Source organism: Pseudarthrobacter sp. L19 (genome assembly GCF_050859435.1).
Taxonomy (GTDB): Bacteria; Actinomycetota; Actinomycetes; order Actinomycetales; family Micrococcaceae; genus Arthrobacter.
Genome location: NZ_CP193935.1, coordinates 2849002 through 2964344, shown reverse-complemented (window position 1 = coordinate 2964344; position 115343 = coordinate 2849002). Strand labels below are relative to the sequence as shown.

Below are 115343 nucleotides of genomic sequence, written 5' to 3'. Positions count from 1 at the left end.
GGCCGACCCCTTCGCGACGGCGATGCTGGTGGACGGGGACACGGTGGCGTGGGTGGGGTCCGAGCAGGCCGCCACGTCCATCGCGGACGACTCGATGACCATCGTCGACCTGCAGGGCGCGCTGCTGGCCCCGGGCTTCGTCGACTCCCACGTGCACCTGACCGAGACCGGCATCGCACTCGAATCCCTGCAGCTGGGCCAGGTGCGCTCCGGCGCAGAACTGCTCGACGCCGTCGCCCGCCACGCTGCCGCGGCGCCCGGCAGCACGGGGGCCGCTTCCGACGGCGGGACGATCCTGGGCCACGGCTGGGACGAGTCCCTGTGGTCCGATCCGACACTGCCCGGCCGGGAGGAACTCGAGCGCGCCGCCGGCGGCCGCCCGGTCTACCTGTCCCGGGTTGATGTCCACTCCGCGCTGGTCTCCGCGTCCCTGGCCACCGCCGCCGGGCTGTCCGGACTCGACGGGTTCGGCCCCGACGGCCAGGTCAAGCGTGCCGCGCACACGGCCGCCCGCCGCGCCGCCCGCGACCTCCCGGCCACCGCACTGCGCGGCTACCAGCAGGCAGCCCTGGCCCGGGCCGCGGCCAACGGTTACGTGGCACTGGCCGAGATGGGCGCCCCGCACATCGGCGGCGTCGAGGACCTGCGGATCGCCGCCGGCTGGAACGACGCCGGCCGGCCCGGCCCCGCCACGCCCGAGGTGCTGCCGTATTGGGGCCAGCTGGCCGGCTCGGAGGCCGAGGCCAGGTCCATCCTGGCGGACCTGGGCGTCTCCGTCCTCGGCCTGGCCGGTGACCTCAACATGGACGGCTCCATCGGCTCCCGGACCGCGGCGCTGCGCGAGGACTACTCGGATGCGCCGGGGGAGCGGGGCACCCGGTACCTCTCGGTCGACGAGGCCGCCGCCCACATCGCCGCATGCTCGCTGCTGGGCCTGCAGGCCGGCTTCCACGTGATCGGCGACGCCGGCCTGGACGCCGCCCTTGAGGCGCTGGACCAGGCTGCGTCCGAGGTGGGCGAGCAGCGCGTGCGCGCCGCCGGCCACCGCCTGGAGCACGTCGAACTGGCCGACGCCGCCGCGATCGAACGCCTGGCCAAGTACTCGGTGACGGTCAGCGCCCAGCCGGTCTTCGACGCCCTGTGGGGCGGCCCGGACAGCCTCTACGCCCGCCGCCTGGGGGACCGGCAGCAGGGCATGAACCCCTTCGGGTCCTTCTACTCCGCCGGCGTCCCAGTGTGCTTCGGCAGCGACAGCCCCGTCACACCGCTGAGCCCTTGGTCCAGCGTCCGGGCCTGCCTGGAACACCACGACGAGGGCGAACGCATCTCCGCCCGGGCAGCGTTCCTGGGACACACCCGCGCCGGTTGGCGTGCGGCCCGCTACCGGAACCCGATGGCGGGCCAGCTGGTCCCCGGGGCCCCGGCCAGCTTCGCGGTCTGGGAGGTCGAGGAACTCATGGTCCAGGTGGCCGACGGCCGGGTGCAGTCCTGGAGCACCGACCCGCGCGCCCGCACACCGCTGCTCCCGGCGCTGGATACCGGCAGCGACCCGGTCTGCCTGCAGACCGTCCGCGACGGCGTCGAACTCTACGCGAGCGGTTCGCTGGGCCGCTGACGCGCCGCCGGCGCGGCCCGAACGGCCCGCCGGCGCCCGGACTCCCTGTCTATAATGGGAAGCTGTGCCCATCGTCGGCTCCCGCCGACTATCCCGGCCTGCCGACCGCTCCCTCCAAGGAAAGGCCCCGCTGTGCGTGTCCTCACGATCATCCCGACTTACAACGAGCTGGAATCGTTGCCCAAGACCCTTGGACGCCTGCGCACCGCCGTGCCCGCCTCCGACGTGCTGGTGGTCGACGACAACAGCCCCGACGGCACCGGCGCACTGGCCGACCGGATGGCGGCAGAGGACAGCCAGGTCCACGTGCTGCACCGGGCAGGCAAGGCCGGCCTGGGAGCCGCCTACATCGCGGGCTTCAAGTGGGGTCTCAACGCCGGCTACGACATCCTCGTGGAGATGGACGCCGACGGTTCGCACAAGCCCGAGCAGCTCCCGCAGCTGATCGAGGCCGTGGAGCAGGGCGCCGACCTGGCGATGGGTTCCCGCTGGGTGCCCGGCGGCAGCGTGGTCAACTGGCCGCTGTACCGCCAGGCGATCTCCCGCGTCGGCAGCACCTACGCCCGCATCATGCTCGGCGTGAACATCAAGGACGTCACCGGCGGCTTCCGCGCGTTCCGCCGCAGCACCCTGGAGAAGCTGAACCTGGATTCGGTCGATTCGGTGGGCTACGGCTTCCAGGTGGACCTGGCCTGGCGCGTCGCCCGGCTGGGCCTGACCATTGTCGAACGCCCCATCACCTTCGTCGAGCGTGAGCTGGGCGCTTCCAAGATGAGCGGCAACATCGTGGTGGAGGCCATGATCAATGTCACCAAGTGGGGCCTGACCGCCCGCTGGAACACCCTGAGCCACAAGCTCGGCCGCAAGTAGCCAAGAGCCGGCGCAGGCAAAGCAGACAAACAAAAAAGCCGGGCCCGAACCTCTCAAAGGTTCCGGCCCGGCTTTCTTTGTGGAATGACCTAGGCGGAGCGGCGTTCCCCGCGGCGTTCGCGCAGGATGGTCAGCCGGTCCTCGAGGATCTGCTCCAGCTCCGGCAGGGAGCGGCGTTCCAGCAGCATGTCCCAGTGGGTGCGGACAGCCTTTTCGTTGCCGTTGACCGGACGCTCGCCGTCAACCAGGAGCGCTTCCTTACCGGTCTTGGAAACCCAGACAGGGGGAATCTCGGCCTCGGAGGAGAAGGTGACGAATACCTGCTCACCGTCCGCGCAACGGTATTCGACCCGCTGGCGCGGAGCGGGCTCGACGCCGGATTCGGTCTCCATGCTCTGTGCGCCCAGGCGCATACCCCGCAGGCTGCGATCGCTCATTTTTTCTCCCTCATGATCGGTTCGCAGGGCCGGAACCCTGCGCTAGTCCGTGGGCTGAACCCGCCGGACTACTGTGTGCATTGCGTTCTCCGGTGAACCCGTTGCAGGCGGCGCGACCGGTCGGAGGACCTGCCTTGTGCCGCGGTGTTCTGCCACCGGATATAACGCTCAGCGAAGCCTATTTGTTCCAGCAGGGTGAACCGGCCGGACAAATACTCCACTATACTCTGCCCGGGCCCGCCAGGCAAAGGGGAACGCGACAAAGGCAAAGCGGCAAAGGGAACGCCGGGCCGCTGCCGGCCCGGCGTTCCCGAAGTTCCCACGTGTGCGGTTAGTGCTCTGCGGTTCCCGCTGCGGTGCCAGCAGACGGGGCCGACGCCGGGACCGCCGGCGTCGTCGGTGCCCCACCCGCAGCCGACGCACCGGCCGGAGGTTCGGGGGAGAAGCCGCCCAGGGCGCCGCCGATGCCCTTGAGCGCCTCGCCCACCTCGCTGGGGATGATCCAGAGCTTGTTGGAGCTGCCCTCGGCGAGCTTGGGCAGCGTCTGCAGGTACTGGTAGGCCAGGAGCTTCTGGTCCGGGTTGCCCTGGTGGATCGCCTCGAAGACCTTCTGGATGGCCTGGGCCTCGCCGTCGGCCCGTAGGATCGCCGCTTGGGCGTCGCCCTCGGCCTTGAGGATGGAGGACTGCCGCTGGCCTTCAGCGGTGAGGATCGCGGATTGCTTGGTGCCCTCGGCGGTCAGGATCGCGGCGCGGCGGTCACGCTCGGCGCGCATCTGCTTCTCCATCGAGTCCTGGATGGAGTGGGGCGGATCGATGGCCTTGAGTTCGACCCGGGACACCCGGATGCCCCACCGGCCGGTGGCCTCGTCCAACACGCCGCGGAGCTGGCCATTGATCTGGTCGCGGGAGGTCAGTGCCTCCTCCAGGTTCAGGCCACCCACCACGTTGCGCAGCGTGGTGGTGGTGAGCTGTTCCACGGCCTGGATGTAGTTGGCAATCTCGTAGGTGGCGGCGCGGGCATCGGTGACCTGGAAGTAGACCACGGTGTCGATTGAGACCACCAGGTTGTCCTCGGTAATCACCGGCTGCGGCGGGAACGAGACCACCTGTTCGCGCAGGTCCAGCAGCGGCAGGAGCCGGTCAACGAAGGGGATCAGGATGGTCAGCCCGGGGTTCAGCGTCCGCTGGTACTTACCGAGCCGTTCCACCACGCCGGCGCGGGCCTGCGGGATGATCCGCACCGACCTGACCAACACGATTATCACGAACGCCACGAGTACCAGCAGTACAACTGCGACTGCGATATCCATACATCACCTTTTCCCCAGATATGTGGTTTTGCTGTGCGGCGGGTCCGCCGCGGGATCTCACGTTGTGTGTTTGCAGACCTAGGCGCCGGATTCGGCAGCGCCCGGGTCGAGGGCCGCGGTGCCGCCGCGCGGGACGACGACGGCGGTGGCGCCGTCGATCGCGCTGACGGTGGCGGCCTGGCCGGGTTCGAGGACGCCGGAGTCCAGCCGGGCGGTCCAGACGTCGCCGCCGATCTTGACCAGGCCGCCGGCTGAGCTGACCTGCTCCAGGACGACGGCGGGTTCGCCGATGAGGCGTTCGATGTTGCTGCGCTGGTCCGCGGGACTGCTGCGCAGGTGCTTCAGGGCGACGGGGCGGACAAAGCCGACCATGAGGAGGGACACGACGCTGAAGATAACGATCTGCAGCCAGAGGTCCGCTCCGCCAAGGGAGGCCGCCAGGCCCGCGAGTGCGCCGCCGCCGAGCATGATGAAGAACAAGTCGAGCGTCAGCATTTCCACCACGGCGAACACCAGGAACACCGTGAGCCACAGCGCCCACCAGTTATCGGCCAGCCATTCAAACATCGTTTCCCCCTGGATGTTCTCTTGGTACGGTGCCGCAGACGCGGCTCCGTAACGTCTTTCCATCCTAGGCGGGATGCTGGGCCCGGTGGGGTCCCGGTCCGGGAGTAACCGGGAACGTAGTGAAGTCGTTACCCGCCGGCGCGGCGCGGTTCCTGCCGCCGCTCCCTATCAAGCGGCGTGAAGACGCTGATCCGGAACCGGGCCGTCACCGCGGTGCGGGCGGCCAGTCCAGCCCGGGTCTCGTCGAGGGATGCCCGGTCCAGGTGGTGCCCGGCGGGGCCCATCAGGGCGAGCTTGACGACGTCGTCGGGGGTGAGGTCCAGGGCGACGTCCACGTCTCGTCCGGGCAGCGCCGTGAAGTGCCCGGCCAGTCCGGCCGCCAGCCGTTCCTCCTTGGCCGGTTCGATGCCGAGCATGCCCGTGGTGGCGGCAACTTCCGCCAGGTGGCCTGGGCGCGGGGTCACCACGATCAGCCGACCGCCGGGGCGCAGGACACGGGCGAATTCGGCGGCGTTGCGGGGCGCGAAGACCACGGTGACGACGTCGACGGCGGCGTCCCGGACGGGCAGCGGTTGCCAGATGTCCGCGACGAGGTTCGCCGCGCCGGGGTTCAGCCGGGCCGCGCGGCGCAGGGCGAACTTCGAGATGTCCAGTCCGACGGCGGCGGCGGGAACCCGGTCCAGGACGGCGCGCAGGTAATGACCGGTGCCGGTGCCGGCGTCCAAGATGGCCGGGCCGTCCTCCGGGCTGCCTTCCACTGCGCCTTCAGCGGTGCTGTCGCCGGTTGCCCCTGCCGCTACGGTTCCGGAGCCCGTCAGCGCATCCGCAGCCAACTCCGCGACGGCGTCGGCCAGCAGCCGGTAGTGGCCGGCGGACAGGAAGTCGTGCCGGGCCGCCACCATGTCCGCCGAGTCCGATTCGAACACGGTGCCCTTGCCGGTCAGGAGGTTGATGTAGCCCTGTTTGGCGGCGTCGAAGGAGTGCCCGGCGTCGCAGACCAGGCTGCCGCCGTCCGCCCCGGGGAGGAAGGCTCCCCGGCACAGCGGACAGGCGAGGAGGGCGCGGGAGGCGGGAAGCATAGTCTCCATCGTAGGGCCGGCCGCCTCCGACTAGAGGAGCCTGCGAACCTCCCGGAAGACTCCCTCGCCTCCCGCCGCGGCTGGGCTACGCCGACGCAACGCCGGACTGTGAGGTATTTCACCTGCCGCCGGGACGGGGCTAGGCTCGCACTCGTGAAACCCCAACATGTGACCCTGCTCAAGTCTGTCTCCGCGCCCGCCGTCCATCCCGACGGAACCCACGCCGTCGTGTCCGTGGTGCGCCCCGATTTCGACGCCGATTCCTTCGTGGGCCAGCTGTGGTCTGTGTCCGCGGATGCGGAACGGGCGCCGCGCCGGCTGACCCGCGGCTTCCGCGACACGGCGCCCGCCATGTCGCCGGACGGGCAGGTCCTGGCATTCGTCCGCGCCGCGGCCGGCGGAAAACCGCAGCTGCACATCGTGGAGGCCGGGGGCGGCGAGCCCGTTGCCGTTACCGACGCACCGCTCGGAGTAGGCGCCTTCGCCTGGTCCCCGGATTCCCGCAGCATCGTTTTCGCTGCCCGCACCCCGGAGGCGGGGCGCTACGGCACGGTCGACGGCGTGTCCGCAGGCGGCGAGGATGCCCGGCTGATCACCGACTACCAGTACCGGATGAACGGCGTGGGCTACACGGCCGACAAGCCGCAGCAGCTCTTTCTGCTGGATGTCCCGGCGCTCACCGAGGAACCCTGGGTGGCACCGGCCGGCCGGGCCCTCAAGGACGCGTCCAAGGACGCTGGCGGCGCGAAGCCCTCCGGCAAACTGCCGGAGGCATGTCAGCTGACCCGCGCGGCAACCGACCACAACGGCGCGGTCTTCAGCGCCGACGGCAGCCACGTCTACTTCACCGCCGCCCTGCACGAGGGACACGACCGGGACCTGGTCACCGGGATCTACCGTGTCCCGGTCGGCGCAGCTGGGAACGCCGACGAGGCCCCCGCCCCGGAAGAGGTCCGGCCCGCTGCCGCCGGCAATGGCACCCTGTCCATCGGTGCCGTCCGGGAAAGCCGCGACGGCCGCCACCTTTACTTCCTTGCCCAGGACCTCGGTCCCGAGGGCCTGGACTTCGTGGCCCGCAACACCGCCCTCTACGTGATGCCCCCGGCAGGCGGGGACGCGGTCCGCCTCAGCGACCCGGAAACCCAGGACATCGCCGGCCCGCTGGAACCAGCCGGGACCGACGGCGTGCTGGTCATGAACAATGCGCGCGGTGCCGTTGAGCTGCTCCGCTTTGGCCCCAATGGCAGCGGCACCGCACTGACCACCGGGCCGCGCGTGGTCACCGGCGCCGCGGAAGCAGCCGGAACCGTCTGGATCAGTTTCACCGACGCCGGGACCTCCGGTGACGTCGCCGTCCTCGGCGGGGGCGAGCCCCGGACCCTCACCGACTTCTCCGCCCCGCTGCGGGAGGAGGCCGGCGTGCTGGTGCCGCAGGAGCTCACCTTCGCCTCACCGGACGGCTACCCGGTGCATGGCTGGCTGGTCATGCCCGAGGGCAGCGGCCCGCACCCGGTGCTGCTGAACATCCACGGAGGGCCCTTCGCCCAGTTCACCGGGGCGCTCTTCGACGAGGCGCAGGTCTACGCCGGCGCGGGGTACGCGGTGCTGATGTGCAACCCGCGCGGCTCGGCCGGCTACGGACAGGCCCACGGCCGCAGCATCAAGGAACGGATGGGCACCGTGGACATGCAGGACGTCCTGGCCTTCCTGGACGGTGCGCTCGAGAAGTTCGAAGAGCTCGACGGCGGCGCACTGGGCATCATGGGCGGCTCCTACGGCGGCTACCTGACGGCCTGGACCATCAGCCACGACCACCGCTTCAAGGGCGCAATCGTCGAACGCGGCTTCCTGGACCCCGTGAGCTTCACTGGCTCGGCCGACATCGGCTGGTTCTTCGGCGGCGAGTACACCGGCCGGTCGGCGGAGCAGATGGAAGCCCAGAGCCCCATGGCCCGGATCGGCGAGGTGCGCACTCCCACCCTGGTGATCCACAGCGAGGAGGACCTGCGCTGCCCGGTGGAACAGGGCCAGCGCTACTTCACGGCGTTGAAGCAGCAGGGTGTGGAGACGGCCTTCTTGGTCTTCCCTGGCGAGAACCACGAGCTGTCCCGCTCGGGCACGCCGCATCACCGCCGGCAGCGTTTCGAGCAGATCCTGCAGTGGTGGGCCCGTCACCTGCCGACGGCCACCAACGCAGTGTCCTAAGCCCCGTCTCTTAGAGCCGCGCGTCACCCGGGCGGCCCGGCAGGAATCCCAGTTCCTGCCGGGCCTTTGTGATGTCCGGCTGGGCCCAGCGGGCGGCGTATTCGGTGTTGGTGGTCAGGGATCGCAGCTCCGCCCTGTCCAGATACAGCACGCCGTTGACGTGGTCCGTCTCGTGCTGGACGATCCGGGCCTGCCAGCCGGTGAACTCCCGGGTCTTCACCGCGCCGTCCGGGTCGGTAAAGGTCAGGCGCACCGATTCGGGGCGCAGCACCGCGGCCTGCAGGCCGTTGACGGACAGGCACCCCTCGTAGAAAGCCTTCCGCCCGGTGCCAAGGGGTTCGTAGCTGGGGTTGAGCATGGCGAAGAACTCCAGCGGCTGCCGGCCCCGGACAGCCGCGACCTCAGGATCGACGTCGAACGTGTCCTCCAGCACGGCCAGCCGCAGCGGGATGCCCAGCTGCGGAGCGGCCAATCCCACGCCCGGCGCCTTGTGCATTGCCCGGCGCATCAGGTCGATCAGGGCTGACAGGGTGGGGGCGTCCAGCTGCCCGGTAAACGGGGCCGCGCTCTCCCGGAGCACCGGGTGGCCGGCCTGCACAATCGGCGGCAGCACCCCGGCCTCGAGGATCCGGTGGACGGTTTCCCGGATCCGGTCGTCGATTGAGAGAGTCCCGGCAGAATCGGTGTCCGCGCTGGCGGGATCGGTGTTCTGGGCTGAGGTCGCTTACGTCTGCTGGCATGGCACCAGACTACTGGCGACCGCACGCTGCGGTGACGAAATCGTAAATCCTGCCGCGCAGCTCCGGCCCGACGTCGACCTTGAGCGTTCCCGGGCGGCCGCCAACGGTGACGTGGAGCGGAATGAGCGTGCCCACCTTGTCCTCGGCGACGGCGTGCGGATCGCACCGGGCCGGCCGCAGGCCCAGCGGGACCACGCGTTCGGGCTGGTCGGCCGCGATCTCCAGCCCGTGCGGCCATGGCGCCGCGGCGTCTTCGGCCAGCAGGGTGGTGCCGCCGACGCCGTCGAGGCTGAGAGTTTGCTTCGCCGTCGTGTCCCCGGCGTGTCGCGGGGTGATGACGAGGTCGACGACGGCGGCGCGGCCGTCCGCGGTACGCCGCAGGTCCGGGGCGAACCGGAAACCCGCAACGGCATTCGCCGCCTGCGCCACGCACCGTTCGTCGTTGTTCCGGGTCAGCGCCCCGAAGGGGTCGGTGACGGCCACCGTGACCTGGCTGACCGCTCCGGAGGCGTCACGGAGCCGCAGGGTGGCGTCGCCCGCCTTCGCTCCGCTGCCGGATACCAGACCAGTGGCGTCGGTTCCGGACGTGCCGGATGCTTCGCCGGCCGCCGGGCACGCTGCGGCCGGGAGCGGGGCTGGCAGGCTCTTGGCCTGGCCCGGCGGCAGTTCGGTCCCGCCGCCAGGGGTCGTCCAGCCGATGGCGGCGGCGAACAGGGCGGTGGTCACGTCGGCCGCCTCGACGGTGAGGGTGGCGGAGGTGGTGTTGGTCAGCTGGATTTCGACGATCTGCTTGCTGTAGTTGTCCCGGAACTGGTTCATTGCCGCGGTGACGGGGACAGGGGACTGGGTGCCGGTCGGGACAGAAGCAGTGACGGGGCCGGAGGACCCGGGCGTGGGCGCGACCGCCGGCGCTGTCCCCGTGGCGGCGGGGCCGGTGGGACCGGTGCAGGCCACGGCCACGGACACCAGCAGCGGCACGAGTGTCAGCGCGGCGCGGGCCCGGCGTGGCGGGTTCTGTGCCGTCCGCCGTTTCGGCGGTGGCCTGCGGCGGGTCGGAGCGCTGCCCATGCGGCCAGTGTAGGCCCGGGTGCCGCATCACGGCAGGCGCCGGCACCTCCCGTTGTCGGCACGGGGAGGTGTCAGGTCCGGGTCGGTTAGTCTCAAGGTATGACTGACGCCGCGCCCCTGGATCGTGTGCTGGGCCTGCTCCGTGCCATCGAGTCCGGTGCCGGGTCCGCCGCATTGGAGCCCTTTCTCGCCGAGGACTATGTCCTGACGGAAGCGCCCCACCTGCTGGACCCCGCCGGGAGCACCCGGACCCGGGACCAGGTTCTCGCCGCCGCGGACCGCAGCGGCGAAGTCGTGACCGGGCAGCACTTCGACGTCCGCCGGACCACGTGCGAAGAGGATCGGGTGGTGGTGGAGGCGGAATGGTCGGCCGTCCTGCTGCTGGATCTGCCGCTCTGGGACAAGGGCGAGACCATCCGCGCCCGGACCGCCTCGGTCTTCGAACTCCGCGACGGCCTGATCATCAGCCAGCACAGCTACGACTGCTACTACACCCCAGAGTAGGCGCCGCCCGCACGTCAGCGCCCAGTGAAGGGGCTCAGTGCATGGTGAAGCGGCGGGCCGTCCACCGGTTCAGCACCGGAAGCGCAGCGGCCGCGGCGATTGCCCCGTTCCGGGCCGCGAGGAGACCCGCCGGCAGCGGCCGCCCCAACGCCATGTTGATCTCGGACTGGCGCACGGCCCGTGCCGCGGCCCTCAGTCTGCGGTGCTCGAACGCCCGCAACCCGGGCATCACCGACGCATCATGGTACCGCCCGGTGGACAGTAACGAGGGGACCAGTCCGGCCAGCTCGACGGCGTCCAGCCAGCCGAGGTTCATGCCCTGGCCGCCGATCGGGCTGATCTCGTGGGCCGCGTCACCGATGAGGACGCAGCGCCCGGCGGCCATGCGCCGGACAAGCCGCGAGCGCACGCCGAAGGTGCTCAGCATGGTGTTGCTGCCGGCGTCGACGCTGACGCCGGTGCGCCGTCGTACCTCCCCGGCGAGGCCGCGAGCCCCGTCGCCCGGGAGCGTGCGCCCGTTGAGGCGCACCACCCAGCGCCGCTGCCGGCCCGGCAGCGGGAAAGACTCCACGATCCCGTCGGCGGCGAGGAAGAGCGCCGCGTCGGGGCCGAGGTCGGTGCCGTCGTCGAAGTCGCCCATCAGGTATCGGTCCGGGTAGTCCCTGCCGTGTGTCCCGAGGCCTGCGGCGGAGCGCACCGTGGAGCGGACGCCGTCGGCGCCGACCACCAGGGATGCCTCCAACTCCGCCACGTGCCCGGCGCTGTCGGTGCGCACCCGCACGGGGCCGTCCTCCCGCCCCATACCCGCAAGGCCCGTCACCCGTACCCCGCAGCGGAGCGCCCCGGGGTCCAGGCCGCGCAGCCTGGCCGCGAGGACCTCTCCCGTGGTGTTTTGCGGCAGGGACAGCACGAACGGGTAGGGCCCGGGTACGGCGTCGAAACTCATGCCGACCAGGGTCCGGCCCTCGTTGGCCGCCACTCCGCGTCGGATCGGGACGCCCCGGCGGATCAGCTCCTGGTCCACGCCGGCGCGGGACAGGGCACTCAGGGCCGGTGGGTGGATGCCGATGGCGCGGGAGTGCCCGCCGGTCCCGGCGGTCCGGCGCTCCAGGACGGTGACGGACACCCCCTCTTGCACGAGTAACGTCGCCAGGAACAGCCCAACGGGCCCGCCGCCGACGATCGCGACGTCGATCACGGTCGACGGCCCGGCGTCGCGGATGCGTCGGCCTCGCCCTGACCAGTGCCGGGAGGGGCCTCGCCGGAGGGGCGCTCCAGCAGCAGGAGGTTGCGGAACGGGAAGCCGGGACGCACCGTCCAGCCCGGGGGAGCGGCGGCGCGCAGTTCGGCGGCCTTGTAGCTGCGGCGGATGGACGTGAGCCCGTCGGCCCGGATGAACGATCCCCGGAACGGCAGGGCGGCGCCGGAGAACAGCCCGTAGGCGAGTGCGCTGCGCCGCAGGTCGTTGTGCAGGACCAGCCGGCGGGCCAGCGCCGCCGATTCGGCCAGGAACGCGGGTAGATGATCGTCCGGGAGGTGGTGCAGGACGTGGTTGGAGACCACCACGTCGAACAGCTCCCCGGAGGCCAGCAGCCCGGTGGTGTCCTGCCGGCGGAAGCTCACCCCGGGTGCCTTCCCGGCGGCAGCCCGGGCCTCGGCGAAGGCGGCGGCCCGCGGGTCCGGGTCCACGGCCGTGACCCGCAGCGGAAGCCGGTCGCGGGCGGCCCAGCGGGCCAGGCGGACGGCGACGTCACCGCCCCCGCAGCCGACGTCCAGCAGGGACACCGGGTTTCCCGTCGTCAGCAGCGGCCTGAGGTGTTGCCGGTAGATCCCCTGCCAGCCCGAGACAGCGCGGTTAACCAGATCAAACTGCGCGTAGGTGCGCTCCAGCCGCCCGGGGTCGCAGTCATCCCGGTCCATTTCTTCGACGGCATCGGCCGCCCGGTCACGAAGCAGCACGGAAGCTCTCAGGCCAGGGCGGAGGCTGGGGGTGCGGCGGCGGCCCGCTCCGATGCGCGTGGCGAATCCTCCCTCGCCCCGGTGACCTTGGTGAACAGCGCGGTCTCCACGGTCAGCCCCGGACCGAACGCCATGGAGCAGATCCGCTCGCCGCGCCCGTCGCCGTCGTCCGCTCCCGGATCCGCGGGGAGGTCCAGGATATGCCGGAGGACGAAGAGCACCGTGGCGCTGCTCATGTTCCCGTAGTTGCGCAGCGTTTCCCGGGCCGGTCGCAACTGCTCCTCGCTGAGGCCCAGCCGGGCCTCGACCTTGTCCAGGATGCTGCGGCCGCCCGGGTGGATGGCCCAGTGCCGGATGTCACCGTACGTGGCACCGGCCAGGGTGGGGTCGCGGGCCAGGAGGGGTTCCAGGGCGCCGACGATGTGTTCGTCGATGATGTGCGGGACGTAGGTGCCGAGGACCATCTCGAAGCCGGCGTCGCCGATGTTCCAGGCCATGGCTTCTTCACCCACGGGGGTGAGCACGGTTTCGAAGTGGTCCAGGGTCATTAGTGCCGGCGCGTCCGGGACGTCCCGGGCCGTAATGACGGCGGCGGCCGCCCCGTCGGCGAAGAGGGCCGAGCCCATGATGGTGTCCGGGTCGTTCGAGGTGCGCACGTGTAGCGAACAGAGTTCGGCGCAGACCACCAGCACTACGGCGTCCGGGTCCGCCTCGCAGAAGGACGCGGCGGCACGCAGCGCCGGGAACGCGGCGTAGCAGCCCATGAACCCGAGGTGGTACCGCTGGACGGAGGGGTTGAGGCCCAGGCCGCGGACGATCTTGTAGTCGGGTCCGGGGTTGAAGAACCCGGTGCAGGAGACCGTGATGAGGTGGGTGATGTCCTCACGGGCGATGCCGGAGCAGGCGTCGACGGCCGCCTCCGCCGCCGCGATGAAGAGCTTGCTGGCTTCGACGGCGAAGATGTCGTTGCGGGCCTTGGTACCCGGGCTGAGCAGCAGCCCGGTCGCGGCGTCGAAGAACTGCGGGTCGGCGGCGGTGCTGCGCGTGGTCAGTTCGTCGACGGCGGTGTAGCGCGTATCGATCGCGGCGCCGTCGAAGCACGTGGCCACCAGGCGGGAGCCGAGCCTGCTGAGGCCCGGCTGGGCGGCGAAAACGTCGCGGGCTTCGGACTGGATCAGCACAGTGGGCGGGACAGCAGTTTCCAGGGACCTCAGGTAGACCGTCATGGTTCATTCTGTGGGAGCCCGGCGGATTAGACAATGGCGTCCGGGCCGCGGCCGGCGCCCGTCGTCGTCGTTCCCGCCCTATAACACCACCGACTGTTCTAAGCTGGCCCTGCACGCCCAATGGAAGGAGACGCGGCAGCATGACACCAGCAGGGGAGCCCGCCCCGGCGGCGGTCCACGTCGCCGACACCCATGAAATGATCCGGGTGCAGGGTGCACGGGAAAACAACCTCAAAGACGTCAGCGTCGAGATCCCCAAGCGCCGCCTGACCGCGTTCACCGGCGTCTCCGGCTCCGGCAAGAGCTCGCTGGTGTTCGCCACCATCGCGGCCGAGTCCCAGCGGATGATCAACGAGACCTACAGCGCCTTCGTGCAGGGGTTCATGCCCACCTTGGCGCGCCCCGACGTCGACCTCCTCGAGGGACTGACGACGGCGATCATCGTGGACCAGGAGCGGATGGGCGCCAACCCCCGGTCCACGGTGGGCACCGCCACGGACGCGAACGCGATGCTCCGGATCCTTTTCAGCCGGATCGGCACCCCGCACGTCGGGCCGCCCACGGCGTTCTCCTTCAACGTCCCCACCCGCAAGGCCAGCGGTGTCATGAGCACCGAGAAGTCCGGCCGGGTGGAGAAGAATGTGGTGCAGAATGTGGTCTACCTGGGCGGCATGTGCCCGCGGTGCGAGGGCATGGGCTCTGTGTCCGACATCGACCTGACCGCCCTGTACGACGAGACCAAGTCGCTGGCCGGCGGAGCCCTGACCATTCCCGGCTACAGCATGGACGGCTGGTATGGCCGGATTTTCAGCGGCTCCGGGTTCTTCGATATGGACAAGCCGATCAGCAAGTTCACCAAGAAGCAGCTGGATGACCTGCTGTACCGCGAACCGACCAAGATCAAGGTTGAAGGCATTAACCTCACCTACGAGGGGCTGATCCCCAGGATGCAGAAGTCAATGCTGTCCAAGGACCCGGAGGCGATGCAGCCGCACATCCGCGCCTTCGTGGAGCGGGCGGTCACGTTCCAGTCCTGCCCGGACTGCGACGGGACCCGGCTCAGCCAGGAGGCTCGGTCCGCGCGGATCAACGGCAAGAACATCGCCGAACTCTGCGCCATGCAGATCACCGACCTGGCCGGCTGGATCCGGGAGCTCCGGGAACCGTCCGTGGCGCCGCTGCTGGGCGGCCTGCAGCATCTGCTGGATTCCTTTGCGGAGATCGGACTGGGGTACCTGTCCCTGGACCGGCCGGCCGGGACGCTGTCCGGGGAGAGGCGCAGCGGACCAAGATGATCCGCCACCTGGGCTCCTCGCTGACGGACATCACCTACGTCTTCGATGAGCCCTCGATCGGCCTTCACCCGCATGACATCGAACGAATGAACGGGCTCCTGCTGCAGCTGCGGGACAAGGGCAACACGGTGCTGGTGGTCGAGCACAAACCCGAGACCATCGGCATCGCGGACCACGTCATCGACCTGGGGCCCGGCGCCGGAACGGGCGGCGGTGAGGTGGTCTACCAGGGCACCGTGGCGGGGCTGCGGGGGAGCGGCACCGTCACCGGCCGGCACTTGGATGACCGGGCCGCCGTCAAGGACCCGGTCCGGACACCGGTGGGGGTATTGGAGGTCCGCGGCGCATCCACGCACAACCTCAAGGACGTCGACGTCGACCTTCCGCTGGGCGTTCTCTGCGTGCTGACCGGCGTCGCCGGCTCCGGAAAGAGTTCGCTGATCAACGGCTCGGTGGCCGGGCGCGACGGCGTGGTTGTGATCGATCAGGGCGCCATCAAGGGCTCGCGGCGCAGCAACCCGGCGACGTACAGCGGACTGCTGGAGCCCATCAGGAAAGCGTTCGCCAAGGCCAATGGCGTCAAGCCGGCGCTGTTCAGCTCCAATTCGGAAGGCGCCTGCCCGGCCTGCAACGGCGCCGGGGTGATCTACACGGACCTGGGCGTCATGGCCACCGTGGAATCAACGTGCGAGGAATGCGACGGCAAACGCTTCCAGGCCGGCGTCCTGGAGTACACACTGGGCGGGCGGAACATCGCCGAGGTGCTGGCGATGTCGGTGGCCGAGGCGAAGGACTTTTTCGGCGGGGGAGAGGCAGCCACCCCCGCCGCCCATAAGGTCCTGGACCGGCTCGCCGACGTGGGCCTGGGTTATTTGAGCCTGGGTCAGCCGCTGACGACCCTGTCCGGCGGCGAGCGTCAGCGTCTCAAACTGGCGGCGCAGATGGCCGAGAAGGGCGAGATTTACATCCTCGACGAGCCGACCACTGGACTGCACCTGGCCGACGTCGCGAACCTTTTGGCGCTGTTGGACCGGCTGGTGGACTCGGGAAAGTCCGTCATCGTCATCGAACACCACCAGGCGGTCATGGCTCACGCCGACTGGATCGTCGACCTGGGTCCAGGTGCCGGGCACGACGGCGGCAGGATCGTTTTCGAGGGCACGCCGACTGATCTCGTGACGGCGCAGTCCACGCTGACGGGCAGGCATCTGGCCACGTATGTGGGCAACTAGACCGCAGCCAACGAAACCCTTGAAACTTCAACCGTAGGATAGGAGATGATGTCCATGGCCCGCCAGAGCGTTTTCGCCTCGACGGCACCGAAGCCCATTGGACCGTATTCACAGGCCGCCACGGCGCCCGGGCTGGGTGTGCTGTTCCTGTCCGGTCAGACGCCCATCGACGTGGCCACCGGCGAACTGGTGGACGGCGACGCCGAGGAACAGACCCGGCGGGTCTTTCACAATCTGGAGCAGGTTCTGGCCGAAGCCGGCCTGGGCTGGGACGACGTCGTCAAGGTCAACGTGTACCTGACATCGATGGCGGACTTTGAGGCGATGAACTCGGTGTACCGTGACATCTTCAACGAGCCGTTCCCGGCGCGCACCACGGTGGGCGTCGCTGAACTTCCGCTCAACGCGCGCGTGGAAATCGAGCTGACGGCAGCACTGCGCTAAGCCCCTCCCAGGCTCTTTCATATAACGCCGATAATCAACATTATGTAAAGTACTACTGAATTACCCCTCTCCGCCCACGTGCCTTCCCGGGCTCCGCATACCGAGTCGTCACTGCCCTCCCGCTGCACGTAGACCAGACTGGATGCCGGGAAGAAGTCATCGAGGTGGGGGAATTCGTGGCAGCAGCAGGAACCGATCAGAAAGACGCCGACGCCTGGGACGGTGTCGGGCCGTCGTACGCACAGAGTTTCGCCCACCTGTGCGCCGGTGCCATCGCTCCGTTGCTTGAGGCAACAGCCGGGATCACTGGCCCGTTGTCGGGTCGCAGGCTGGCCGACGTCGGGTGCGGAAATGGAAACCTCGCCGCCGTGGCGATCGAACTGGGCGCAGACGTCACCGGCGTAGACCCGGATGCCGGGATGCTCTCCATGACCCGCGCCGCGGCACCTCAGGCCGACGTGCTTCTGGGCGGACTGCCTGACCTGCCCCTCCCCTCGTCCGATTTCGACGCCGTCCTCGCCAATTTCGTCGTCAACCATGTCGGGGATCCCCGCGCCGCCGTCGTCGAACTCATCCGGGTATGCCGGCCGCAGGGCGCGGTCGGCGTCACCATCTGGCCATCCGAGCTTTCGGCCATCAACAACCTTTGGGCGGAGGTGGTGAATGCCAGCGGGGTAACGGCAGCAGGCCAGGACAGACTTCCCGCGGACAAGGATTTTGATCGGACCGAGCCGGGCCTGCGGGAGCTGCTCCAACGGGCGGCCCTGGAAGCCGTGCAGACGAGAACCCTCTCATGGGACTTCATAATCGATGCGGAAGACCTGTGGGCCGGTCCGGCCGGCGGCGTCGGGGGAATCGGCAAGATCGTTCGCAGCCAGGCGCCATCCGTTCAGGACGAGATGCACCGGGAGTACCTGAGGCTGGTCTCCCCCATCGCCACGAACGGAAAGGTCGCGCTGCCGGCGGTTGCACTCCTCGGCGTGGGACAGGTGCCTCAAGAAAGAGCTGCTAGTTGATGATCTCGCCGTGCCCGTCGGACAACAGAACCGAAAGCCGGTCGCGCCACATCTGCAGTTGCTCGGGCGTAAGTCGGGTCCACTCGAAGATCTCCCCCGTAATCAGCAGCGGCTCAGCGCTCCGATACGACCGGGTGGGGTTGCCCGGAAACTTCTTGTCCGTCACATTCGGGTCGTCCTCGAACACCCCGATGGGTTCGACGACGTAAACACGGGGGCGAAACGCGCCGTCGGACAACTCTGCAGCGATTTCCGCCGCCAGCCCGGCGCCATCGACGAGGGCCGTGAAGTAAATGTGGTTCATCACGACCTCGGGACGGTAATTCGACCGTCGGCCTGCCGTCAGCCGATCCCCCACCCGCAGATCCGCGACCGTGCCGTGGAAGAAGGGCCCATTCTCACTGGATGCTCCGGACACCTGCACCCCTCCCCTGTCTGCGCCGCCGTCGACGCCACTCCCCCACGTTAGCCCGCATTCCTATCATCGCCCGCCACCCGCGCGGTATCGATGTGGACAAGATGCTAAGTAGGCGTAATACTAGACAGACTAGTAAAGACGTTTGAGAGTCTGGAGTGACCGTGACGGCTACCATCTCTGCCGGGCTTGGGGCGCCCGAGGTCGATGTTCGCAATGCCGACCTTGTCCGCCTCATCGCAGGAGTGGCTGCCGCCGACAAGCCGTCGCTGGAGGGGTTCTACGCCCTCACCTCGGCCCGGTGCTACGGCCTGATCCGGCAGATCGTCCCCGAGGCCCGCGCCGCACAGGCAGTCCTGGAGGCTGTGTACTCCTCCGTGTGGAAACGTGCACAAACGTACAGGCCGACCGACGGGACACCGCTCGCCTGGGCCCTCTCCCTCGCCTATGGGCACGCAATGCAGGCCCGCACGGGTCACGGCCTCGACGCGGCCGGCGCCTGACCCGGCCCAGGATCGATCCAATGAACCTCTTCTCCCGACATCCCCGCCCCATCCCCTCGGCCGCCGGTCAGGAATCCGTCTGGGACTACCCCCGGCCCCCTCGCGTCGAGCACCGCAGCGAACGCGTGGTGGTGCGCTTCGGCGGTCAGGTCATCGCCGACACCACCGATTCGGTCCGCGTCCTGGAGACCAGCCATCCCCCGGTGTACTACCTGCCCATCGAAGCTTTCCCGGCCGGCGTGCTGCGGCCGGCACAGGGATCCAGCTTCTGCGAATTCAAGGGCGAGGCCCGGTACTTCGACGTCGTCTCCGGGTCATCGACGGCCCCACGGGCCGGATGGACGTACCCGGAGCCGGCCAAGGGCTTCGAATCCCTGCGCGGCCGGGTGGCCCTCTATCCCGGCCTGATGGACGCCTGCGAAATCGACGGCGAACGGGTCACCCCGCAGGAGGGCGGCTTCTACGGCGGCTGGATCACCGCCAACATCGTGGGCCCGTTCAAGGGCTCCCCGGCACCGGCGGCTGGTAACCCCGCGAAGCCGGATGTTCCGCCGCCGTAAAGATCCGGCGTCGGCCGGAAACCTTCATTTCACACGGACAAATGTCCGCCGCAACTGAAATGGGGATCGAAGATGTTGAATCTACGAAAAGGGCTGCTGCCCGTTGTTATGGCCGCCGGACTGGGCCTCGGTTTCGCGCTCACGGCCTGCGGGCCCTACCCGGGTAACGCCGGCACTGGCTCGGCCGGGTCTCCGGTGGTGAGGGACACCGCCGAGTTGGCGTCGACGTCGTCCGTTCAGGGAACGTCCGACTCGTCCGCCCGCCCGACTCTTCCTCACACTGCAAAGGGCCACGACGCCGGCGACACGAAGGTCTACACCTTTCCGGACGGCGGGCTGAGCTTCACCTACCCTGCCGACTGGACCGTGCAAACCTCGACGCCTCCGGCAGGGCTGCCCGGCGTGGAGGCCCTGGTCACGGACCAGAACGGCAAGGACCGGCTGCTGCTGGCGCGGGGTGTTACGGCCGGATGCGCCGGCGGCCCCGTCTTCCGTACGGTCCTTGACCGTGCCGCCGCCCCCGGCCTCCCCACGGCCGACGGCGGACAGGCCGCGTTCGGCTTCGTGAGCGAAGTCTTCCCCGTCGGCGAGACCTACTCCATGGGCCTCACGGATCCCCGCTCCCTGCAGGAGGGCGACGGCGTCTCCTCCTGGTGCGGCCTGGTCGGTTCCGGCGATGATGGGCTTTTTACGCGGGTGATCTTCGCCGACCCGGCGTTTCCCAGCCAAGGGGCTGCCAAGGCATGGATGAAGACCAAGGACTATGACCGCCTCAAGGACTTGCTGGTCAGCGTCACCGTCCGGTGAGCCCTGGGTGTGGGATGCCTGGGGAAGGGCATCCCACGCCCGCGCCATCCCGCCTCAGTGAAGAGGCGGGATGGCTCCGTAAGACTTCGGCAGTGCGTAGGGGTTGGCCGGCCGATCCTCGTCAAGCGACGTCGGCTCCTGCGTCGCGTAGGTGCGCGGCGTGCGCAGGTTGCGGGACCGGCGTCGAAGTCCCGTCACCAGGAGCCCCAGCCCTGCGAGCAGGAATACGGTACCTACGATGAGGGCCACCCCCGGCGTGCCCCGGCCCGAGAGCGCGGCGAACAGGGGCAACGGCATCATGATGAGCGCCGCGGCCAGGAGGGCCACTCCGGGCCCGATGAACAACGTTCCTTTTGATCCCACAATCTCCCCTTAGAGGTCCACGGACGGAGCCTACTGTCAGTCAACCCGATCCTGCGCGTCGGGGGAAGCGCCCGCAGGCAACCATCTTCGCCGTTTCGCCTGAAGCGTCCACCCATGGAGGATGGGGAGCTATGAGTACCGATGAGGACCTGCCGCACGCCGAGTTCGCCTTTCCCGGACCATTGAGGGACGCACTCGTGGGTGCCATCCTGGGTGGCCGGAAGACATCGACGACGTCGCTCGCCGTGGAGTACGCGCTCGCCGACGAGCCATTACCGATAGTCGGGGCGCGGCAGCAGGTCCTGGATTCGGAAGGCCGTGCCGCTGCGGTCATCGAGACCACGGGTGTGCGCCGGGTGCCGCTGGCCGACGTGGATCTTGACCACGCACGGGACGAGGGCGAAGGCTACGAAACGGTGGCCGAGTGGCGCGCCGGACATGAGAACTTCTGGCACAGCGACCAGATGCGGGCGGCACTGGGTGACCCGGGCTTCACGGTCCGCGAGGATACCCTGCTGGTCCTCGAACGGTTCCGCCTGGTTCGTCGACTGTAGGACGGACGCGGGCTAGGCTCGGCCCCATGATTGACGCCGAAACTGACACACCGCGACTGCTGGGGACCCTGCACTCCGCAGGCACGTCGGGGTTCATCCGCATCGAGGAACACCTGGATGCGCCCGTCGGTACCGTATGGGAGGCGCTGACCGGGCTTCGGGAACTGGGCGCCTGGCTCGGCGAGCTGGCAGAGATGTCGGGAGAGCCGCTGACGGCAGCCCCCGGCGTAGGGAGCGAATACCGTGCCCGCTACTTTGCCAGCGGCTGGGAGGGCACCTGCCGCGTCGTGGCCTGCGACCAGGGCAGGGGCGTCCGGATCGCCACCTCGTCCGAGGATGAACCCGACGGACTAATGGAGATTACACTGGCACCGGACGGCACCGGGACCCTGCTGGTGTTCGAGGACCACGGCCTGCCACTGGCGAACCTGGCCGCCTACGCCGCTGGGGACCAAATCCACGTTGAGGACCTGAGGGCCCACCTCGCGGGTAGAGGCCGGTGCGACGCACGGCGGCTCTGGCAGGAACTGCACCCGCTGTATCTCCAGATGCCCACGCACTGACCAGCGTAGGCATCACCGCCCAACACGGACCCGTCCCGGTGGAGACCTGAGCGATACCCCACTGCACTGTGACATTCCGCCGTCGCGGTTCAAGCCTTCGTCAGCATGCTTACTATACTGAGGGCTAACACTTTCGTAGAGAAACGAGCATCGCATGACTTCGGCATCCGCCACGCGTTCCCTCCCCTATCCCCTGGGCGTCACGCTGCGTGAGGGCGGCGCCAATGTGGCGATCTACTCACAGACGGCCGACGCCATCGACTTCTGCGTCTTCGACGGGGACGGCAACGAGACCCGGACCGCGCTCGCCGAACGCACCGGCCACGTCTTCCACGCCGTCGTTCCCGGCGTCGAGGTGGGCACCCGCTACGGAATCCGCGTCGACGGCGCCTGGAACCCGGACGCCGGCCTGCGGCACAACGTGAACAAGCTGCTGCTGGACCCGCACGCCACCGCCGTCGAGGGCGGCTACGACTGGGGCCAGGCCGTCTTCTCCCACGACCTAAACGATCCGACTGCCTTCGACGAGTCCGATTCGGCCGATTCGACGCCCCGCTGCGTCGTGACCGACCCGTCCTTCGACTGGGATGCCGGCTCCCCCGACGTCGCACCCCGCACTCCCCTGGCCGAGACCGTGGTCTACGAGGTCCACGTCAAGGGCTTCACCCAGCAGCACCCGGACGTCCCCGAGGACATCCGCGGCACCTACGCCGGACTGGCGCACCCGGCCGCCATCAAGCACCTTACGGACCTGGGCATCACCGCCGTCGAACTGCTCCCCGTCCACCAGTTCGTCCAGGACAGCCACCTCGAGGAGAAGGGCCTCCGGAACTACTGGGGCTACAACAGCATCGGCTTCTTCGCCCCGCACGGCGACTACAGCTCCGCCGGCGACGGCGGCGGCCAGGTCGCGGAGTTCAAAGCCATGGTCAAGGCGCTCCACGCGGCCGGCCTCGAGGTCATCCTCGACGTCGTCTACAACCACACCGCCGAAGGCAACCACATGGGCCCCACCCTGTCCTTCAAGGGCATCGACAACGCGGCCTACTACCGCCTCGTCGAGGGCGAGGAGTCGGCCTACTTCGACACCACCGGCACGGGCAACAGCCTCAACGTCGGCCACCCCGCCGCGCTGGGCCTGATCATGGACTCGCTCCGCTACTGGGTGACGGAGATGCACGTCGACGGGTTCCGCTTCGACCTGGCCACCACGCTGACCCGCCAGGACGGCAGCGCCGAACTGCACAGCGCCTTCCTGACCCTGATCGAGCAGGATCCGGTCCTTGCCCCGGTGAAGATGATTGCCGAGCCGTGGGACACCGCCGGCTACCAGGTGGGCGGCTTCCCGGCCGACTGGTCCGAATGGAACGGCAAGTACCGCGACGACGCCCGTGACTTCTGGCACGGCGGCGAGAACATCCTCGGCGACTTCGCCCAGCGCTTCCTCGGCAGCCCGGACGTCTACGAAGGCAGCCGCCGCGCACCGCTCTCCAGCGTCAACTTCATCACCGCCCACGACGGGTTCACCCTTGCCGATCTGACCGCCTACGACGAGAAGCACAACGAGGCCAACGGCGAGGACAACAACGACGGCGAGAGCGACAACCGCTCAGCCAACCACGGCGTGGAAGGACCGACCGACGATCCCGCAGTCAACGAGCTCCGGGACCGCCAGCGTCGTAACTTCCTCTCCACCCTGCTGCTTTCCGCAGGCGTCCCGATGATCCTCGGCGGCGACGAACTGGGGCGCAGCCAGGGCGGCAACAACAACGCCTACTGCCAGGATGACGAGATTTCCTGGTTCGACTGGAACAAGGTGGACGGCGACCTGCTGGACTTCACCACGCAGCTGATCACCCTGCGCCGTGAAAACCCGGCGCTGCGCCCCACCTGGTACCGCCACGCCCCCGAAGCCGGCAGCGCCGACACCGTACGGGTCCTGCGGGCCGACGCCGAGGGCTTCAACGATGAGGACTGGGCCGAAGACCACCGCGCCATCGCCTTCGTCCTCGAGCACGAGGGCACCGACGCGTTCGCGGTCCTCCTCAACGCCGCAGAAAATGGCGTGGAGTTCACCGTCCCGTCGGAACCCGGCCAGGAATGGGAGCTGGCGCTCTCCACCGACCCCGAGCAGCAGGTCCAGGCGCCGGTCGAGACGCTGATCGTGCGTGACCGCTCGGTCACGGTCCTCCGTTCGCGGGCCTGATCACCCCCTGACGTGACTGTGGGGCGGGACCGTTCGGTCCCGCCCCACAGTCATGCCCAGGCCGCTTCGGCCTGCGTCCTAGCGGAGATCGGTCAGGCCCGTGCCCTGATCGTCGAGGCACGGCGACCGCTTGCCGGCGGGCGCCCCGGTGGAGCGCAGGCAGGTGCACTGCGGTCCCTTGGTGTCCGGCAGCGAGGTCCAGACGAACCGCTGCATCTTGTTGTAGAGCCCGAAGTCGAGTACCGCCCCGTTCAGCCTGGGGGCAAGGTCCGCGCTGACACTGAGCTCCACCGCGCCCGCTCCCGCCGGTTCCAGCTGGCACCGCAGCGGCCTCCGCGGCAGGGTCCGGGAAAAATAGAGACCCTGTTTCCGGCATCCGCCGTCGGCCAGGTAGCAGTGCAGGGTGCCACCGAACACGCCGATCATCTCGAGTGCGGCGTCGGTGACGAGGAAGCGCCCATGGCCGGGAATCGAGGCGGCGGTCAGCGCGGGGCTGTCTTCCTCCCGATGCACGGACGCCCGGCCGGCCCGTTGCCTAGCCGGCAACGACGACGACCGTTCCGACGTTGCGGACTCCGCCCCGGACGGCCTGCTCAATGGACCGGGTGGCGTCCGACAGTTCGGCCATGGTCCAGTGGGCGTGCGCGGGGTGGTGACCTCGACGTGGAGCCGGTGCCCGGACCAGCGGAGCCGGACAGTGGATCCGGGTGCCACGGGCTCGATGGCCGCCTCGGTCCGGTCCACGAGGGCGGGGTCGACGCCGTCGAGCAGGCGCCGACCAATGTCCCGCACCGTTCCCCAGAGCAGCACGAAGATGGTGATCGAGATCAGGATGCCGATCAGCGGATCCGCCAGCGGGAAGCCGAGCCAGACGCCGATGACGCCGGCCACCACGGCCAGGGAGGTGAACCCGTCGGTGCGGGCATGCACGCCGTCGGCCACGAGGGCCGCGGAGCCGATTTCCTTGCCGACCCGGATCCGGTAGACGGCCACGATCTCGTTGCCGGCGAAGCCGATGAGACCGGCTGCCAGCACCCAGCCGAGATTGGTGAGGGGCTCGGGCTGGAAGATGCGGATCACCGATTCGACCGCGGCGACGACGGCAGACAGCGCCACCATGGCCACGATGAACAGGCCTGCCAGGTCCTCGGCACGGCCGTAGCCGAAGTTGTAGGTCCGGGTAGCCGCGCGGCGGCTGAGGATGAAGGCAATCCAGAGCGGCACCGCGGTCAGGGCGTCCGAGAAGTTATGGATGGTGTCTGCCAGGAGCGCCACGGAACCGCTGAAGAGGAAGACCACCAGCTGCAGGAGCGACGTGACTGCCAGGACCACCAGCGAGATCTTCAGAGCCCGGATGCCCTTAGTCGAGGACTCCATGGCCTCATCGACAGAATCGGCGGCGTCGTGGCTGTGCGGGACGAACAGTCCGTGCAGGAAGCCGCGAAGTCCACCCGGGTGTTCGTGTCCGTGGTCATGTTCGTGTCCGTGGTCGTGCGCATGGTCATGCCCGTGACTGTGGTCATGGCCATGCGAGTGACCTTGCGCATGGTCGTGGGAGTGACTGTGGTCGTGCGCGTCGTCGTGGTCGTGCTGGTGGGCGGCGGCCTGCGGCACGCTGCCTTCGGTGATGTCTTTCATGCCGTTCCGCTCTCGTGGTCTGCGTGGTGGTGCCGGGGGTGCCGCCCAGGGTGTGCTCGGCCTGGAAGATCGCATCTGCCACGAGCTGGCGGGCGTGTTCGTTCTCAAGCCGGTAGTACACCCGCGTGCCCTCATGCCGGGTGGACACGATCCGCGCCATGCGGAGTTTGGCGAGGTGCTGGGAGACCGCGGACTGGGGCTTCCCCACGGTCTCGGCCAGCTCGTTGACGGACAGCTCGCCGTCACGCAACGCCAGGATGATCCGGACCCGGGTGGCGTCCGCCAACATTGCGAAGACCTCGACGGCCAACTCGACGTACTCGCCGTCGACGTCCAGGCCGCACGGCTTATCTGCATTCATGCGAATATTATGACACAGAGGAATTGGCGGAATTTTGGGCCTCGCCGGGGACTTGCCCATAGATGACAGCATCCAACGCAGTCCCGCACTGCCCCGACCCGGGAGGCACCATGCCACTGATCAACATCGACGTCGTCGCAGGACGCACCCAGGAGCAGCTGCAGGCGCTGCTGGACACCGTTCACGAGTCAATGGTGGAGGCCTTCGAGGTGCCGCCCACCGACCGGTACCAGATCCTGACCCAGCACAAGCCGCACGAGATGGTCGCCCTGGACACCGGGCTGGGGATGACCCGCAGCAACGACCTCGTCGTCCTGCGCTTCACCAGCCGGCGCCGGGCGGAGGACGCGAAGAAGAAGCTCTACCGGCTCCTGGCCACGGGACTCGAGGCGAAGTGCGGCATCAGCCCCCAGGACCTGATCGTCACCATCACCGAGAACGACGCCGCCGACTGGTCCTTCGGCAACGGCACCGCCCAGTTCCTCACCGGGGAGCTTTAGGCGTTCTCCCCCGGACTGTCTCCGGAAAAGTCCACCGCGGCGGCGTCCTGCACCGCCGCGGTTCGGCCCGGGGCGGTGTGGAACTGCCAGTAGAGATTGGTATGCGCAATCACCAGGTCGGGACTGGGGGCGCCCCACTTTGACTGGTCCTCGGTGGTGTGCGCGTCGCCCACCAGCGTCACGTCGTAGCCGCGGACAAAGGCTCCGTGGATGGTGGACCGGATGCATTCGTCGGTCTGGGCTCCCGACACCACCAGCCGGCCGATCCCCGCCGCCGCGAGGACGTCCTCCAGGTCCGTGTCCTCGAACGAGTCGGCGTACTTCTTGTGGACCACCGGCTCGGAGTCGTGCGGGGAAAGCTCGGGGACGATCCCCCACTCCTCGCTGCCGCGTGCCAGGTGCTCGGAGGAGTGCTGCACCCAGACCACCGGAACTCCCGCCTCCCGGGCCTTGTCGACCAGGCCGCCGATGTTACGGACCACCCGGTCCCGCTCGTAGGCTCCCTCCACGACGCCGTTCTGGACATCGATCACAACCAGGCCCGTTGCCGGCCGATCGGCGAGTGTTGTCATGGCGCACCCCTTCGTGCTGTTTCTGCCGGTGTCATGAGTCGCGCCCATGCTAGCCGCGCGGGGCCACGAAATCCACGGTCCGGAGAACCGGGCGGGGTTCGGTCGAGCCTCCGGGCACAGGAATCCTGTCCTGCCTATCCCGGTAAACTTGGGGTATGCCCCTTAGCGCCCCCGCCCCGCAACAGAACCAGTCCATCGACGGGCGCCGCCCCGCGGCCGCCTCGCCGCGCACCGCGATCCTGGCGGCCGCAGCTGACGTGTTCCTGATCCTGCTCTTCGCCGCCATTGGCCGCGACGCCCACCAGCGCGGCGAAATCGTCACCGGCGTGCTGGCCACCGCGTGGCCGTTCCTGGCCGGCGCCGCGGCGGGTTGGCTGGTGTTCCGTCTCTGGCGCCGCCCGCTGGCGGCGTGGCCGTCCGGCGTCGTCGTCTGGCTCGCCACCGTGGCGGTCGGCATGCTGCTTCGGGCCCTCACCGGCCAGGTGGTGGTGCTCCCATTCGTGATTGTCGCCCTGATTGCCGTCGCCGTTTTCCTGCTCGGCTGGCGCCTCCTGGCCGCCGGCGTGAGGCGGCTGCGCTCCCGCCGCAGCGCGGGCTGATGGACTAGGCTTGCAACCATCCGGGCCCGCCCGCGCCGGCGGCTTCGGTCCCGCTACGGCACTCCGGCAATGATGCACCCGCTCCGAAAGGTCCCCACGTGATCACCGCTTTCGTCCTGATCAAGACTGACGCTTCCGCCATCCCGGAGACGGCCGAGAAAATTTCGTCGATCCCGGGCATCAGCGAGGTCTACTCCGTCACCGGCGAGTGGGACCTGATCGCGATCGCCCGGGTGGCCAAGCACGAGGACCTGGCGGACGTCATCGCGGACAAGCTTTCCAAGGTTCCGGCCGTGGTGCACACCACCACGCACATCGCCTTCCGCGCTTACTCCCAGCACGACCTCGACGCGGCCTTCGCACTCGGCTTCGAGCAGTAAGCGCCTCAGACAATAAAGGCTCAGGCACTAAAGGTTCGAGCACTAAAGTCTCGAGCCCTAACATCCACGCGCGGCCGGCGACGGTTTAGTCGCGGGACAGCGCCACCCAGCGGTCCAGGACGGCGGCGGCGGCACCCGAGTGCACCGCTTCCTCGGCCCGCTTCATCGCCGCGGCCATCCGCTCGGTCAGCGGTCCGGCGGCATCCAGGTCGAAGGCCACCAGGCCCGCCGCGGCATTGAGCAGAGCCGCGTCCAGCGCCGGTCCGGGATCCCCGGCCAGAACGGACCGGACGACGGCGGCGTTCGCCGCGGCGTCGCCCCCGCGCAGTTCCGCCACCGTCGCCTGACGGATACCCAGCTCGCGCGGGTCGAAGGTCTGCTCGACGACGTCGCCGTCACGGATCTCCCAGATGCGGGAGGGGCCGGTGGTGGTCAGTTCATCGAGGCCGTCGTCGCCCCGGAACACCAGGCCGCGGCTGCCGCGGCGGGCCAGCACTCCGGCGACCAACGGCGCCATCCGCTCGTTGGCTACACCCACCGCGGAGGCCTGGACGTGCGCCGGGTTGGTCATTGGCCCCAGAAAGTTGAAGGCCGTCGGAACGCCGAGGTCGCGCCGGGCGACCGCGGCATGCCGCATGGAGGGGTGGAAGACCTGGGCGAAGCAGAAGGTGATGCCCGCTTCTTCCGCGTTGCGGGCCACCCGCGGGATCGGCAGGTCCAGCCGCACGCCGAGCGCCTCGAGAACGTCGGCGGAGCCGGACGCCGACGACGACGCGCGACCGCCGTGCTTGACCACCTTGGCGCCGGCGCCGGCGGAGATGAGCGCGGCCATGGTGGAGATGTTTACGGTGTTCAGCTGGTCCCCGCCGGTGCCGACAATGTCCAGTTTCTCCCCGGCGATCTCCAGCGGGTTTGCGGAGTTGATCATCGACTCGACCAGGCCTGTGAGTTCGGCCACCGTCTCGCCCTTGGCGCGCAGCGATACAAGGAACCCGGCCACCTGTGCCGGCGAGGCCTCACCGGACATGATCGAGGCCATGGCCCAGGCGGTGTCGCCGGCGGTGAGGTCCTCACCCTTGATCAGGGCGCCGATAAGGCGCGGCCAGGTCCTGCTTGCCGCCGGTATAGATGCCTGGGAAGTCACGGTCCGATGCTATCGAGCCGGGAGCCGCAATGCCCAATGCGAAGGCCCGCGGAACTTTTCCGCGCGATTTCGCGTCTTTGTAGAAAAAGTGCCCTCAAAAGGCGGTTCGCGTTGGGCACACAGGACTTTTACAGACATAATGTCTATGTGACATCTGCGACCCATGCCCCCAGTACCCCGGCGCACCCCACGCTGAACCGCCCGAACATGGTTTCCGTTGGAACCGTTGTCTGGCTCTCCAGTGAGTTGATGTTCTTCGCCGGTCTCTTTGCCATGTACTTCACACTCCGTTCGACCTCCGGACAGATGTGGGCTGAAGAGACAGCCAAGCTCAACTTCCCCTTTGCGCTCGTTAACACGATCGTCCTCGTGGCAAGTTCCTTCACTTGCCAGATGGGCGTCTTCGCCGCGGAACGGCTTCAGCCGCGCCGCCTTGGCGGTCCGCTGAGCTTCTCCCGCTGGGGAATGAATGAGTGGTTCACGCTCACATTCATCATGGGTGCGTTCTTCGTGGCCGGCCAGTCGACCGAGTACGCCATGCTCGTCTCCGAGCACGTCTCGCTCTCCTCCAACGCTTACGGCTCGGCGTTCTACATGACCACCGGCTTCCACGGCCTCCACGTCATCGGCGGCCTCATCGCGTTCCTGCTCATCATGGGACGCTCCTTCGCGGCCAAGAAGTTCGGACACTTCGAGGCAACGTCCGCGATCGTCACCTCGTACTACTGGCACTTCGTCGACGTCGTGTGGATCGGCCTCTTCCTGGTCATCTACGTCCTCAAGTAGCCACCCCTTGTCTCTCTTTCTACAAGAGATAGAATTTCAAGAAGCGGCTCCCGGAGCCAACGCAGCATCGAAAAAGGAACCACCACGTGAAGGCACTCTCGCAGAAGCGACGTCACCCACTGGCAGCAGTTGCACTGTTGCTGATGGGCCTCCTCATCACTGGTGGGCTGTACGCCGTCGCCACCACCGTCAACCAGGCCAAGGCCGACACCACGAGCTTCAGCGCAAGCGACGCGGAGGAGGGCGGCAAGCTGTTCGCCGCCAACTGCGCCACCTGCCATGGCATGGGTGCCAGCGGATCGCAGGCGGGCCCGTCGCTCGTCGGCGTCGGCGCCGCCGCGGTTGACTTCCAGGTGGGAACCGGCCGTATGCCCATGCAGATGAACGGTCCGCAGGCTTACAAGAAGCCCGCCCAGTTCAACGAGGAGCAGACCCACCAGCTGGCTGCCTATGTAGCCTCCCTGGGCCCCGGCCCCTCCATCCCGGAAGCCGGAGTCCTCGACGAGAAGGGCGACGCCGCCAAGGGTGGCGAGCTGTTCCGCACCAACTGCGCCATGTGCCACAACGCCGCCGCTGCCGGCGGCGCGCTGACCAAGGGCAAGTTCGCCCCGGCCCTGGCCGACGTGTCCGGCAAGCACATCTACGAGGCCATGGTCACCGGCCCGCAGAACATGCCGGTCTTCTCCGACGCCAACGTCTCCCCCGAGGGCAAGCGCGACATCATCACCTTCCTCAAGCAGATCGAATCCAACGGCTCCCCGGGCGGCAACGACCTCGGCGCCCTCGGCCCGGTCTCCGAAGGCCTGTTTGTCTGGATCGCCGGCCTGGGCGTCATCATCGCCTTCACCATCTGGCTGACCTCGCGGACCTCCTAGGCTCCGCACCCCGTAAGAATTTCTGCCGGCCCGCCGGCAGGTTGAATTGAAAACTAACCCGGCGAGAGCCGGGACGAGAGAAGGATGAGGCGAATTATGGGCAACCATAGTGACGGCAGTCCGAACCACTCGGGCACCGTAGCTACGGCTGGTCAGAGCGAGGTGGAGAAGTTCCAGGATCCTGGAATTCCCCGCACCGTTTGCGCCTGGCTGACACGGACCCGAAGGCCGCAAAGCGAGCGGAACGGCAGGTGGCCCTCCTGTTCGGCGTATCCGTCGTTGGTACCCTGATATTCCTGGTGGCTTACTTCGCCATCGATCTTGGAAACGATTCCTCGATCGCCACAATCCGGCTGCAGAACACCCTGCTGGGCATCGGCACCGCGTTCGCGATGCTGGGCATCGGCACGGGCATCGTGCACTGGGCCAAGGCCCTCATGCCGGACCACGAAGTGTCGGAAGAGCGTCACGCCATCCGCACCGAAGAGGACCGCCAGGCCGCCGTCCGGATCGTCGACGACATCGTCGAGGAAACCGGCATCAAGCGCCGCCCGCTGATCCGCAACACCCTGCTCGGCGCCGTCGCCCTCGCCCCGCTGCCGGCCCTGGCCGTCTTCGGCGACCTCGGTCCCCGTCCGGACGACAAGCTGGCACACACCATGTGGGCACCGGTCAACGGCAAGACCAAGCGCCTCACCCGCGACCCGGATGGCACCCCCATCAAGGCCTCGGACGTCACCATCGGCTCCGCCTTCCACGTCATCCCGGAAGGCCTGAACGAGCTGGAGTCGGGCAAGCTGAACGAGAAGGCCAAGTCGGTCGTCCTGCTCATGCGCCTGAACCCGGAATCCCTCAACCCCTCTCCGGGGCGCGAGGACTGGGGCTACAACGGCATCGTTGCCTACTCCAAGATCTGCACCCACGTCGGTTGCCCTGTCGCTCTCTACGAGCAGCAGACGCACCACCTGCTGTGCCCGTGCCACCAGTCGACCTTCGACCTGACCCAGGAATGCAAGGTCATCTTCGGCCCCGCCAGCCGGCCGCTCCCGCAGCTGCCCATCGCCGTCGACGATGAGGGTTACCTCTACGCCACGAGCGACTTCAAAGAACCTGTTGGACCTAGCTACTGGGAGCGTGATGAGCATGAGCGCAACATCAACAGCTGACACCCCCACCTTCGTCGCCAAGACCAAGGGCGGCCGCATCACCGACTTCGTCGACCAGCGCGTCGGCGGATCGGGTATCCTCCGCGAATTCGGCCGGAAGGTCTTCCCCGACCACTGGTCCTTCATGTTCGGCGAGGTGGCGCTGTACTCCTTCGTCATCCTGCTGCTCTCCGGCACCTTCCTGACCTTCTTCTTCGATCCGTCGATGGCTGAGACCCACTACCAGGGTTCCTACATGCCGCTGAAGAACGTCGAGATGTCCGTCGCGTACAACTCCTCCCTGAACATCTCCTTCGATGTCCGCGGCGGCCTGTTCATGCGCCAGGTGCACCACTGGTCGGCACTGCTGTTCGTTGCCTCCGTGGCCGTGCACATGCTCCGCGTGTTCTTCACCGGCGCCTTCCGCAAGCCCCGCGAGATGAACTGGGTCATCGGCTCCGTCCTGCTGATCCTGGCCATGGCCGCCGGCTTCACCGGTTACTCCCTCCCCGATGACCTGCTCTCCGGTAACGGCCTGCGCATCATCGACGGCGTGATCAAGTCCATCCCCGTGATCGGCACCTACATCTCGTTCTTCCTCTTCGGCGGCGAGTTCCCGGGCACGGCCATCATCGGCCGCCTGTACGTGCTTCACATCCTGCTGGTTCCGGCCCTGATCCTCCTGATGATCGCCGCTCACCTGTTCATGGTCGTCGTGCACAAGCACACCCAGTACCCCGGCCCGGGACGCAACGACGGCAACGTCGTCGGCTACCCCTCGGCCCGGTCTACGCGGCCAAGGCCGGCGGCTTCTTCTTCATCGTGTTCGGTGTCATCGCCCTCATGGCCGGTTTCTTCACCATCAACCCGATCTGGAACTACGGTCCCTACGACCCCTCCCCCGTCTCGGCAGGCACCCAGCCGGACTGGTACATCGGATTCGTCGACGGCGCCCTCCGCCTGATGCCCGGCACGTTCGGCAACTGGCACGTGGAGCAGATCTTCTTCGGCCACGTCTTCACCTTCAACGTCCTGCTGCCGGCCCTGGTCCCGGCGGGCATCCTCTTCACCGTGATGTTCACCTACCCGTGGATCGAGCGCTGGATCACCAAGGATGACCGCGAGCACCACGTCCTGGACCGCCCGCGCAACGCCCCGACCCGTACCGCCATCGGCATGGCCGGCTTCGTTTGGTACTGCGTGATGTGGGCAGCGGCTGGTTCCGACCTCATCGCAACGCACTTCCACGTAGCCCTGAACGACGTGACCTACTGGCTGCGGGCACTGTTCTTCATCGGCCCGGTCATCGCGTTCATCGTGACCAAGCGCGTCGCCCTGGCCCTGCAGCGCAAGGACCGCGAGATCGCCCTGCACGGCCGCGAAACCGGCCGCATCGTGCGCCTGCCGCACGGTGAGTTCATCGAGGTCCACGCCCCGCTGGACGAGTACAAGCGCTACAAGCTGGTCGGCTTCGAGTCTCCGAAGCCGCTCCCGGCCCAGCCGAACGAGAAGGGCGTGGTGGACCGCAAGGAAAACCGCCGCGCCAAGCTCTCCCGCTGGTTCTTCGAGGACCGGGTTGCACCGGTCACGCCCACGGAGCTCGCGGCGGCCCACATCCACCACGGCGCCCACGAGGCGGTCGAGGCGAACGCCGAGCAGAAGACGCTCAGCCACTAGTCTCCCCCTCGTAAGACACACAAGAGGCCCGGTCCTGATGGACCGGGCCTCTTCTGTGTCTGCGTGGACTTCCCGGGCACTGGCCTGGTGCCACCGCGGCGCCTTACGGGCGGTAGCCGCTCACGTAGTTCCTGGTGGGACGCACGCCGGGCCGCTGCAACGGGACCCACAGCTTGTACCGGTCGGCCCGGTAGTAGGAGACGGAGTAGTCCACCATGGCGCGGGCCACGAACGCGTGCCGCTGGATCTTCAGCAGCGGCGAGCCAACCTCGACGTTGAGCAGCCGGGCGGTCGACGGCGAGGCGGCGGTCGCCTCAATCATGTCCTCGCCCCACTCCATCACCAGGCCGTAGCGTTCGCTGAGGACGTTATAGAGCGACGTCGGCGGCTCACCGTCGAGCAGGCCCGGCACCCGGTGTGCCGGAATGAAGTTCTCGTCCACGCTCATGGGCTCGTTATCCGCCAGCAGCAGCCGCCGGAAGCGGACCACGGGCGTTCCCTCCTCCAGCTGGAGCTCGCGGGCCAGGAACGCGCTGGCGCCGATCTGTTCGAAGCTGAGGACCTTGGCCGCCGGGACCATCCCGCGGCGCTGCATTTCCTCACTGTAGGAGGTCAGCTTCACCTGGAGGTCCAGCTTCGGTTTCCGGACGAAGGTCCCCAGCCCCACAACCCGCTCGATGACCTCCTCACCGACGAGGGCGTCGATGGCCTGCCGGACGGTCATGCGCGCCAGGCCGAACCGCTCTGAGAGCTCCCGCTCCGACGGCAGGGCCGAGCCCGGCGGGCAGGAGGTGGCGATGTGGGCCCGCAGGATTTCCCGCAGCTGGACGTAGATGGGAACCCCGCTGGACCGGTCGATCTCGCCGGCCATCCGGGCGGCGTTACTTCCCACGGCCGGGCCTCGTGCAAGCTGTCATGAATTAAGCGTAGGGCACCCACGCCACAGGTCTAGACCAATCCGGGCACGCGGTTTCCCGGCTATCCGCTCCCCCGGCTACGCTTGAGGCTGCATCTTTCGCTTGACCCCATCAGGAGCCTCCCTTGCCCGTACACAAGGCCGTCATCCACGCCGAGATCGGACTGCACGCCCGGCCGGCGGCAGAGTTTGTCCGGGCCGTCACTGCCACCGGGTTGCCCGTCACGATCGCCCGGCCCGGCCAGCGCGGCGTGGACGCCCGGTCCCTGCTGGAAGTCATGACGGAGGACTTCGAACGCGGCTGCGAGGTGGAGCTGGCCGTCGACGCCGCCAGGATTCCGGAGGGCCGCAGCGCCGAGGACGCGCAGGCCGCCCTCAGCGGCCTGGGCACACTGCTGGCCAAGCAGTAGGCCGCACTCCCCCGCCCAGCCGACCCAGTGCAATGCCCCGCCCGGCAACGCGAACGGAGAGGCCGGCCAGGCCCCACCAGCAGGCATTACAGACCCGAAGCCTAGGACCCGCCACCTAACACCCGGAAGACACAAAAACGACGACGGGGACCCCACCGGATGGTGGGGTCCCCGTCGTCGTTAGCGGTGCCGGGCGAAGGCCCGTGCGGAGCCTAGTGCGCGTGGTCTCCGCGGCTGTACTCGTAGACCCAGCCGATCAGCGCCACGATGGCCAGGCCACCGGCGATGAAGGTGATCCAGAAGCCGACCGCGATGCCCAGGAAGCCTCCTGCGCAGGCGAGGCCCAGGACCAGCGGCCACCAGCTCCAGGGGCTGAAGTGGCCCTGCTCGCCGGAACCCTCGTGGATCTCGGCGTCGCTGCGGTCCTCGGGACGCAGGCCGACGCGCTTGCCGGTGAAGCCCAGGTAGGCGCCGATCATGCCAGCCAGGCCGGCGACCAGCAGGATGCCCAGGATGCCGACCCACTCGCTCCAGTTCGTCATGAAGCCGTAGACGATGGCGACCGGGATGAAGAAGAAGACACCGAGTCCAAAAATCCTAGATTCGATTTTCACAGTTAGGCGTCCTTCTGGTCGGCGTTACCGAGCGTCGCAGCAGCCGGCGCCGGGGAGTCGATGGTGTAGCTCTGGGCGAGCTCCGGGTGGTGCAGGTCCAGCGCAGGACGCTCGGACCGGATCCGGGGCAGGGACGTGAAGTTGTGGCGCGGCGGCGGGCAGGAGGTTGCCCATTCCAGCGAGGCACCGAAGCCCCACGGATCGTCGACCATGACCTTCTCGTTGCTCCGCCAGGTGATGTAGACGTTCCAGAAGAACGGGATCAGCGAGGCGCCCAGCAGGAAGGAGGAGTACGTGGAGAACTGGTTCATCCAGGTGAAGCCGTCTTCCGGCATGTAGTCGGCGTAGCGGCGGGGCATGCCCATGACGCCGAGCCAGTGCTGGATGAGGAAGGTGCCGTGGAAGCCGAGGAACAGCATCCAGAAGTGGATCTTGCCCAGACGCTCGTTGAGCATCTTGCCCGTCCACTTCGGCCACCAGAAGTAGAAGCCGGCGAACATGGCGAACACGACGGTTCCGAACACCACGTAGTGGAAGTGCGCCACAACGAAGTAGGTGTCGGAGACGTGGAAGTCCAGCGGCGGGGAGGCCAGGATGATGCCGGTCAGGCCGCCGAAGAGGAAGGTCGCCAGGAAGCCGATGCTCCACAGCATGGGGGTTTCGAAGGTAATGGAACCCCGCCACATGGTGCCGATCCAGTTGAAGAACTTCACGCCGGTGGGAACCGCGATCAGCATCGTCATGAAGGAGAAGAACGGCAGCAGGACCGAGCCGGTGACGTACATGTGGTGGGCCCACACGGTGACGGACAGCGCGGCGATGGAGATGGTGGCGTAGACCAGGCCCTTGTAGCCGAAGATCGGCTTGCGGCTGAAGACCGGGAAGATCTCCGAGACGATGCCGAAGAACGGCAGGGCGATGATGTAGACCTCGGGGTGGCCGAAGAACCAGAACAGGTGCTGCCAGAGGACGGCGCCGCCGTTCTCCGGATCGAAGATGTGCGCACCGAAGCGGCGGTCAGCGCCGAGGGCGAAGAGGGCAGCGGCCAGCGGCGGGAAGGCCATGAGCACCAGGATGGCGGTGACCAGGGTGTTCCAGGTGAAGATCGGCATGCGCCACATCGTCATGCCCGGGGCGCGCATGCAGATGATCGTGGTGATGAAGTTGACCGCACCCAGGATGGTACCGAAGCCGGAGAGGGCCAGGCCGAAGACCCAGAGGTCACCGCCGACGCCGGGGCTGAAGGTGGTGTTGGACAGCGGTGCGTAGGCGAACCAGCCGAAGGAGGCGGCACCCTGCGGGGTGATGAAGCCGGAGACGGCGATCGTCGAACCGAAGAGGAAGAACCAGAAAGCCAGCGCGTTCAGTCGCGGGAAGGCGACGTCGGGGGCACCGATCTGCAGCGGCATGATGACGTTGGCGAAGCCGGCGAACAGCGGGGTCGCGAACATCAGGAGCATCACCGTGCCGTGCATGGTGAAGAGCTGGTTGTACTGTTCCTTGGTCTGCAGGATCTGCATGCCGGGTTCGAACAGTTCGGCGCGGATCAGCAGCGCCATGACGCCGCCGAAGCAGAAGAACACGAAGGACGCGATCAGGTACATGTACCCGATGGTCTTGTGGTCCGTGGAGGTGATCCAGTTGACGACGATGCGCCCCTTGGATTTGGGTACTACGGGAGCCTCAAGGATCCCGGAGGGCTGAGAGTAGGTTGTTGCCACTTCGCGCTCCCCTTACTTGTTCTCGGTCGGGGCCGGGTTGCGATCGTACTCTTCGCCGAGCAGGCCGGTGTTGCCGTCCTGGCGGAGCTGGTTCATGTGGGCGGCGAACTCCGACTCGGAGACGACCTTCACGCGGAACAGCATTTCGGAGTGGTACTCACCACAGAGTTCGGCACACTTGCCGTCGTAGGTTCCCTCTTTGGTGGGAGTGAACCGGATGTAGTTGGTCTTGCCGGGGATCATGTCGCGCTTCTGCAGGAAAGCGGGAACCCAGAAGGAGTGGATGACGTCGCGGGAGTTCAGCTCCAGGTCAACGGACTTGTCGACGGGCAGGTACAGCGTCGGCAGCTTTTCCTTGTCGACGTCGTTGCCGGTCAGGTGCGCCTGGACGCCGGCCTCGTGGAGGTCCTCGGTGACGACGTCACCCTTCTTGTAGTTGAAGTCCCAGGCCCACTGCTTGCCGCGGACGTCGACGACGACGTCGGCAGGCTGGCTGCGGTCGTCTATGGCCTTCTGGTCGCTGTCGGTGAAGTAGAAGAACACCAGGACCATGAAAAGCGGGATCGTCAGGTAGAAGACCTCGAGCGGGAGGTTGAAGCTGTTCTGGCGGGGGAACCCGACGGTGCCCTTGCGGCGCCGGTAGGCGACGATGCACCAGATCATCAGGCCCCAGGTGATGATGCCAACGACCAGGGCTGCAATCCATGAGTTGACCCAGAGGTCCATGATGCGGTCAGTGTGGTTGGTGGTGCCGCGCTCGGTCGGCAGCCACCCTTTCTGTACCTCTGGTGAACATCCAGTCAAAGCCAACGCGCCGGCTAGTGCCAAGCCAGTGATCGAAGTGATCTGTTTGCGTCGGCTGCCGGTTCGGTTCTGCGAACTCACAGACGGCCCTTCCTACTTGTTGCTGTCGCCCGGCCGCTTACAACGATCCGGGCACACTAAAAGTTTTACTACTCGGTGTAGAGCTTACCGCTCCCTGGGAGTTTTCGCCCACATGTCCGCGCCGTGGTCCGGCACCTTTTTCGGGGTTTCTGCGTTAGGGTCCCCGGACGGAACAATGGCCGGGCTGAAAGCCCGGCCATTGACCTTAGTGGAAGGAGTCTCCGCAGGCGCAGGAGCCGCCGGCGTTGGGGTTATCGATCGTGAAGCCCTGCTTCGAGATGGTGTCTTCGAAGTCGATGCTCGCACCGCTGAGGTAGGGCACGCTCATCTTGTCCACGACGACCTCGACGCCGTCGTAGTCGCGGACGGCGTCGCCCTCGAGGAGGCGCTCGTCGAAGTAGAGCTGGTAGATCAGGCCGGAGCAGCCGCCCGGCTGCACGGCGACGCGGAGGCGCAGGTCGGTGCGGCCTTCCTGTTCCAGCAGGCTGCGGACCTTGCCGGCAGCGACGTCGGTCAGCTGCACCTCGTGGCTGGCCAGTTCCTGGCTCTCCTGGACTGCGGTGTCGGTGCTGGTTTCATTGGTTGTAGTGCTCATGGCCTACCTTCTGACGACGGTCGGAGCGGCGCCGCCCGGCGGCGCCGGCCCCTGCTTTAACGGTATGGGCTATAGCTACATGCTACGTCGATCAGTGCTGTAGCTCTAACTCCTGGGATAACCGTCTGCGTCCGCCGGATGTTCCCCGGAAGCCCGGTATCAGGCCAGTCCCTCGGCGTTCAGCCGGGCCAGGAGCAGCGCCTCGGCGATGATCGCGTTGCGGAAGTCCTCCAGGTGCAGGGACTCGTTGGCGCTGTGGGCGCGGGAGTCCGGGTCCTCGACGCCGGTGACCAGGATCTGGACGTCCGGGTACAGCTCGGTGAGGTCGGCGATGAAAGGGATGGACCCGCCGATGCCGGTCTCCACGGCCGGCACGCCCCATGCCTCGCCGAGTGCCCACATCGCCAGCCGGGCCGCCGGGGAGGAGGTGTCGGTCATGAAGGCGCTGCCGGTCTCCCCGGGGTGAAGACCACCTGGGCGCCGAACGGGGCGTTGGCCTCGACGTGTCGGCGGACCGCTTCCATGGCCTCGTCCGGGTTCTGGCCCGGGGCCAGGCGGAGGCTGAACTTGGCCTTGGCGCGCGGCAGCAAGGTGTTGGAGGCGACGTTCACGGCGGGCGCGTCGATGCCAATGATGGAGAGCGCGGGTTTGGTCCACATGCGCGAGGCGATGCTTCCGGTGCCGGCGAGCTTGACGCCGTCGAGCACGGACGCGTCCTTGCGGTATTCCTCCTCGGTCAGGTCCACGGCGGCGTCGTCCCGGCCCACCAGCCCCTCGATGGCGACGCTGCCGTCGTCGTCGTGCAGGGTGGCGATCAGGCGGGAGAGCAGGGTGGGGGCGTCGAGCACGGGGCCGCCGAACATGCCCGAGTGCACCGCGTGGTCCAGGACCTTGACCTCGATGGTGCCGTCCACGAGGCCGCGGAGGCTGGTGGTCAGGGCGGGGATGCCGACCTTCCAGTTGGAGGAGTCGGCCACGACGATCACGTCGGAGCGGAGCAGTTCCTGATGGGTTTCGAGGAATGCGCGGAAGGTCGGCGAGCCGGCCTCCTCCTCGCCCTCGAAGAAGAAGGTGACGCCGAGGCCCAGGTCCTCCCCCAGCACCCGGCTGACCGCGGAGTAGGCGGCGACGTGCGCCAGGATGCCGGCCTTGTCGTCCGCGGCGCCGCGGCCGTAGAGTCGTCCGTCGCGCTCGACGGCGGTGAACGGTTCGGTCTCCCAGAGCGAGAGATCGCCGGTGGGCTGGACGTCATGGTGGGCGTAGAGCAGGATGGTCGGCTTACCGTCCGCGGCGGGACGGCGCGCGACGACGGCGGGTCCGCCCGCGGTGCCGTCCTCCTTGTCGCAGCGCAGGATGCGGACATCATCGAAGCCGCTGCCGCGGACCAGCTCGGCCACCGCGTCGGCGCTGGCATTCAAGGGAGCGGGATCGAAGCTGGGCCAGGCGATGCCGGGGATCGCGACGAGCGCCTTGAGCTGCTCGACGGTGGCGTCAAAGGCCTCGGTGACGGCCTGGCGGAGGGCTGCGGTGTCGACGGTCTGGGTGGTGCCGCCTGCTGAATGCTGCGGGGTGCCCGCGGGTGATGAAGTCATGGCCAAAACACTACCCGTGTCCCCGATCACCTCAAACAGCGCCACGGGCCCCGCCGCAGGCACTGAGAGAGTCACCGGCACGCGCTCCGGCGCCCGCGTCCGCCGCCGCGTCATCGGGGCGGGAGCGGCACCCCTGCAGGGTAGTCTGTAGGGGTGTTTGGACGGAAAAAGGAAGCGCCCTCGGCGCAGGATGTAGTTGACCAGCAGGTGGCCGCGGCTCGTACCCCCACCGCCGGCAAGGGCGCGCCCACCCCGAAGCGCAGCGCCCAGGAAGCGGCCCGCAAGCGGCCCCTGGTGCCGCAGGACCGCAAGGCCTCGCGCGCTGCCGAGCGCACCGCGGTGGCCGAGCAGCGGCTGAAGATGCGCCAGGCCATGGATACCGGCGACGAGAAGTTCCTCCCGCTTCGGGACAAGGGCCCGCAGAAGCGCTTCGCCCGTGACTACGTGGACGCCCGCTACAGCCTGGGCGAATACCTGATGTTCGGTGCACTGGTCTTCGTGGTCATCTCCCTGCTGGTGCCCGCCAGCAGCGAACAGATGATCTACGTGCTGGGTGCTTTCTGGGTGATGTTCCTGGCCGTCTTCGTCGACGTCTTCTTCCTGTCCCGGAAGCTGAAGAAGCGCCTGACGGAGAAGTTCGGCGACGTCGAACGCGGCACGGTTTGGTACGGCTCGATGCGTTCGCTGCAGTTCCGCCGCCTGCGCATGCCCAAGCCGCAGGTCGGCCGCGGCGAGTACCCGGCCTGACCCCACCACCCGCCCACTAAAAACCCCCGGCAGCCTCGCTGCCGGGGTTTTTCGCATCTGTTTGTGCTGCCTGGAGTCCCGCGCGGGATATCGAGTGCGATATACCGCGCAGCGTCCGGCGGGCCCTTCGCCTAGCGGACGGGGTGCTTCTCCAGGTACCGGTTGATCCGCGCCGCCCAAAACGGGCCCTCGTAGAGGAATGCGGTGTACCCCTGGACCAGGGTGGCGCCCGCCTCGAGCCGGGCACGGACGTCCTCTCCCGTTTCCACCCCGCCCACCGAGACGAGGGTCAGCGCGCCGCCGGTCGCCGCCTTCAACCGGGCAAGGACTTCCAGGGACCGCTTCTTCAGCGGCGCGCCGGAGAGACCCCCGGCCCCGCAGGCCTCCACGGCATCCGGGCTGGAGGCCAGCCCCGTGCGCCCGATGGTGGTGTTGGTGGCGATGATGCCGTCGAGCTTGAGGTCCAGCGCCAGCCGGGCGACGTCGTCGATGTCCTCGTCGCTGAGGTCCGGGGCGATCTTGACCAGCAGCGGGACGTGCCGTCCGGCGGCGGCGTCGGCCGCCTCCCCCACGGCGGTCAGTAGCGGACGCAGGGTCTCGACGTCCTGCAGGAGCCGCAGGCCGGGGGTGTTGGGGGAACTGACGTTGACCACCAGGTAGTCCGCGGCCGGCGCCAGGCTGCGCGCGCTGATCAGGTAGTCCGCGACCGCGTCCTCGAGTTCCACCACCTTGCTCTTGCCGATGTTGATGCCGATCACCGGCCGCACGGTCCGGTAGCGGCGCTGCAGTGCGGCGCGTGCGGCACGGAGCCGGGGAGCGACGGCGGCGGCGCCGTCGTTGTTGAAGCCCATCCGGTTGATCACGGCGCGGTCCTCGATCAGGCGGAACAGCCGCGGCGCCGGGTTCCCGGGCTGGGCCTGGCCGGTAATGGTGCCCACCTCGATGTGGCCGAAGCCCAGTTCCGTGAGGGCCTCGATGCCGTGGCCCTCCTTGTCGAAGCCGGCGGCCAGGCCGAACGGTGACGGAAAGGTCAGGCCGAACGCCTCGGTCCGCAGCGACGGCGCCGGTGCCGTGAGCCGCTGCAGCACCCGGCCCGCACCGCAGCGGTGGGCGAGGCGGATGCCCTGGAAGCCGATCTTATGGGCACGCTCGGCGTCCATCCAGGAGAAGGCAAGCCGGAAGAAGGTGGGATAAAGGCGCATGCTCCTAGTTTTCCGGGTCCGGCGCGACAAATCCAAACGGCGCGGGCGGGCGTCACGGGCCGGGCGCTAGCATGATGCCATGACCCGCGATGAAGCAGTCCCCGCCCCCTCCCCGGGCTCCCCTCCCCCTCCCCGCCCGGATTGAGGCGGACGTGCTGGTGGTGGGCGCCGGCCTGGCCGGGCTGGTTGCCGCGGCCCAGGCCTACGCGGCGGGACGCCGGGTGGCGGTGCTGGACCAGGAACCCGAGGCCTCCGCCGGCGGCCAGGCCCACTGGTCCTTCGGCGGCCTCTTCCTGGTCAACACCCCGGAACAACGCCGCCTGGGCGTCCGGGACAGCGCCGAACTGGCCCTCGCCGACTGGTTCGCGTCCGCCGGCTTCGACCGCGAGGAGGACGCCTCCGCCCGGCAGTGGGCCGAGGCGTACGTGGACTTCGCCGCCGGTGAGAAGCGCTCCTGGCTGGCCTCCCTCGGCGTCGGACTTTTCCCGCTCGTGCAGTGGGCCGAACGCGGCGGCTACGGACCAGACGGCCACGGCAACACGGTGCCCCGCTTCCACGTCGCCTGGGGTACCGGCCCCGCGATCGTGGCACCATTCCTGGCCAAGCTCCGGGAGGGCCAGGCCGCCGGGCGGGTGAGCTTCCATTTCCGGCACCGTGCCACCGGGCTGACGACGACGGCGGGCCGGGTCACCGGGGTGCACGGCGCCGTGCTCGCACCGAGCACCGCCGCCCGCGGCGAACAGTCCTCCCGGGAAGAGGCGGGCAGCTTCGAGGCCTCAGCGGCGGCGGTGATCGTCACCAGCGGCGGGATCGGCGGCAACCACGGGGCCGTCCGCGCCCAGTGGCCGGGCGGAGACGCGCCGGCGGAGATGCTCTCCGGGGTGCCGGCCTCCGTGGACGGGGAGTTCCTGGGGGCGGTGTCCCGGGCCGGCGGAACCCTGGTCAATGGCGACCGGATGTGGCATTACCCCGAGGGCATCCACAACCACTCCCCGTCTGGCCCCGGCACGGCATCCGGATCCTGCCCGGCCCCTCGGCGCTCTGGCTCGATGCGACCGGAAGGACGCTGCCGGCTCCGCTGTTCCCGGGTTTCGACTCCCTGGGCGCGCTTCGGCACATCCTGGGCACCGGGTACGGCCACTCCTGGTTTGTGCTGAACCGCAGCATCGCGCTGAAGGAATTCGCCCTCTCCGGTTCGGAACAAAACCCTGACCTCACCGGCAAGGACCTGCGCCTGCTGGCCACCCGGCGGCGGCCCTCCCCGGACAACCCGCTGCAGCGTTTCCTGGACCGCGGGGTCGATTTCCTCCAGGCCGGAACGCCGCGCGAACTGGCCAGCCGGATGAATGAGCTGGCCGGCGGCGGCCTGATCGACGCGGACGACCTGGAGCGCACCATCCGGGCCCGCGACCGCCAGTTCGCCAGCGGACTGGGCAAGGACCCTCAGCTGGCCGCCATCCGCGCCGCCCGCCGCTTCGCCACGGACAAGCTCATGCGCGTGGCACCCCCGCACCCGCTGCTCGACCCCCGGCATGGTCCGCTGCTGGCCGTCCGGCTCTCGGTCCTGACCCGCAAGAGCCTGGGCGGGATCAGGACCGACCTGCAGTCCCGGGTACTCGACGCGTCCGGCGCCCCGGTGGACGGCCTGTACGCCGCCGGCGAGGCGGCCGGTTTCGGCGGCGGCGGCATCCACGGCTACCGGGCCCTGGAGGGAACCTTCCTGGGCGGGTGCCTGTTCTCCGGCAGAGCCGCCGGGCGCGCCGCCGCAGCGGCCGTGGCCTAGGCAGACAGCGCAGGGAGGACGGACGGTGGCCGACGAGGGGCTGCGGTGGCAGCAGGACATCCTGGGCGAGGACTTCGCCGCGTGCACCTTCACCGCGGCCGGGCCGGACGGCGTCGAACGCGAAGCCACGCTGGTCCGCCACGTCCCGTCGCTGGGAGCCGGCCGGCGCCCACGCCGGGCGGTGCTGTTCCTGCACGGCTGGAGCGACTACTTCTTCAACGAGGAGCTCGCGGAATTCTGGACCGGGCACGGTTTCGACTTTTTCGCCCTGGACATGCACAACCACGGGCGCAGCCTGCGGCCGGGGACCCACGGCGGCTACGTGGCGGACCTGGCCGACTACGACGCCGAGATCACCACGGCGATCGGGATCGTCCGGTCGATGGGGGCGGGCGGGCGGTACCCGGTCACGCTGATGGGACACTCCACCGGCGGGTTGGTCGCCGCGCTCTGGGCCAGCCGGCACCCGGGCAGCGCCGCCCAGCTGGTCCTCGACAGCCCGTGGCTGGAAATGCACGGCAGCCCGGCCGTCCGCCGCGCGGCCCGGACCATGGTGGAGCCGCTGGCCCGCTTCCGGCCCGAGTCGGTGATCCGGCTGCCGGAGCGCCCGTTCTACTGGCGCAGCATCAGCAGCGCCGCCGAGGGCGAGTGGCTGCTGGATGACACCTACCGGCCGCCGCACGCTTTCCCGGTGCGGGCGGGCTGGCTCAGCGCCGTGCTGGCCGGGCAGACGCGGGTGGCGCGGGGCCTGAACATCGACGTGCCCATCCTGGTACTGATCTCCGGGGCCAGCGCCAACGGCATGTTCTGGAAGGAATCCATGCGCCGCACGGACGCCGTGCTGGACGTCAACACCATCGCCCTGCGCGCCCTCAGCCTGGGCCGCACAGTCACACTGGAGCGGATCGACGGCGCGCTGCACGACGTATTTCTCTCCGCGCCCAGCGTCCGGGCAGACGCCTACGCCCGGCTGGCCCGCTGGATTACGGCCTACGCCCCGGAGGAGGGCGACGCCGGCTGAGCCGCGGCATCCACGGCCCCGCCGTAGCGGCGGTCCCGCCGAGCGTAGATCTCCACGGCCTCCCACAGGGTCCGGCGGTCCACGTCGGGCCAGAGCGTGTCCAGGAAGACAAACTCGGCGTAGGCGGACTGCCAGAGCAGGAAGTTGGAGAGCCGCTGCTCACCGGAGCTGCGCAGGAACAGGTCGACGTCCGGCAGGTCCGGCTCGTCCAAGTACTTCTGGATGGTCTTCTCGGAGATCGCCGAGGGCTTCAGCCGCCCGGCGGCCACCTCCTCCGCGATCGCCGAGACGGCATCGGCAATCTCCGCGCGGCCGCCGTAATTAACACACATGTTCAGGGTGCAGGTGCTGTTGCCGCGGGTGAACTCCTCGGCCTCCTCGAGCTCCTTGATGACCGATCCCCACAGGCGCGGCCGCCGGCCGGACCAGCGGATCCGCACGCCCCACTCATTCATCTGGTTGCGCTGGCGACGCAACACATCCTTGTTAAATCCCATCAGGAAGCGCACCTCCTCCGGGGAACGCCGCCAGTTCTCGGTGGAGAAGGCGTACACGCTGACGTGCTTGATGCCGAGCTCGATCGCTCCGGCCACCACGTCCAGCAGCGCCGGCTCCCCGGCCTTGTGCCCCTCGATCCGTGGCAGGCCACGCTGGTTGGCCCAGCGGCCGTTGCCGTCCATAACGATCGCGACGTGCTGCGGCACCAGCTCGGCCGGAATGGCCGGCGGCACCGCGCCGGAGGGGTGCGGGTACGGGGCCACCACGGGGGTGGTGCGCTGCGGAGTGGGGTTTTCTTCTTGCCGAGGGCCACGGTCAGGTTCGCTCCACATGCTTGAGGGATTTGAGGACACGCTCCAGGTGCCACTGCAGGTAACTGGCCACCAGGCCGGCCGCCTCACGGCGGTGGAGGGCCACGGATGCGTCCGCGGCGGACCAGTCTCCGGTCAGCAGGGCGCCGAGGAGGACAACGGTTTCCGGCGCCGGCGCGGGCGATCCGGGCGGACGGCAGGCCGGGCAGACCATCCCGCCCAGGGGTGCCGAGAAAGCCGTGTGCGGCCCCGGTGCCCCGCAGCGGGCGCAGTCGGTGAAGCTGGGGGCCCAGCCTCCGGTGGACAGCGCGCGGAGCAGGTAGGAATCGAGGATCAGTTCCGGGGCGTGGTCGCCGCGGCTCAGCGACGCCAGCGCCCCGACCAGCAGGTTGTACTGCGCGGTGCCGGCCTCGCCGTCGACGTCGGTGAGCTTCTCGGCGGTTTCCGTCATGGCCGCGGCCACCGTGTAGCGGCCGTAGTCGGCCGCGATGCCGGTCCCGTAGGCGCCCTTCGCGACGGCCTGGGTGACCACGTCCAGGGTACGGCCCGAGATCAGCTGCAGGTCCGCGACCATGAAGGGTTCCAGCCGGGCGCCGAAGCGGCTGCTGGTGCGGCGGACCCCCTTGGCGACGGCGCGGACCTGGCCGTGGTGCTTGGTCAACAGCGTGATGATCCGGTCGGCCTCGCCGAGCTTATGGGTGCGCAGGACGACGGCGTCGTCCCGGTAGGCGCGCGCGGCGTAGGAGGATGGTTGGGCCACAGTTTTATCTTCGCACTGACTTCGCGTAATCGCCGCCACGGGCCGTCCGCACCGCGGGAACAGCGCTGCGCCGCCGGAGTCTCCGACGGCGCAGCGGCAGGGCGGGCGGGCTGTTGCGGTTTAGCCGCGGGCGTCCCGGATGGCGCGGTTGACGGCGGAGATGACGGCCTTCAGCGAGGCCATCGAGGTGTTGGCGTCGATGCCGACGCCCCAGAGGACCCGCTCGCCGACGGCGCATTCGACGTACGCGGCGGCCTGGGCGCTGCCGCCCTCGGACAGGGCGTGCTCGCTGTAGTCCAGGACGCGGACGTCAACGCCGTCCTCGCGGAGGATGCTCAGCAGCGCCGCGATCGGGCCGTTGCCGGTGCCGGTGCGGCGCAGGGGCTTCCCGTCGACCTTCAGCGCGGCGGTGAGGGTCATGGTGCCGTCCTCGTCCGACTCGGTGCTGACCGCGCCGAGCGCGTAGCGGCCCCACTGGCCCTCGGCGGCCGAGGAGGGCAGGTACTCATCCTGGAACACCTGCCACAGCTGGGCGCCGCTGACCTCGCCGCCCACGGCGTCCGTGCGGCGCTGGATGACGCCGGAGAACTCGATCTGGGCCCGGCGCGGCAGGTCCAGGTTGTGCTCGTTCTTCAGCAGGTAGGCCACGCCGCCCTTGCCGGACTGCGAGTTCACCCGGATCACGGCCTCGTAGCTGCGGCCCAGGTCCTTGGGGTCGACCGGCAGGTACGGGACCTGCCATTCGTAGTCGGCCACGTCCTTGCCGGCGGCGGCGGCGTCGCGCTCCAGGGCCTCCAGGCCCTTCTTGATGGCGTCCTGGTGGGAACCGGAGAAGGCGGTGAAGACCAGGTCCCCGCCGTACGGTGTGCGCTCGGCCACCGGCAGCTGGTTGCAGTATTCGACCGTGCGGCGGACCTCATCGATGTCGGAGAAGTCGATCATCGGGTCGATGCCCTGGACGAACATGTTCAGGCCCAGGGTCACCAGGTCCACGTTGCCGGTCCGCTCGCCGTTGCCGAACAGGCAGCCCTCGATCCGGTCCGCGCCGGCCAGGTGACCCAGTTCGGCGGCGGCGACGCCGGTGCCGCGGTCGTTGTGCGGGTGCAGGGAGAGGATGATCCCCTCGCGCGGGTGCAGGTGGCGGCTCATCCACTCGATCGAGTCTGCGTAAACGTTGGGGGTGGCCATCTCGACGGTCGCGGGCAGGTTGATGATCACCTGGCGGTCCGCGGAGGCTTCGAAGACGTCGGCGACGGCGTTGCAGACGCGCACGGCGTACTCCAGCTCGGTCCCGGTGAAGGATTCGGGCGAGTACTCGTAGGTGATGTGCGTGTCGGCGAGGGTTTCCTCGTACTTCTTGCACAGCCGGGCACCCTGCAGGGCGATGTCCAGGATGCCGTCCTCGTCCTGGTTGAACACCACGCGGCGCTGCAGGACCGACGTCGAGTTATAGAGGTGCACGATCGCCTGCTTGGCGCCTACCAGGGATTCGTAGGTCCGCTCGATCAGGTGCTCGCGGGCCTGGGTCAGGACCTGGATGGTGACATCGTCGGGGATGTGGTTGCCTTCGATGAGCTGGCGGACGAAGTCGAAGTCCGTCTGCGAGGCGGACGGGAAGCCGACCTCGATTTCCTTGTAGCCCATCCGGACCAGCAGGTCGAACATCTTCATCTTTCGGGCCGGGCTCATGGGATCGATCAGGGCCTGGTTGCCGTCGCGGAGATCCACGGCGCACCAGCGCGGGGCCTTGGTGATGACCTTGTCCGGCCAGGTCCGGTCCGGCAGTTCGACCGTGATCAGGTCCTGGAACGGGACGTAGCGGTGGACCGGCATACCTGAGGACTGCTGTGCGTTTCGCATTACTTATCGGGGCCTTTTCTGTGATTCCTGATGAAAGGGTGGCCGGGCAACACAAACTCCGCAGCGAGGTTTGGCCTTGCGCTAGATCGCGTCTGAGGCCCCGCCGCGGCAGCTAAGAAGAAGCAGTTCTGCACGCACATTTTCACGATAACACGGTGCGTAAGATGAAGGAGCGATACCCCCAGCAACGTCCACCATGCAGACGCCGGCCCGGTCATCACGCCCGAGGCGGCGCCTGAACAGAAGGAGCCGCAGTGCCGCTTTCCGGGATTGACCAGTCCACCATCGACGCCGCCGTCCGGCCGCAGGACGACCTGTACCGCCACTTCAACGGCGCGTGGCTGAAGTCCGCCACCATCCCCGACGACCGGCCGCTGGACGGAGCCTTCACGGCGCTGCGGGACGGCGCGGAGCTCGCCGTTCAGGAGATCATCGTGGCCGCCGGCAACCGTGGCGGGGACGCCGGCGGCATCGAGCGGAAGATCGGCGACCTCTACAACAGCTTCATGGACGAGGACGCCGCCGAGGCCAAGGGCGCCGAACCAATCCGGGAGCGGCTGGCCGACGTGGCCGCCACCGGGTCCGTCGCCGAGCTGCTGCGGCTGGCCGGCCGCCTGTTCCGGGCCGACGTGTCCGGACTGTTCTACATCTACCCGGCCCCCGACGCCGGAAACCCGGACCGGATCCTGCTCTACACCGGGCAGGCCGGCCTGGGCCTGCCGGATGAGTCGTACTATCGGGAGGAACAGTTCGCCGCCACGGTCACGGCCTACCGGGAGCACGTGCGCACCATGCTGCAGCTGGCCGGCGTCGCGGACGCGGAGGCCGCCGCAGGGCGCGTGGTGGAACTGGAAACGGCCCTGGCCTCCCACCACTGGGACAAGGTGTCCCTGCGCGATCCGCAGAAGACCTACAACCTCAAGACCGCCGACGAGGTGGCCGGGATCTTCCCGCTCATGAACGACTGGTTCGACGCGGCCGGCATCGACGCGGACAAGCGCGCCGAGCTGGTGGTCAGCACCCCGGACTTCTTCACCGGCGCGGCGTCACTGCTGGAGACGGTGCCGCTGGGCACCTGGCAGGAGTGGCTGGCGATGCGCGTCGTCAGCGCCGCGGCCCCGTACCTGTCCTCGGCATTCGTGGACGCCAACTTCGCGTTCTACGGCACCACTCTCAGCGGCACCCCGCGGAACCGGGACCGCTGGAAGCGCGGCGTCGCCGTCGTCGAGGCCGCCCTGGGTGAGGCCGTGGGGCAGATCTACGTGGCCCGGCACTTCCCGGAGTCGCACAAAGAACGCATGCGGGTCCTCGTGGGGAACCTGATCGAGGCCTACCGCGAGTCGATCACCGGCCTGGCGTGGATGGGCGAGGACACCAAGCAGGAGGCGCTGAAGAAGCTGGACGCCTTCCGGCCTAAGATCGGCTACCCGGAGAAGTGGATCGACTACTCCGCCGTCGTGATCGACAAGGACGACCTGCTCGGCAACGTGGAGCGCGCGCACAACGCCGACGTCGACCGGCACCTGGACGAGGTGGGCAAGCCCGTGGACCGGGAGAAGTGGCTGATGACCCCGCAGACGGTCAACGCCTACTACCACCCGCTGCTGAACGAGATCGTCTTCCCGGCCGCGATCCTGCAGCCGCCGTTCTTCACCGCGGACGCGGACGACGCCGTCAACTACGGCGGCATCGGCGCGGTCATCGGGCACGAAATCGGCCACGGCTTCGACGACCAGGGCTCCCAGTACGACGGCGCCGGCCTGCTGCGCAACTGGTGGACCGAGGCGGACCGCGGCGCGTTCGAGGCCCTCACCTCGAAGCTGGTGGCCCAGTTCGACGCCCTCTCCCCCGCCGAGGCCGCCGGCCGGCACGTCAACGGCAAGCTGACCCTCGGCGAAAACATCGGCGACCTCGGCGGCCTCACCATCGCCTACAAGGCCTACCTGATCAGCCTCGGCGGCCAGGAGGCCCCCGTACTGGACGGCCTGACCGGGGCGCAGCGGTTCTTCGCATCCTGGGCGGCGGTCTGGCGCCAGGTGATCCGCAGCGAGGAGGCCATCAAGCGGCTCGCCACGGACCCGCACTCCCCCAACGAGTTCCGCACCAACGAGATCGCCCGGAACCTGGCCGCCTTCCACGAGGCGTTCGCGACCACGGAACGGGACGGCATGTGGCTCGCCCCCGCGGAGCGCGTCAGCATCTGGTGAGCTGACAGGCACGTGAATGCAGACGGAGGCCCGGGCGTTGACGCCCGGGCCTCCTCCGTACCTGCCGTGTCCGTCCGGTCAGCGGACGATCATGGCGGGGTTGACCTGCTGGCAGACCGTGTCTCCGGCCGTCTGGTTCACGATGTCCGGCGGCAGTTGCGGGGACGCGGAGGTGGACGTCTCCGCACCGGCCGCGTAGTCGGCCCCGAGGTAGGCCTGGACGCCGGTGACGTTCGCCGCGGGCAGGACCTTCGAAGACGGGACGCCCAGCAGGGCGGCGACGTCCGCGGCGACGTCCGCGAAGTTCCCGCCGTAGTACACGACGGTGGACGCGACGGCGGGCGCGGTGAACTGCGCGGTCTGGGTGAAGCCGGCGGCGTTGAGGACAGCCACCGCCTTCGCGGCATTGGCCGCGTTGGAGCTGCCGTTGGCGACCGTGACCGGTTGCGCGGCCTTGTTGTAGGCGGCGGCGCTCGTGGCGGCCGGCGCGGGAGCGGACGACGCCGGATCGGTGGCCCCCGCGGTGGGGGCGGCCGAGGCCGGAGCCTTCGGGTCGGTCAGGTCGACGTCGCTGCGGAGGGCGGCGAAGAGCTGGGACGCCGCGGGTTCGGCAAGTTGCAGCCGGTTGGGATCCGAGGCGGCCGGTTCGGTGGGGGTGGCGACGAAGGCGACCTTGCCGATGTCGATGTTCTTAAGCCGGTTGCCGACGGTGAGCAACGTGGGCACGGAGGCCAGGCCATCGTCCACCGTGAGGTTCTTGGTGATCGCGTCGGCGATGCCGAGCATCCGGCCCGGGTTCGTCAGGGTGCCGTCGTCCTTGATCTTCCGGACCAGTGAGGACAGGAAGCCCTGCTGGGCCTTGATCCGGCCGAGGTCGCCGCCGTCGCCGAACGCGTGCCGGGTCCGGACGAAGGAGAGGGCCTGCTCGCCCTGGACCTTGGAGGTGCCCTTGGGCAGCCGCAGGCCGGAATCGGGATCATAGACGGCATCGCTGACGCAGACGTCCACACCGCCGACGGTGTTGGAGAGTTCCTTGACGGAGTTGAAGTCGGCCATCATAAAGTGGTCGATCTCGAGGCCGGTGAGCTTGTTGACGGTGTCCACCGCGCAGCCGATGCCCGCCTCGGACATGGCCGAATTGATCATGGCCTGGCGCTGGGCCGGGTATTCCTTCTTGGTCTTCTGGTCCACGCACTTGGGGATGTCCACCAGGAGGTCGCGGGGGAAGCTGATGACGCTGACGCGCTTGTTGTCCGCGGAGATGTCCATCATCATCATCACGTCGGAGTGGCCGTAGCCCGCGGAGTCCTCGGCGCTGCCGTACTCGGAGTTCTTGCCGTCGCGGGTGTCCGAGCCCAGGATCAGGATCTGCATCCGGTCCGTCGCCTCGTTAACGGCCTCCTCGGTGCGGCCGTTGCCGGCGCCGAGGGCCTGCTTGCTGATGTTCCCCTGCAACCGGATGAACCAGTAGGACCCGAACGCGATAACGCCCACCAGGAGCACGGAGATCACGATGGTCGTGGCCTTCAGCCAGGTGGGGGTCCGGTGCGTTGCGCCCAGGTGCCGGGCGGGCCCGACGGGGGTCATCCGCGTGCCGGGCAGCGGCGCCTGACCGGGCCGGTGGAACGGTCCCGTCTGAACGGTTGTCACGGGGTCGAACCACGGATGGTGCCTTCCTTCGCGGAGTGGGTCTACCCATTTTAGTGCCCCGCGGCGGAAAAGCAGTGACCGGCCCCCGCCCTCCGCGGGTTGGGGCCGGCCGGGGAGGGTCAGAAGCCCAGCTTCACCAGCTGCTTCGGGTCCCGCTGCCAGTCCTTTGCGACCTTCACGTGCAGGTCCAGGTAGATCCGGGCGCCCAGCAGCGCCTCGATGCCCTTGCGCGCGTTGGTGCCGACTTCCCGGAGCCGGGCGCCGCCCTTGCCGATGATGATGGCCTTCTGCGAGGGCCGTTCGACGTACAGGTTGACCCGGACGTCCAGGAAGGGCCGGTCCTCGGGACGGTCCTCGCGCGGCACGATTTCCTCCACGACGACGGCCAGGGAGTGCGGCAGCTCGTCGCGGACGCCCTCGAGTGCGGCCTCGCGGATCAGTTCGGCGATCATCACGGCCTCGGGCTCGTCCGTGAGGTGGCCGTCCGGGTAGAGCGGGGGCGACGGCGGCATGTGGCTGATCAGCACGTCCGCGACCGTGTCCACCTGGAAACCGTCGGCGGCGGAGACGGGGACGATGTCCTTCCAGCCCTCCTCCCCGAGGACCTCGCGGCCCAGGGCGGCGACGGCGAGCAGCTGCTCGGTGAGGGCCTGCCGGTCCACGGTGTCCGCCTTCGTGACCAGCGCGATCACGGGTTTGCGGCCGAGGGCCGCCAGCTGGGCGGCGATGAATTTGTCGCCGGGGCCGATCTTCTCGTTCGCCGGGAGGCAGAAGCCGATCGCATCGACCTCGGCCAGGGTGTCCGCTACGAGTTCATTCAGGCGCTTGCCGAGCAGGGTGCGGGGCCGGTGCAGGCCCGGGGTGTCCACCAGGACCAACTGCGAGTCCTCGCGGTGCACGATCCCGCGGATTGTGTGGCGGGTGGTCTGCGGCTTAGCCGAGGTGATGGCCACCTTCTGGCCCACCAGGGCGTTGGTCAGGGTGGACTTTCCGGCGTTGGGGCGTCCCACCAGCACCGCGAACCCGGCCCGGTACCCGCCGTAGGGCGCTCCGCCGTCGGACTTATTCTGCTTGCTCACGTGGAACTCCCTGTTGCATTGTGTCGGCCTCGTCGAGTAGCTCTCCAAGGTCAGTGTCTTCCTTTGGCGCGGCCGCCGCAATGACGTGGCTGACGCGGTTCCGACGGCCCTCGAGCCGGTCGGCGCGGAGGGTTACGCCGTCTACCGTGACGGTGCTTCCCACGATCGGGACGCGGCCCAGGGCCTTCGCGAGCAGGCCGCCCACGGTGTCCACCTCGTCGTCGTCGAGCTCCAGGTCGAAGAGCTCGCCCAGGTCGTCGATGCTCATCTTGGCGCTGACCCGGTAGGTACCGTCGCCCAGCTCCACGGCCTCGGCGGACTCCGTGTCGTACTCGTCCACGATCTCGCCGACGAGTTCCTCGATCAGGTCCTCCAGAGTGACCAGGCCGGCGGTGCCGCCGTATTCGTCGATGACGATGGCCACGTGGGTGGACTCCTTCTGCAGCTCGCGCAGCAGTTCGCTCACGGGCTTGGAGTCGGGGACGTAGCGCACCTCGCGGGCCAGGGCGTCCACCGCGGGAGGTTCGACGCCGGGTTCCAGGTTGTGGATCACGGCGGCGACGTCCTTGAGGTAGACGATGCCGAGGACCTGGTCGGTGCTCTCACCGATCACGGGGATCCGCGAATAACCTGAACGGAGGAACAGGGACATGGCCCGGTGCAGGCTGGAGCCGGAATCGATGGTGAGGATGTCCGTGCGGGGCACCATCACGGCGCGGACCAGGGTGTCGCCGAAGTCAAAGACGGACTGGATCAGTTCCGCCTCGTCGTTCTCGATCACCTCGGATTCGCTGGCGCGTTCCACGAGTTCGCGGAACTCCTCCTCGCTGAAGAACGCCTCGTTGTCCGCCGGGGCGCCGGGGGCGACCGCGCTGCCCAGGGTGACCAGCCAACCCGGGATGGGGCCGAGCACCCAGCAGAGCCAGCGGATCAGCGGCGCGGAGAAGCGCACCAGCCCGGCGGAGTGCACACGGCCCAGCTGGCGCGGGGAAACGCCCACGATCACGAAGCCGAGGATCGCCATGATGCCGGTGGCGATCAGGCCGGCCAGCCAGACGTTGTCCAGCACGCTGTGCAGCAGCACCGTCACGGCCACGGCGGAGGCCATCTCGAACCAGATCCGCCAGAACCGCAGGGCGCGCATGTGCGCCACCGGCTGGGCGAGGATCCGTTTGAGGGCGGTGCCGCGGCTGTTCAGCACCGCCGCCTCGGCGTCGTGCCGTGGAAGGTAGTTGAAGGCTGCCTCGGCCGCGGTCAGGAGCGCGGCAAAAGTCAGGAAGACCAGCGACATGCCGGCCAGGATCAGTGGGGTCACTGAATCGTCTCTGCCGGGGCTTCCCGGCCGGTGAAGCCGGAGAGGAGTTCGCGCTGCAGGCCGAACATCTCTTCCTTCTCCTCCGGCTCGGCGTGGTCGAAGCCGAGCAGGTGCAGGATGCCGTGCGTGGTGAGCAGCAGCATCTCGTCCTGGGTGGAGTGGCCGGCGTTCTGGGCCTGGATCTCGGCGACCTGCGGGCAGATGGCGATGTCACCGAGCATGCCCTGCGGGGTGGGCTTGTCCGGGGTGCCGGGGGTCAGTTCGTCCATCGGGACGGAGAGGACGTCGGTGGAACCCGGCTCGTCCATCAGCTCGATGTGAAGCTTTTCCATCGCGGGCTCGTCCACCAGCAGGATGGACAGCTCCGCCTGCGGGTGGATAAAGAGGCGTTCGAAGACGTACCGGGCCAACGCCACCAGCTCGGCCTCGTCGACGGCGATGCCGGATTCGTTGTTGACCTCGATGCTCATGCGTGTTCTCCCCGCTTGTCCCGGGCGACGGAGTGCTTGACCCGGTTTCGTTGTGCTTCGTCCCAGACGCTGTAGGCGTTGACGATATCGCCCACCAGCCGGTGCCGGACGACGTCGGCGGCGTCCAGGACGGAAAAGTTGACGTCCTCGATGCCCTGCAGGATGTCCTCGACGATCCGCAGGCCGGACCGGGTGCCGAACGGCAGGTCCACCTGGGTGATGTCGCCGGTGACCACCATCTTGGAGCCGAAACCCAGGCGGGTCAGGAACATCTTCATCTGCTCCGGCGTCGTGTTCTGGGCCTCGTCTAGGATGATGAAGGCGTCGTTAAGCGTCCGGCCGCGCATGTACGCCAGCGGGGCCACCTCGATGGTGCCGGCGGCCATCAGGCGCGGGATGGACTCCGGGTCCATCATGTCGTGCAGCGCGTCGTAGAGCGGCCGCAGGTAGGGATCGATCTTGTCGCTCAGCGTTCCGGGCAGGAAGCCGAGCCGCTCGCCGGCCTCGACGGCGGGGCGGGTGAGGATGATCCGGCTGACTTCCTTCTGCTGCAGCGCCTGCACGGCCTTGGCCATGGCCAGGTAGGTCTTGCCGGTGCCTGCGGGGCCGATGCCGAAGATCACGGTGTTCGCATCGATGGCGTCCACGTAGTTCTTCTGGTTCAGCGTCTTGGGCCGGATGGTCTTGCCGCGGCTGGAGAGGATGTTGGTGGTCAGCACCTCCACCGGGTTCTGCAGCGACTGGCTGCGGAGCATGGAGACCAGCTGCTGCAGGACGGCCGGGGTGATCACCGTGCCGCGGGCCACCAGCCCGCGCACCTCGTTCAGGAGCCGCATAATCCGGGGGACGTCCGCCGGCGGGCCACTGATGGAGAGCTCGTTGCCGCGGACGTGGAAGTCGACGCCGGGGTACTGCGATTCGATGAAGCGCAGCGCCTCGTCGTGGCTGCCCAGGGACTGCACCATCTGGCCCGAGTTCTCGAAGACCACGACCTCCGTCCGCACGCCTGGGACGGAGTGGGGAAATTCCCCGGTGGTGCGTTCGCCCGAGGTGGTCCGGGCCTTGCCGTTGGCTGCTTCAGTCATGGTGATGGCCCGCGGGCCTCTGGTTCCCTCCAGCTCGAATATGCTTCGTCGCCGCCGCTCCCGTCTGGCCGCCGTGAGGTGCGGCGTCGCCGGGTCCGGCGGTCCTCCCATCTTACGTCAGGAGACCGCCGCCGTGCCGCGCTCCCGGCCCGGCCGGACGGGCCACCCCAACACCGGACCGTCGTCGTCTCCGGCCGCTTCCGAGAAGCCTTTTCGACGCATCTTCGACGGCCCCTCGACCCCTCGAGGGATGCGGTTAGCGGGCTTTAGGTATCAACTTCATATCGGCCTCATATCGTTCCCGTTGCAGTTTGTTCGGGCGCCCCGCTTCCCCGCCGGCGGAAACCTCCCCTGTGCCATGCTGGATTGGGCCTATCGGTCACGACCGGCAACGGCCCGCACACAGACGACCTCAGGGAGAGGGAGCACCGCAATCGGCAACAAGGGCGCCAGCAGTCAGGGCACGAGGACCGCGACAGCGGCACGGCGCATGCGCCGCGGCCTGCTGCTGTTCGTGCTGCCCGCGTCCCTGGTGCTCTCCGGTTGCGTCGCCAACCCCCGGCAGGACATCACCGACGCCGGCTCCCCCACGCAGACGGTGCCGGGACCCGCGGACGGGACCACCGCCACGAGCGCCCCGCTGGAATCCGCGCAGGCCTCCAACAAGGCCCCGGTGTACTGGATCGGCCGCAGCAACAACAACGTCTTCCTCTACCGCGAATTCCGCGACGTCTCCGAGGACGACAACCCCGTGACCCGCGCGTTGCGGGTGATGATGTCCCAGAAGCCCCTGGACCCTGACTTCTTCACCCCGTGGCAGAACCCCCGCAAGCTCGCCACCTCGATCTCCGGCAAGAACACCATCACGGTGGACGTGTCCTCCGACGCGTTCAACAGCAACCTCGACGCCGACATGGCCGAGCGCGCCATCCAGCAGCTGGTCTACACGGCCACCGCCGCCGCTGCCAGCGCCGGCCTCACGGACTCCGGGCAGCAGATCCAGGTGGTCATCCTGGTGGACGGCCACACCGACTATGTCGCGTTCAACCGGGTCCGGCTGGGCGCGCCCACCTCCCGCAGCGCCGGCATGGTGGCGCCGGTGTGGATCATCGACCCGCAGGAGGGCACCACCGTGGCCGACGGCGCGGTGAAGATCTCCGGCCGCAGCACATCACCGGGCGGGAAGCTCCGCTGGGAGATCCAGAAGGTCGACGGCACCGCCAAGACCCCGTACCAGAGCGGCATGATGACCGCGGCCGCGGATGCCCAGCAGTCGGGCCTGTTCAGCTTCACCCTCAACTTGGGGCCGGGCAGCTACGAGGCGCGGGTCGCGCAGGTGGACGCGAACGGCAAGGCCACCGACCTCAACGTCGACACCCGCGGCTTCACGGTTAAATAGCCGGGTAAATAGCCCCGTCAAATAGCACGGTCAAATAGACCGCTAAGCCGCCAGCCGGGTAGCCGCTACCAGCGGCCCAGGACGTCGCTGGCCAGCACGGTCGCCGCGGGCCCGGCGGTGGAGGACCGCAGCACGTGGTGCCCCAGCAGCGCGGTCACGGCCCCCGCATCACAGAGCCGGGTAACCTCCCGCGGGCTGATCCCGCCCTCCGGTCCGACAATCATCAGCACCTCGCGCGGCGCCGCGGCGTCGTCCGCGCTACCAACGCTCTCCTGCCAGTCGGCCAGCACACGGCGCAGGGGCCGGACGGCGTCCTCGTGCAGGATCACTGCCAGCCCGGCGGATGCCACCGTGTCGGCCACGGCCGCCTGCAGCGAGCCGCCGTCCACCGCGGCGCGGACCTCGGGGATCCAGGCCCGGCGGGCCTGCTTCGCCGCCGCCGTCACCACGGACTGCCACTTGGCGTGCGCCTTCGCGGCACGCTCGGGCTTCCAGCGGACGATCGACCGTTCGGCCTGCCACGGGACGACGGCGTCGATCCCCAGCTCGGTCGCGGTCTCGGCCGCGAGTTCATCCCGGTCGCCCTTCGCCAGGGCTTGCACCAGAATGAGCCGCACCGCCGGGCGCGGCTCATCGTTGACCGCGGCGCACTCGAGCGTCAGCTCCTGGGGCCCGGCGGCGGTGACCGTGCCGGTGATCCGGCGGCCGGCGCCGTCGGCGATGTCGACCTGCTCCCCCGCCGTGAGGCGTTTGACCGTGACGGCGTGCCGCGCCTCGGCGCCGTCCAGCACGAAGGTGGAGCCGGGGGCCTGGTGGTCCAGGGTTCCGGCGGGGGTGAAGAAGACCGGGTTGCTCACCGCTACAGGTTACCGAGGCGGTCCCGCAGCTTGGCGAAGACCCCGCCGCTGGCGGCCAGCTTGCCCTCGGTGAACTGTTCGCCGCGGAGCTTGGCCAGCTGGCGCATCAGGTCTTCCTGGGCGGCGTCGAGCTTGGCGGGGGTCTCGACCTGGAGGTGGACCTTGAGGTCCCCGCGGCCGTAGCCGCGCAGGTGGGTGACGCCGAGGCCGCGCAGGGTGATGACCTCGCCGGACTGGGTGCCGCTCTTGACGTCGATTTCCTGCTGGCCGTCGAAGGTGTCCAGGGTCAGCTCGGTGCCGAGGGCAGCGGCCGTCATCGGAATGGTGAGGCTGGCGTGCAGGTCGTCGCCCTCGCGGACGAAGGTCGCGTCGTTGTTGACCCGGATCTCCACGTACAGGTCGCCCGAGGGGCCGCCCGCCGGGCCGGCCTCGCCCTGGCCGGAGAGCTGAATCCGGGTGCCGGTGGCGACGCCGGCGGGGACCTTGACGGTCAGGGACCGGCGGCTGCGGATCCGGCCCTGGCCGGCGCACTCGTTGCAGGGATCCTTGATGACGGTGCCGAAGCCCTCGCAGCTGCCGCAGGGGGCGGTGGTCATGACCTGGCCCAGGATGGAGCGGACCGGGCGCTGGACCTGGCCGCTGCCGCCGCAGATGTCGCAGCGTTCCGGGTGGCTGCCCTCGCGGCAGCAGGAGCCCTCACAAGTGGGGCAGGTGACGGCGGTGTCCACCTCGAGCTTCTTGTTGACGCCGAAGACGGCGTCGCGCAGCTCGATCCGGACGCTGATCAGCGCGTCCTGGCCGCGGCGGACGCGGGAGGCCGGGCCGCCGGCTCCGGCGGCGCCGCCGAAGAAGGTCTCAAAGATGTCTTGGAACGCGAAGCCCTGGCCGGCGTAGCTGCCGCCGCCGAAGCCGTTGTCCGTGCCGTTCTCGTTGCCGGTGGTGTCGTAGACGCGGCGCTTCTGCGGGTCGGAGAGCACCTCGTAGGCGTGGGTGACCGCCTTGAAGCGCTCGGACGCGTCCTCGCCCGGGTTAACGTCCGGGTGCAGGGTCCGCGCGAGTTTGCGGTAGGCCTTCTTGATTTCCTCGCCGGTTGCTTCGCGGGAGACTCCAAGAACGTCGTAGTGGCTGCTCAAAGTGTGTATCTCTTCCTTTTTGTACTGCCGGTGCTGGGCGACAAGACTGGTGGTGGATCCGGCCGGTCAGGGGCCGAGGATCCGTGAAAGGTAGCGGGCCACCGCGCGGACGGCGGCCATGGTGGTGGGGTAATCCATCCGGGTGGGGCCGAGGATGCCCACCTTGGCGGTGGCGTCCGGTCCGTACCCGGTGGCCACCACGGAGGCCTCGGAGAGCCCGTCATAGGGGTTCTCCCGACCAATGCTGACGGTCACGCCGCGGGGGTCCTCCGCCATGTCCGAGAGCAGCCGGAGCATGACCACCTGCTCCTCGAGGGCCTCGAGGACGGGGCCGATGCTCAGCGGAAAGTCAACGTTGGAGCGGGCCAGGTTGGCCGTGCCGGCCATGACCATCCGCTCCTCGCGGCTGCTGGCGGCCAGCGCCTCAAGTCCGCGGGCCAGCGCCTGGGCGGCGCCGCGGCGGGCGGGGGCGGTGCTGTCGACGACGTCGGGCAGGGTCTGCGGGAGCAGGCTCAACGGGGTGCCGCCCAGCCGGCCGAGGAAGACTCCCCGCAGCTCGGCGAGGGTCTCGTCGCCAAGGTCCTGGCCGACGTCGATGACGCGCTGTTCGACCTTGCCGGTGTCAGCGATAAGCACTGCCAGCACTTTCCGCGGTGCCAGCAACACGAACTCGATGTGCCGCACCCGGGCCCGGCTGAGCAGCGGGTACTGCACCACGGCCACCTGGTTGGTCAGTTGCGCCAGCAGGCGCACCGTCCGGTCCAGGACGTCGTCGAGGTCCTCTGAGCCCTCCAGCAGGGCCTGGATGGCCCGCCGCTCCGCCGGGGACAGCGGCTTGACCGCGGAGATGCGGTCCACGAAGAGCCGGTAGCCCTTGTCCGTGGGGATCCGGCCGGCGCTGGTGTGCGGGGCGGTGATCAGCCCCTCGTCTTCCAGCGCGGCCATGTCGTTGCGGATCGTTGCGCTGGAGACGCCCAGGTGGTGGCGTTCCACCAGCGCCTTGGAGCCCACGGGTTCACGGGAATGGACGTAGTCCTCCACGATGGCGCGCAGCACTTCGAGTTTGCGTGGTTCGCTCACGCCGCACCTCCAATCGAGCCTCAACCGTCAACCGGCGCCCGCCGCCCGGAAGAACCCGGGGGTTAGCACTCGGCATGCCTCAGTGCTAACCAGTCTAATATGTCCGGCCGCGTTGTTAGCATTGGATTCGCTCCGGGCGTGACCGTGGCAACCCGGGCGGCTGCCCGGCGCGGCCGGCCACCTACCCGGCCCTATGCAGTTCCCGTTGCAGTTCCGCCCCGATGCAAAGCAGTGTGTAACCGATGTCCTTCCAGAACTGGGGCCCGCAAGACCTCACCGCCCCCGCCCCCTCCCAGCTGCCCGAGGTCCCGGTGCAGCGCGGCATGGTCCTCGAGGACGTGCAGTCCGGCTGGGTGGGTGCCGTCACGCGGGTGGAGAAGTCCGGCGGCATGCACGTCGTGGCACTCGAGGACCGGCGCGGGAAGTCCCGGACCTTCCGCCTCGGCTACGGCTTCCTCTTGGAGGGCCGGCCCATCCGGCTGATGCCGCCGGCACCCCGGGCGGCCGCTGGACCGGCGGCCGGGACGCGCACGGCGTCCGGCTCGCTTCGCGTGGAAGGCCAGCGGGCGCAGGTGGCCAAGGCCAGCCGGATCTGGGTTGAGGGCAAGCACGACGCCGAACTGGTCGAGAAGGTCTGGGGCGACGACCTCCGGGTCGAGGGCATCGTCGTCGAGCCCCTGCACGGCATCGACGATCTCGCCGCCGCGGTCAAGGACTTCCGCCCGGGTCCCGGCCGCCGCCTCGGCGTCCTGGTGGACCACCTGGTGGCCGACTCCAAGGAGTCCAGGATCGCCGAGGCCGTCATGGCCTCCCCCGGCGCCCGCGGCAACGTCCTGATCGTCGGCCATCCCTACATCGACGTCTGGCAGGCCATCCGGCCGTCCGTGCTGGGCATCGAACGCTGGCCGGTGATCCCCCGCGGCGTGGACTGGAAGACCGGCATCCTGACCGCTTTCGGCTGGCCGCACAGCACCAAGGAGGACATCGGTTTGGGCTGGCAGAAACTCCTCGGCGCCGTCCGCAGCTACGCCGACCTGGAACCCTCGCTGCTGGGCCGGGTGGAGGAGGTCATCGACTTCCTCACCGCCCCGGGACAGTAGGGTCCGTCCGGCGAGGTGGCGGGCGACGGCGCCCAAGCAAGTATTCTTGATACGGTGGCCGCCACGTTTTGGCGGTGGCCGCGCCCGCACAGGTACCAACGCTCCACCGCAATCCAAAGGACGAAACGTGGCAGAAGACGCACGCGAACACACGGACCCCCAGGCCGGTTACGGCCAGTCGCAGTACCATGGCGTTCCCGCAAATGCGCTTCCCCTGACCGCCAGCGAGGACCGTCAGTGGGCCACCCTGTCGCACTTCGGCGGCATCCTCGGCTGCATCCCGTCGCTGCTGATCTACCTGATCTTCAAGGACCGCGGACCGTTTACCGCCCAGGAGTCCAAGGAGGCGCTGAACTTCACCCTGCCGCCGACGATCGCGGCCGTGGTAGCCAACCTTCTGGTGTTCATCCCCGTGGTGGGCAACCTGTTCGCTGTCCTGGCCACGGTCATCTGGATCGCACTGGCCTGCTTTTCCGTGGCTGCCGGCATCCACGTCAACCGTGGCCAGCCGCACCGCTACGAGTTCAACCTTCGCTGGATCAAGTAGCGCCGGTTCCCACAACGCTGACGGGCACCCCGGGATTTCTCCCGGGGTGCCCGTTTTTGTCTGGTGTGTGCGGTTCGTTGGCCCGGCGGGGTCAGTCCGGCAGCAGGCGGCGGACGACGGCGTCGGCCAGGAGGCGTCCCTTCAGCGTGAGGACCAGCCGGCCGCGGAAGGCCTGTGCCGGTTCCACGAGCCCATCGGCGATCAATCCCGCGACCGCGTGCCGGCCGGTTTCCTCCAGTCCGCCCAGGCTGGGGATGTCCAGGCCTGAGACCAGCCGCGCCTCCAGCATGATGCGCTCGATATTGCGGGTCTCCGGGTCCAGGGTATCCCGCCCGGCCGCCGGGGAGGCGCCGGAGTCCAGCCGCGCCGCGTAGGCGACGGGGTGCTTGACGTTCCACCAGCGGACCCCGCCGACGTGCGAGTGGGCCCCCGGCCCGATACCCCACCAGTCGTCACCACGCCAGTAGGCGAGGTTGTGGCGGCAGGCCTGCTCCGGCGTCGCCGCCCAGTTGCTGACCTCGTACCAGCCCAGCCCGGCAACGGAAATGAGCTCGTCGGCCAGTTCGTACTTGGCCGCGTGGTCGTCGTCGTCGATCCCCGGGACCTCGCCGCGGCGGATCTGGGCGGCGAGCTTCGTGCCCTCCTCGACGATCAGGGCGTAGGCGCTGATGTGGTCCGGGCGGTAGGACAGGGCCGTCTCCAGCGAGTGGCGCCAGTCCTCCAGCGACTCGCCGGGCGTGCCGTAGATCAGGTCGAGGCTGACGGCCAGCCCGGCCTCCCTGGCCCATTCGACCACCAGAGGCACCCGGCTGGGCGTGTGGGTCCGGTCCAGGACCTTGAGGACGTGCGGCACGGCGGACTGCATCCCGAAAGACACGCGGGTGAAGCCGGCGTCGGCCAGCAGCTGCAGGGACTCGCGGGTCACCGAGTCCGGGTTCGCCTCGGTGGTCACCTCGGCGCCGGGGGCCAGGCCCCAGGTGTCGATTGCGGCACGCAGGATGCGGGCCAGGTCTTCCGCGGGAAGCAGGGTGGGGGTGCCGCCGCCGAAGAAGACGGTGCTCAGCGGACGCTCCGGCAGCCCGGAGGCAGTCAGGGCGCGGGCCGCGAACCCGACCTCCGCCACGGCGGTCTCGGCATAGGCATCTTGGGACGCCCCGCCGCCGAGTTCCGTGGCGGTGTAGGTGTTGAAGTCGCAGTAGCCGCAGCGCACCGCGCAGAACGGGATGTGGACGTAAAGCCCGAAGGCCCGGCCCCCGGCGCCCTCCAGCGCCTGGGCGGGCAACAGCCCGTCCGACGGCGCGGGGTCGCCGAGGGGTAGTGCGCTTGGCATGGTTACTTCTTGGCCTTGTCCTTGGATTCTTCCGTGGTCAGGGCGGCGATGAACGCCTCCTGCGGCACCTCGACGCGGCCCACCATCTTCATGCGCTTCTTGCCTTCCTTCTGCTTCTCGAGCAGTTTGCGCTTTCGGGTGATGTCACCGCCGTAGCACTTGGCGAGCACGTCCTTGCGGATGGCGCGGATGCTCTCGCGGGCGATGATGCGGGAGCCGATGGCGGCCTGGATGGGCACCTCGAACTGCTGCCGCGGGATCAGTTCACGCAGCTTGCCGGTCATCATCACACCGTAGGCGTAGGCCTTGTCCCGGTGGGTGATGGCGCTGAACGCGTCCACCTGCTCGCCCTGGAGCATGATGTCGACCTTGACCAGGTCGGCGACCTGGTCGCCGTCGGCCTTCCAGTCCAGCGAGCCGTAGCCGCGGGTGCGGGACTTGAGGATGTCGAAGAAGTCGAAGACGATCTCGGCCAGCGGGAGCCGGTAGCGGATTTCGACGCGGTCCTCGGAGAGGTAGTCCATGCCGCCCATGACGCCGCGGCGGCTCTGGCAGAGCTCCATGATGGCGCCGACAAACTCGTTCGGCGCGAGGATGGTCGCTGAGACCATCGGTTCGCGGACCTCGGCCACCTTGCCCGTGGGGTACTCGCTGGGGTTGGTCACGTGGATGACCTTCTTGTCCTCCAGCGTGACCTCGTACTCGACGTTCGGGGCGGTGGAGATCAGGTCCAGGTTGTATTCGCGTTCCAGCCGTTCCCGGGTGATTTCCAGGTGCAGCAGGCCCAGGAAGCCCACGCGGAAGCCGAAGCCCAGCGCGGCGGAGGTCTCCGGTTCGTAGACCAGCGCGGCGTCGTTGAGCATCAGCTTCTCGAGTGCATCGCGCAGCACCGGGTAGTCGGTGCCGTCCAGCGGGTAAAGACCGGAGAAAACCATCGGCTTTGCATCCGCGTAGCCGGCCAGCGACTGCGTGGCGGGCTTGGCCATGTTGGTGACGGTGTCGCCCACCTTGGACTGGCGGACGTCCTTCACGCCGGTGATCAGGTAGCCCACCTCGCCGACGCCCAGGCCCTTGGACGGCGTGGGCTCCGGGGAGCTGACACCGATCTCCAGGAGTTCGTGGGTGGCCCGGGTGGACATCATCTGGATGCGTTCGCGGGGGTGGAGCATGCCGTCGACGACGCGGACGTAGGTCACCACGCCGCGGTAGGTGTCATATACCGAGTCGAAGATCATGGCCCGGGCGGGGGCATCGGGATCGCCGACCGGGGCGGGCAGGTCGCGGACAATCTTGTCCAGGAGGGCCTCGACGCCGGCGCCGGTCTTGCCTGAGACCCGCAGCACGTCCTCCGGGTCACCGCCGATCAGGTTGGCGAGTTCCTCGGCGTACTTCTCCGGCTGGGCGGCCGGCAGGTCGATCTTGTTCAGGACCGGAATGATGGTGAGGTTGTTTTCCATCGCCAGGTAGAGGTTGGCGAGGGTCTGCGCCTCAATGCCCTGCGCGGCGTCGACCAGCAGCACGGCGCCCTCACAGGCGGCCAGGGACCGGGACACCTCATAGGTGAAGTCGACGTGGCCGGGGGTATCGATCATGTTCAGCGCGTAGCTGGTGCCCTCGAGCTCCCACGGCATCCGGACGGCCTGCGACTTGATGGTGATGCCGCGCTCACGTTCGATGTCCATGCGGTCCAGGTACTGGGCCTTCATGTCACGGGACTGGACGATGCCGGTGAACTGGAGCATCCGGTCGGCCAGCGTGGACTTGCCGTGGTCAATGTGCGCAATGATGCAGAAGTTCCGGATGAGGGCCGGATCTGTTGCGGCAGGCACCGGGGCGGTGCGGGCCATGGGAGACACGCAGGGTCCTAACTCTTGGCTGAACTGGTGAAGGTTTTGTCCGCGGGCTGAACAGCCGGCGTTGCGCCGTGCTGCCGAAGGCCGCAATTCTCGTCCCCTTAGTCTCCCACGTCCCGGCGCTTGGGTCTGCATTCCGGCCCGCCCGGACCCGGCGCCGGTAGGGTTTGCCCATGGCATTGAACCTTCGTTCCCTCGGCAAGGCCGTCCGCGGCACGCTCCGCTTCCTGGGCATCGGCGGCGCGCCTGCCGCTCCCCCGGCACGGCGACGCCCGGCCGGGACACCTGCAGGTCCGCGCCGCGGCGGACCCGTTGGCGGCGCCTATCCCGGTGACTTCCGCGGCAAGGCCACGGTCAAGTACGCGCCGAAAGCCAATGGGGTGCCCGAGCCCGGGGAGATCGTCTGGACCTGGGTGCCGTTCGAGGAGGACCACAGCCAGGGCAAGGACCGCCCCGTGCTGCTGGTGGGAACAAAGGGACGGTATCTCCTTGGCCTGATGCTCACCAGCAAGGACCACGACGGCGACCCGCGGCGGGCCGCGAACTACGTCGACATCGGCACCGGGCCGTGGGACCGGCAATGGCGGCCCAGCGAGGCGCGGCTGGACCGGGTCCTGCAGATCGACCCCGCGGCCGTCCGCCGGGAGGGTGCCATTCTGGACGCCGGCAGGTTCCGCGGAGTGGCCACGGCGCTCCGCGACCGGCAGGGCTGGTCCTGACGGCAATCTTGCCGCTGTGCATTTCGTCATCGAACAGCCGTTTCTGCTACTATTGACAGCTGTGTGTCCGTGCAGGTCGACGGCCACAGATGGTTGGTCGCCATAGGTATCCCCACGCCGCTCAGTCAATGGCCAATCTGAAAGCCCTCTAGACCATTTTCCGCATTGAAAAAGAGAGTTCACACGTGGCTAATATCAAGTCCCAGAAGAAGCGCATCCTGACCAACGAAAAGGCTCGCCTGCGCAACAACGCAGTCAAGTCCGAGCTGAAGACGGCCATCCGCGCCGTCAACACCGCCGTTGCGTCCGACGACAAGGATGCCGCGTCTGCTGCACTGGTTTCCGCCAGCCGGAAGCTCGACAAGGCTGTCAGCAAGGGTGTTCTGCACAAGAACAACGCTGCAAACCGCAAGTCGGCGATCTCCAAGAAGGTCAACGCACTCTAAGGTTTTCCAGTTCAGCTGAACTGATGATTGTGGCCGGCACCGCCAAGGTGCCGGCCACAGCCAGTTAACGCGGCTTTACGGAGCGCCGGGCTGCCGCCGCAGCGACGTACGGCCCGGCCCTAGCGGCGGACGGAACCGGCGATGACCGTGACGGCGTGTTCGACGGCGTAGACCGGGTCCCGGGACAGGCCCTTGACCTGCGCGTCAGCCTCGGCGGTGACCTGGATGGAGCGCACCAGCCCCTCCGGGGTCCACCGGCGGACGTCCCGCTGCGCCTGCTCGACCAGCCAGGGCTGCATGCCCAACTGCTTGGCGATCTGGGACGACGAGCCCTGCGCCCCGGCAACCTTTGCGAGGGACCGGAGCTTGGCCGCCAGCGCGGCGACTATAGGCACCGGGTCCGCCCCGGTATCCAGGGCATGGCGCAGGGTGGAAAGAGCGAGCGGGGCGTTTCCAGCCATGGCGGCGTCGGCGACCTTGAACCCGGAGGCCTCGACCCGGCCGCCGTAGTAGCGGTCCACCATGTCGGCGTCGACGGCGGTGGTGGCGTCGGCGATCAGCTGGCTGCAGGCGGCGGCCAGCTCGGCCAGACTCGCCCCGACTGCGTTGATCAGGGCCTGGACGGCGTCGGGTTCGATCCGGCGCGAGGCGGCCTTGAACTCGGTCATGACGAAGGAAATCTTGTCGGCGTCCTTTTTCATCGGCTGGCAGTCGACCACGGGCCAGCCCCCGGCCTTGATAGCGTCCAGCAGCTTCTTGCCGCGGACTCCCCCGCCGTGCCGCATCACCATGACGGCGTCCGGTTCCGGTTGCGCCAGGTACTTCAGGGCGTCGGCCAGGAAGGCGTCGTTCATCGACTCCAGCGCCTCGACCTCGATCAGCTTCTGCTCGCCGAACAGGGACGGGCTGACGTTCATGGCCAGCGCGCCGGGTTCGTAGGCGGCGGCGCTCATGCGGGTCACCTCGACATCGGGGGCTGCCGCACGGACCAGTTGCCGCAGCCGGTCCATGGCGCGGGACGCCAGGTAATCCTCGGGCCCGCCCACCAGCACCACGGGAGCAGGCGTCACGTCCCGCCAGGTGGCGGTGTTCGTGGCCGCGGCCTTGGTGCGTGGGTTTTGGGCAGCAGCCACTGGTGATTCCTCCGGAGGGTTGGTTTGCAGACTCTAAGCGTCCCACGGCGTCGGCGGACGGCCAAGCCGCGGGGAGCCCATTCGCGCCCGTCCACCACCAGGGCCAGCAACCGCACCGTCCGCCCGTGCATCGCGAGCATGAGGCGCCAGGCCCGCACCGGGTGGCAGAGCAGCCAGGCGGCGCCGAGGGTGAGGACGGACAGCAGCACCATGGTCGAGGCTCCCACCCCGCCCTCCGGCCACACCAGTGCGGCTCCCGGAAGCCCGGCAAAAATCCGCGCGACGGCTCCGACACCGGCGGCGAAGATCCCGGCAAGAGCCATCGGCACGGACGCAAGGGCCGGTGACACCGCGAGCAACGGAACGGCGGCCGTGCCCAGCAGCGTCACCGGTGCCACCAGGGCGGCGGCAGCAAGGTTCGCCGCGAGGGCATAGGTGGAAAAGCTCGGCTGTAGCAGGACGATCACCGGGCCGCAGAACAACTGGGCGGAGAACGGCACGGCGACACCGGCAGCGACGGCGCGGGGCACCGCGGGCGGAAACCACGTCATCACGGGCCGTCCCGCCACAATAATGCCAAGGGTCGCGAGGACCGACAGCAGGAACCCGAAGTCACCCGCCAGCCCGGGGTCGAACAGAAGCAGCACGATCACCGCCGTGCACAAGAGGCTCAGCGCCTGCCCGGACTGGCCCGCCGCGACGGCCGCCAGCCCGATGGCGCCCATGCAAGCGGCGCGCAGGACGCTGGCATCCGGGCCCACCAGCGCCACGAACAGCGCCAGCCCGGCCAGGGCCAAGCCTCGCGGCCGCGGGCCGGGGAAGCCGCAGGCTCCGGGCCCCAAGGAGGAGCGCACCCAGCACCAGGCTGCAGTTGGCCCCGCTCACGGCGGTCAGGTGGGTCATGCCGACGGTCTTCATCGCTGCGGCCACCCCGGGGTCCAGGGCGGAGGTGTCGCCCGTGACCATGCCGGGAAGCAGTCCGCGGGCCTGGCCGGGCAGTGTCCGGGCCGCCGCCGTGTAGCGGGCGCGCAACCGGGACAGCGCCGCCTCCGGACCACCCCCGGTGCCGCCCGTCCCTGCCAGCGGAACCGGTGACGTACTGGCGGAGAGCGTCCCCGCCTCGGTGCGGCCGGCCCCGGCGGCCCTGAGCTTTCCGGTGGCGCGAATCTGCTGGCCGGGTTCCACGCCGGCCCAGTCCTCTCCGCCGAGGACGGTCATGGGTGTGGCCGTCCCGATGCGCTGGCCATCGTGGATGAGGGTGCGGAGGGTAGCTTCGACGGACCACCGCGCGGAGGCACCTCGGCCCGGCGACGCGGAGAGGCGTTCCGGAGCGGCGGTGATGTCCAGCTCGGCCACCACCGACGCGCGGGCGGCGAAGGCTTCAGCCACGGCGCCCTGCTGCCGTTCGGTGGCGGCGGCTCCCGCATGCGATCCGGCCGCGGCGGCGAGGGCTAGCCCCACGGCCAAGGTCGCCCTTACGCTTCTCCGGGCGTGGCGTTTCTTGCACCGTGCGCGCGTCAATCTGCGGGCGAGCAGGAATCCGATACCGGCGAGGAACACGGCGCAGATCAGCGCCTGATCCAGCGGCCGGATCCACGCCCCCGCCAGGGAGCTGGCCCAGACCAGCAGCGCGGCCGGCACGAGGCGGAGGTCGCTCCGCCGCCGGGCTCCGCTGTCGGGAGGACCGTTCCGCCGGGCAGACACGGAACTCGATTGGCGGGAATGCGGCGTACCGGTGAGGAGGCCGGACAGCGTCTTGCCAAGACGTGCCTCCAGCCGCCTCCTGACACTGCCGTCCCGCAAGGACCGTGCCTGCCCGTCTGACTTCTTTCGCTTGCGCTTGTCCGTCAGGGCACCTGAAGTGTCCGTCGGCTCCGGCTGCGGCGCCAGGCTGAAGACCGCGGCGTCCCGGTAGGCTTGCCAGGGACGGTGCTGGTGCCCGTGTTCCGGCTGCCGGAGCTCGCGTGGCATGTCAGACCCGCACCAACGGCAGCAGGGCCTCGAGGAGTTTAGGCCCGACGCCGTCCACGGCGTCGAGCTCCTCGACCCGGGTGAACCGGCCGTGTTGTTTGCGCCAGTCCACAATCCGCTGGGCGAGCACCGGCCCCACCCGCGGAAGCGTGGCGAGTTCCTCCGCGTCGGCGGTGTTGAGGTTGACCTTCGCGGTCCCGCTCCCGGGTGCCCCGGTCCCGCTTCCACTGCCACCACCTGTCCCGCCGGTCCCGCTTTCGCTGCTAGCGGCGGACCCGCCTCCCTCCCCCGACGCCCCGCCCTGCGGATCCTGCGCCTCTGGGCTGCCCCGTTCGGGCACGACGATCTTTTGGCCGTCCTCCACGGCCGCGGCCAGGTTCAGCCGGTCCAGGTCCGCGGTGGGCGTGGCCCCGCCGGCGGCGGCGATTGCCTCATGGAGCCGGCTGCCCGCCGCTAGTGTGAGCACCCCGGGCCGGATGACGGCACCCGTGACGTGTACGACGACCCGCTCGACCGGTGCGGCGGGCGCAGTCTCCACGGCCGCGGCAGTTGTTGACGTCTCACTCAGGGGCTCCACCCGCGGAGCGGAGCCGGCGGCCCGCCACCAGAACCAGCCTCCGAGCAGCACCGCAACCACAGCAAGCAGGACGGCGGCCCCGCGGGCCGTTCGCCAGCGCACCAGTGGCGGCGCAAACTCCGGCATCTCGTCGTCCGGCCGGGCGTCAGGGCACGAATCGAAGGAATCCAGCAGGGGCGCATCGTCTGCGGACCCCTCGGCAGACGTGTCCCCGGGCGATCCGAGGCTGGCCGCCCAACGGTGCCGGGCCGCGCGGGGACCCGCAAGGGTCGAAGTCGGGGAGCGGCGCGGCATGCGTCCACGCTAGGTGCCCACGCAGCACTGCTGGCAGGTCCCGGTAGGCCTATGTGGACAGCTCGCCCTGCTAAGGCCCGGCCGGCGGACCGCTCGGAGCGGAAGACGGCGTCGGAGATGGGACGGGGGTGCTGCTCTCCCCCACCACGACGGCCAGCACCCCCAGCCCGGCGTGGGCCGCGAGGACGGCCGGCAGCGAGCTGATCTGCGCGGGTGGGCAGCCGGGCAGCTGGTCCGCCAACCGGGCCGCCAGCTGTTCGGCCTCGGCTGGGTTCCCGAAGTGGTGCACGGCGATCCGAGCTTCACCGGCGGGACGGGACAGGGCGTCGTCGGCCGCGATTTCCTCCAGGCGCGCCACCGCCCGGGCCGCGGACCGGACGCGTTCCAACGGGACGATCCTGCCGTCGTCGACCGCCAGGATGGGCTTGATCGAGAGCATGGTTCCCCAGAGGGACGCGGCCGCTCCGATCCGTCCGCCGCGGCGCAGCTGCTCCAGGCTGGGGACATAGAAGTACACCTTGGTGCGGGCCAGCCGGGCCTCGGCGAAGCCGCGCACGGCCGCGGCGTCCAGCCCGTCGGCCGCGGCCACGACGGCGCTCTGGACGCCCATGCCTTCGGCCATGCCGGCGGTACGGGAGTCCAGCACCTCCACCGGGATATCCACCCGGGCGGCCGCCAGCCGGGCCGAGTCCGCGGTGCCCGAGAGCTCGGCGGAGAGATGGATGGACAGCACGGCTTCGAACCCGCGGGCGGCGGCCTCGCGGTAGGCGCGTTCGAACTGGCCCGGCGACGGACGCGAAGTCCGGACCGCCACACCGCCGGCCAGGGCCACGGCGATGGTTTCGGCGATGTCGTCCTCGCCCTCACCGTAGATTTCCTCGCCCACCATAACCGGCATGGGCACCACGGTCAGGCGACCGTCGGAGGTGAAGTCGCGCACCCAATCGGCAGGGAGGGCCGCGGCGGAATCGGTCACCACCGCGGTCCGGACGACGGGGACCACGGCGAGCTCGGCGGCATCCGGCCGGGTGGCGCGGCGCAGCCGAAGCAGACGCTCCCCCAGCCAGGGCCAGCCGGGCGGCTCACGGTCAGGCACGAAACACCCCTTGGAATGTGGTCCGGCCGCCGGCGAAAACGCCGACGGCCGGTGACAGCATAACTCCGGTCCGGCTAGGCCGGAACGATGTTGACCAGTTTGGGTGCCCGCACGATCACGGTGCGGATCCCCCGGCCGTCCATGGCGCGCTGGACGTTCTCCGAGGCCAGCGCCAGTTCGCGCAACTCATCCTCGGAGATCTCCGGGGAGACCTCCAGCCGGTCGCGGACCTTGCCCTGCACCTGGACGACGGCGGTGACCGTGTCCTGGACCAGCAGGGCCGGGTCGTGGGCCGGCCAGCCCGCGTTGGCAACGGAAGCCGGGTGTCCCAGGACGTTCCACAGGTCTTCGGCCGTGTACGGGGCGAAGAGGCTGAGGATCACCGCGACGGCCTCGACGGCCTCACGGACGGCGGGGTCCGCGCCGCCCGCACCGGCATCGATGGTCTTGCGGGTGGCGTTGACCTGTTCCATCAGCTTTGCCACGACGACGTTGAACTTGTTCGCGTCCAGGAGCGCCTGGGCGTCGGCGATGGTGCGGTGCGTGACGGCACGCAGCGCCCGGTCACCGGCGGCGAAGTCGACGCCGGGCTCGCTGGTGACGTCCTGGCCGAGCCGCCAGGCGCGGGCCAGGAACTTCGCGGAGCCCGAGGGCGAGACGTCCGCCCAGTCGACATCGTCCTCCGGCGGGGAGGCGAAGATCATGGTCAGGCGGACGGCGTCGACGCCGTACTTGTCCAGCTGTTCGCCCAGGTCAACGCCGTTGCCGAGGGACTTGCTCATGGCCTTGCCGCCGTTGAGGACCTGGCCCTGGTTTAGCAGCGCCCGGAAGGGCTCGTCGGCCTCGATCAGGCCCATGTCGTGGATGACCTTGGTGAAGAAGCGGGCGTAGAGCAGGTGCAGGATGGCGTGCTCGACGCCGCCCACGTACTGGCCCACGGGCATCCAGTCGTTGATCTTCGCGGGATCGAACGGCCCCTCGGTGTACTCCGGGGAAACGAACCGCAGGAAGTACCAGGAGGAGTCCACGAAGGTGTCCATGGTGTCCGTGTCGCGCTTTGCCGGGCCGTGGCAGGACGGGCACTCCACATTGACCCAGGCCTCGGCGGCGGCCAGCGGGGAGGTGCCCTTCGGGGACAGGTCCTCGCCGCGGAGGTCATCGGGCAGGGTGACCGGCAGCTGGTCGTCCGGGACCGGGACCTCGCCGCAGTCGGGGCAGTGAATGATCGGGATGGGGGCGCCCCAGAACCGCTGACGGCTCAGCAGCCAGTCACGCAGGCGGAAGTTCACGAACTTCTCGCCGGTTCCCAGCTTCTCCAGGATGGTGATGGCGGCGGGAATGGCCTCGGCCTTGGGCAGGCCGTTCAGCTCGCCGGAGTTGATCAGGGTGCCCGCGCCGGCGGTGGCGGTGCCGGAGACGGCGGGGTCCTCCTCGCCGGTGTCCAGGACGGCCCGGACCGGCAGGTCGAAGGTCTTGGCGAAGTCCAGGTCGCGCTGGTCGTGGGCGGGCACGGCCATGATGGCGCCGGTGCCATAGTCGGCCAGCACGTAGTCGGCAGCCCAGACCGGCAGCTTCTCGCCGTTCAGCGGGTTGATGGCGTAGCGGCCGGTGAAGACGCCGGTCTTTTCGCGTTCGGTGGACTGGCGTTCGATCTCGGAGAGGGCCTTGACCTGCTCGCGGTAGGCGTCCAGGGCCGCTGCGTGTTCCTCGGTCACCAGTTCGACGGCGATCGGTGCGTCGGCGGCGACCACGAAGAACGTCGCGCCGTACAGGGTGTCCGGGCGGGTGGTGAAGACGGTGACGTCCTTGGCGGGCTTGCCGCCGTCGGCCTCGACGACGAAGGTGACGTGGGCACCCTCGGAGCGGCCGATCCAGTTCTTCTGCATGGCCAGGACCCGCTCGGGCCAGTGGCCGCGCAGTTCCTCCATGTCGTCCAGCAACCGGTCCGCGTAGTCGGTGATCTTGAAGTACCACTGGTTCAGGGACTTCTTGGTCACGGCGGTGCCGCAGCGTTCACAGGCGCCGTTGACCACCTGTTCGTTGGCCAGCACGGTCTGATCCTTGGGGCACCAGTTCACCGGGGAGTTCTTGCGGTACGCCAGGCCGCGCTCATAGAAGCGCTTGAACAGCCACTGGGTCCAGCGGTAGTACTCCGGGTCGGAGGTGTGCAGCCGGCGGGACCAATCGGCGGAGATCGCGTACCGCTTGAAGGACGCGGCCTGGGTGTCGATGTTGGCGTAGGTCCACTCGCTCGGGTGGGCGTTGCGCTTGATGGCGGCGTTCTCGGCGGGCAGGCCGAAGGAGTCCCAGCCGATCGGGTGCAGCACGTCGAAGCCCTGCTGGCGCAGGTAGCGGGCGACGACGTCGCCCATCGCGAACGCTTCGGCGTGGCCCATGTGCAGGTCGCCCGAGGGGTAGGGGAACATGTCCAGCACGTAGCGGCGTTCCTTGGAGCCGTCGTCGACCGGGGTGAAGACCTTGAGGTCCTCCCAGACCTGCGGCCACTTCGCCTCCATGGCGGCGAAATTGTAGGTGCCCTCCTCGGGGGCGGCACCTGCGACGGCTGCTGCTGTTCCGGTCTCTGTCTCCGGCTGAACGCTCACTGCTGGCCTCTTCTATTCTTTTCGATCTTGTCCGATCAGGACGGGTCGCGCCTGATCCTTCGGTCCCCTGCTCCGGGCCCGCACTTCGTCCCGGACACACAAAAGCCCCTCACACGGAGGGGCTGCCGCTCGACAATCCGGAGCTCTTACCGGGATGCCGGGCGGCTAGCTAAGCAGGAGGATCGCACGCATACGACTACTTTAGCGCACCCGCACCCCACCCCACCCGAACCACGTCGATCCGAGCGGCTGAAGTATGGGTTGGCTGGAGAGGGAGGCCGCACCCCGCCCCCACCCGAACAACGTCGATCCGAGCGGCTGAATGAGTCCTGCCCGGAAATGCCGAATTGTTGAGGGGGCCCGGGAGCGGCTTCGGGCGTCCGCGAAGCGGGCGGGGCCCCCTCAACAGTGAAGGCATCGTCGCTGGGACTTACTTGACGTCCTCGTCGACCCAGTCCATGGACTTGGTGACGGCCTTCTTCCAGAGGCGCATCTGGCGGTCGCGCTCGGCGTCGTCCATCTGCGGCTCCCAGCGCTTGTCCTCGGACCAGTTGGCCGAGCACTCGCCCAGGTCCTTCCAGAAGCCGACGGCGAGGCCGGCCGCGTAGGCTGCGCCCAGCGACGTGGTCTCGACGACCTTCGGGCGGATTACCGGCACGCCGAGGATGTCGGCCTGGAACTGCATCAGCGCGTCGTTGGCGACCATGCCGCCGTCGACCTTGAGCTCGCTCAGCGGCACGCCGGAGTCGGCGTTGACGGCGTCGAGCACCTCGCGGGTCTGGAAGGCGGTGGCCTCCAGGGCGGCCCGGGCGATGTGGTTCTTGTTCACGTACCGGGTCAGGCCGACGATCGCGCCGCGGGCGTCGGAGCGCCAGTACGGGGCGAAGAGACCGGAGAACGCCGGGACGATGTAGACCCCGCCGTTGTCCTCGACCGAGGCGGCCAGGGTCTCGACCTCGGGGGCGCTGCTGATCATGCCGAGGTTGTCGCGCAGCCACTGGACCAGCGAACCGGTCACGGCGATCGAGCCTTCCAGGGCGTAGTGCGGCTTGGCGTCGCCGAGCTTGTAGCCGACGGTGGTCAGCAGGCCGTTCTTGGAGTGGACGATCTCCTCACCGGTGTTGAAGATGAGGAAGCAGCCGGTGCCGTAGGTGTTCTTGGCCTCACCGGCGTCGAACGCCGCCTGGCCGAACGTGGCGGCCTGCTGGTCGCCCAGGATGCCGGCGACCGGAACCTCACGCAACAGCTGGGAGGTGTGGACCGTGCCGTAGACCTCGGAGGAGGACTTGATGGCGGGCATCATGGAGGCCGGGACGCCGAAGGCATCCAGGATGTCCTGGTCCCAGGAGAGGGTCTCGAGGTCCATGAACATGGTCCGGGAGGCGTTGGTCACGTCGGTGACGTGGACGCCGCCGTCGGTGCCGCCGGTGAGGTTCCAGAGCACCCAGCTGTCGGTGTTGCCGAAGACCAGGTCGCCGGCCTCGGCCTTGGCGCGGGCGCCGTCGACGTTGTCCAGAATCCACTTGATCTTGGTGCCCGAGAAGTAGGTCGCCAGCGGCAGGCCCACCTTCTGCTTGAAGCGGTCCGGGCCGCCGTCCTTGGCGAGCTCGTCCACGATCGACTGGGTGCGGGTGTCCTGCCAGACGATCGCGTTGTAGACCGCCTTGCCGGTGGTCTTGTCCCAGACGACGGCGGTTTCACGCTGGTTGGTGATGCCGACGGCGGCGATGTCGTGGCGGGTCAGGTTGGCCTTGGAAAGCGCGGAGGCGATGACCTCGCGGGTGTTGTTCCAGATCTCCGCGGGGTCGTGCTCCACCCAGCCGGCCTGCGGGAAGATCTGCTCGTGCTCCATCTGGCCGGTGGAGACGATGTTGCCGCTGTGGTCGAACACGATAGCGCGGGTGCTGGTGGTTCCCTGGTCAATGGCGATTACGTACTGGTTCACGTTGACGTCCTTGTCTGTATTGCCTGGCGGTTGAAGGTAATGCGTACGGGGGGTATCCGGGTCAGGAAGCGGCGGCGGTGGCGATGATCGGCACGATGGCCGCCACGATGCCGGCGAGGCCGCCGCCCACCAGCGGACCCACAACCGGGATCCAGGAGTAGCTCCAGTCCGAGGAGCCCTTGCCCTTGATCGGGAGCAGCGCGTGGGCGATGCGGGGGCCGAGGTCACGCGCGGGGTTGATGGCGTAGCCGGTGGGACCGCCGAGGGAGACGCCGATGGCGACCACCAGGAGGGCCACGGCCAGCGGGCCAAGGCCGGAGGGGTTCCGCCGAAGGTCAGGATGACGAAGACCAGGACGAAAGTGCCGATGATCTCGGTGATAAGGTTCCACGGGGTGGAGCGGATGGCCGGACCGGTGGAGAATACGCCGAGCTTGCTGGCGGGTTCGGGTTCAGCGTCGAAGTGCTGCTTGTGGGCCAGCCACATGACGACGGCGCCCAGGAAGGCGCCGAGCAGTTCGCCGCCGAAGTAGGTCATGGTGGATCCGAAGCTAACGGCGACGCCGGGGGCATACTCTGCCTTGCCGTTAAGCAGGAAACCGAAGGTGACGGCCGGGTTCAGGTGTGCGCCGGACTTGGCGGCCACGAAGACACCGGCGAAGACGGCAAGGCCCCAGCCCCAGGTGACCATCAGGAACCCGCCGTTGTTGCCCTTGGTGCCTTTGAGCGCGACGTTGGCCACAACGCCGCAACCCAGCAGGGTCAGCATTGCGGTACCGAATACTTCGGACAGGAAAACTATTCCAAGAGACATCTTTGACTCCTCTATTTTCTGTTGTCGTCCCTCGCGGGTGGAGGGGACGTGTGGCCGGCAGCGGTTTCGCGCTGCCGGCCGGCAACTGCCGTCGGGCCCGTCGGGCCTGGTGGCAGCCTTCACGGCCGGGGGCAATGCCCCCGGCCGCTCAAGTGTTAGGCGACCAGGCTGTGGACCTGGACGCCATGGAAGCGTTCCAGCACCTCCTGGGCGTGGGTGATTTCGGCGCTGCGGGTTGCGGCGTCCCAGCCCAGCGGGCCGGACAGGACGTCGGCTACCTCGTTGAGCAGTTCGCCGGTGACCAGGCCGCGGAACGCCAGCGAGGTGCGGCGGATCAGCACGTCAATCAGGTGGCCGATCTGCTCGTTGCGGGCCATGAACTCCAGCTCGCGGACGCTCAGCTCACGGGTGGAGCGCAGCATCCGGTCCTCACCGGCGTCGAGGAACTCCATGACGGCCTCGGCGCGGGTGCCGTAGCGGGTGAGCAGGCCGGCGGTCCGGTCCGCATCGCGGCCGGAGGTCATGTGGGCCTTGATCCAGCGCTGCACGCCTTCCTCGGACTCGGGGAAGCCGGCGCCACCGCCGATCGCCATCTTGGCGGTGGAGACCTTGCGGCTGCGGCCGAGTTCGGCCAGCACGTCGTTGCTGAGGTGCTCGGAGAGGGCGCGGAACGTGGTCCACTTGCCACCGACGAGGCTCAGCACCACCGGGCTGCCATTGCCGCCGCGGCGTTCGATGCGGTAGTCGCGGCTGACGAAGCCGGGCTGGGTTTCGTCGTGGCGCGGCAGCGGGCGGACGCCGGAGAAGGTGTAGACGATCTGCTCGCGGCTGACCGGCAGGTCCGGGAAGACGTGGCCGATCAGGTCGAAGAAGTAGTCGATCTCGGCGTCGGTGCAGACGGCGTCCTCGGCCATGTCGGCGTCGATGTCGGTGGTGCCGACCAGGACGCGGTCACCCATCGGGTAGATCAGCACGATGCGGCCGTCGGTGTGCTCGAAGAAGATCTCGCGGCCCTGGCAGGCCTCGAGCAGTTCCGGGTGGTCGAGCACGATGTGCGAGCCCTTGGTGCCGCCCATGAACTTCGACGCGGCGCCCATGGCTTCGTTGGTGAGGTCTACCCAGGCGCCAGTGGTGTTGACCACGACGTCGGCGGTGAAGTCGAAGACCTCGCCGGTCAGTTCGTCACGGAGCTGCACGGAACCGGACTTGCCGTCGGCCGCGGTGCCCATGGAGACGAGGGAGAGGTAGTTGCTGGCGCGGGCGCCGTTGCCGCCTGCCTCGCCGGCCTTCTCGCCGTCCTGGAGCACGTCCAGGGTGAGGCGCTCCGGGTTGTGAACGGAGGCGTCGAAGTAGGTTGCGGCGTACTTGATGCCGGGGTGGAGGCGGGGCAGCTCGGCCAGGGCGTTCTTCCGGCCGCGGAACTGGTGCCGGGGCACGGTGCCGCCGTCGCGGGAGAAGAAGTCGTACATGGTCAGGCCGGCCTTGATCAGGAAGGCGCCGCGCTCGGTGTGCTTGCCCTGCTTGTGGGTGAGGAACCGCAGCGGTGCGGCAAGGATGCCGGAGAAGGTGCTGAAGATCGGGATGGTGGTCTGCAGCGGCTTGACGTAGTGCGGGGCGATCCGCAGGAGGCGATTGCGTTCGACGACGGATTCCTGCACCAGGCGGAACTCGCCGTTTTCGAGGTAGCGGATGCCGCCGTGGATCATGTGCGAGGAGGCGCCGCTGGCGCCCTGGCAGAAGTCGCCGCGCTCAACGAGGGCGACGTCGACGCCCTGGAGCGCCAGGTCGCGGAACGTCCCGACTCCGTTAATGCCCCCGCCGATGATGAGTACCTGCGCGTGCGGACGGTCCCGCAGTTGCTGCACCGATGTGCGCTGCTGACCGGGCGCCGGATGACCGGAACTGACCTTGTTTCCCAACACTGCTCCTTGGGGTTTGACGCTGCGCGGCGCGCTTCGGGCACGCCGCCGTTCATGACTATTCTTTGGAGTAATGGAAAATGGAGTCAAGCACTATGCACAAATGTGCAGAAGGGAGCCGCAATGTCCCCGTCGCGCCAGTCGGACGCCCTCCGGGCGGCCCAGTTGTACTACCTCCAGGACCTGACCATGGACGCGATCGCACGGGAGCTGCGCACCTCGCGCTCGACCGTCTCGCGGCTGCTCTCCGCGGCCCGGGAATCGGGGCTGGTGCAGATCCAGATCCGCAGTCCGCTGGACACCGGACCGGAGCTCGCCAGCCGGATCAAGGCCGAATACAAGGTGGACGTCCACGTAGTTCCGGTGGTGGACACCCTGAACGAGGCGGAAACCCTTGATCGTGTGGCCATGCAGGCCGCGCGGACCATCGGCCCGTTGGTCGATTCGAACGCGATCATCGGCGTCGCGTGGGGATCCACGCTGAGCGCCGTCAGCCGCCACCTGACCCGGAAGATCACGCACGACAGCATCATCGTCCAGCTCAACGGCGCCGGAAACATGCAGACCACGGGCATCACCTACGCCTCGGACATCATGCGCCGCTTCGGCAGCGCCTACGGCGCGCGGGTGGAGCAGTTCCCCGTGCCCGCCTTCTTCGACCACGCCGCCACGAAGCAGGCCATGTGGAATGAGCGCAGCGTGCAGCGCATCCTCCAGCTGCAGGCGCGGATGAGCATCGCCATTTTCGGCGTCGGATCGGTCGACGCGGACTACCCCAGCCATGTCTACGCCGGCGGCTACCTCGACGAGGACGACCTCAGCGTCCTGGCCGGGTCCGACGTCGTCGGCGATGTCGCGACCGTCTTCTTCCGCGCGGACGGCTCCTCCGACGGCATCACCCTGAACGAGCGCTCCACCGGGCCGGACCTGGCGCAGCTGCGTCAGGTCCGGCGTCGGATCTGCGTGGTTTCCGGCGCCTCCAAGATCAACGGACTGCGCGGCGCCCTGGCCGCGGGACTGGCGACGGACCTGATCCTGGACGAGGCCAGTGCCCGGCGGCTGGTCAGCACCGAGGGGCTCGGCTGAAGCGGGAGGAACGCCGGAGAGGCCGGGGTACTAGGTAGAGTCGTTGCTATGAGAATGACGCCGCGGGTGACGCTGAACAACGGTGTGCTGATGGACCGCCTGGGCTACGGGCTGTACAAGGTGCCGCCGGCCAATGCCGCCGGGCTGGTGACCATGGCACTGGAGGCCGGCTACCGGCACTTCGACACCGCCGCGATGTACGGCAACGAGACTGGCGTCGGCAAGGCGATTGGTGCGCTGGCAGCGTTCGACGGCGCCACCGGCGGCTCCGGGGAGCGGCACCCGCGGCTGACGCGTGAGGACCTCTTCGTCACCACCAAGCTGTGGAATGACGATCAGGGCTACGACGCAACGCTGCGGGCTTTCGACACCTCGATGGCCAAGCTGGGCCTCGAGTACCTCGACCTTTACCTGATCCACTGGCCCTGCCCCGAGCGCGGCCTCTTCACAGACAGCTACCGGGCGCTGGAGACCTTGTACCGGGAGGGGAGGGTCCGTGCGATCGGCGTCTCCAACTTCCAGCCGGCGCACCTTGACCGGCTGCTGCAGGGTGCGGAGGTGGTCCCCGCGGTGAACCAGATCGAGCTGCATCCGTGGCTGCAGCAGGCCGAACTGCGCGAACTTCACTTCTCCCTGGGGATCGTCACCGAGGCGTGGAGCCCGCTGGGCCGCGGCCAGGTCCTCGAGGACCCGGTGGTGACGGAGATTGCCGCCGCCCACCGCCGCTCCCCCGCGCAGGTCATCATCCGGTGGCACCTGCAACTGGGCAATGTGGTCATCCCGAAGGCCAGCTCCTACGCACGGATCCACGAAAACCACGACGTCTTCGGGTTCGAGCTAACGACGGCGGACCTGGACGCCCTGGCGGGACTGGACCGCGGCTTCCGCACCGGGTCCAACCCGGACAACGTCAACTGACGCCCCGCCGCCCAAAACCCACCGCCGGCCTCCCACCACAACGAATGGAACACGTGGCGACCCAGCCCTCTCCCCCGCAACCGCTCCTCAGCGCCGCCCTGCGGTCCCGCTCCATGGCCTCCACCGTGGACCTTGACGGGACCCGGGTGACGTACTGGACGTATGAACCCGTGCAGGCAACCCCGGAGACCCGCACCATCCTGGTGATTCACGGCTTCCGCGGCGACCACCACGGCCTGCTCCGGGTGGTGGACCAGCTCCCCGAGATGCGCCTGGTGATGCCCGACCTGCCGGGCTTCGGCCTCTCCGGTGCCTTCGCCGCCGGCGCGCACAGCGTGGAGGGGTACGGGCGCTTCGTGGCCGACTTCATGGCCGCCCTGGGGCTGGGAACGGACACCGTGCTGCTGGGCCACTCCTTCGGCTCAATTATCACCAGCCACTTCGTCGCCAACCACCCGGGGGCGGTATCCGAACTGATCCTCATCAACCCGATCGCCGCGCCGGCCTTGGAGGGCCCGAAGGGGCTGATGACCAAAGCCGCGGTGCTCTACTACGAGGCCGCGGCGCGGCTCCCCCGCCGGCTCGGCAACGCCCTCCTGCGCAACCAGCTGATGGTGCGGGTGATGAGCGAGACCATGGCCAAGACCAGGGACAAGCGCCTGCGGCAGTTCGTCCACGCCCAGCACACCGCCTACTTCTCCGCCTTCGCGGACCGGGACAGCCTGCTGGAGGCCTTCAAGGCCTCGGTGGGAAGCAACGTGGCCGAGGTCGCCGAGCGGCTGACGCTGCCGGTGCTGCTGATCGCCGGCGAAAAGGATGAGATCGCCACCCTGCCCGACCAGCACAAACTGCTCCCCCGCCTTCCCGACGGCACCCTTGACGTCATCCCTGGCGTCGGACACTTGATCCACTACGAGACCCCGGAACCCGCCGCCGGTTTCATCCGCCGCTTCCTGAAGGACCACGCCGCGTGAAAATTCTCATCGACGCCCGCTTCACCCGGCTGGACCACCACGACGGCATCAGCCGTTACGGTTCCAGCCTGATCGCGGCCGCCGCCAAGGTGGCCGACGTGTCCATGCTGATCAGCGACACCCGCCAGCTCGCGCTGCTGCCGGACGTGCCCTACACGCTGATTAACAGCCCGCTCTCCCCGGCCGAGCTGTTCGTGGCGCGGAAGGTCAACACGCTGGGGGCCGACGTCGTCGTCTGCCCGATGCAGACCATGGGCAGCTGGAGGCGGAAGTACGCGCTGATCCTGACCCTGCACGACCTGATCTACTACGAGCACCCTGCTCCCCCGGCTTCCTTCCGGCGCCCGTCAGGGTGCTGTGGCGGCTGTACCACAAGGCCTTCTGGCCGCAGCGGGTGCTGCTCAACCGGGCCGACATCGTGGCAACCATCAGCGCCACCACCGAGGCGCTGATGGCCAAGTACCGGCTGACCCGGCGCCCGGTGCGGATCGTCGGCAACGCACCCCAGCCGGGCCTGACCCCGCGTGATCCCGGCGCCGGGGCCGAGAAGACGCTGTTGTACATGGGCTCGTTCATGCCCTACAAAAACGTGGAGACTATGGTCCGCGGCATGGCGGAGCTGCCGGAGATGACCCTCCACCTGCTGAGCCGGATCACGCCCGAGCGCCGTGCCGAGCTGGAGGCTCTGGTTCCCGCGGGCGCCAACGTGGTGTTCCACAACGGGGTCACGGACGAGGAGTACGAAGCCTTGCTGGCCCGGACCACCGCGCTGGTGAGCCTGTCCAAGGCCGAGGGCTACGGGCTGCCGCTGGTGGAAGCGATGTCCCATGGGACGCCGGTGATTGCCAGCGACATCCCGATTTTCCGCGAGGTGGGTTCCGACGCGGTCAGCTACGTGGATCCGTCCTCGCCGGCAGACTTCGCGGCGGCCGTTCGTGCCCTGGAGGATCCGGCGCTGTGGAAGGACCGGTCCGTGCGGTCCGTGCGCCGTGCCGCGGAGTTCAGCTGGGACGAATCGGCCCGCCGGCTCCTCGCCGCGGCCGAGGAAGCGGTGGCGCTGAGGAAGCGGGGCCGACGACGGCGGTAGGGACTGGGTTGGTGCCGGGCGGGGCTCATCTTCGTGCCGTGTGGCGGGGCATCGACGCCGCCGGAGACCCGCTCCGTTCAGAGTGATTCGTCCTGGGCCGAGTCGGCCAGCGTGATGCCCGCGACTGACCAGTTTTCCCGGGGGAGCTCGTGCAGAATGACACGGATGGTATCTGGCCTGATGTCCATCACCTCCGCATATGTGGCGGTCAGCGCGGCCAATAGTTGACGCTTCTTGGCCGTAGAAGACGGGGTGGCATTGAGAACCTGGATGAGGGGCATGCACTGATTCTGACATCGGTCGAGTTTCCTGGCGCGCAGGCAGACAGCGAACTAACCGATCCTTACGACGGCGGCACCTGCACCGGCTTGAAACGAAACGGTCCGCCGCAGCTCGGACCGTATGGGTGCTCCCCCGTCGACTCGCTCTCGATCCTCAGTTCCCTCGCGCCACCGACGCCGGAGGAGTCGACAGCCTTCACAGCGATGGAGCTCACGCCGGCCGCCGGCGTTAGGTAGGGCGCGGATTGAGGCACCAGCCACCGTCCGTCCTCACTCCGGCTGACCGGGGCCGGAGTGCAGCCGCTCCCGAAGCAGGCCGCAACGGACGCGGGCTCCCGGGAAAACATCAGCTCAACGTCGCCGGTGTAGGCGTATCCAATCGCGGGACACGCGGTCTTGGAACCCCCACGGACAAACACCACGGCGGCCACCACGACGGCCAACGTTCCCAGCGCGATGAGGAGGATCCTCCGCGTCTTCATGCGGTGAGCCTACTGCCTCCATCGATTGACCGGCGTGACGCGGCCGACGGTGGGTTCATGGGGTAGGTTTCATTCATCCGGGCAGGAGCCCGTGCATGGAGGGGGACCATTGCGCACGTCAAAAGAGGAGCCGGTGAACGGCCATGTGTCCGGCCGCGACGCTGGCGTGGCGCGCCCGGCAGCGACCTACAGGTCTGCATCGGCCCGGCCCGTGGCCACCGGTGTGTGGGTCTTCGCGACGGCGGCGCTTATCTGGTTAGTGGCCGACGGCGACCCTCACACCGTTAGCCGTGCCGCCCCTTGGCTGGCGCTGGCATCCTGGTTTGTCTATGTTTCGCAGTGGCGCCCGTGCCTTCGCGTCGACACCACAGGGTTCGACGTGGTCAACGGAGTGCGCGATCACCGAATACCGTTCACGGCGGTGACCGACATCGAGGTCAGGTTCACCACGGTCATCTACGCGGCCGGCCGGAAGTATGTGAGCTGGGGTGCCCCGACGCCGCCATCAGCGTTCGGTGCGGGCTTCGGCCGGGAGGTCGAACTGAAGAGCCGCCCCTTCACCGCGCTCCCCAGCAACGAACGGATCAGCCAGCCGGAGACCCGGACCGAGCGGGATGACATCGTCGCGGCGTGGCAGCTGGCCCGGTCCGCGCACGGCACCGCTCCATACGGGTCTGTTGCCTCAACGTGGAGTGCTCCCGTTATCGTGGCCGGGCTGCTCACCCTAGGCGCGGTCATCGCCTCATCGTTCCTCTGAGAACAGCAGCCGAGCCGTCGTCCTAAAGAGCGGACGAGATCATTGAAAGGTCCCGAGCCGTCCTTGGTTGGGACAGCGAAACAGTCCGGTTTTAGACTGTTTACGCCGCTGCAGTTCGCCGGCAAGTGGAGGGCTGCACTGTCCATGAGTAAAAGCTCATACTCCCAAAAGCGGGGATTACCCCTAGAAGCTGAGTCGCCGACTTTCGGTCGTCCCATCGGTGTAAGTAACGTCGACTGGTACTCCCCGATGAGACGCATTCTGCAGCTCGTTGCCGGGCAACCAGAACGCGAATTGACCCTTCGATACGGTCACGACTACTTTTTCCTTGGCGGAGTTGATGTAAGACATCCCCGTCACCTCAGTGCCGACGCGCCCTGAGGCGATCGAGATGGGCTTGTTACCGATAGATCCGGTTCCGAGTTGTGTAGCGGCGATACCTCGTGACGGAAGCGATGCGGCGTTACTGGGCTTTCCGATTGATCCGATCGTTCCCTTGTTGAACCAGGGAGCGGTGGCGTCTGTAGTGCAGGTTGCTTCAAATCCATCTTCTCCGCTGAGGACGACAGTCACCCAAGCTCCTCGCCGTTCTGCGATCGCTACCTTCGCTGCTGAAAGATCGGCCAAGTACATGCCTCCGCCGACGTGCTGTTTGGAACCCAGGCAGTCCGAAACAGCGGCGTCGCGTTCTGAACCAATAAGCGTCCCGGGTGCTGCAGTCCACGTGGCGAAGGCTGGGTCGCCTCCCGATATCGCTGGAAGGACGAGCATTCCTGCTGTGGCTGCGGCTGCGAGTCCACCAAGCGCGACCGCCCGGCACCTGCGATTGGGTGTGGTCCGGGCAGAGAGTCGGGGGGCCGTCTTGCTGGTAATCGCAACGGGAGTCGGTTCGGAGCTGATGATGCGCAGGAGGTCACTCTGTGCCCGCTCGCCAATCGGCGGAGAGCTTTGCTCTACCGCATCCATCGAGCGAAGAAGTACGTCGAGATGCTGGTTGCTGTTCATAGAGTTGAGGCCTTTTCAGGTGATGCCGCAAGAACGCCGGCGGCATGGTGTGGGAGGTGGTCGAAAAGGAGCCGAAGGGCACGCCTGGCGCGCGTAAGTCTCAGTCGGAAGGCGACAGGAGAGATTCCGAGGACTTTGGCTGCCTGTGGAGCAGCCATGTTTTCGAAGACCGCGAGCCCTAGGGCTTCTTGATGGACTTCTGAGAGAAGCGCCCACGCGCGGCTCAGGTCGATTCGGCTGCCGACCAGGTCAGCGTGAGAGGCAGTGAAGAGATCGGGTGATACGTCTGCAAGCCTGACGCCAAGCGACTGGCGTCGTTGTTCCCCACGTTGTGCATTCAGCAAAAGGTTGCGCGTGATCCCGAATATCCAGGCCCGAGCGTCATCTTCAATCGCTGGTGCTTCCTCGAACCTCCTCCAGACGACAAGGAAAGCTTCTGCTACGACGTCCTCGGCATTTGTTGCCACCGAACGCCGCTGAACAAACCGCAAGAGGTCGCCGTATGAAGATTGGTATAACGAACGGAACGCGTCCGCCCTGTCGGAGGGCCTGGATGGATGACTCATATCTTGTACCTGTCCGCCACCCGCCTAAGTGTGTCGCATGTAGTCGGAGAATTCTTGCAAGCTCCTCACCAACCTGGGCGGCGCGGTCATCGCCTCAGCGTTCCTCTGAGAACAGCAGCCGAGCCGTCGGCCTAAAGGTCTCGCCGTTCGCAGCGCTTCCGTTCCGCAAATCCCGAGATCACCTGAGCGTCGTCGGCGTGATAGGTCCGCCACGCGCTGCCGACGTCGACCCACAGGGCGGGTTGGTCCGCCTCCGGAACGAGGCGGTCCTTCGCGGGACTGGCGACCGACCAGTAGGAGAGGTTCAGCGTCGGCGGCAAGTCGTCCCGGTAGGACCGGACAGCCGCGAAGACCGGGGCCGCAGCGATATCCAGGACGAGCCCCGTCTCCTCGGCCAGCTCGCGGGCGGCGCCCTCATGCGGGGTCTCCCCGGCTCCACCTTCCCACCGGGCGGAACCAGCCCCCGCCAGGGATGATCCACCACGAGGATGCTCAGGTAGTCGGGCGAAAACACCCACACGTCTGCCGCCAGCGGGCGCTGCTCCGCCATCCAGACGCTTCGGAACCAACTCTCCACCCCGTCCTCGACAATCTCGGCCGCGGCCAAATCGTTCAGCGCAGCGGCGACGGAGTCCGGGCCATGGATGGGCGCCATCTACAGCACGTCCACGCCGTCGAGCCGGACCTGCACCGGGTCGTCGCTTCGCTTGGCCGCGGCGGCCGCCTTCACGGCCCGCAGCCCCCTAGTCACTTCGGCTGCCTGGGCGTACGGAATGAACAGCAGCGTCCGGACGTCTTCGCCGCGGGACGCGCCGCCGGCCTGGGCGCCCGGCCCACCCGTACCCGGCCCACCGGTGCCTGAAACACCGGCACCTGGCACGCCCGGCGCCGGAAAACCGGATCCGGGAAGCGGAGCGGGTCCGGCGGTCCGCAGCGTGATGCCCCGCGACGCGAGGCCGGCCTCGACGGCGGATGCGAAATGCCCGACCGCCGTCCTCGGTCCGGTGAGGGACGCGACCCGCACCGCAGGGGGCAGAGACAGTTCCTGCCGGAGTCCGAGTTCCCGGCCGGCGTAACCGGCGGGATCCCAGCGCAGCAGGGCGCCCACGCCCGCGGCGTCGTCGGCGGTGATCACCACCAGGCCGCCGTCGGGGGCGGGCCGGACCAGGGCGGCGGCATTGAACCAGCGGCGCACGGCGTCCTCCCCGCCCTGAGGTTTTCGCGGCGCAACAGGGAATCGCCGTCCAGCAGCAGCGCGGCGGCGTATCCGCCCGCCGCCACGGGCTCGGCTCCCACGGTGGCGACCACGAGGGCCTTGGTGTCCGGGACGGTGGCCAGGACCCGGTCACCGGAGGAGTTCACCACGGGCTTGCCGGGGAACGCGCGGCCCAGTTCCTCCGCGGTCCGGAGCGCGCCGGTGGCACCCCGGCGGAGTTGCGTGCCGTTGCAGGTGCCACACCGCCAATGACCCGCCGCGGTTGAGCACCAGCGGCAGACGGGTACGGCGCCGCTGCCAGCGGGGCCGTTGATGGCCAGCGGACCGTTGCAGGCGGTACAGCGGGCCGGTTCGCGACAGCGCTCACACGCCAGCGACGGCGCGTACCCGGCGCGGGCCACCTGCACCAGCACCGGGCCGCGCTCCAGGCCCTCCTTCGCCGCACGCCATGCCGCGCCGGGCAGACGGGCGATCCGGGCCAGCGGATCGCGCTCCTGCTCGAAACTGTCCGCGGTATTCACCACGCGCGGCACGGTCCGGCGCACCACCGTGCGGTCCGCTTCGACGGGAAGCGCCCAGCCGGATTCCACCAGCCGCTGGGTCTCGGTGCTGCGGGCGTGCCCGGCCAGAAGGCAGGCCGCACCCTCGTGCGCCGCCCGCAGCAGGAGCACCTCTCGGGCATGGGCGTACGGGGCCCGTTGTTCGATGTGCAGGTCGTCCCCGTCGTCCCAGCAGACGACCAGGCCGAGGCGGTGCACCGGGGCGTAGGCGGCGGACCGCGTCCCCACCACGACGCCGGCCGCCCCGCTGAGCACCCGCAGGAAGTTCCGGTAGCGCGGGCTTGGCCCGTCGTCGGCGGTCAGCCGCGCCACGTCCTCGGCGGGCAGCAGCTCCAGGAGCGCCGCCTCCACCCGGTCCAGGTCCCGGTAGTCGGGAACGACGACGACGGCACCGCGGCCCGAGCGGCGCACGGCGGCGACGGCTTCGGCGATCAGCCGGGGCCACGCCGCGGGGCCGAAGCCTTGCAGCGCCGAAAGCACCGCACGGGGCGACTCTCCCGCGCCCAGGTGCTGCAGGAACGCCCCGCCGTTGCGGTAGGCGGCCCAGCCCGAGGGCGGCGGCACTGCCGCCTGAGCCGCGTTGTGCGGCTGGGGCGCCTCAGTCCCGGCATCCTCGGGCAGGGGTTCGGTAAACAGGGACGGGTCGAGATCACCGGCGGGGGCGAATTCCTTTTCCAGCCTGGCCATCCGCGGCGGCACGGCAACGCGCAGGACGTCGCTGACGGTGCCGGCGTAGCGGGCCGCGACACGCTCCGCCAGCGCCGCCACCTCGGGGGTCAGCACCGGCACCGGGGAAACGACCTTGTGCAGCGGCACCAGCGCGTGACCGGCATCGGACGCCGCGACGCGCTCCAGCAGGAACCCGCCAAGCTCCTGCCCGCCGAACTTGACCTTCACCCGCACGCCCGGCCTGGCCGACGCGTCCAAATCCGCGGGCACGCTGTAGTCAAAGGGCCGGTCCAGGTGCGGAAGGAAGCTCTCAAGCTGCACCCGGGCCACGGGAAGCTCGGCAGCCAGGGCGGGACCGGCCGCGGCGGCGGAGGCCGGAAAGCCCTGCAGGAGCGAGAGCTGGAAGGGTTCTTCCGGCGCTGCGGCGTGGCGTGACTCGCTCACGGGTCTCTCCTTTCCCAGAGGCTTCGGCCGGCACGACGGCAATCAAACGGGTGCGGGCCCGGACGGAATGGCCGGTTAAAGCAGGTAGCCAGGCCGCCGGTTGGCGGCCTGGCTACAGCACATCACAGAGCACTGACAATGTGGAATCAGGCGTTGAAGAAGGCCTTCAGCGCGTCCACGCGGTCCAGCCGCTCCCAGGTGAAGTCCGGTTCGTCGCGGCCGAAGTGGCCGTGCGCGGCGGTCTTGGCGTAGATCGGGCGCTTGAGGTCGAGGGCGTCGATGATGGCGCGAGGACGGAGGTCGAAGATCTCGGAGATTGCTTCGCTGATGCGTGCCGGGTCCACGGTCTCGGTGCCGAAGGTTTCGACGTAGGTGCCCACGGGGCGCGCCTGGCCGATGGCGTAGGCGATCTGGATCTCGGCGCGGCGGGCCAGGCCGGCGGCCACCACGTTCTTGGCAACCCAGCGCATGGCGTAGGCCGCGGAGCGGTCCACCTTCGACGGATCCTTGCCGGAGAAGGCGCCGCCGCCGTGGCGGGCCATGCCGCCGTAGGTGTCGACGATAATCTTGCGGCCGGTCAGGCCGGCGTCGCCCACCGGGCCGCCGATCACGAAGGCGCCGGCGGGGTTGAGGATGTTGCGTGAACGGGAGGTGTCCAGGTTGGACATGGCCATCACCGGGTTCACCACCTGCTCGGCGAGGTCGGCCCGGAGCTGGTCAAGGCTGGCGCCCTCGGCGTGCTGGCTGGAGATCACGACGGTCTCGAGCGAAACCGGACGGTCGCCGTCGTAGCCCACGGTGACCTGGGTCTTGCCGTCGGGGCGCAGGTAGTCCAGCTGGCCGGACTTGCGGACCTCGGTGAGGCGCTCGGAGAGCCGGTGCGCCAGCCAGATCGGGACCGGCATGTAGGAAGGGGTCTCGTCGCTGGCGTAGCCGAACATGAGGCCCTGGTCGCCGGCGCCCTGGAGGTCGTAGTCGTCCTCCTGGCGGCCTTCGCGGGCCTCGATGGAGTTGAAGACGCCGCCGGCAATGTCGTTGGACTGCTGGCCAATGGAGACGGACACGCCGCAGCGGGCGCCGTCGAAGCCGTTGGCGGAGGAGTCGTAGCCGATGCCCAGGATGGTCTCGCGGACGATCTGCGGGATCTCGACGTAGGCGTCGGTGGTCACCTCGCCGGCGACGTGGACCAGGCCGGTGGTGGCTAGGGTTTCGACGGCGACCCGGGACTCGGGGTCCTTGGCCAGCAGGGCGTCGAGGATGGAGTCGCTGATCTGGTCACAGATCTTGTCCGGGTGTCCCTCCGTCACTGACTCGGAGGTGAAGAGCCGGAGCGAGGCGGGCGTGGACCCGTGGAAGTCTGGGATGTGCAGCGGTAAAGTCACTCAACTACCTTACTGGTTGGGAACGGGCATGCGGCGGCGCGTGACCTCCGATGAGGGAGACCTTGCTAACGCCGGGTGTCAGGCGGGCGGTTGGACCCGGCTCAGCTCGGCGCTGACGCGGTCGATCACGGCGGCAGCGACGTCGGACTTGCTGCCCGACGCCTCTTGGGGTTCGGAGCCGGAGCGGGCGAGGATGACTACGGAATTGGTGTCCTGGCCGAAGACCTCGTCGCGGCCCACCTGGTTGACCACCAGAAGGTCGCAGCCCTTGCGCCGTAGCTTGGCCTCGGCGTACTCGAGGACCCCGCCGTCGGCGTCGCCGGTCTCTGCGGCGAAGCCCACGATCAGCTGGTTGCGGGACGCCGTGTCGCGGACCTCCACCAGTTCCTTAAGGATGTCCGGGTTGCGGACCAGGGTGATGACCGGGTCGGCGGTGTCGTCGCGCTTCTTGATCTTGGTCCCGGAGGTTTCGGCCGGGCGGAAATCGGCCACGGCGGCGGCCATGATGATGACGTCCGACTCGGCGGAGGCGCGCAGGGCGGCCTGCCGGAGTTCCAGCGCGGTTTCCACGCGGACGACGTCGACGCCGTCGGGGGCGGGGACGTCCATGTGCGCGGCGAGCAGCCGCACCTTCGCCCCGGCGTCGCGGGCGGCGGCGGCGAGGGCCACGCCCTGCTTCCCGGAGGAGCGGTTGCCGAGGAAGCGGACCGGGTCCAGCGGTTCGCGGGTACCGCCGGCGCTGATGGTGACCCTGGTGCCGGCCAGCGGCCTTGGGTGGGAAGGCGCGGAACCGGAAGGTGTGGGGCCGGCAGCACCGGAGACGGCAGCGCTCTGCGGGGCGTCAGGGATGCCGGAGGTTTCGGCCAGCGCCATGGCGGCGGCGAAGATCGCGGCGGGCTCAGGCAGCCGGCCGGGTCCGGAGTCGGCGCCGGTGAGGCGCCCGGACGCGGGTTCCAGAACGGTGATGCCGCGGGAGCGCAGGGTCTCGACGTTCGCCTGCGTGGCCTGGTGGCGCCACATCTCGGTGTGCATGGCGGGGGCCATCAGCACCGGGCCGCCGGCCATCAGCAGCGTATTGGTGAGCAGGTCGTTGGCCTGCCCGGTGGCGGCGCGGGCCAGCAGGTCCGCGGTCGCCGGGGCCACCACGATCAGTTCCGCCTCGTGGCCGAGCCGGACGTGGTTGACGGTGTGCACGTCGTCGAAGACGCTGTTGCTCACCGGGTGCCCGGAGAGGGCCTCCCAAGTGGCAACCCCCACGAAGCGGGTGGAGGCGTCGGTGGGGATGACGGTGACGTCATGACCGGCTTCAGTAAAAAGCCGGAGGAGCGATGCCGCCTTGTAGGCGGCAATCCCTCCCCCGACTCCGAGGACTATGCGCACGTGACCTCCGTCAGGCAGCAGAGCAATTACTCTGCGGCGGCCTCGATCGGCGTGGAAACGAGCTTGCCTTCGTTGATCTCGCGCAGGGCGATGGACAGCGACTTCTCGTTCAGCTTGGTGTCGACCAGCGGGCCGACGTACTCGAAGAGGCCCTCGTGCAGCTGTGCGTAGTAGGCGTTGATCTGGCGGGCACGCTTGGCACCGAAGATCACCAGGCCGTACTTCGAGTCGGCTGCCTTCAGCAGTTCGTCGATCGGCGGGTTGATGATGCCTTCAAGGTTCGTGGACACGAATTCTCCAAATTCTTACGGGCCGATACGTCCCGTGGCCGAGGTTACGGGTTCGGGGTCAGCCCCATGAGTGAAACAAGCTCGTCAGCTGCACGGCGAACGTCGTCGTTGACCACGGTGTGGTCAAACTCCGGTTCAGCAGCAAGTTCTAGTTTAGCGGTTTCCAGCCTTTGCTGCTGTTCTTCCGCGGATTCCGTGCCGCGGCCCACCAGGCGGCGGACCATTTCGTCCCAGCTCGGCGGGGCCAGGAAGACGAACTGTGCGTCCGGGACGGCCTGCTTGACCTGGCGTGCGCCCTGCAGGTCGATCTCCAGGAGGACGGAGCGTCCCTCGGCGATGGCGGCGTCGACGGTGGAGCGGAGGGTGCCGTAGCGGTTGCGGCCGTGCACCACGGCCCATTCCAGCAGTTCGCCCTTCTTCACCAGCTCGTCGAACTCGTCGGCGGTCTTGAAGAAGTAGTGCACGCCGTCCTGCTCGCCCGGCCGCGGTTCGCGGGTGGTGGCGGAGACCGAGAGCCAGACGCCCGGGTAGTTGTCCCGGATGTAGGTGGACACGGTGCCTTTGCCGACGGCAGTCGGTCCGGCGAGGACTGTCAGTCCGGGTTTCTTGCTCACATATTCCTTTAGCGGTGCTTTATTTCGAACGGGGCTGCTTCTCGTCTATAAAATCTACCAGCGCGGCGCGTTGGTGGATTCCCAGCCCCCGCACCCGGCGGGAGGCCGCGATGCCGAGCCGCTCCATGATCGCCGCGGCACGGACCTGCCCGATGCCGGGCAGGGCCTCGAGCAGTTCGACCACCCGCATGCGGGCCACCGCCTCGTCCGTCTCCGCGGCGCCGAGCAGTTCGGTGATGGTCAGCCGGCCCGACTTGAGCCGTTCCTTGGCCTCGGCCCGGGTGACCCGGGCGGCGGCAGCCTTGCGCAGGGCATCGGCACGCTCCTGCGGCGTGAGGGGTCGCAAACTCACTGGGGTCCTCCCTGCGTAGCTGTTCCCGAACCTACCCTTTGGCGGCGTCGGAACGCAATGGAGGACCCCGGCATCAGCGGCCCCGGAACCCGCACGGCAGCGGTTCCGCGCGGTGTCAGGCGGTCCGCAGCCCGTCGAGGGTGCGCTGGGCCGCTGCCCGCAGGCCGGCGGTGTCCGGACCGGCGGCCAGGATGTCCCGGCTGGAGGTCCCGAGCACCTGGCCGTAGGCGGCCCCGAAGGTCCGCTTGAGGTCGGCGGGAGTGGCACCCTGGGCGCCCAGGCCGGGGGCAAGGATGGGGCCGCGGACGGCTTCCAGGTCCAGGCCGAGGTCGGTCAGGGCCGAGCCGACGGTCGCGCCGACCACGAGGCCCACCGAGCCCATGCCGCCGTCGTAGCGCCGGTTCTCCTCAGCCGCGGCGGTGACGATCCGCCGCGCCACGGAGTCCGCCCCGCCCACGTGCTGCACGGAGGCGCCTTCCGGGTTGGAGGTCAGGGCCAGGACGAAGACGCCGCGGCCGGCTTGGGCGGCGAGGTCCAGGGCCGGGCGCAGCGATTCGAAGCCCAGGTAGGGGCTGAGGGTGACGGAGTCGGCGGCCAGGGCCGAACCGTCCCGCAGCCAGGCGTCGGCGTAGGCGGCCATGGTGGAGCCGATGTCGCCGCGCTTGGCGTCCGCGATGCTGAGCACTCCCCGGCGGTGCATTCCGCCAGGGTGCGTTCCAGCACGGCCATGCCGGCGGAGCCGTGCCGTTCGTAGAGCGCCACCTGCGGCTTCACCGCGGCGGCGAGCGGACCGACTGCCTCCAGCACGGTGAGCGAGAAGCGTTCGACGCCGGCGGCGTCGTCGTTTAGGCCCCAGGCGCGCAGCAGCGCCGGGTGCGGGTCAATGCCGACGCAGAGCGGGCCGCGCCCGGCCATGGCCCGGCCCAGCCGGGAGCCGAAGGACTCCCGGCCGGCCGTGGTGTCCGTGCCCTGCTCAGGCATGCTGGGCCGCGGTCCGGGCGGCTTCCTGCGACTCGGCGAGGGCCGCGGCGTGCTCCTGCAGGCTGGTGACGGACCATTCGTAGGTCCGCATTGCCTCGATCGCCTGCACCGCGGCGTTGAATTCGGCCACCGTGGTGATGCAGGGGATGCCGATGGACGTCGCGGCGGCGCGGATCTCGTAGCCGTCGCTGCGGGCCTCGCCACCGGAGGGGGTGTTGAAGACCATGTCGATCTCGCCCGCGACGATCAGGTCCGCGATGGTGCCCTCACCCTCGGCGCTGCTGCCCTCGGCGACCTTGCGGACCGGGGTAGCCTGCAGGCCGTTGCGGCGCAGCACGTCGGCGGTGCCACCGGTGGAGACGATCTCGAAGCCGAGGTCGGAGAGGCGCTTGACCGCCATGATGACGGCGCGCTTGTCCCGGTTGGCGACGGAGACGAACACCTTGCCCTCGGTAGGCAGGGCGTTGTTGGCCCCGGCCTGGCTCTTGGCGAAGGCGGTATCGAAGTGCTTGTCGATGCCCATGACCTCACCGGTGGAACGCATTTCCGGGCCGAGCAGGGAGTCAACCACCTTGCCCTCGGGGGTGCGGAACCGGCTGAACGGCAGCACGGCTTCCTTGACCGCCACGGGGGCGTCCAGCGGCAGGGTGGACCCGTCGCCCGTCTCAGGCAGCATCTTGTAGGCGCTGCGGAGCTGGTTGATGGTGACCCCGGCGCCGATCAGGGCCGCGGCCTTGGCCATCTGCACGCCGGTGGCCTTGGAGACAAACGGGACGGTGCGCGAGGCACGCGGGTTCGCCTCGAGCACGTAGAGCACGTCGGAGGCCAACGCGAACTGGATGTTGATCAGGCCCCGGACGCCTACGCCCTCTGCGATGGCCCGGGTGGCGGTCCGGACCCGGTCGATGACGTTGTTGCCCAGGGTGATCGGGGGCAGCACGCAGGCGGAGTCGCCGGAGTGGATGCCGGCTTCCTCGATGTGCTCCATGATGCCGCCGAGGTACATGTCCTTGCCGTCGAAGAGGGCGTCGACGTCGATCTCGACGGCGTCCTCGAGGAACCGGTCGATCAGCACCGGGTGGTCCGGGGTGATCTCGGTGGCGTTGGCGATGTAGCGGGAGAGGTTGGCCTCGTCGTAGACGATCTCCATGCCGCGGCCGCCGAGGACGTAGGACGGGCGGACCAGGACCGGGTAGCCGATCTCGTCGGCGATCTTCTTGGCGTCCTCGAAGGACACGGCGGTGCCGTTCTTCGGGGCGATCAGGCCGGCCTCGTCGAGGACGCGGGAGAAGGCGCCGCGGTGCTCGGCCAGGTCGATAGCCTCCGGGGAGGTCCCGAGGATCGGCACGCCGGCGTCGGCGAGCTGCTGGGCGAGCTTCAGCGGGGTCTGGCCGCCAAGCTGGACGAAGACGCCCATGACGCCGCCGGTGCGTTCCTCGGCCGCGATCACCTCGAGGACGTCCTCGAGGGTCAGGGGTTCGAAGTAGAGCCGGGTGGAGATGTCGTAGTCGGTGGACACGGTCTCCGGGTTGCAGTTGACCATGACAGTCTCGTAGCCGGCCTTGCGCAGCGCCATCGAGGCGTGGACGCAGGAGTAGTCGAACTCGATGCCCTGGCCGATCCGGTTCGGACCGGAGCCGAGGATGATGATGGAGGGCTTGGCGTGCAGCGCCACCTCGTCCTCCTCATCGTAGGACGAGTAGTGGTACGGGGTGTACGCGGCGAACTCGGCGGCGCAGGTGTCCACGGTCTTGTAGACCGGGCGGATGTCCAGGGCCTGCCGGACGCCGCGGACCACGGCCTCCGAGTTGTGCGTCAGGGCGCCGATCTGGGCGTCGGAGAAGCCGTGCCGCTTGGCGCGCTGGAGCATCTCCTTGGTCAGGGCGGTGGACTGGCGGATCTCGAGGGAGATCTCGTTGAGCAGCTGCAGCTGGTCCAGGTACCACGGGTCGATCTTGGTGGCCTCGAAGAGCTGCTCCACCGTGGCGCCGCCCAGCAGGGCGCGCTGGACCTGGTGCAGGCGGTCGGTGGTGGGGCGCTTGGCCTTCTCGACCAGTTCCGCAACCTCCCACTCCGGGACCGGGGTGAAGTCCAGCTGCGAACCCTTCTGCTCCAGGGAGCGGAGGGCCTTCTGCAGGGCCTCGGTGAAGTTGCGGCCCATCGCCATGGCCTCGCCAACGGACTTCATGGTGGTGGTCAGCGTGGGGTCCGCGGCCGGGAACTTCTCGAACGCGAAGCGCGGGACCTTGACGACGACGTAGTCCAGGGTCGGCTCGAAGGACGCCGGGGTCTTCTGCGTGATGTCGTTCGGGATCTCGTCCAGGGTGTAGCCGAGCGAGAGCTTGGTGGCGATCTTGGCGATCGCGAAGCCGGTGGCCTTGGAGGCCAGGGCCGAGGAGCGGGAGACGCGCGGGTTCATCTCGATGACGACGACGCGGCCGGTGTCGGGTTCGACGGCGAACTGGATGTTGCAGCCGCCGGTGTCGACGCCGACCTCGCGGATGACGGCGATCGCGATGTCGCGCAGCCGCTGGTACTCGCGGTCGGTCAGGGTCAGGGCCGGGGCGACGGTGATGGAGTCGCCGGTGTGGACGCCCACCGGGTCGAAGTTCTCGATCGAGCAGACCACCACGACGTTGTCGTTCTTGTCGCGCATCATCTCGAGCTCGTACTCCTTCCAGCCTAGGATGCTCTCTTCGAGCAGCACCTCGGTGGTGGGGCTGTACTGCAGGCCTTGGCCGACGATGCGGCGCAGGTCGCCCTCGTCGTAGGCGAGGCCGGAGCCGAGGCCGCCCATGGTGAAGGAGGGCCGGACCACCATCGGGTAGCCCAGGTCTTCGGCGGCCGTGAGGGCCTCATCGATGGTGTGGATGATGTGGCTGCGGGCCGATTCGGCGCCGCAGCGCTCCACGACGCCCTTGAACTTTTCCCGGTCCTCGCCGAGTTCAATCGCGGCGATGTTAGCGCCGATCAGTTCGACGTTGTACTTCTCCAGGACGCCGTTCTTGTCCAGGGCGATCGCGGTATTCAGCGCGGTCTGGCCGCCCAGGGTGGGCAGGACGGCGTCGGGGCGTTCCTTGGCGATGATCTTCTCGACCACCTCGGGGGTGATCGGTTCGATGTAGGTGGCGTCGGCGAACTCCGGGTCGGTCATGATGGTGGCCGGGTTGGAGTTGACGAGGATGACGCGCAGGCCTTCGTCCTTGAGGACGCGCAGTGCCTGGGTGCCGGAGTAGTCGAATTCGGCCGCCTGGCCGATCACGATCGGGCCGGAACCGATGACCAGGACGCTCTTCAGGTCAGTTCTCTTGGGCATTACTTCTTGTCCTCAGTCTTGGAGTCGGTGGAGGTCGTGGTGCCGGCGTTCGCGGCCGCGGTCTTCGTGCTCTCCATCAGGTCGATGAAGCGGTCGAAGAGGTAGGCGGCGTCGTGCGGGCCGGAGGCCGCCTCGGGGTGGTACTGGACCGAGAAGGCGGGGATGTCCAGGCAGTTGAGGCCCTCGACGACGTCGTCGTTGAGGCTGACGTGGCTGACCTGGACGCGGCCGAAGCGCTCCTCGGGGGCCACCGTGTCGCCCTCGAGCGGGGCGTCGACGGCGAAGCCGTGGTTCTGCGAGGTGATCTCGACCTTGCCGGTGGCGCGGTCCATGACCGGCTGGTTGATCCCGCGGTGGCCGTAGCGCAGCTTGTAGGTGCCGAAGCCGAGCGCGCGGCCGAGGATCTGGTTGCCGAAGCAGATGCCGAAGTAGGGCAGCTTGGCGTCCAGCACGGAGCGGAGCAGGCCCACCTGGGTGTCGGCGGTAGCAGGGTCGCCGGGGCCGTTGGACATGAACACGCCGTCGGGGTTGACGGCCTTGACGTCCTCGAGGGTGGCGGTGGCCGGCAGGACGTGGACCCGGACGCCGCGCTCGGCGAACCGGATCGGGGTCATGCGCTTGATGCCAAGGTCGATCGCGGCGATGCTGAACCGCGGCTCGCCCTCCCAACCCCAGTCGGCGGGCTCGACCGTGTAGGCCTCGTCGACGCTGACCTCTTCGGCCAGGCGGGAGCCTTCCATCGGGGCGCTGGCGAGGACGGCGTCGACCAGTTCCTTGTCCGTGGCGCGGGCGGCGTCGCCGGAGAAGATGCCGGCGCGCATGGTCTTGTGTTCGCGCAGGTGGCGGGTGATGGCGCGGGTGTCCACGCCCTGGATGCCGACGACGCCCTGCTCGGTGAGCTCCTCGTCCAGGCTCCGCTCGGAGCGCCAGTTGGAGGGGCGGCGGGCGGCGTCGCGGACGACGTAGCCGGCCACCCAGATGCGGCGGGACTCGGCGTCGTCCTTGTTGACGCCCGTGTTGCCGATGTGCGGCGCGGTCTGGACCACGAGCTGGCGGGCGTAGGAGGGGTCCGTGATGGTCTCCTGGTATCCGGTCATGCCGGTGGCGAAGACGGCCTCGCCGAGGGCGGTGCCGGTGGCGCCGTAGCTGCGGCCGCGGAAGATGCGGCCGTCCTCGAGGACCAGCACGGCGGGCTCCGGCGCGGCGGGGACGCCGGCGGCGGTCCCGGACTCGGACTTGTCTTGCTCTGTTGCGATCACTGGTTGCGTCACGTCGTTACTTTCCACTTTCGGCTTCTGCCTGGGGGGCAGCGGAGATCAAATCATTGAGAACGGTCAGGAGGGCGGTCTTGTCCTCGGCGCGGCGGCTGCGGAATCCGGTGTCCAGCTCGCGGGTCCCGAGCATCCAGCTCAGGACCAGGAGCCCGTCCTGTTCCACGAACTTGCCGGCCATGCCGCTTTCCTGGCGGACGCCGGTGAGGCGTTCCACGGGGATGAAGAGCGGGCCCGCGCCGGCGCGGTCGAACAGGACGCCTTCGCGGTGCACGGAGAGGCCGGCGTTGGTGCGCAGGCCCAGCCCGTGGACGGCGATGCGGTCCAGCCAGTCCCCCGCGGTGGTGGTGGCCACGTACTGGCCCTCGGCCTCGGCCAGGGCGGGGCCAAGCGCGACGGGGGCCTCGGGCAGCGCCGGGATGTCCGCCTGGCGTCGGAGCCGGTTGCGCCAGCCCAGCCCGATCAGCACCAGCGCGACGGCCACGAGGACCAGCACCAGGAGCAGGGAGAGTTCCTTGACCATCAGGGGCGCCCCGCCGTGTCCGCGGCGTCCCAGCGGAAGGGGGTGTTCAGCGCGCCGTCGAGGACGGTCGGGTGGCCGTGCAGGAAGGTGGCCATCACCTTGCCCGGGAGTTCCCGGCCGGCGAATGGAGAGTTGCGGCCCATGGTTGCCATCTTAGAAGGGTCAACGCTCCAGCGCGCAGCCGCGTCCACCAGGATGACGTTCGCGGGTTCCCCAGCCTCCAGCGGCCGGCCCTGGTCTTCCACCCGGCCGATCGCGGCGGGCGTGGTGGACGTCACGCGGGCGAAGTCGGCCCAGTCCATCAGGCCGGTTTCGATCATGGTGTGCTGGACGACGGAGAGGGCGGTTTCCAGCCCGGTCATGCCCATGGCCGCCTGCGCCCACTCGCACTCCTTGTGCTCGCTGGGGTGCGGGGCGTGGTCGGTGCCGATCACGTCGATGGTGCCGTCGGCGAGGGCGGCGCGCAGGGCCTGGACGTCCTCCTCAGTGCGCAGCGGCGGGTTGACCTTGTAGACCGGGTCGTAGCTGCGGACCAGTTCGTCGGTGAGCCAGAGGTGGTGCGGGGTGACCTCGGCGGTGACGTTGATGCCGCGGGACTTGGCCCACCGGATGATCTCGACCGACCCGGCGGTGGAGACGTGGCAGACGTGCAGGCGGGAGCCGACGTGCTGGGCGAGGAGGACGTCGCGGGCGATGATGCTTTCCTCGGCCACGGCGGGCCAGCCGGCGAGGCCGAGGACGGCGGAGACGGCGCCCTCGTTCATCTGGGCGCCGGCGGTGAGCCGGGGTTCCTGCGCGTGCTGGGCGACGACGCCGTCGAACGCCTTGACGTATTCGAGGGCGCGGCGCATCAGCACCGGGTCGCTGACGCAGATGCCGTCGTCGGAGAAGACCCGGACCCGGGCGCGGGAGTCGGCCATGGCGCCGAGTTCGGCGAGCTGCTCGCCGGCGAGGCCGACGGTGACGGCGCCGACCGGGCGGACGTCGGCCCAGCCGGCGGTGCGGCCCAGGCTGAAGACCTGCTCGACGACGCCGGCGGTGTCCGCAACGGGGTTGCTGTTGGCCATGGCGTGGACGGCGGTGTAGCCGCCCAGGGCGGCGGCGCGGGTGCCGGTTTCGACCGTTTCGGCGTCCTCGCGGCCGGGTTCGCGCAGGTGGGTGTGGATGTCCACCATGCCCGGGAGCGCTACGAGGCCGTGCGCGTCGATCACGGTGGCACCGTCGGAGGCATCGTCGCTGGCGAGGTCAGTGCCGCGGGCGGCGATGACGCCGTCACGGATCAGCAGGTCCTCGGCCGGTCCGCCGAGAATCGAGGCGCCACGGATCAGGTAGCTGCCGGTCTGGTGCTGCGGTGCCATCAGTGGCTCTCCTTGGAGTGGTTGGGGGCTGACTCGCGGGTGTCGCCGGAGAGCAGCAGGTACAGGGCGGCCATCCGGACGGACACGCCGTTGCGGACCTGGGCCAGGACGGTGGAGCGCGGCGAATCCGCGGCGGCGGAGGAGATCTCCAGGCCGCGGTTCATCGGGCCCGGGTGCATGATGATGGTGTCCTTCAGGCCCAGGGTGTCCAGGGTTCGGAGGCGGTTGTCATCGAAGCCCCAGCGGCGGGAGTACTCCCGGGTGGTGGGGAAGAACGAGGCGTTCATCCGCTCCCCTGGACCCGGAGCATCATCATCGCGTCCACGCCGCCGGCGAGGGTCTGATCCAGGTCGTAGCTGACGGTGCACGGCCAGTGTTCGACGCCGATGGGCAGCAGCGTGGGCGGCGCGACGAGGGTGACCTCGGCGCCGAGGGTACGCAGCAGCCAGACGTTGGAGCGGGCCACCCGGGAGTGCAGGACGTCGCCGGCGATCGCGACCCGCATGCCGGTCAGGTCCGCCCCGGTGGAGGGGATGCCGGCGAGCTTCGACCAGTGCCGGCGCATGGTGAAGGCGTCCAGCAGGGCCTGGGTGGGGTGTTCGTGGGTGCCGTCGCCGGCATTGATGACGCCGGCGTCGATCCAGTCGGTGGCGGCGAGCCGGTGAGGGGCGCCGGAGGCCCAGTGCCGGATGACGACGGCGTCCGCGCCCATCGCGGCGAGGGTCTGGGCGGTGTCCTTGAGGGATTCGCCCTTGGAAACGGAGGAGCCCTTGGCGGCGAAGTTGATCACGTCCGCGGAGAGCCGCTTGGCGGCGGCCTCGAAGGAGATGCGGGTGCGGGTGGAGTCCTCGAAGAAGAGGTTGACCACGGTGCGGCCGCGGAGCGCGGGGAGCTTCTTGACCTCGCGGTCGCCGACGGCGGACATTTCCTCGGCGGTGTCGAGGATGCGGATCGCGTCGGCGCGGCTGAGGTCCCTGGTGGAGAGCAGGTGCCTCATGCGGTGGCCTCGACGGCTGCCTCGATGACGACCTCGTTGACGGGCCGGCCATCGGCGCTGTCGGTTTCCTCGAGCCGGACCCGGACCTTCTCCGCGGAGGAGGTCGGCAGGTTCTTGCCAACGTGGTCGGCGCGGATCGGCAGTTCGCGGTGGCCCCGGTCGATCAGGACGGCCAGGCGGACGATCCGGGGCCGGCCCAGGTCCACGAGGGCGTCGAGGGCGGCGCGGATGGTGCGGCCGGAGTAGAGGACGTCGTCGATGAGGACCACGACCTTGTTGTCGATGCCGGTGCGCGGGAGCTGCGTGGGGTACGGGGGGCGAGTGGGCTGGTGCGAGAGGTCGTCACGGAACATGGTGACATCGAGTTGGCCGACGATGGCGGCGGGATCCACGGAGGGATCGGCGGCGGCGATCTTCGCGGCGAGCCGGACGGCCAGCGGGTAGCCGCGGCGCGGGATGCCCAGCAGGACCAGGTCCTGGGAGCCCTTGTTGGACTCGAGAATTTCGTGGGCTATACGAGTGAGTGCCCGGTCGATGTCGGCCTGGCTGAGCACGACGCGGCTCAGCTGAACCGTCGCCGGTACCGGTGATTCCGGAACAGAAGTCATCGCTCGTCTCCCCTTTCCCCGCCTCACGGGACGGAATTAAAAAAGGAACATTTGCTCTCTCAAATTACCACACGGGCCCCGGCGCTTCGGGCCTCCGGGACGCGGTGTGCATCACACCGGGGAGACGCGAAAGGGCCGGTGCCCCCGTGATGGCGGGCACCGGCCCGGAGTTTTCGCCGCAGAGTCCCCCGTCATGGAGGGCGCTTCGGTGCCGGCCGGATCAGGCCAGCAGCGAGGGCTTCAGCTGCTGCAGCCGGCCCAGCAGGCCGTTGATGAAGGACGGGGACTCGTCCGTCGAGAGCGTCTTGGCCAGCGCCACCGCCTCGCTCACCGCGACACCGTCGGGGACGTCGTCGTTGTACAGGAGTTCCCAGGTGCCCACGCGCAGGATGATGCGGTCCACGGACGGCATCCGCTCCAGCGACCAGCCCTGCGAGTAGGTTTCGAGGAACTCGTCGATGGCAGCCTGGTGGGAGACCACGCCCTCGACGATTTCCAGGGTGTAGGGGTTGATGACCTGATCCGTCTGTTCACGACGGGAGCGCAGCACATCGAATGCGGAGACGGAACGCTGTTCCGCCTCGAAAAGTACATCCAGGGCCCTGCTGCGGGCCTTACCGCGGGCGCTCACTAGTCGTTGACCCGGCCAAGGTAGCTGCCGTCGCGGGTGTCGACCTTGACCTTGGTGTTGTTCTCGACGAACAGCGGCACCTGGATCTCGTAGCCGGTTTCCAGGGTGGCGGGCTTGGTGCCGGCGGAGGAGCGGTCGCCCTGCAGGCCCGGCTCGGTGTAGGTGATTTCCAGCACGACGCTCGGCGGCAGTTCGATGTAGAGCGGGTTGCCCTCGTGGATGGCGATGTTGACCATCTGGTTCTCGAGCATGAAGTTGGTGGCGTCGCCCACGGTGGCGGCCGGGACGGTCAGCTGGTCGAAGTCCGAGGTGTCCATGAAGACGAAGTCGGCGCCGTCCTGGTACAGGTACTGGTAGTCGCGGCGGTCCACGGTGGCGGTCTCGATCTTGAGGCCGGCGTTGAAGGTCTTGTCGACAACCTTGCCGGACATGACGTTACGCATCTTGGTGCGGACGAAGGCGCCGCCCTTGCCGGGCTTGACGTGCTGGAATTCGATGATGTTCCAGAGCTGGCCTTCCAGCTTCAGCACGGTTCCGTTCTTGATGTCGTTGGTCGTTGCCACAGTATCCTCAGGTTTCGTCAATGGCCGGTCTAAGCCGCCAGCCGTGTATGCCATGCGGGCGCGCCCAAGGGGCGGTTCCGCGCGTGTTTTTCAAAAATCCAAGATCCATTCTACCGGCTTTGCGGCAGCGGTGCCGGACGGGGTCCCTCAGGAGGCCAGGTCCAGCACGTCCCGGGCGCGCTGGAGCGCCACGGTCGAGGAGTAGATCAGGGCCGCGTCGGCGGCGCCGGCCACCCGGAGATCCAGGGCCTTGGCGAAGGACTCGACGGCAGCGGCGGTATTGCCGGCTGCGAAGTAGGAGCGGCCCAGGTGCTGGCGGACGGAGGCCTCCTCGGGGGTGCCCTGCGCCTCGGCCAGCAGCTGCCGGTAGAGTTCGACGGCGCGGTCGGAGCGGTGCGAGACGCGCAGCACCTCCGCCTCGAACATCCGGAGCCGGAAGGAGTCGGGGTCCTTGTACCGGGCCTCGGCGAGCAGCTCGGCCGCCTCCCCGGGTGGCCCTCGACGAGCCGGACAAAGATCAGGTCGGTGGGGTCCTGCGACGCGGCGAGGGCGTCGGCGCAGGCCTCCTCGTTAACCAGTTCCGGCATGAGCGTGCGCGGGTTGATCCGGATGCCGGGGAAGCCGGCATCCGGCCACTCGCTCGTGCCGCCGTTGTCGCTGATCATCAGGAGGCAATCTCCTGGTAGGCGGCGAAGAGCAGCGAGGTGTCCGGGACGTCGAGGATTCCCGGGCGCCCGACGCCGTCGAGCACCACGAAGCGCAGCAGGTCGCCACGGGACTTCTTGTCCCGGCGCATGCCGTCCAGCAGTGCCTGCCAGCGGTCACGACGGTAGGTGGTGGGCAGGCCGAGGCTTTCCAGAATGGCCCGGTGCCGGTCGAAGTCGGCGTCACTGAGCCGGCCGACGCTGCGGGCCAGTTCCGCGGCGAACATCATGCCCACGGAGACGGCGGCGCCGTGCCGCCAGGAGTAGCGTTCGGCGAGTTCGATCGCGTGGCCCAGGGTGTGGCCGTAGTTCAGGATTTCGCGCTGGCCGGTTTCCTTGAGGTCCTCGGAGACCACGCGGGCCTTGACCGTGATGGCGCGTTCGATGAGTTCGCGCAGGACCTCCGAGCGCGGGTCCGTGGCGGCCGCGGGGTCCTTCTCGATCAGGTCGAGGATGGCCGGGTCGGCGATGAAACCGCATTTGATGACCTCGGCGAGGCCGGAGATGATCTCGTTCTTCGGCAGCGTGTCCAAGGTGTCCAGGTCGGCCAGGACGCCGGCGGGCGGGTGGAATGCGCCCACCAGGTTCTTGCCCTCGGCGGTGTTGATCCCGGTCTTGCCGCCGACGGCGGCGTCCACCATGCCGAGGAGGCTGGTGGGCATGTGGACCACCTTGATGCCGCGCAGCCAGGTGGCGGCGACGAAACCGGCGAGGTCGGTCACCGCTCCCCGCCGACGGCGACGATCGCGTCGGAGCGGGTGAAGTCGTTTTGGCCCAGCACCTGCCAGCAGAACGAGGCAACCTCGATGTGCTTGCCTTCCTCGGCGTCCGGGATCTCAGCGGTGAGGGCGGTGAAACCGGCGGTGCCGAGTTCCTCGCGGACGGTGTCGCCGGTGAGCCGCAGAGCGCGCGGATGGATGACCAGGACGCGCTTGACCCGCTCCCCCAGCAGCGCCGGCAGGCCGGCGAGCAGGCCGCGGCCGACGACGACGTCGTAGTTCTCCGACGCCGACTGGCCGGTGACGGGGATGGTGGTTGATTCGTTGCTCACAGTTCCACTTTCTTTGTTGCCGCCGGGGCCGCCGCGGCGGTGCCGGCGGGGCGCCGGAGCGCATCTTCAAGTCGGTGTGCCAGGTCCGCGACGGTGCCGTGGCGGACGTCCAGGACGATGTCGGCGAGGCGTTCGTAGACCGGTTGGCGGGTGGCGAAGAGGGTCCGCCAGCGTTCCATGGCGTCCCCTGCCAGCAGCGGCCGGCCGGAGTTCCGGGCGATCCGGTCCGCCACGGTGCCGGCGTCGCATTCGAGGTAGACCACGGTGCAGCCGGCGAGCAGCTGCTGGGTGCCGGAGTCCAGGACGGCGCCGCCGCCGAGGGAGATGACGGTCGGCGATTCGGCGGCGTCCTCCACGGCGCGGGACACGGCCCGGGCCTCCATCTCCCGGAAGGCGCACTCGCCGCGGCTGGCGAAGATGTCCGCGATAGCACCGTGCTGGCTGACCACCTCGGCGTCGGTGTCGATGAACCGGGCGCCGAGGTGCTGGGCCAGTTGCTGGCCAATGGCGGACTTGCCGACGGCCATCGGCCCGATCAGGACGATCGGGCGCCGGCTGCCGGCCTGCCGGCGCGGCGTTTCACTGGCAGGCACTAGTGGCCGATCGAGTCCAGGGACGCCGGGATGTTGTCCAGGTAACCCTTGAGGTTGCGGGCGGTCTCGGCAACCGAGTCACCGCCGAACTTTTCGGCGACGGCCTCGGCCAGGACCAGCGCCACCATGGCCTCGGCGACGACGCCGGCGGCCGGGACCGCACAGACGTCGGAGCGCTGGTGGTGGGCCTTGGCGGCCTCGCCCGTGGCGACGTCGACCGTCTTGAGGGCACGCGGCACGGTGGCGATCGGTTTCATGGCCGCGCGTACGCGCAGCACGTCGCCGATGCTCATGCCGCCCTCGATCCCGCCGGCGCGGTTGGAGGTGCGGATGATCCGGCCCTCGGAGTCCTTGACGATCTCGTCGTGGGCGGCCGAGCCGCGCCGCGAGGCGGTGAGGAAGCCGTCGCCGACCTCCACACCCTTGATCGCCTGGATGCCCATCAGGGCGGCGGCCAGGCGGGAGTCCAGCCGGCGGTCCCAGTGGACGTAGCTGCCCAGTCCCGGCGGCAGGCCGTAGGCGAGGACCTCGACGACGCCGCCGAGGGTTTCGCCCTCCTTGTGGGCGGCATCGACCTCGGCGACCATGGCGTCGGAGGTTTCACGGTCGAAGCAGCGCAGCGGGTCCGAGTCGAGGGCCAGCACGTCTGAGGGCACCGGCAGGGGCTTGCCCTCCGGGACGGAGACGGTGGCGATGGAGACGGTGTGGGAGACCAGTTCGATGCCGAGCTGGGAGAGGTAGGCGGCGGCCACCGAGCCGAGGGCCACGCGGGTGGCGGTCTCGCGGGCGCTGGCGCGCTCCAGGACGGGGCGGGCCTCGTCGAAGCCGTACTTCTGCATGCCGGTGAAGTCCGCGTGGCCGGGACGGGGCCGGGTCAGCGGGGCGTTGCGGGCCTGGTCCGCGAGGGTCTCCGGGTCCACCGGGTCCGCGGACATGATCTGTTCCCACTTGGGCCATTCGGTGTTGCCCACCTGGATGGCCACGGGGCCGCCCTGGGTCAGGCCGTGGCGGACGCCGCCAAGGATGCTGACCTCGTCCTGTTCGAACTTCATCCGGGCGCCGCGGCCGTAGCCGAGCCGGCGCCGGGCAAGGGCCTCGACGATCCGGGGACTGCTGAGTTCGACGCCGGCGGGGACGCCTTCAATAATTCCGACCAGTGCCGGGCCATGGGATTCACCGGCGGTCAACCAACGCAACATAGCTTCCATCCTGCCATGTGCGGCACTTAGAACACCCGTCGAGGTGCCCCGACTGCGTCACACATCACATCTATGACTTTGGCGGGCATCGGCCCGTCGACGGCGGCGAAAAGCCGGACCTGTTCGATCGCCTGGTAGAGCAGCATTTCCAGGCCGGGGACCACGGTTCCGCCGCCCGCGGTCCATGCCGCGGCGATCCGGCTGGGCCACGGGTCATACGCCGCATCGAGCAGGATGCCCGGCGTCGCGGCGCCGGCGGCGGCAAGGTCCGCCCCGGTTCCGTCCGCGGCCCGCGGGGGCAGGGTGGAGACCACGACGTCGAAGCCGGGGAGTTCTCGGGCGGCGTCGGTGAGGGGCCGGAACTGCAGGTCGATGCCGACGCCGGCGGCGGCGGCGCGCACCTCGGCGGCCCGGCCGGCGTCGCGGACGTAGACAGTGGCCGAGGTTGTGCCGAGGTCGCGAAGGGCGGCGACAGCGGCAGCGGCGGTTCCGCCCCGCCCAGAACCGCGGCGGACGGCGTATCCCGGGCGCCCGCGTACCGGAGGGCGTTGACGATGCCGGCGACGTCGGTGTTGTACCCGACGAGGCGCGGACCTGCGGGGCCGGGCTCGAACGCCACGGTGTTGACCACGCCGAGGGCCTCCCCACGCCGCGGACCTCGTCCACGGCCGCGGCCATGGCGGCCTTCAGCGGCATGGTCACGGACAGGCCGTGCCAGCTGTCATCGGCGCGGACCGTCGACAGGAACCCGGGCAGGGCGTCAACGGTGACGTCGATCGCCTCGTAGCCGATGTCCCCGCCGAGTGCCGCGTAGGCGGCCCGGTGCAGGGCCGGGGACTTCGAATGCCCGATGGGGTGGCCGAGGACGGCCGCCCGTCCGGTCACACGCAACGGTTCGGGTTGGCGCTGCACCAGGCGTTGTACTTGGCCACGTTGACGTTGTGCTCCGCCAGCGTCTTGGCGAACAGGGTCTCCTTGGTGTCCAGGTTGACGGTCACCCAGTAGAGGTAGTCGTTCGTCTTCGGCTTGGCGGCCGCGTCGATGGCGGTCTTGCCCGGTGAGCCGATCGGACCGGCGGGCAGGCCCTGGTTGGCGTAGGTGTTGTACGGGTTGGACTTGTCCGCCTTCTGCGCCTCGTCGATGTGGAAGCTGCGGATACCCAGGCCGTACGTGACGGTGGCGTCGGACTGGATCAGGCCGCCGGTCTCGGTGTTGTTAGGCTTGAGGCGGTTGTAGATGGCACCGGCGACGTCACCGTACTCGGCCTGGCCGCCCTCGGCCTGGACGATGCTGGCGACGGTCAGGACGTCGTACTGCTTGGCCGGGTCGGTGATGCCCTGGGCCTTCAGCTCGTCCAGGGTGCTGCCGACCAGCTTGGTCAGGACGTCCTTGGCGGAGGTGCCCAGCGGGAACCGGTACTCACCGGGGAAGAGGAAGCCCTCAAGGTTCTTGGCCTTCGCGGGAACGCCGAACTGTGCCGGGGAGTCGCTGAGCGCCTTGAGTTCCGGGACCGGCACGCCGGTGCCTTCGGAGATGGCCTGCAGGGATTCGTTGATGCGCATGCCGGCGCTGAGGGCGAAGTACATGACCTTGCCGCTGCCCTTGTTCAGCAGGATGTTGACGGCATCGGTGTTGTTCATTTCCTTGCGCATGCTGAAGGTGCCCGGGGTGAGGGCGCCGCCGGCAGCCACGAAGGCCTTGACGAAGTTGTCCGGGTTGGCGATGACCTGCTTGGCCTGCAGGTCGGCGGCCACGGACTTGGGGCCCGCGCCGGCGGGCACGGTGATGGTGACCTCGCCGGTGCCGGGGCCCGGGTAGTCCGCCACGGTGTTGCCGCCGAGCAGCGGCTTGATGAACTGGGCGCCGACGACGATTGCGACGACGAAGACGGCGAGGGTCAGAACCAGGGCCAGGAAGCGGCGGCGGCGCCGGACCTTCTTGGACGGGCCCTTGGCAACGGGGATGCTCGCGGCGCCGATCAGGTCGCGGCCGTGCTCCTCTTCGTCGTGGTGGTCTTCGAGGGGGTGTCCGGCGTAGGCCGCGTCGTCGTGGTGCTCGTCGTAGTAGGCGGCGCCGTCGGCGGCGTGGCCGTACTGCAGGGCGTCGGCGCGGCGCAGGGTCTCCTCGCGGGAGAGGCCGCCGGCGTACTCGTGGACGGGCTCGTGGGCCGCGTCCCCGTGCAGCTCGTGGGCCGGCTCTTCGTGGGCGGCCTGTGCGAACGCGGGGGCCGCGTGGCCGGCCTCGTGGTGCGTCTCCCCCGCGGCGACAGGCTCGACGTGGACGGGCTGCTGGGCCGGTTCATGCACGGGCACCTGGTCGGTGTGCGCGTCGTGGACCGGTTCCTCGTGGGCAGCCATGTCATGCACGGGCTCCGTGTGAACCGGCTCCTCGTGGACGGGCTCGGCGTCCACGGGTTCCTGGCGCACGGGCTCCTGGACAGGTTCGTGCACGGGCTCCTGGCGGGACGGCGCCTCGGGGGCGTCCTGCTCCTCCTGGCCCGTGACATAGGCCTGCGGCGGGACGACTTCGTGGTTCTGGGTCGCCAGGAACTTCTCCTGGGCCCGAATTTCCTTGCGCGTCAGCGGGCGGTCTGCGCCGCCAGTGGCAAAACCAGAGGACTCGTCATTGTTGACCGGGCTCACTGTAGCCTTCCATTTCGGGCAGAATGCGTTGTGCAGAATGCGCGTCTAAGTCCGGGGCGGCCTGAGCGCCGCCACCGGTCGGCCCCGGCTGCGGGTCCGCGCTGACGCGGCGACCCACTTCCGTCCCCCTGGCCTTTTGCATATCGATTGCGTGTTGCAGTATCCCTGCGGCCGCAACCTGATCAACCACTTTACGGTGGTCGCGGCTGCTCATGCCAGCTTGGTGCAGGTCCCGGTGCGCTGAAACGGTGCTCAGACGCTCGTCAACCAGCCATACGGGAATGTCGGCGTCGGCCGCCCGCAGGGTACTGACCAGTAGCTTTGCATAGTCGGAGGCCATTGTCGCGGAGGCGTGCTCCTCCCCCTTCATGGTGCGGGGCAGGCCGACAAAAATTTCCACGACATCGCGCTCGAGCGCCTCCCGGACCAGGATCCTGACGTCCGAGGCCTTCTTGGCGTCACGCTTGAGCGTCCGGAGCGGGGTGGCCAGGATGCCGTCAGGGTCACACACGGCCACTCCCACGCGGACGGTGCCGACGTCTACCCCGAGCTTCACGCCCCGGAGGTAGCCGCCGGGCACCATAGCTTCAACCATCCGCGGCCTTTAGCGCTTGGTGATGGCGTCGACGACGGCGGTCAGGGCAGCGCCGACCTTGCTGGCGTCGGTGCCGCCGCCCTGGGCGACGTCGTCCTTGCCGCCGCCGCCACCGCCGAGGATGCCGGCGGCCAGTCGGACCAGCGCACCGGCCTTGACGCCGGCCTCGCGGGCGGCTTCGTTGGTGGCCACCAGGATCACCGGGCGGTCGTTGCTGACGCCGGCCACCGCGACGGCCGCGGCGTCGGAGCCGAGCCGGGTGCGCAGGTCCAGTGCCAAGCCGCGCAGGTCTTCCGCCCCGCCGATCTGTCCGGCGTCGTGGGCGATGACCTTCACGCCCGAGGCGTCCTTGGCGGTGCCCACCAGCTGCGCGGCGGCGGCGGTGAGCTGCTCCTTGCGGAGGCGCTCAAGTTCCTTTTCGGTGGCCTTGAGCTTGGCGAGGGTGCCGGCGATGCGCTCGGTGAGCAGGCCGGAGGGCACCTTGAGCATGTCGGTGAGCTCGGTAACCAGGGCGCGTTCGGCGGCGAGGTGCCGGAAGGCGTCCATGCCGACGAAGGCTTCGACGCGGCGGTTGCCCGAGCCGACGGACTGCTCACCCAGCAGCGACAGGCTGCCGATGAGTGAGGTGTTGGACACGTGCGTGCCGCCGCAGAGCTCGCGGGACCAGGCGCCGTCGATCTCCACGACGCGGACCTCGTTGCCGTAGTTCTCGCCGAAGAGCGCCATGGCGCCGAGGGCCTTCGCCTCGGCCAGGCCCATGATCTTGGTCTCAACCTGGTAGTTGTTGCGGATCGCGATGTTCGCGACCTCCTCGATCTCCGAGCGGGTGGCCGTGCTCAGGCCCTCGCCCCAGGAGAAGTCGAAACGGAGGTAGCCGGCCTTGTTGAAGGAGCCGCGCTGCAGCGCCTCCGGCCCGAGAATTTGGTGCAGGGCGGCGTGCACGATGTGCGTGCCCGTGTGTGCCTGCTCGGCTGCGTGCCGGCGTTCGCGGTCGACGGCGGCGAGGACGCGGGCGTCGGCGCCGATTTCACCCTCGCGGACGATCGCCTTGTGGACGCTGAGGCCCTTGATGGGGCGCTGCACGTCCAGGACCTCGACGACGAAGCCGTCGCCGGTGATCAGGCCGGTGTCGGCGGCCTGGCCGCCGGCCTCGGCGTAGAACGGGGTCTCGGCAAGGACGAGTTCGATCTCGTCGCCGGTGGCGGCGTGGCCCACCTTGCGGCCGTTGGCGAGGATGCCGCGGACCGTGGACTCACCGGCGAGCTCGGTGTAGCCAGTGAAGACCGTCTCACCCGCGGTCAGGAGCTCCTGGAAGGCGCTCATATCCGCGTGGGCGCCCTTCTTGCCCTTGGCGTCGGCCTGGGCGCGCTGGCGCTGTTCCAGCATGAGCTTGCGGAACTCGGGCTCGTCGACCTTGAGGCCGGCTTCCTCGGCCATTTCCAGGGTCAGGTCGATCGGGAAGCCGTAGGTGTCGTGCAGGGCGAAGGCGTCGGCGCCGGAGAGCGGGCGGCCGGCGGACTTGGATTCCTTGACCGCGTCCTCGAGCCGGGCGGTGCCGGAGGCGATGGTGCGCAGGAACGCCTTCTCCTCGGCGTAGGCGATCCGGCTGATCCGGTCGAAGTCGGTCTCCACGATCGGATAGAGGCCCTTCATGGCATCGCGGGAGGCCGGCAGCAGCTCGGGCAGGCAGGCCTTCTCGACGCCCAGCAGGCGCATGGAGCGGACGGCGCGGCGGATCAGGCGGCGCAGCACGTAGCCGCGGCCCTCGTTGGAGGGTGTGACGCCGTCGGCGATGAGCATCAGGGCCGAGCGGATGTGGTCGGCGACGACGCGCATCCGGACGTCGTCGGTGTGGTGCGGGTCCTCGGGGGTCTCGGCGGAGGTGTAGGCCTTGCCGGAGAGCTCGGCGGCCTTGTCGATGACGGGTCGGACCTGGTCCGTCTCGTACATGTTCTCGACGCCCTGCAGGATCATCGCGAGGCGTTCCATGCCGAGGCCAGTGTCGATGTTCTTCTTGGGCAGTTCGCCGGTGATGTCGAAGTCCACCTTGGAGCGGACGTTGTCGATCTGGTACTGCATGAACACGAGGTTCCAGATTTCGATGTACCGGGTCTCGTCGGCCAGCGGGCCGCCCTCGATGCCGTAGGCGGGGCCGCGGTCGTAGTAGATCTCGGAGCAGGGGCCGGCGGGGCCGGGCTGGCCGGTGGACCAGTAGTTGTCCGACTTGCCCATCCGCTGGATCCGCTCGGCCGGGACGCCGGTGTGCTTCAGCCAGAGTTCCTTGGCCTCGTCGTCCTCTTCGTAGACGGTGACCCAGAGGCGCTCCGGCGGCAGGCCGTAGCCGCCGTCGTCGACGCTGGTGGTCAGCAGCTCCCAGGCGAACTTGATGGCGTCTTCCTTGAAGTAATCGCCGAAGGAGAAGTTGCCGCACATCTGGAAGAAGGTGCCGTGGCGGGCGGTCTTGCCCACTTCTTCAATGTCGCCGGTGCGGATGCACTTCTGGATGCTGGTGGCACGCGAGTAGGGCGGCTCCTCACGGGCGGTGAGGTACGGGATGAACGGGACCATGCCGGCCACCGTGAACAGCAGGGAGGGGTCGCTGGAGACCAGGGAGGCGGAGGGCACGGCGGTGTGTCCCTTGCTGACAAAAAAATCGATCCAGCGCTTGGTGATCTCCTGCGACTTCATAACCTGGTTACTAACCCTTCAATAATTCTTTACAACGTAGGTGGCGACGCACCGGTGGCATCGGGTGGTTCGGGGTGGCGGGCGGCCTAGCGGCGCAGCGCGTCCCGGGCGGGGGCGGCGGCGTCGTCGACTCCCAGCGCCGAGCGCAGTTCGCTCTCGCGGTCGCGCATGCCGGTGCGGACGGCGTCGGCGAAGTCGTAGACGCTGTCGGCCAGGCGGCCCACGGCGCGATTCATGCCCTCGGGGCCCAGCGCGGTCTGCGCCTGGGTGATTTTACGGAAGGCGATGACGCCGACGGCGACGCCGATGCCCATCCAGAGAATCCTGTTCATGTCAGCTTCTTTCAGCGGGAGCGGGCCGGATCAGCGGCTGCGGCGGCCGGAGGAGGGCTTCTTGCGCGCGGAGAACGCCGAGCGCACGCCGTAGCTGAAGGCGGCGACCTTGATCAGCGGCGAGCCCACGGTGGCCGCGACCAGGGAGGACAGGGCGGAGAGGTTCGCGGAGGCGTCGGAGACGTTGGCGGCGATCCCGTCAACCTTCTTCAGCTGCTGGTTGGTGGTGGAGACGGTGGCGGTGACCTCATCCATGAGCGGGGTGGCGCCGTCGCTGAGCGAGCGGATGGTGCTGCGGACCTCGTCGAACACTCCCCGAGCTTCAGGATCGGCACGGCGAGCAGCAGGACCAGGAGTGCAAACACCCCGGCCGCGATCAGGCCGGCAATATCGCCACCAGTCATAGACGTTCATCTCCTTGAAACTCCGTGGATTACTGCGGGACGCTCCGCCATAATGCGTGGCGGCGGACTCCTCAAGTACCTTACCTACAAAGAAGCCCGCGGCGCTTGCCACGGGCTTCTTTGTAGGTCTCGCGTTGGATCTAGCGTGCGTAGAATTCCACGACGAGCTGCTCTTCGCAGGTCACGGGGATTTCGGAGCGCTTCGGGCGGCGAACCAGGCGTGCCTGCAGGGACTCGAGCTTGACGTCCAGGTAGGCGGGAACCATCGGCAGGACATCGCGGTGCGCGCCTGCTGCTGCCACCTGGAACGGAGGCATGGTTTCGCTGCGGCTGTGGACGTGGACCAGCTGGCCCTCGGCGACGCGGAACGACGGGCGGTCGACGCGGACGCCGTCAACCATGATGTGGCGGTGCACAACCATCTGGCGGGCCTGGGCGATCGTGCGGGCGAAGCCGGCACGCAGCACGAGGGCGTCGAGACGCATTTCGAGCAGTTCGATCAGGTTTTCACCGGTCAGGCCCTTGGTGCGGCGTGCTTCTTCGAAGGCACGGGTCATCTGGGCTTCACGGATGCCGTACTGGGCGCGCAGACGCTGCTTTTCACGCAGACGAACGGCGTAGTCGGAGTCCTGCTTCTTGCGGGCACGGCCATGCTCACCGGGGCCGTACGGGCGGCGCTCCATGTACTTGGCGGCCTTGGGGGTCAGAGCAATGCCGAGTGCGCGCGAGAGGCGTGCGGTACGGCGAGCACGAGTGTTGTTAGCCACTTGTGTCCTTCCAATATCTGCGGTGTGTCAGTGTTACTGGCCTCCACGATGGAGAGCATCGGCCAACCGCTGCCTTTTGCTACTGGGCGCAGAGCCAACCCGCAGAGCATCGTGACAGCCGAAACTGCCGCGAGTTCAGAGGATTATGCGTCCGTGCCTTGCCAGACAACGTTCAAGACTATCACGGCTCAGCTGCCGCGGATGATCTTCCGCAGCCGCTCCAGCCGGGTGGAGATGTCCCGTTCGGCGCCGTTAGCGGTGGGCTGGTAGTAGTTGCGGCCCACCAGGTCATCCGGCGGGTACTGCTGGGTGGCGACGGCGTGCGGGGCGTCGTGGGCGTATTTGTATCCCTTGCCGTGGCCCAGCTGCTTGGAGCCCGGGTAGTGGGCGTCGCGCAGGTGCGCGGGGATGCCGTTGCCCATCCCGGCCCGCACGTCGGCGATCGCCTGGTTGATGCCGAGGTAGGCGGCGTTGGACTTGGGGGCGGTGGCCAGGTGCACCACGGCCTCGGCCAGGATGATCCGCCCCTCCGGCATGCCGATCAGCTGCACCGCCTGCGCGGCGGCGACGGCGGTCTGCAGGGCGGTGGGGTCGGCCATGCCCACGTCCTCCGCGGCGGAGATCACGATGCGGCGGGCCACGAACCGCGGATCCTCGCCGGCCTCCAGCATCCGGGCCAGGTAGTGCAGGGACGCGTCCACGTCGGAGCCGCGGATGGATTTGATGAAGGCGCTGGCGACGTCGTAGTGCTGGTCCCCGGCGCGGTCGTAGCGGACCGAGGCGACATCCAGGGCGCGTTCGGTGTGCTTGAGCTCGATGCTGACGGGCGTGCCGTCGGCCGGGGCGCCGTCGATGTCGTCCGCGTCGCCGAACGCGACGCCGGCGGCCGCCTCCAGCGCGGTCAGGGCACGGCGTGCGTCGCCGCCGGAGAGCCGGACGAGGTGGGCCAGGGCCTCCCCCTCGAGGGATACCGAGCCACCCAGGCCGCGGGGATCCTCGACGGCGCGCAGCAGCAGGCCCTCGATGTCCGCGTCGGTGAGGGGTTTGAGGGTCAGCAGCAGGGAGCGCGAGAGCAGCGGGGAGACCACCGAGAAGGACGGGTTCTCCGTGGTGGCGGCCACCAGGACCACCCAGCGGTTTTCGACGCCGGGCAGCAGCGCGTCCTGCTGGGCCTTGTTGAAGCGGTGGATCTCGTCCAGGAACAGGACCGTGGTGGTCTTGTAGAGGTCCCGCGCGGTCAGAGCCTCGTCCATGACGCGGCGGACGTCCTTGACCCCGGCGGTGATCGCCGAGAGCTCCACGAA

Annotated in this window: 94 protein-coding genes and 17 pseudogenes (2 of these 111 only partly in view); 35 read left to right on the top strand and 76 right to left on the bottom strand. The window is 68.8% G+C overall.

What is annotated here, in order from left to right; genetic code table 11:
• Both ACRQ5B_RS14180 and ACRQ5B_RS14175 read left to right on the top strand, forming a co-directional pair.
• Positions 1 to 1615, top strand: partial view of an amidohydrolase gene (locus ACRQ5B_RS14180; RefSeq protein ID WP_432394905.1) — the 3' portion only. 83 nt of this gene lie to the left of the window's left edge; only the last 1615 of its 1698 coding nucleotides appear in the window; its start codon lies off the left edge, out of view; it ends in the stop codon at positions 1613 to 1615.
• Between the two features lie 132 nt (positions 1616 to 1747).
• The gene (locus tag ACRQ5B_RS14175) at positions 1748 to 2485 is read left to right on the top strand and encodes a polyprenol monophosphomannose synthase (RefSeq protein ID WP_432394902.1); all 738 of its coding nucleotides are present in this window, start codon (positions 1748 to 1750) and stop codon (positions 2483 to 2485) included.
• 89 nt (positions 2486 to 2574) lie between these two features.
• Here ACRQ5B_RS14175 and ACRQ5B_RS14170 read toward each other — a convergent pair whose 3' ends face one another.
• The 4 genes from ACRQ5B_RS14170 to ACRQ5B_RS14155 form a co-directional block, all read right to left on the bottom strand.
• Complete coding sequence (locus tag ACRQ5B_RS14170) at positions 2575 to 2922, bottom strand: RNA polymerase-binding protein RbpA (protein WP_290257831.1); 348 nt, start codon at positions 2920 to 2922, stop codon at positions 2575 to 2577.
• 331 nt (positions 2923 to 3253) lie between these two features.
• Positions 3254 to 4234 (bottom strand): SPFH domain-containing protein, encoded by a 981-nt coding sequence (locus ACRQ5B_RS14165; RefSeq protein ID WP_432394898.1) that lies wholly within the window; start codon positions 4232 to 4234, stop codon positions 3254 to 3256.
• Positions 4235 to 4312: 78 nt separating this feature from the next.
• On the bottom strand, positions 4313 to 4801 hold the full coding sequence (locus tag ACRQ5B_RS14160; protein WP_432394895.1) for an NfeD family protein: 489 nt from the start codon (positions 4799 to 4801) through the stop codon (positions 4313 to 4315).
• Positions 4802 to 4929: 128 nt separating this feature from the next.
• On the bottom strand, positions 4930 to 5880 hold the full coding sequence (locus tag ACRQ5B_RS14155) for a methyltransferase domain-containing protein (RefSeq protein WP_432394893.1): 951 nt from the start codon (positions 5878 to 5880) through the stop codon (positions 4930 to 4932).
• Between the two features lie 153 nt (positions 5881 to 6033).
• Between ACRQ5B_RS14155 and ACRQ5B_RS14150 the strand changes: the two genes are divergently transcribed.
• Positions 6034 to 8085 carry a S9 family peptidase gene (locus ACRQ5B_RS14150; RefSeq protein WP_432394890.1) on the top strand — a complete coding sequence of 684 codons (2052 nt, stop codon included), beginning with the start codon at positions 6034 to 6036 and terminating at the stop codon, positions 8083 to 8085.
• 10 nt (positions 8086 to 8095) lie between these two features.
• On the opposite strand, the gene ACRQ5B_RS14145 is transcribed toward ACRQ5B_RS14150, so the two are convergent.
• The gene (locus ACRQ5B_RS14145; protein ID WP_432394888.1) at positions 8096 to 8698 is read right to left on the bottom strand and encodes a peptide deformylase; all 603 of its coding nucleotides are present in this window, start codon (positions 8696 to 8698) and stop codon (positions 8096 to 8098) included.
• A gap of 136 nt (positions 8699 to 8834) precedes the next feature.
• Entirely contained in the window at positions 8835 to 9893 is a 1059-nt protein-coding gene (locus ACRQ5B_RS14140; protein ID WP_432394885.1) for a hypothetical protein, read from the bottom strand.
• 99 nt (positions 9894 to 9992) lie between these two features.
• Between ACRQ5B_RS14140 and ACRQ5B_RS14135 the strand changes: the two genes are divergently transcribed.
• Complete coding sequence (locus ACRQ5B_RS14135) at positions 9993 to 10397, top strand: nuclear transport factor 2 family protein (RefSeq protein WP_432394882.1); 405 nt, start codon at positions 9993 to 9995, stop codon at positions 10395 to 10397.
• Positions 10398 to 10431: 34 nt separating this feature from the next.
• On the opposite strand, the gene ACRQ5B_RS14130 is transcribed toward ACRQ5B_RS14135, so the two are convergent.
• Genes ACRQ5B_RS14130 through ACRQ5B_RS14120 form a run of 3 tightly spaced genes read right to left on the bottom strand, consistent with a single transcriptional unit; the run spans position 10432 to position 13582 of the window.
• Complete coding sequence (locus ACRQ5B_RS14130; RefSeq protein ID WP_432394880.1) at positions 10432 to 11595, bottom strand: FAD-dependent oxidoreductase; 1164 nt, start codon at positions 11593 to 11595, stop codon at positions 10432 to 10434.
• Positions 11592 to 12353 carry a class I SAM-dependent methyltransferase gene (locus tag ACRQ5B_RS14125; RefSeq protein ID WP_432398769.1) on the bottom strand — a complete coding sequence of 254 codons (762 nt, stop codon included), beginning with the start codon at positions 12351 to 12353 and terminating at the stop codon, positions 11592 to 11594. Before ACRQ5B_RS14125 ends, ACRQ5B_RS14130 begins: the two co-directional genes overlap by 4 nt.
• Before the next feature lie 11 nt (positions 12354 to 12364).
• Positions 12365 to 13582: a type III polyketide synthase gene (locus tag ACRQ5B_RS14120; protein ID WP_432394878.1), complete on the bottom strand. Its 1218-nt coding sequence runs from the start codon at positions 13580 to 13582 to the stop codon at positions 12365 to 12367.
• A gap of 140 nt (positions 13583 to 13722) precedes the next feature.
• Here ACRQ5B_RS14120 and ACRQ5B_RS14115 point away from each other — a divergent pair.
• The 3 genes and pseudogenes from ACRQ5B_RS14115 to ACRQ5B_RS14105 all read left to right on the top strand — a co-directional run bounded on the left by ACRQ5B_RS14115 (position 13723) and on the right by ACRQ5B_RS14105 (position 17569).
• A pseudogene (locus ACRQ5B_RS14115) lies at positions 13723 to 16109 on the top strand (ATP-binding cassette domain-containing protein).
• 45 nt (positions 16110 to 16154) lie between these two features.
• Positions 16155 to 16553 (top strand): RidA family protein, encoded by a 399-nt coding sequence (locus ACRQ5B_RS14110; RefSeq protein WP_432394875.1) that lies wholly within the window; start codon positions 16155 to 16157, stop codon positions 16551 to 16553.
• Positions 16554 to 16729: 176 nt separating this feature from the next.
• The gene (locus tag ACRQ5B_RS14105; protein WP_432394873.1) at positions 16730 to 17569 is read left to right on the top strand and encodes a class I SAM-dependent methyltransferase; all 840 of its coding nucleotides are present in this window, start codon (positions 16730 to 16732) and stop codon (positions 17567 to 17569) included.
• Here ACRQ5B_RS14105 and arr read toward each other — a convergent pair.
• Positions 17562 to 17987: an NAD(+)--rifampin ADP-ribosyltransferase gene (gene arr / locus ACRQ5B_RS14100; protein WP_432394871.1), complete on the bottom strand. Its 426-nt coding sequence runs from the start codon at positions 17985 to 17987 to the stop codon at positions 17562 to 17564. The two genes, ACRQ5B_RS14105 and arr, sit on opposite strands and share 8 nt — an antisense overlap.
• A gap of 155 nt (positions 17988 to 18142) precedes the next feature.
• Here arr and ACRQ5B_RS14095 point away from each other — a divergent pair, with 155 nt between their 5' ends.
• The 3 genes from ACRQ5B_RS14095 (at position 18143) to ACRQ5B_RS14085 (ending at position 19854) form a co-directional block, all read left to right on the top strand.
• On the top strand, positions 18143 to 18487 hold the full coding sequence (locus tag ACRQ5B_RS14095) for a hypothetical protein (protein ID WP_432394869.1): 345 nt from the start codon (positions 18143 to 18145) through the stop codon (positions 18485 to 18487).
• A gap of 20 nt (positions 18488 to 18507) precedes the next feature.
• On the top strand, positions 18508 to 19047 hold the full coding sequence (locus tag ACRQ5B_RS14090; RefSeq protein ID WP_432394866.1) for a DUF427 domain-containing protein: 540 nt from the start codon (positions 18508 to 18510) through the stop codon (positions 19045 to 19047).
• Between the two features lie 72 nt (positions 19048 to 19119).
• Positions 19120 to 19854 (top strand): hypothetical protein, encoded by a 735-nt coding sequence (locus tag ACRQ5B_RS14085; RefSeq protein ID WP_432394863.1) that lies wholly within the window; start codon positions 19120 to 19122, stop codon positions 19852 to 19854.
• A gap of 54 nt (positions 19855 to 19908) precedes the next feature.
• On the opposite strand, the gene ACRQ5B_RS14080 is transcribed toward ACRQ5B_RS14085, so the two are convergent.
• Positions 19909 to 20217, bottom strand: a complete 309-nt coding sequence (locus tag ACRQ5B_RS14080; protein ID WP_432394861.1) for a phage holin family protein — start codon at positions 20215 to 20217, stop codon at positions 19909 to 19911.
• Between the two features lie 131 nt (positions 20218 to 20348).
• Here ACRQ5B_RS14080 and ACRQ5B_RS14075 point away from each other — a divergent pair, with 131 nt between their 5' ends.
• The 3 genes from ACRQ5B_RS14075 to glgX all read left to right on the top strand — a co-directional run bounded on the left by ACRQ5B_RS14075 (position 20349) and on the right by glgX (position 23540).
• Positions 20349 to 20771: an ASCH domain-containing protein gene (locus ACRQ5B_RS14075; RefSeq protein ID WP_432394859.1), complete on the top strand. Its 423-nt coding sequence runs from the start codon at positions 20349 to 20351 to the stop codon at positions 20769 to 20771.
• Between the two features lie 26 nt (positions 20772 to 20797).
• Entirely contained in the window at positions 20798 to 21334 is a 537-nt protein-coding gene (locus ACRQ5B_RS14070; RefSeq protein ID WP_432394857.1) for an SRPBCC domain-containing protein, read from the top strand.
• Between the two features lie 154 nt (positions 21335 to 21488).
• Positions 21489 to 23540 (top strand): glycogen debranching protein GlgX, encoded by a 2052-nt coding sequence (gene glgX, locus ACRQ5B_RS14065; RefSeq protein WP_432394854.1) that lies wholly within the window; start codon positions 21489 to 21491, stop codon positions 23538 to 23540.
• A gap of 78 nt (positions 23541 to 23618) precedes the next feature.
• On the opposite strand, the gene ACRQ5B_RS14060 is transcribed toward glgX, so the two are convergent.
• Positions 23619 to 25178 (bottom strand): cation diffusion facilitator family transporter, encoded by a 1560-nt coding sequence (locus ACRQ5B_RS14060; RefSeq protein ID WP_432394853.1) that lies wholly within the window; start codon positions 25176 to 25178, stop codon positions 23619 to 23621.
• A gap of 20 nt (positions 25179 to 25198) precedes the next feature.
• Positions 25199 to 25539: pseudogene (locus tag ACRQ5B_RS14055) on the bottom strand (ArsR/SmtB family transcription factor); the annotation flags it as partial.
• Positions 25540 to 25649: 110 nt separating this feature from the next.
• Between ACRQ5B_RS14055 and ACRQ5B_RS14050 the strand changes: the two are divergent.
• A complete protein-coding gene (locus ACRQ5B_RS14050; protein ID WP_432394850.1) occupies positions 25650 to 26039 on the top strand; it encodes a tautomerase family protein in 390 nt (129 codons plus the stop codon).
• Here the strand turns inward: ACRQ5B_RS14050 and ACRQ5B_RS14045 are convergent.
• Entirely contained in the window at positions 26036 to 26611 is a 576-nt protein-coding gene (locus ACRQ5B_RS14045; protein ID WP_432394847.1) for a cysteine hydrolase family protein, read from the bottom strand. The two genes, ACRQ5B_RS14050 and ACRQ5B_RS14045, sit on opposite strands and share 4 nt — an antisense overlap.
• Before the next feature lie 155 nt (positions 26612 to 26766).
• Between ACRQ5B_RS14045 and ACRQ5B_RS14040 the strand changes: the two genes are divergently transcribed.
• Together ACRQ5B_RS14040 and ACRQ5B_RS14035 are read left to right on the top strand one after the other, a co-directional pair.
• A complete protein-coding gene (locus tag ACRQ5B_RS14040; RefSeq protein WP_432394844.1) occupies positions 26767 to 27210 on the top strand; it encodes a DUF3054 domain-containing protein in 444 nt (147 codons plus the stop codon).
• A gap of 98 nt (positions 27211 to 27308) precedes the next feature.
• Positions 27309 to 27590, top strand: coding sequence for an Lrp/AsnC family transcriptional regulator (locus ACRQ5B_RS14035; RefSeq protein WP_290257806.1), 282 nt, complete (start codon positions 27309 to 27311; stop codon positions 27588 to 27590).
• Between the two features lie 85 nt (positions 27591 to 27675).
• Here ACRQ5B_RS14035 and trpD read toward each other — a convergent pair whose 3' ends face one another.
• Entirely contained in the window at positions 27676 to 28734 is a 1059-nt protein-coding gene (gene trpD / locus ACRQ5B_RS14030; RefSeq protein WP_432394841.1) for an anthranilate phosphoribosyltransferase, read from the bottom strand.
• 111 nt (positions 28735 to 28845) lie between these two features.
• Here trpD and ctaE point away from each other — a divergent pair, with 111 nt between their 5' ends.
• The 4 genes and pseudogenes from ctaE to qcrB all read left to right on the top strand — a co-directional run bounded on the left by ctaE (position 28846) and on the right by qcrB (position 33217).
• Positions 28846 to 29520 carry an aa3-type cytochrome oxidase subunit III gene (ctaE, locus tag ACRQ5B_RS14025; protein ID WP_290257804.1) on the top strand — a complete coding sequence of 225 codons (675 nt, stop codon included), beginning with the start codon at positions 28846 to 28848 and terminating at the stop codon, positions 29518 to 29520.
• 86 nt (positions 29521 to 29606) lie between these two features.
• Entirely contained in the window at positions 29607 to 30395 is a 789-nt protein-coding gene (gene qcrC, locus ACRQ5B_RS14020) for a cytochrome bc1 complex diheme cytochrome c subunit (protein ID WP_290257803.1), read from the top strand.
• A gap of 96 nt (positions 30396 to 30491) precedes the next feature.
• A pseudogene (gene qcrA, locus ACRQ5B_RS14015) lies at positions 30492 to 31561 on the top strand (cytochrome bc1 complex Rieske iron-sulfur subunit).
• Positions 31539 to 33217: pseudogene (gene qcrB / locus ACRQ5B_RS14010) on the top strand (cytochrome bc1 complex cytochrome b subunit). The pseudogenes qcrA and qcrB overlap by 23 nt, the downstream one beginning before the upstream one ends.
• Before the next feature lie 103 nt (positions 33218 to 33320).
• Here qcrB and ACRQ5B_RS14005 read toward each other — a convergent pair.
• Positions 33321 to 34088: a GntR family transcriptional regulator gene (locus tag ACRQ5B_RS14005; RefSeq protein WP_412883266.1), complete on the bottom strand. Its 768-nt coding sequence runs from the start codon at positions 34086 to 34088 to the stop codon at positions 33321 to 33323.
• A gap of 170 nt (positions 34089 to 34258) precedes the next feature.
• Between ACRQ5B_RS14005 and ACRQ5B_RS14000 the strand changes: the two genes are divergently transcribed.
• A complete protein-coding gene (locus tag ACRQ5B_RS14000; RefSeq protein WP_432394836.1) occupies positions 34259 to 34543 on the top strand; it encodes an HPr family phosphocarrier protein in 285 nt (94 codons plus the stop codon).
• Positions 34544 to 34755: 212 nt separating this feature from the next.
• On the opposite strand, the gene ACRQ5B_RS13995 is transcribed toward ACRQ5B_RS14000, so the two are convergent.
• The 5 genes and pseudogenes from ACRQ5B_RS13995 to ACRQ5B_RS13975 all read right to left on the bottom strand — a co-directional run bounded on the left by ACRQ5B_RS13995 (position 34756) and on the right by ACRQ5B_RS13975 (position 39950).
• A complete protein-coding gene (locus ACRQ5B_RS13995) occupies positions 34756 to 35157 on the bottom strand; it encodes a cytochrome c oxidase subunit 4 (protein ID WP_290257799.1) in 402 nt (133 codons plus the stop codon).
• 2 nt (positions 35158 to 35159) lie between these two features.
• Positions 35160 to 36878 (bottom strand): aa3-type cytochrome oxidase subunit I, encoded by a 1719-nt coding sequence (ctaD, locus tag ACRQ5B_RS13990; RefSeq protein ID WP_290257798.1) that lies wholly within the window; start codon positions 36876 to 36878, stop codon positions 35160 to 35162.
• Positions 36879 to 36890: 12 nt separating this feature from the next.
• Complete coding sequence (gene ctaC / locus ACRQ5B_RS13985; protein WP_432394832.1) at positions 36891 to 37763, bottom strand: aa3-type cytochrome oxidase subunit II; 873 nt, start codon at positions 37761 to 37763, stop codon at positions 36891 to 36893.
• A 205-nt stretch (positions 37764 to 37968) separates the two neighbouring features.
• Positions 37969 to 38358, bottom strand: coding sequence for a HesB/IscA family protein (locus ACRQ5B_RS13980; RefSeq protein WP_290257796.1), 390 nt, complete (start codon positions 38356 to 38358; stop codon positions 37969 to 37971).
• A 159-nt stretch (positions 38359 to 38517) separates the two neighbouring features.
• Positions 38518 to 39950 (bottom strand): annotated as a pseudogene (locus ACRQ5B_RS13975) (dipeptidase).
• A 153-nt stretch (positions 39951 to 40103) separates the two neighbouring features.
• Here ACRQ5B_RS13975 and ACRQ5B_RS13970 point away from each other — a divergent pair.
• Positions 40104 to 40697: a DUF3043 domain-containing protein gene (locus ACRQ5B_RS13970; protein WP_290257794.1), complete on the top strand. Its 594-nt coding sequence runs from the start codon at positions 40104 to 40106 to the stop codon at positions 40695 to 40697.
• 131 nt (positions 40698 to 40828) lie between these two features.
• Here ACRQ5B_RS13970 and ACRQ5B_RS13965 read toward each other — a convergent pair whose 3' ends face one another.
• Positions 40829 to 41899, bottom strand: a complete 1071-nt coding sequence (locus ACRQ5B_RS13965) for a quinone-dependent dihydroorotate dehydrogenase (protein ID WP_432394828.1) — start codon at positions 41897 to 41899, stop codon at positions 40829 to 40831.
• Between the two features lie 89 nt (positions 41900 to 41988).
• Between ACRQ5B_RS13965 and ACRQ5B_RS13960 the strand changes: the two are divergent.
• Together ACRQ5B_RS13960 and ACRQ5B_RS13955 are read left to right on the top strand one after the other, a co-directional pair.
• Positions 41989 to 43682 (top strand): annotated as a pseudogene (locus ACRQ5B_RS13960) (FAD-binding dehydrogenase).
• 40 nt (positions 43683 to 43722) lie between these two features.
• The gene (locus tag ACRQ5B_RS13955; protein WP_432398768.1) at positions 43723 to 44703 is read left to right on the top strand and encodes an alpha/beta hydrolase; all 981 of its coding nucleotides are present in this window, start codon (positions 43723 to 43725) and stop codon (positions 44701 to 44703) included.
• Here ACRQ5B_RS13955 and ACRQ5B_RS13950 read toward each other — a convergent pair.
• From ACRQ5B_RS13950 to leuA, 3 genes and pseudogenes are all read right to left on the bottom strand, one after another.
• Positions 44673 to 45514: pseudogene (locus ACRQ5B_RS13950) on the bottom strand (isoprenyl transferase). The gene ACRQ5B_RS13955 and the pseudogene ACRQ5B_RS13950 overlap by 31 nt on opposite strands.
• Before the next feature lie 2 nt (positions 45515 to 45516).
• Positions 45517 to 46272 carry a DNA repair protein RecO gene (gene recO / locus ACRQ5B_RS13945; RefSeq protein ID WP_432394825.1) on the bottom strand — a complete coding sequence of 252 codons (756 nt, stop codon included), beginning with the start codon at positions 46270 to 46272 and terminating at the stop codon, positions 45517 to 45519.
• 120 nt (positions 46273 to 46392) lie between these two features.
• Positions 46393 to 48132: a 2-isopropylmalate synthase gene (leuA, locus tag ACRQ5B_RS13940; RefSeq protein WP_432394822.1), complete on the bottom strand. Its 1740-nt coding sequence runs from the start codon at positions 48130 to 48132 to the stop codon at positions 46393 to 46395.
• Between the two features lie 254 nt (positions 48133 to 48386).
• Between leuA and ACRQ5B_RS13935 the strand changes: the two genes are divergently transcribed.
• Positions 48387 to 50339: a M13 family metallopeptidase gene (locus ACRQ5B_RS13935; RefSeq protein WP_432394820.1), complete on the top strand. Its 1953-nt coding sequence runs from the start codon at positions 48387 to 48389 to the stop codon at positions 50337 to 50339.
• 78 nt (positions 50340 to 50417) lie between these two features.
• Here the strand turns inward: ACRQ5B_RS13935 and ACRQ5B_RS13930 are convergent, their stop codons facing one another.
• The 5 genes from ACRQ5B_RS13930 to ACRQ5B_RS13910 all read right to left on the bottom strand — a co-directional run bounded on the left by ACRQ5B_RS13930 (position 50418) and on the right by ACRQ5B_RS13910 (position 55938).
• A complete protein-coding gene (locus ACRQ5B_RS13930) occupies positions 50418 to 51989 on the bottom strand; it encodes an LCP family protein (protein WP_432394818.1) in 1572 nt (523 codons plus the stop codon).
• Between the two features lie 119 nt (positions 51990 to 52108).
• The gene (era, locus tag ACRQ5B_RS13925) at positions 52109 to 53068 is read right to left on the bottom strand and encodes a GTPase Era (protein WP_377970444.1); all 960 of its coding nucleotides are present in this window, start codon (positions 53066 to 53068) and stop codon (positions 52109 to 52111) included.
• The gene (locus ACRQ5B_RS13920) at positions 53052 to 54383 is read right to left on the bottom strand and encodes a hemolysin family protein (protein ID WP_432394814.1); all 1332 of its coding nucleotides are present in this window, start codon (positions 54381 to 54383) and stop codon (positions 53052 to 53054) included. The genes era and ACRQ5B_RS13920 overlap by 17 nt, the downstream gene beginning before the upstream one ends.
• Positions 54380 to 54853 carry an rRNA maturation RNase YbeY gene (ybeY, locus tag ACRQ5B_RS13915; protein WP_290257784.1) on the bottom strand — a complete coding sequence of 158 codons (474 nt, stop codon included), beginning with the start codon at positions 54851 to 54853 and terminating at the stop codon, positions 54380 to 54382. Before ybeY ends, ACRQ5B_RS13920 begins: the two co-directional genes overlap by 4 nt.
• Positions 54850 to 55938 (bottom strand): PhoH family protein, encoded by a 1089-nt coding sequence (locus ACRQ5B_RS13910; RefSeq protein WP_432394811.1) that lies wholly within the window; start codon positions 55936 to 55938, stop codon positions 54850 to 54852. Before ACRQ5B_RS13910 ends, ybeY begins: the two co-directional genes overlap by 4 nt.
• A 490-nt stretch (positions 55939 to 56428) precedes the next feature.
• On the opposite strand from ACRQ5B_RS13910, the gene ACRQ5B_RS13905 reads away from it, so the two are divergent.
• Complete coding sequence (locus ACRQ5B_RS13905; RefSeq protein WP_412883009.1) at positions 56429 to 57337, top strand: GerMN domain-containing protein; 909 nt, start codon at positions 56429 to 56431, stop codon at positions 57335 to 57337.
• A 65-nt stretch (positions 57338 to 57402) separates the two neighbouring features.
• On the opposite strand, the gene ACRQ5B_RS13900 is transcribed toward ACRQ5B_RS13905, so the two are convergent.
• From ACRQ5B_RS13900 to hrcA, 3 genes are all read right to left on the bottom strand, one after another.
• A complete protein-coding gene (locus tag ACRQ5B_RS13900) occupies positions 57403 to 58194 on the bottom strand; it encodes a 16S rRNA (uracil(1498)-N(3))-methyltransferase (protein ID WP_412883010.1) in 792 nt (263 codons plus the stop codon).
• 2 nt (positions 58195 to 58196) lie between these two features.
• Positions 58197 to 59327 carry a molecular chaperone DnaJ gene (dnaJ, locus tag ACRQ5B_RS13895; protein WP_377970439.1) on the bottom strand — a complete coding sequence of 377 codons (1131 nt, stop codon included), beginning with the start codon at positions 59325 to 59327 and terminating at the stop codon, positions 58197 to 58199.
• Between the two features lie 66 nt (positions 59328 to 59393).
• Positions 59394 to 60407, bottom strand: a complete 1014-nt coding sequence (gene hrcA, locus ACRQ5B_RS13890; RefSeq protein WP_432394806.1) for a heat-inducible transcriptional repressor HrcA — start codon at positions 60405 to 60407, stop codon at positions 59394 to 59396.
• A gap of 242 nt (positions 60408 to 60649) precedes the next feature.
• Between hrcA and ACRQ5B_RS13885 the strand changes: the two genes are divergently transcribed.
• Positions 60650 to 61507, top strand: coding sequence for a DUF3097 domain-containing protein (locus tag ACRQ5B_RS13885; protein WP_432394803.1), 858 nt, complete (start codon positions 60650 to 60652; stop codon positions 61505 to 61507).
• 127 nt (positions 61508 to 61634) lie between these two features.
• Positions 61635 to 62054, top strand: a complete 420-nt coding sequence (locus ACRQ5B_RS13880) for a DUF4870 domain-containing protein (RefSeq protein WP_432394801.1) — start codon at positions 61635 to 61637, stop codon at positions 62052 to 62054.
• 91 nt (positions 62055 to 62145) lie between these two features.
• On the opposite strand, the gene hemW is transcribed toward ACRQ5B_RS13880, so the two are convergent.
• Both hemW and lepA read right to left on the bottom strand, forming a co-directional pair.
• Positions 62146 to 63384: a radical SAM family heme chaperone HemW gene (gene hemW / locus ACRQ5B_RS13875; protein ID WP_432394799.1), complete on the bottom strand. Its 1239-nt coding sequence runs from the start codon at positions 63382 to 63384 to the stop codon at positions 62146 to 62148.
• A 2-nt stretch (positions 63385 to 63386) separates the two neighbouring features.
• The gene (gene lepA, locus ACRQ5B_RS13870) at positions 63387 to 65240 is read right to left on the bottom strand and encodes a translation elongation factor 4 (protein ID WP_290257776.1); all 1854 of its coding nucleotides are present in this window, start codon (positions 65238 to 65240) and stop codon (positions 63387 to 63389) included.
• A gap of 170 nt (positions 65241 to 65410) precedes the next feature.
• On the opposite strand from lepA, the gene ACRQ5B_RS13865 reads away from it, so the two are divergent.
• On the top strand, positions 65411 to 65956 hold the full coding sequence (locus ACRQ5B_RS13865) for a type II toxin-antitoxin system PemK/MazF family toxin (RefSeq protein WP_432394795.1): 546 nt from the start codon (positions 65411 to 65413) through the stop codon (positions 65954 to 65956).
• Positions 65957 to 66141: 185 nt separating this feature from the next.
• Positions 66142 to 66402: a 30S ribosomal protein S20 gene (rpsT, locus tag ACRQ5B_RS13860; protein ID WP_290257774.1), complete on the top strand. Its 261-nt coding sequence runs from the start codon at positions 66142 to 66144 to the stop codon at positions 66400 to 66402.
• A gap of 119 nt (positions 66403 to 66521) precedes the next feature.
• Here the strand turns inward: rpsT and holA are convergent, their stop codons facing one another.
• The 9 genes and pseudogenes from holA to ACRQ5B_RS13815 form a co-directional block, all read right to left on the bottom strand.
• Positions 66522 to 67535 (bottom strand): DNA polymerase III subunit delta, encoded by a 1014-nt coding sequence (holA, locus tag ACRQ5B_RS13855; protein WP_432394793.1) that lies wholly within the window; start codon positions 67533 to 67535, stop codon positions 66522 to 66524.
• Positions 67469 to 68332, bottom strand: coding sequence for a ComEC/Rec2 family competence protein (locus tag ACRQ5B_RS13850; RefSeq protein ID WP_432394791.1), 864 nt, complete (start codon positions 68330 to 68332; stop codon positions 67469 to 67471). Before ACRQ5B_RS13850 ends, holA begins: the two co-directional genes overlap by 67 nt.
• A 70-nt stretch (positions 68333 to 68402) precedes the next feature.
• Positions 68403 to 68453: pseudogene (locus tag ACRQ5B_RS13845) on the bottom strand (hypothetical protein); the annotation flags it as partial.
• 1054 nt (positions 68454 to 69507) lie between these two features.
• Positions 69508 to 70377 (bottom strand): ComEA family DNA-binding protein, encoded by an 870-nt coding sequence (locus tag ACRQ5B_RS13840; RefSeq protein ID WP_432394789.1) that lies wholly within the window; start codon positions 70375 to 70377, stop codon positions 69508 to 69510.
• A 70-nt stretch (positions 70378 to 70447) separates the two neighbouring features.
• Positions 70448 to 71473 (bottom strand): DegV family protein, encoded by a 1026-nt coding sequence (locus tag ACRQ5B_RS13835; RefSeq protein ID WP_432394787.1) that lies wholly within the window; start codon positions 71471 to 71473, stop codon positions 70448 to 70450.
• 74 nt (positions 71474 to 71547) lie between these two features.
• Positions 71548 to 74076: a leucine--tRNA ligase gene (gene leuS, locus ACRQ5B_RS13830; protein WP_432394785.1), complete on the bottom strand. Its 2529-nt coding sequence runs from the start codon at positions 74074 to 74076 to the stop codon at positions 71548 to 71550.
• A gap of 430 nt (positions 74077 to 74506) precedes the next feature.
• Entirely contained in the window at positions 74507 to 76021 is a 1515-nt protein-coding gene (glpK, locus tag ACRQ5B_RS13825; protein WP_432394783.1) for a glycerol kinase GlpK, read from the bottom strand.
• Between the two features lie 61 nt (positions 76022 to 76082).
• Positions 76083 to 76834 (bottom strand): annotated as a pseudogene (locus tag ACRQ5B_RS13820) (MIP/aquaporin family protein).
• A gap of 155 nt (positions 76835 to 76989) precedes the next feature.
• Positions 76990 to 78753, bottom strand: a complete 1764-nt coding sequence (locus tag ACRQ5B_RS13815; protein WP_432394781.1) for a glycerol-3-phosphate dehydrogenase/oxidase — start codon at positions 78751 to 78753, stop codon at positions 76990 to 76992.
• A 123-nt stretch (positions 78754 to 78876) separates the two neighbouring features.
• On the opposite strand from ACRQ5B_RS13815, the gene ACRQ5B_RS13810 reads away from it, so the two are divergent.
• The 4 genes and pseudogenes from ACRQ5B_RS13810 to ACRQ5B_RS13795 all read left to right on the top strand — a co-directional run bounded on the left by ACRQ5B_RS13810 (position 78877) and on the right by ACRQ5B_RS13795 (position 82818).
• Entirely contained in the window at positions 78877 to 79839 is a 963-nt protein-coding gene (locus ACRQ5B_RS13810; protein WP_432394779.1) for a sugar-binding transcriptional regulator, read from the top strand.
• Between the two features lie 48 nt (positions 79840 to 79887).
• Positions 79888 to 80757 (top strand): aldo/keto reductase, encoded by an 870-nt coding sequence (locus ACRQ5B_RS13805; RefSeq protein WP_432394777.1) that lies wholly within the window; start codon positions 79888 to 79890, stop codon positions 80755 to 80757.
• Between the two features lie 44 nt (positions 80758 to 80801).
• Positions 80802 to 81731, top strand: a complete 930-nt coding sequence (locus tag ACRQ5B_RS13800) for an alpha/beta fold hydrolase (protein WP_432394775.1) — start codon at positions 80802 to 80804, stop codon at positions 81729 to 81731.
• Positions 81728 to 82818, top strand: a pseudogene (locus ACRQ5B_RS13795) (glycosyltransferase family 4 protein). Before ACRQ5B_RS13800 ends, ACRQ5B_RS13795 begins: the two are co-directional and overlap by 4 nt.
• A 77-nt stretch (positions 82819 to 82895) precedes the next feature.
• Here ACRQ5B_RS13795 and ACRQ5B_RS13790 read toward each other — a convergent pair.
• Positions 82896 to 83099 (bottom strand): tautomerase family protein, encoded by a 204-nt coding sequence (locus ACRQ5B_RS13790; RefSeq protein ID WP_432394772.1) that lies wholly within the window; start codon positions 83097 to 83099, stop codon positions 82896 to 82898.
• Between the two features lie 62 nt (positions 83100 to 83161).
• Entirely contained in the window at positions 83162 to 83581 is a 420-nt protein-coding gene (locus ACRQ5B_RS13785) for a hypothetical protein (RefSeq protein WP_432394770.1), read from the bottom strand.
• A gap of 133 nt (positions 83582 to 83714) precedes the next feature.
• Between ACRQ5B_RS13785 and ACRQ5B_RS13780 the strand changes: the two genes are divergently transcribed.
• Positions 83715 to 84338: a hypothetical protein gene (locus ACRQ5B_RS13780; RefSeq protein WP_432394767.1), complete on the top strand. Its 624-nt coding sequence runs from the start codon at positions 83715 to 83717 to the stop codon at positions 84336 to 84338.
• A 183-nt stretch (positions 84339 to 84521) separates the two neighbouring features.
• Here the strand turns inward: ACRQ5B_RS13780 and ACRQ5B_RS13775 are convergent, their stop codons facing one another.
• The 30 genes and pseudogenes from ACRQ5B_RS13775 to ACRQ5B_RS13630 form a co-directional block, all read right to left on the bottom strand.
• A complete protein-coding gene (locus ACRQ5B_RS13775; RefSeq protein ID WP_432394764.1) occupies positions 84522 to 84911 on the bottom strand; it encodes a hypothetical protein in 390 nt (129 codons plus the stop codon).
• Between the two features lie 428 nt (positions 84912 to 85339).
• Entirely contained in the window at positions 85340 to 85909 is a 570-nt protein-coding gene (locus ACRQ5B_RS13770) for an RNA polymerase sigma factor (protein WP_432394761.1), read from the bottom strand.
• Positions 85910 to 86040: 131 nt separating this feature from the next.
• Complete coding sequence (locus tag ACRQ5B_RS13765) at positions 86041 to 86427, bottom strand: NUDIX domain-containing protein (RefSeq protein WP_432394758.1); 387 nt, start codon at positions 86425 to 86427, stop codon at positions 86041 to 86043.
• 137 nt (positions 86428 to 86564) lie between these two features.
• A pseudogene (locus ACRQ5B_RS13760) lies at positions 86565 to 88798 on the bottom strand (primosomal protein N').
• A 146-nt stretch (positions 88799 to 88944) separates the two neighbouring features.
• Positions 88945 to 90180 carry a methionine adenosyltransferase gene (metK, locus tag ACRQ5B_RS13755; RefSeq protein WP_432394756.1) on the bottom strand — a complete coding sequence of 412 codons (1236 nt, stop codon included), beginning with the start codon at positions 90178 to 90180 and terminating at the stop codon, positions 88945 to 88947.
• 78 nt (positions 90181 to 90258) lie between these two features.
• Positions 90259 to 91560, bottom strand: a complete 1302-nt coding sequence (locus ACRQ5B_RS13750) for a bifunctional phosphopantothenoylcysteine decarboxylase/phosphopantothenate synthase (protein WP_432394753.1) — start codon at positions 91558 to 91560, stop codon at positions 90259 to 90261.
• A 26-nt stretch (positions 91561 to 91586) separates the two neighbouring features.
• Entirely contained in the window at positions 91587 to 91850 is a 264-nt protein-coding gene (rpoZ, locus tag ACRQ5B_RS13745; protein WP_138769242.1) for a DNA-directed RNA polymerase subunit omega, read from the bottom strand.
• 44 nt (positions 91851 to 91894) lie between these two features.
• Positions 91895 to 92464 carry a guanylate kinase gene (gene gmk / locus ACRQ5B_RS13740; protein ID WP_432394750.1) on the bottom strand — a complete coding sequence of 190 codons (570 nt, stop codon included), beginning with the start codon at positions 92462 to 92464 and terminating at the stop codon, positions 91895 to 91897.
• Between the two features lie 19 nt (positions 92465 to 92483).
• A complete protein-coding gene (mihF, locus tag ACRQ5B_RS13735; RefSeq protein WP_432394747.1) occupies positions 92484 to 92816 on the bottom strand; it encodes an integration host factor, actinobacterial type in 333 nt (110 codons plus the stop codon).
• 115 nt (positions 92817 to 92931) lie between these two features.
• A pseudogene (gene pyrF, locus ACRQ5B_RS13730) lies at positions 92932 to 93797 on the bottom strand (orotidine-5'-phosphate decarboxylase).
• On the bottom strand, positions 93790 to 97113 hold the full coding sequence (gene carB / locus ACRQ5B_RS13725; RefSeq protein ID WP_432394744.1) for a carbamoyl-phosphate synthase large subunit: 3324 nt from the start codon (positions 97111 to 97113) through the stop codon (positions 93790 to 93792). The pseudogene pyrF and the gene carB overlap by 8 nt, the downstream one beginning before the upstream one ends.
• The gene (gene carA, locus ACRQ5B_RS13720) at positions 97113 to 98372 is read right to left on the bottom strand and encodes a glutamine-hydrolyzing carbamoyl-phosphate synthase small subunit (protein ID WP_432394741.1); all 1260 of its coding nucleotides are present in this window, start codon (positions 98370 to 98372) and stop codon (positions 97113 to 97115) included. Before carA ends, carB begins: the two co-directional genes overlap by 1 nt.
• Positions 98373 to 98388: 16 nt before the next feature.
• Complete coding sequence (locus tag ACRQ5B_RS13715) at positions 98389 to 98907, bottom strand: hypothetical protein (RefSeq protein ID WP_412883036.1); 519 nt, start codon at positions 98905 to 98907, stop codon at positions 98389 to 98391.
• On the bottom strand, positions 98907 to 100265 hold the full coding sequence (locus ACRQ5B_RS13710; protein WP_432394738.1) for a dihydroorotase: 1359 nt from the start codon (positions 100263 to 100265) through the stop codon (positions 98907 to 98909). Before ACRQ5B_RS13710 ends, ACRQ5B_RS13715 begins: the two co-directional genes overlap by 1 nt.
• Positions 100265 to 101262 (bottom strand): annotated as a pseudogene (locus ACRQ5B_RS13705) (aspartate carbamoyltransferase catalytic subunit). The gene ACRQ5B_RS13710 and the pseudogene ACRQ5B_RS13705 overlap by 1 nt, the downstream one beginning before the upstream one ends.
• Entirely contained in the window at positions 101259 to 101870 is a 612-nt protein-coding gene (pyrR, locus tag ACRQ5B_RS13700; RefSeq protein ID WP_364135507.1) for a bifunctional pyr operon transcriptional regulator/uracil phosphoribosyltransferase PyrR, read from the bottom strand. Before pyrR ends, ACRQ5B_RS13705 begins: the two are co-directional and overlap by 4 nt.
• A gap of 220 nt (positions 101871 to 102090) precedes the next feature.
• Complete coding sequence (gene nusB / locus ACRQ5B_RS13695) at positions 102091 to 102501, bottom strand: transcription antitermination factor NusB (RefSeq protein ID WP_290257744.1); 411 nt, start codon at positions 102499 to 102501, stop codon at positions 102091 to 102093.
• Complete coding sequence (gene efp / locus ACRQ5B_RS13690; RefSeq protein WP_056739180.1) at positions 102501 to 103064, bottom strand: elongation factor P; 564 nt, start codon at positions 103062 to 103064, stop codon at positions 102501 to 102503. Before efp ends, nusB begins: the two co-directional genes overlap by 1 nt.
• A gap of 147 nt (positions 103065 to 103211) precedes the next feature.
• Positions 103212 to 103729: pseudogene (locus ACRQ5B_RS13685) on the bottom strand (tetratricopeptide repeat protein).
• Positions 103729 to 104819 (bottom strand): annotated as a pseudogene (gene aroB, locus ACRQ5B_RS13680) (3-dehydroquinate synthase). Before aroB ends, ACRQ5B_RS13685 begins: the two co-directional pseudogenes overlap by 1 nt.
• On the bottom strand, positions 104816 to 105412 hold the full coding sequence (locus ACRQ5B_RS13675) for a shikimate kinase (protein WP_432394734.1): 597 nt from the start codon (positions 105410 to 105412) through the stop codon (positions 104816 to 104818). Before ACRQ5B_RS13675 ends, aroB begins: the two are co-directional and overlap by 4 nt.
• Complete coding sequence (aroC, locus tag ACRQ5B_RS13670) at positions 105412 to 106611, bottom strand: chorismate synthase (protein WP_412893293.1); 1200 nt, start codon at positions 106609 to 106611, stop codon at positions 105412 to 105414. The genes ACRQ5B_RS13675 and aroC overlap by 1 nt, the downstream gene beginning before the upstream one ends.
• A 26-nt stretch (positions 106612 to 106637) precedes the next feature.
• Positions 106638 to 107496, bottom strand: a pseudogene (locus ACRQ5B_RS13665) (shikimate dehydrogenase).
• Positions 107493 to 109253, bottom strand: coding sequence for an endolytic transglycosylase MltG (gene mltG / locus ACRQ5B_RS13660; protein WP_432394730.1), 1761 nt, complete (start codon positions 109251 to 109253; stop codon positions 107493 to 107495). The pseudogene ACRQ5B_RS13665 and the gene mltG overlap by 4 nt, the downstream one beginning before the upstream one ends.
• Positions 109234 to 109848: a Holliday junction resolvase RuvX gene (gene ruvX / locus ACRQ5B_RS13655; protein WP_412883046.1), complete on the bottom strand. Its 615-nt coding sequence runs from the start codon at positions 109846 to 109848 to the stop codon at positions 109234 to 109236. The genes mltG and ruvX overlap by 20 nt, the downstream gene beginning before the upstream one ends.
• 9 nt (positions 109849 to 109857) lie before the next feature.
• Positions 109858 to 112536 (bottom strand): alanine--tRNA ligase, encoded by a 2679-nt coding sequence (gene alaS / locus ACRQ5B_RS13650; RefSeq protein WP_432394726.1) that lies wholly within the window; start codon positions 112534 to 112536, stop codon positions 109858 to 109860.
• An 86-nt stretch (positions 112537 to 112622) separates the two neighbouring features.
• Positions 112623 to 112868, bottom strand: coding sequence for a DUF6167 family protein (locus tag ACRQ5B_RS13645; protein WP_290257736.1), 246 nt, complete (start codon positions 112866 to 112868; stop codon positions 112623 to 112625).
• A 30-nt stretch (positions 112869 to 112898) separates the two neighbouring features.
• Positions 112899 to 113272, bottom strand: a pseudogene (locus ACRQ5B_RS13640) (DUF948 domain-containing protein).
• 140 nt (positions 113273 to 113412) lie between these two features.
• On the bottom strand, positions 113413 to 114039 hold the full coding sequence (gene rpsD, locus ACRQ5B_RS13635; RefSeq protein WP_432394723.1) for a 30S ribosomal protein S4: 627 nt from the start codon (positions 114037 to 114039) through the stop codon (positions 113413 to 113415).
• Between the two features lie 188 nt (positions 114040 to 114227).
• Positions 114228 to 115343: the 3' portion of a replication-associated recombination protein A gene (locus tag ACRQ5B_RS13630; RefSeq protein WP_432394720.1), read on the bottom strand. Its footprint extends 351 nt past the window's final position; the window shows 1116 of its 1467 coding nt (coding positions 352-1467); its start codon lies off the right edge, out of view — the gene reads right to left on this strand; it ends in the stop codon at positions 114228 to 114230.

Bases quoted from the DNA above. Each gene is read 5' to 3' on its own strand.
- ACRQ5B_RS14170 (WP_290257831.1), bottom strand. From the start codon at position 2,922: ATGAGCGATCGCAGCCTGCGGGGTATGCGCCTGGGCGCACAGAGCATG.
- ACRQ5B_RS14165 (WP_432394898.1), bottom strand. From the start codon at position 4,234: ATGGATATCGCAGTCGCAGTTGTACTGCTGGTACTCGTGGCGTTCGTG.
- ACRQ5B_RS14160 (WP_432394895.1), bottom strand. From the start codon at position 4,801: ATGTTTGAATGGCTGGCCGATAACTGGTGGGCGCTGTGGCTCACGGTG.
- ACRQ5B_RS14155 (WP_432394893.1), bottom strand. From the start codon at position 5,880: ATGCTTCCCGCCTCCCGCGCCCTCCTCGCCTGTCCGCTGTGCCGGGGA.
- ACRQ5B_RS14140 (WP_432394885.1), bottom strand. From the start codon at position 9,893: ATGGGCAGCGCTCCGACCCGCCGCAGGCCACCGCCGAAACGGCGGACG.
- ACRQ5B_RS14135 (WP_432394882.1), top strand. From the start codon at position 9,993: ATGACTGACGCCGCGCCCCTGGATCGTGTGCTGGGCCTGCTCCGTGCC.
- ACRQ5B_RS14120 (WP_432394878.1), bottom strand. From the start codon at position 13,582: ATGACGGTCTACCTGAGGTCCCTGGAAACTGCTGTCCCGCCCACTGTG.
- ACRQ5B_RS14110 (WP_432394875.1), top strand. From the start codon at position 16,155: ATGATGTCCATGGCCCGCCAGAGCGTTTTCGCCTCGACGGCACCGAAG.
- ACRQ5B_RS14090 (WP_432394866.1), top strand. From the start codon at position 18,508: ATGAACCTCTTCTCCCGACATCCCCGCCCCATCCCCTCGGCCGCCGGT.
- ACRQ5B_RS14085 (WP_432394863.1), top strand. From the start codon at position 19,120: ATGTTGAATCTACGAAAAGGGCTGCTGCCCGTTGTTATGGCCGCCGGA.
- ACRQ5B_RS14075 (WP_432394859.1), top strand. From the start codon at position 20,349: ATGAGTACCGATGAGGACCTGCCGCACGCCGAGTTCGCCTTTCCCGGA.
- ACRQ5B_RS14070 (WP_432394857.1), top strand. From the start codon at position 20,798: ATGATTGACGCCGAAACTGACACACCGCGACTGCTGGGGACCCTGCAC.
- glgX (WP_432394854.1), top strand. From the start codon at position 21,489: ATGACTTCGGCATCCGCCACGCGTTCCCTCCCCTATCCCCTGGGCGTC.
- ACRQ5B_RS14060 (WP_432394853.1), bottom strand. From the start codon at position 25,178: ATGAAAGACATCACCGAAGGCAGCGTGCCGCAGGCCGCCGCCCACCAG.
- ACRQ5B_RS14050 (WP_432394850.1), top strand. From the start codon at position 25,650: ATGCCACTGATCAACATCGACGTCGTCGCAGGACGCACCCAGGAGCAG.
- ACRQ5B_RS14045 (WP_432394847.1), bottom strand. From the start codon at position 26,611: ATGACAACACTCGCCGATCGGCCGGCAACGGGCCTGGTTGTGATCGAT.
- ACRQ5B_RS14040 (WP_432394844.1), top strand. From the start codon at position 26,767: ATGCCCCTTAGCGCCCCCGCCCCGCAACAGAACCAGTCCATCGACGGG.
- ACRQ5B_RS14005 (WP_412883266.1), bottom strand. From the start codon at position 34,088: ATGGCCGGCGAGATCGACCGGTCCAGCGGGGTTCCCATCTACGTCCAG.
- ACRQ5B_RS13980 (WP_290257796.1), bottom strand. From the start codon at position 38,358: ATGAGCACTACAACCAATGAAACCAGCACCGACACCGCAGTCCAGGAG.
- ACRQ5B_RS13965 (WP_432394828.1), bottom strand. From the start codon at position 41,899: ATGCGCCTTTATCCCACCTTCTTCCGGCTTGCCTTCTCCTGGATGGAC.
- leuA (WP_432394822.1), bottom strand. From the start codon at position 48,132: ATGCGAAACGCACAGCAGTCCTCAGGTATGCCGGTCCACCGCTACGTC.
- ybeY (WP_290257784.1), bottom strand. From the start codon at position 54,853: ATGAGCATCGAGGTCAACAACGAATCCGGCATCGCCGTCGACGAGGCC.
- ACRQ5B_RS13910 (WP_432394811.1), bottom strand. From the start codon at position 55,938: ATGACTGAAGCAGCCAACGGCAAGGCCCGGACCACCTCGGGCGAACGC.
- ACRQ5B_RS13905 (WP_412883009.1), top strand. From the start codon at position 56,429: ATGCGCCGCGGCCTGCTGCTGTTCGTGCTGCCCGCGTCCCTGGTGCTC.
- ACRQ5B_RS13885 (WP_432394803.1), top strand. From the start codon at position 60,650: ATGTCCTTCCAGAACTGGGGCCCGCAAGACCTCACCGCCCCCGCCCCC.
- hemW (WP_432394799.1), bottom strand. From the start codon at position 63,384: ATGCCAAGCGCACTACCCCTCGGCGACCCCGCGCCGTCGGACGGGCTG.
- ACRQ5B_RS13865 (WP_432394795.1), top strand. From the start codon at position 65,411: ATGGCATTGAACCTTCGTTCCCTCGGCAAGGCCGTCCGCGGCACGCTC.
- ACRQ5B_RS13840 (WP_432394789.1), bottom strand. From the start codon at position 70,377: ATGCCGCGCCGCTCCCCGACTTCGACCCTTGCGGGTCCCCGCGCGGCC.
- ACRQ5B_RS13810 (WP_432394779.1), top strand. From the start codon at position 78,877: ATGTCCCCGTCGCGCCAGTCGGACGCCCTCCGGGCGGCCCAGTTGTAC.
- ACRQ5B_RS13805 (WP_432394777.1), top strand. From the start codon at position 79,888: ATGAGAATGACGCCGCGGGTGACGCTGAACAACGGTGTGCTGATGGAC.
- ACRQ5B_RS13800 (WP_432394775.1), top strand. From the start codon at position 80,802: ATGGAACACGTGGCGACCCAGCCCTCTCCCCCGCAACCGCTCCTCAGC.
- ACRQ5B_RS13790 (WP_432394772.1), bottom strand. From the start codon at position 83,099: ATGCCCCTCATCCAGGTTCTCAATGCCACCCCGTCTTCTACGGCCAAG.
- ACRQ5B_RS13785 (WP_432394770.1), bottom strand. From the start codon at position 83,581: ATGAAGACGCGGAGGATCCTCCTCATCGCGCTGGGAACGTTGGCCGTC.
- ACRQ5B_RS13770 (WP_432394761.1), bottom strand. From the start codon at position 85,909: ATGAGTCATCCATCCAGGCCCTCCGACAGGGCGGACGCGTTCCGTTCG.
- carB (WP_432394744.1), bottom strand. From the start codon at position 97,113: ATGCCCAAGAGAACTGACCTGAAGAGCGTCCTGGTCATCGGTTCCGGC.
- ACRQ5B_RS13715 (WP_412883036.1), bottom strand. From the start codon at position 98,907: ATGGTCAAGGAACTCTCCCTGCTCCTGGTGCTGGTCCTCGTGGCCGTC.
- ACRQ5B_RS13710 (WP_432394738.1), bottom strand. From the start codon at position 100,265: ATGGCACCGCAGCACCAGACCGGCAGCTACCTGATCCGTGGCGCCTCG.
- pyrR (WP_364135507.1), bottom strand. From the start codon at position 101,870: ATGACTTCTGTTCCGGAATCACCGGTACCGGCGACGGTTCAGCTGAGC.
- aroC (WP_412893293.1), bottom strand. From the start codon at position 106,611: ATGTTGCGTTGGTTGACCGCCGGTGAATCCCATGGCCCGGCACTGGTC.
- ruvX (WP_412883046.1), bottom strand. From the start codon at position 109,848: ATGGTTGAAGCTATGGTGCCCGGCGGCTACCTCCGGGGCGTGAAGCTC.
- alaS (WP_432394726.1), bottom strand. From the start codon at position 112,536: ATGAAGTCGCAGGAGATCACCAAGCGCTGGATCGATTTTTTTGTCAGC.
- ACRQ5B_RS13645 (WP_290257736.1), bottom strand. From the start codon at position 112,868: ATGAACAGGATTCTCTGGATGGGCATCGGCGTCGCCGTCGGCGTCATC.